The following is a 111,147-nucleotide window of genomic DNA, read 5'->3' on the forward strand; positions in this document are numbered from 1 at the left end:
CGCTCAAAGACACCATTTCGGCCCAGGTCAAGGACGCCATGCGCGCCAAGGACTCGGCCCGTCTCGCCACGCTGCGCTTCCTGCTCGCGGCGGTCAAGCAGAAGGAAGTCGACGAGCGGCGCGATCTCGGCGACGCCGAGGTCACCGCCATCATCGAGAAACAGGTGAAGCAGCGCCGTGAATCGATCGCCGCCTTCGAACAGGCCGGCCGCACGGAAACGGCGAACCAGGAAAAGGCCGAATTGGCCGTGCTGCAGGAATTCCTGCCCAAGGCCGCCTCGCAGGCCGAGATCGACGCCGCCGTCGAGGCCGCCGTCGCCGAAGTCGCCGCCAGCGGCGTGACCGGCGCCCCGGCCATGGGCAAGATCATGGCCATCCTGAAACCCGCGCTGGCGGGCAAGGCCGACCTGGCCGCCGTCTCGCAGCAGGTCAAGGCGAAGCTGGCCGGGTAAAGGTCACTGCGCGGGGTCACTGCGCGGGCCATTCCCCCGCCTGCGCGAACAAGTCCGCCTGGCGCGGGCCGGCCAGGGCCTCGTCGCCGGCCTCCGGGAAGTTGCTCATGCCCACGCCCACCAGCCGGTAACGCGTGCTGGCCGGCAACTCCACCCGCGCCCGCATCTGCCGCGCGATGTCCGCCAGCGCCTGCGCCGACGCGGGCAGCACCGGCGAAGTAATGCTGCGGGTCAACAGGCGGAAACGGTCCGTCTTCAGCTTCAGCGTCACCGTATACCCCCGCCCCCGCTTGCGCATCGCCTGCTCCCAGACGCGCAAGGCCAGTTTTTCGATGGTCTCGCCCAGGTCGGACAGCGGCCGGTCGTCCTCGAAGGTGGTCTCGGCCGACACCTGCTGGGCCAGTTGGTCGGGCTCCACCGGCCGCTCGTCGACGCCGCGGGCCAGCTCGTACAGGCGCCGCCCGTAGCGGCCGAAGCGCAGCTCCAGCTCGGCCAGGCTGCGGTTGGACAGGTCGCCCACCGTCAGGATGCCCATCTGCTCCAGCTTGCCCTGCATCACGGCGCCCACGCCCGGCACCTTGCGCACCGGCAGCGGCGTGAGAAAGTCCAGGACGTCGCGCGGCCGCAGCACGAACAGGCCGTCCGGCTTGTTCCAGTCCGAGGCGATCTTGGCCAGGAATTTGTTCGGCGCCACGCCCGCCGAGGCGGTCAGCCCGGTCTCGGCCCGGATCTGCGCCCGGATGGCGCGCGCCACCTCGGTGGCCGAGCCCAGCCCGCCCTTGTTCTCGGTGACGTCCAGATAGGCCTCGTCGAGCGACAGCGGCTCGATCAGGTCGGTATGGCGCGAGAAAATCTCCCGCACCTGGCGCGAAACGTCGCGATAGCGGGTGAAGGCCGGCGGAATATAGATCGCCTGCGGGCACAGCCGCAGCGCGCGCGCCACCGACATGGCCGAGTGCACGCCGTAGCGGCGCGCTTCGTAGGAAGCCGCGCACACCACCGAACGCGGTCCTTTCCAGGCCACCACCACCGGCTGGCCCTTCAGGGCCGGATTGTCGCGTTGTTCGACCGACGCATAGAAGGCGTCCATATCGACATGTACGATTTTGCGCATCTCAACTGCTGGACGGTCCTGCCGTCCCCGTGGCCCACGCGGCGTAAAAACGCCTATTATGGCGCCTCATTTTCATCGACCAAGAGCATCATGGAAACCAAGCGAGACCCGGCCCCCCAGTTTTCCGTCGATTATTTCGGCGCCCAGATCCCCCTCATGGAATACCTCGGCCTGGTCCCCGAACATATCGAAGCCAACCTGGCGCGCACCCGCCTGCCCTGGCGCGTCGAGCTGACCAACAGCCGCGGCGACGTCCACGGCGGCACCCTGATGAGCGTGCTGGACTTCACCCTCAGCGCCGCGGCGCGCGGTTCGCTGGAACGCGGCGTCAGCATGGCGACCATCGACATGACCACCAGCTTCATGGCGCCGGCCACCGGCGACCTGGTGATCGAGGGCCGTTGCATCAAGCTGGGCAAGTCCATCGCCTTCTGCGAGGGCGACATCCACGACGCCGCGGGGCAGCGCGTCTGCAAGGCGTCGGCCACCTTCAAGGTGATCCGTCCCCGCCCCGACGGCAGCGGCAAGGTCGGCACCGACTGAGGCCCCGCGCCCGCCGGCGCGCCGCTGCCCGACTACGGCGCGCGCACCGGATTGTTGCTTTCGCTGGGCATGTAGGACACGCAGGCGGGCACCCGGAAGCGGATGGCGTCGCGCATCGCGACCACGGCATCCCCGTTCCAGATCGAACGGCCCCACATGGCGATGTGCACGTTGCTGTGGCCGGCGTCGATGCCGGCGATATCCACCCGGGCGACGTCGCTGTCCGAGAACGGCGCCGTCACCCGCAAGACGGCCTTGTGGCCGGCGTCGTCCACGTCGCCCCGCACCTGGTAGGCGTTGTTGCCGGTCAGGCATTGTTCAGCCTGCACCCGGGCCGCCTCATAGGCTTGCCGGTAGCCGACTTCGACTTTGTAGTCGCCGCTGGGCGACTGGCCGGGCGTAATGCCCGTGGAACATCCGGCCAAACCCGCGGCCAGCATCGTGGCGACCGCCATGATCCTCAACATAAGACCTCCGATAAACGGCGCAATTATGCGCTATCCGGCGCCGGCCTTCAGCCCCGCCCCCGGCACATGGGCGGATTCGACACTGCCGACGCCCCTATGGCATGATCGAAGGCCCGCCGCGGGCGCACCCGTTCGCCCGCATCACCGGAGAGTCTCTTGTTCAAATTCATGACCCGGTCCCTGTTGGCCGCCACACTCATCGGCGCCGCCACGGGCGCGGCCGCGCAACCGCCCCGGCAATATCCGCTGAAGGATTTCTTCCGCAACCCGGACCGCGGCTATTTCCGCCTGGCCGAGGACGGCAAGACCCTCGGCTTCATGCAGCCCGTCAGCGTCGACGGCCAGCCGGCCCGCATGAACATCTTCGTGCAGAAACTCGACGGCTCCACCCCGGTCGGCGAACCGCGCAAGCTCACCAACGAAAGCGCGCGCGACATCAGCAACTATTTCTGGAAGGGTTCGGACACCATCCTCTACGCCAAGGACTTCGGCGGCGACGAGAATTTCCACGTCCTCGCGGTCAACGTCGCCGACGGCAAGGTCACCGACCTGACGCCCTACGAACACGTGCGCGCCGGCATCGAGGACGACCTCGAGGACGATCCCGACCACATCCTGGTCAGCCACAACCAGCGCGACCCGCAGGTCTTCGACGTCTACCGCGTCAACGTGCGCACCGGCGCCTCCGAGCGCGTGGCGGAAAACCCCGGCAACGTCGTCGGCTGGCAGACCGACCATGCCGGCAAGGTGCGCGCCGCCGTCACCAGCGACGGACTGAACACCACGCTGCTGTACCGGGACAAGGAAAGCGATCCGTTCCGGCCGCTCGTCACCACCGACTACCGCACCAGCGTCAGTCCGGCGCTGTTCACCTTCGACGACAAGCGCCTGTACGCCCTGAGCAACCGCGGGCGCGACACGCTGGCGCTGGTCGAGATCGATCCCGCCCATCCCGACGCCGAGAAGCTGCTGTTCGATCCGAAGGACGCCGACCTGGGCGGCGTGGGCTATTCGCGCAAGCGCAAGGTGCTGACCGCCGCCGTCTACCAGACCGACAAGACGCACCGCAAGTACTTCGACGCCCAGACCGAGACGCTGTACGGCAAGCTGGCCGCGCGCCTGCCCGGCTACGAGTTCACCATCCAGGGCGAGACGCGCGACGAGGACAAGTTCATCGTCGCCGCCTACAACGACCGCACGCCGGGCTCGCGCTACCTGTACGACGTCAAGGCCGACACGCTGACCAAGCTGGGGGACATCAACCCCGCCCTGCCGGAAGCCGACATGGCGGAAATGCGGCCGATCTCCTTCCAGAGCCGCGACGGGCTGGCCATCCATGGCTACCTGACGGTGCCCAAGGGCCGTCCCGCCAAGAACCTGGCGTGCATCGTGAACCCGCATGGCGGCCCGTGGGCGCGCGACAGTTGGGGCTACAACCCCGAAGTCCAGTTCCTGGCCAACCGCGGCTTCTGCGTGCTGCAGATCAATTTCCGCGGTTCGACCGGCTACGGCCGCAAGTTCTGGGAAGCCGGCTTCGGCCAGTGGGGCCTGTCCATGCAGGACGACATCACCGACGGCGTGCAGTGGCTGATCAAGGAAGGCATCGCCGATCCCAAGCGCATCGGCATCTACGGCGGCAGCTATGGCGGCTACGCCACCCTGGCCGGCGTCACCTTCACGCCCGATCTCTACGCGGCCGCGGTGGACTACGTGGGGGTGTCCAACCTGTTCACCTTCATGAACACCATCCCGCCCTACTGGAAGCCGCTGCTGGCCAAGATGCACGACATGGTCGGCGATCCGGTGAAGGACAAGGAGCGCCTGGCCGCCACCTCGCCCGCGCTGCACGTCGACCGCATCAAGACGCCGCTGTTCATCGCCCAGGGCGCCAAGGACCCGCGCGTCAACAAGGCGGAAAGCGACCAGGTCGTCGAAGCCCTGCGCAAGCGGGGCGTCGAGGTCGAGTACATGGTGAAGGACAACGAAGGCCACGGCTTCCATAACGACGAGAACAAATTCGAGTTCTACGCCGCCATGGAAAAATTCTTCAACCAACACCTCAAGCCCTGATGCCGGCCGGGCAATAAAGACCCGCAAAAAAACCGACCGCCCCTTAGCCGGGCGGTCGGTTTTTTATTTGGGCTTCTTGCGGCCGGGCCGCCATCGGCGAACCCCTTCAACCCCTTCAGGCGGCGGCTTTCTTCCGCTTGCCCATGTCGGGCAGGAAGGCCGCCACCATCCCCAGCAAGGGCAGGAAGGAGCAGACCTTGTAGACGAAGCCGATGCTGGTCGCGTCGGCCAGGTTCCCCAGCACCGCCGCGCCCACGCCGCCCAGGCCGAACGACAGGCCGAAGAACAGCCCCGCGATGGTCCCCACCTTGCCCGGCACCAGTTCCTGCGCGAACACCACGATGGCGGAGAACGCCGAGGCCAGCACCAGCCCGATGATCGCCACCAGCACCGCCGTCCAGAACAGGTTGGCATAGGGCAGCGCCAGCGTGAACGGCGCCACGCCCAGGATGGACACCCAGATCACCGTCTTGCGCCCGATGCGGTCGCCCACCGGCCCGCCCACCACCGTGCCGATGGCCACGGCGGCCAGGAACACGAACAGGTAGAGCTGCGCCGAGCGCACCGGCAGATGGAACTTGTCCATCAGGTAGAACGTGAAATAGCTGTTCAGGCTGGACAGGTAGAAGTACTTGGAGAACACCAACAGGGCCAGCACGCCCAGCGCCATGCCCACCTGGCGCCGGTCCAGCAGCGGCCCGTCGGTCTCGCGGCGCTGCTTGGGCTTGAGCCGCCAGCGGTTCGCCGCATACCAGCGGCTGATGCCGATCAGCACCATGATGCCGAACAGCGCGGCCAGCGAAAACCACGCCACGCTGCCCTGCCCGTGCGGAATGATCAGCAGCGCCGCCAGCAGCGGCCCCAGCGACGAGCCCACGTTCCCGCCCACCTGGAACAGCGACTGCGCCAGGCCGTGCTGGCCGCCGGACGCCATGCGCGCCACGCGGGAGGACTCGGGATGGAAGATCGACGATCCCGTGCCCACCAGCACCGCCGCCACCAGCAGGAAGGGATAGGACGGCGCCACCGACAGCAGCAGCAGCCCCACCAGCGTGAACCCCATCCCGACCGGCAGCGAATACGGCAGCGGCCGCCTGTCGGTGTAGAACCCGATGCAAGGCTGGAGCAGCGACGCCGCGATCTGGTAGGTCAGCGTGATCAGGCCGATCTGGCTGAAGCTGAGCTGGAACGACGCCTTGAGCATGGGATAGATGGCCAACAGGATCGACTGGATCATGTCGTTCATCAGATGCGCCACGCTGATCGCGCCCAGCACCTTGAAAGCCGTGTTGTCCTTGGGCAGCGACACGGCGGGCGCCGCGGTCGCGACCGGCGGCGTGGCCGCCACGATGGGTGTCTCGATGGAAGTAGTCATTATGGGACGGGCAGTAGCCTGGAAAGGAGGGCCGCGCGCCACGGACCGGCGCGGGACCGGCCGGTCTGCCAGGCGCAGCACGGCCGTCACGACAGTGTAATCACGTCAACACGCGGCCGAGTGACAACTTTCGTCGAATAAGTGACACTGTGCACCATGCCAGCCCATCCCCCCGCCCATGCGCCCTGGCGCAGCATCGATGCCGAGGACTACCAGCGCGTGCCCCGCCCGGTCACCGCCATGGCCAAGGATTTCGACGCGCATTCCAATACCGGCCCGCACGCCCATGCGCGGGCGCAGTTGATCTACGCCGCCGAGGGCGTCATGCGGGTCACCACGGCGCAGGGGGTATGGACCCTGCCCGCGCTGCGCGCCCTCTGGGTGCCGCCGGGGGTGGAGCACGCGGTGGACATGATCAGCCCCGTCTCCATGCGCACCCTGTACCTGGACGGCACGGTCGCCGCCCGCCTGTGGCCCGAATGCTGCGTCATCGAGGTCTCCGGCCTGCTGCGCGAACTGGTCCTGGCCCTGGCGCGCGAGCCCATCGAATATCCCCTGGACGGCCGCTGCGGCCAGATCGCCGGCCTGATCCCCGCCGAGCTGGCCATCGCCAAGGTGCTGCCCATCCGCATCCCCTGGCCCGCCGACCGCCGCCTGCAGGCCGTCTGCCGCGCCATCCTGCAGAACCCGGGCAGCCCGCGCACCGTCCACGAATGGGGCGACGCGGTGGGCGCCAGCGGCCGGACCCTGATCCGCCTGTTCCAGGCCGAGCTGGGGCTGAACTACCGCCAGTGGGTGCAGCAGGTGCGCCTGGCCGAGGCCGTCGGCCGCCTGGCCCTGGGCCAGCCGGTGGCGCGCATCGCCGCCGACCTGGGCTACCGCAGCCCCAGCGCCTTCGCGGCGATGTTCCGGCGGGCGATGGGGAGCCCGCCGAACCTGTATTTGCTGGCGGGGCGTTCCGAGAGCGAATAGGGGCGCCCTCCGCGCGGCGCGGCGGCAACACTCCCCCGGGAACCGATCCCAACATTTGAATCAGGCTGTATCCAGCCCCGCGGGGCAGCCGCCGGCATTCCCCCCGGCGCCCCGCGCCGCGCCTTCATCCCCGCGCAAGCCTCACCTGCGATAATGCGCGTTTGGTTACCCGAAACCTAATTGCCCCTGGGCGGTCTATCGACAACTGCCCTAGAATCGCCTGCGATGAGCCAAGCCGCACCTCCCAATACCCCCCGCCCGGACGGCAATCCGGGGCGCCCCTCCTTCCTGCGCCGTTTCGTCGTCAAGGCCGCGGTCCTCGCCGTCGGCGCGGGCATATGCGGCGCGGTCGCCCTGGCCCTGGCCGTGGCCCTCGCGTGGCCCAGCCTGCCCGACCTGCACGCCATGACCGACTACCGGCCGCGCGTGCCGCTGCGCGTCTACACGGCCGACAAGGTGCTGATCGGCGAATTCGGCGAAGAACACCGCAACGTGCTGCGCTTCGACGAAATCCCCGAGGTCATGCGGCACGCCGTCCTGGCCGCCGAGGACGACCACTTCTACCAGCACGGCGGCGTGGACTGGAGCGGCGTGGTGCGCGCCATGCTGGCCAACGTCCTGCGCGGCGCCAAGAGCCAGGGCGCCAGCACCATCACCATGCAGGTGGCGCGCAACTTCTACCTGTCCTCGGAAAAGACCTATTCGCGCAAGTTCTACGAACTGCTGCTGACCTTCAAGATCGAGTCGACGCTCACCAAGGACCAGATCCTGGAGCTGTACATGAACCAGATCTACCTGGGTCACCGCGCCTACGGCTTCGCCGCCGCCGCGCGCACCTACCTGGGCAAGGAGCTGTCGCAGGTCACCCCGGCCGAGGCCGCGCTGCTGGCCGGCATCCCCAAGGCGCCGTCGCGCTACAACCCCATCACCAACCTGCCCCGCGCGCAGATCCGCCAGCACTACGTGCTGGGCCGCATGCGCGCGCTGGGCTGGCTGGACGAGGCCGGCTACCAGGCCGCCATGGCGCAGCCGCTGGCCGTGCGTTCCGGCCCGGAAAGCGGCGGCGGCAACGCCTTCCGCGTGCACGGCGAATACCCCGCCGAACTCGTGCGCCAGGCCATGTACAACATCTTCGGCGACCAGACCTACTCGCGCGGCATCAACGTCTACACCACCATCGATTCCAAGGACCAGGAAGCGGCCTACAAGTCGGTGCGCGCCGGCGTGCTGGACTACACCCGCCGCGCGGCCTATCCCGGCCCCGAGGACAACATCGACCTGCCCGACGACATCGAAAACGATCCGCAGGCGCTGGACGACCTGCTGGACGGCCTGCAGGAAAAATACCCCGACAGCGACGACCTCTACGCCGGCGTCGTGCTGCAAGCCAGCCCCACCGCCATCAAGGTGGCGCGCGGCGGCCACGACATCATCACCATCGACGACAAGAAAGCCCTGTCGGTGGTGGCGCGCGCGCTCGGCCCCAAGGCCAAGGACGACGTCCGCATCCAGCGCGGCTCGGTAGTCTACGTGCACAAGAACGGCGACGCCTGGGAAGTCATCAACATGCCGGCGCTGCAGGCCGCGCTGGTGTCCATGGTGCCGGAGGACGGCGCCATCCGCGCCATGATCGGCGGCTTCGATTTCAACCGCGGCAACTTCAACCGGGCCGTGCAGGCCTGGCGCCAGCCCGGCTCCAACATCAAGCCCTTCATCTATTCGGCGGCGCTGCAGCGCGGCCTCACGCCGGCCACGCAGATCTCCGACCTGCCCTTCGCGCTGACGGCCGAGCAGACCGGCTCCAAGGCCTGGAATCCCAAGAACGACGGCAATGCCTACGAGCCCATGCTGACCATGCGGCAGGCCCTGTACAAGTCCAAGAACATGGTCTCGATCCGCATCCTGCAGGCCATCACGCCGGCCTACGGACAGGACTTCCTGACCCGCTTCGGCTTCGACCGGGCGCGCTGGCCCGCGGTGCTGCCCATCGCCCTGGGCGCGGGGTCGGCCACGCCGCTGCAAGTGGTCAACGCCTATTCGGTGTGGGCCAACGGCGGCTATCGCGTCACGCCCTACCTGATCGACAAGGTCACCGACGGCGACGGCAAGGTGCTGATGCAGGCGCAACCGCAGAAGGCCGGCGGCGAAAGCCTGCGCGCCGTCGATCCGCGCGTGGCCTGGATCATGGACGACATGCTCAAGGGCGTGGCCACCTACGGCACCGCGGCGCGCGCCCACCAGGTCCTCAAGCGCAGCGACGTGGGCGGCAAGACCGGCACCACCAACGACTCGGTCGACGTCTGGTTCTCCGGCTACACGCCGGCCCTGGCAACCACCGTGTGGATGGGCTTCGACCAGCCGCGTTCGCTCGGCTCCAACGAATTCGGCGCCGGCCTGACGCTGTCGGCATGGCTGCAATACATGCAGACGGCGCTCAAGGGCGTGCCCGAGGCCAAGCCGCGCCCGCAGCCGCAAGGCCTGCTGGTCGACAACGGCGAATACTACCTGTCCGAGTTTCCGCCGGGCCAGGCGGTGGCGTCGCTGGACCTGCCCACCGAGGATCCGCTGGGCGACTTCCTGAATCGTGGCGGCACGGGCGGCATGCCCATGCTGAATCCGCCGCCCCCGCCGCCGCCCGCCTCGCAGCCGGGCGCGCCGTCCGGCGCCGTCCCGGCCCCGCCCTCGGGCGTCCAGAGCCTGCCCATTCCCGTGCCGCAGGCCGGCGACGCCATCCGCGAACGCCCCCTGGCCGTGCCCGCCGCGGCGCCGGCCGGCAATGCCCCGGCCGGCCAGCCGGCGGCGCAGCAACAGCAGCCCTTCTTCCCGCCGATTCCCGTCCCGCGCGTGGACGCCGGACCGGGCAGTTCGCCGGTGGCCATGGCGATACATTGAAGCCGTCGCCGGCCGGCCCGGAAACGCGGCAGGCCGGCGACAGGGTTCACCCCTTGGCTTCGTTCAGCCCTTGCCGGCTTCGTTCAGCCCTTGCTGGCTTCGTAGCGCGCCTTGGCCTCGTCGTTCGGCGGATACAGGCCCGGCAGCGCCGCGCCGTTGTCGACCTCCTGCATGATCCAGGCCTCCTGGCGCTCCTGCTCCACCGCGATCGGCACCACCTCATCGACCAACGCCGCCGGGATCACCACGGCGCCGTCGTCGTCGACCACGATCAGGTCGTCGGGGAACACCGCCACGCCGCCGCAGCCGATGGGCTCCTGCCAGTTCACGAAGGTCAGGCCGGCCACCGACGGCGGCGCCGCCACGCCCTGGCACCACACCGGCAGCCCGGTGCCCAGCACGCCCGCGCCGTCGCGCACCACGCCGTCGCTGACCAGCGCCGCGACGCCGCGCTTGCGCATGCGGGCGCAAAGGATGTCGCCGAAGATGCCGGCGTCCGTGACGCCCATGGCGTCGACCACCGCCACGCAACCCGCCGGCATGGCCTCGATGGCGGCGCGGGTGGAGGTCGGCGACGACCACGAGGCCGGCGTCGCCAGGTCCTCGCGGGCCGGCACGAAGCGCAGCGTGAAGGCGCGGCCCACCACGCGCGGCTGCCCCGCGCGCAGCGGACGGGTGCCGCGCATCCACACGTTGCGCAAGCCCTTCTTCAGCAACACGGTGGTCAAGGTGGCGGTGGACACACCGCTCAAGGCATCGATGATCTTCTGGTCTAGCGCCATGCCAACAAATCTCCTGAACTGCGAAGCGGCCTCAGGCGAGAGCCGCGGAAGGTGCGGGAAGCGCCGGAACGGCGCGTAACGTCGATAGGTCCAGCAACGTGAAGTAGCCGTCCGGCCGCCAGCCGCCGGTATCGATATGGTAGACGTTACCCAATACGGTCGGGCGCGTCACTGGGGTATGTCCCACCACCAGCGCGCGCAGACCCGCCACGCAGGTGGCGTCGTGCCGCTCCAGGCGCTGGCGCGACCACAGGCAGATGCCGCGCGCGCGCCGGGGCCGGGAGTACAGCAGCCCTTCCAGCTTGTCCCAGGCGCGCACGGGGCTGTCGGCGTGCAGCAGTCCCACCAGGCCGTCCCCGGTCTCCACGTCCAGGGCCAGCGGCAGCGTGGCCAGCGCCTCGGCATGGATGCGCTGGTCCTCGTCGGTCATCGCCAGGAACCAAGAGCCGCCGTTGGCCCGCCAGTTGTCCGTGTCCACCAGGCCGTGGCGCACGTGGCGCACGGCGTAGTCCTCGTGGTTGCCCTGCACCGCGTGGAACCAGGGCTGGCGCAGCCACTCCACCGCCGCGCGGCATTCGGGGCCGCGGTCGATCAGGTCTCCCACGGAAAACAGGCGGTCGCGCGCGAAATCGAAACCGGATCGCACCAGTTGCTCGTGCAGGCGCGAAAAATGGCCATGGATGTCCCCGACGGCCCAATCGCGTCCGGACGTGTTGCGGGCGAAATGCTGGATGACAGGCGGCATGGCGGTCTTCCCGGAAGCGCAAACAGGCGCCGCGGCCGGGCGCCGCGACGCGCAATGTTCATACGCTAACACGGCTCCCTGACGCTATTGCGACGGCCGCCGTCGGCCATATGGGCTACCGCGGGGTTATCGCGGGACTACCGCTGAGGGACTTCCGCGGCGGGACTACCGCGCGGGGCCTTCTGCGCCGGGGCGTGCTTCTTCAGCCACGCCTGGAGGAAGGCGATTTCCTTTTCCTGCGCGTCTATCACTTCCTGGGCCAGTTTGCGCATTTCCGGATCCCGTCCGTACTTGAGCTCGGTGCGCGCCATATCGATGGCGCCCTGGTGATGCGGGATCATGCCGCGCGCGAAATCGACGTCCGCGTTGCCGGAATAATCGATCGCCATGTCGCGGTGCATGCGCTGCATGCTTTCCTGGTAGGCCTGGGTGCTGGGCGAGCCGGCGGCCGGCGTCATCGACATATGCATGTCGCCGTGCCCGGTATCGGCCTGCGCCTGCGCGGCGCCCACGGCGCAACACATCGAGGACAGGGCCAGCATCGCGGCGGCGGAGAACTTTTTCATCGAAACCTTCCTTTCATGGCAGAGTGCGGCGCCGCAAACCGCGCCGCACGGCGAATACTCGCACAACCGGGGCGGCGCGTGTACATTGGCCGATGCCGGCCCCGATCCACACGGCCCGACGGCGGCGCCACGCGCCCTCGCCGGACCGATACGCGATACGCGATGCGGCTCCGCCCGGCGACGCCCCCCGCGCGGCCGGCCCGCGACGACCGGGGCCGCGCCGCATCGCGCTCGCAGGAGCACGCATATGAAGCCACGTGTCGCCATCGTCGCCCCGGGCGCCATGGGCAGCGCCATCGGCCGCCGCCTGGATGAACACGGCCTGCAGGTCCTGACGTCCCTGACCGGGCGCAGCGACGCGAGCGTCGAGCGCGCCCGCGCCGCGGGCATGCACCATCGCACCGACGCCGAACTCGCCCACGCCGATCTTTTCCTCTCCATCGTCCCGCCGGCCGAGGCGGAGCCGGTGGCCCGCCACTACGCGGCCCTGTTTCGCGACGCGGGACGCTCCCCGGTCTACGTCGATTGCAACGCCGTCAGTCCGCGCACCGTGGGCCGCATCGCCGCCATCGTCCACGGCAGCGGCGCCGCCTTCGTCGACGGCGGCATCATCGGCGGGCCGCCCAAGCCGGGCCAGCCCGGTCCCGTCCTGTACTGTTCCGGCCCGGCCGCCGGCGCGGTGGAAGCCCTGGGACGAGCCGGCCTGCGGGTGCGCGTGCTGCCGGCCGACGTCGGCGCCGCGTCGGCCCTGAAGATGTCCTATGCCGGCATCACCAAGGGCCTGACCGCGCTGGCCGCCACCATGCTGCTGGCGGCCACCCGCAACGGCGCCGCCGCCGCCCTGCACGCGGAACTGGCCGAGAGCCAGCCCCACCTGCTCACGCAATTCCGCCGCGCCGTGCCCGACATGTTCGGCAAGGCCTACCGCTGGGTCGCCGAGATGCACGAGATCGCCGATTTCCTGGAGCAGGACGGCGCCGGCAGCGACGTCTACCGCCGCTTCGGCGACGTCTACGAAACGCTGGCGGCGGCGCAGCGCGACCAGGGCGATTCCATCGCCCAGTTGCGCGCCTTCTTCGATCAGGAGCCGCCGAAGGCGTAAGGGTGCCCGGACGGACCGGGGGGAATCCGGCAAAACCGGGCGGAATGTGGCAGGACTCGATGGAACCAGAGTTAGTAAATCGCAACCTACCTGCCGAATTGTGCGATTGATGTCTACAGATTAACGATCTAACGATCGGTCGATCGGTCGCCCATTTCCTCGCCGCGTTTACAACGACGTTCCGGAGACAACATCTTGCGCCCCATCCTTTCCGTCATCTCCCGCCTTCCCTGCCGTCCCGCGACGGTCGACCTGCACTGACCGCCCACCGGAGACCCGTGCCATGCATATCCCCAGCCCGACCATCGACATGTCCAATACCCTCCTCCAGCATCCCGACGCCAACCCGGCTCCCGATACCGCCAACCGCCAGCGCAGGACCTCGCTGCCGTTCAGCGCGGACGTCGGCGCGAAAAGCCGGTCCCATACGGCCCCCGTGGCCATCAGGCAGGAAACGCCGAAGATCACGCTCACCGAGGAAGGCACGGCGCGCGCCACCCTGGCGGCGCAGGACGCTGCCGCCCCCATCGCCGTGGGCGAGACCACCCTGCCGGATACCGGGCCGGACACCGTCCCCCAAGCCAAGGGCGATGCCCTCCCCGGCAGCACCGGCAAATTCGATCGTCCCCGCACGCTGTCCTTCTCCAGGACGCCGCCCTTCGTCCGCTTGAACTCCGCCGTGGAAACCAGGCCAAACGCCGCCAAAAGCGGCGACGTCCCGGCAGGCGCCAAACCGCCGGCCACGGGAACGCTGTCAGCCATCGCCGAAGACGCGTCGACGCAGGAAGAGGCCTGGACGACGGTGTCCTTGAAAGGCGAAGCATCGAGCGACGCCGCCGCCAAGGCAAGCGCCACGGAGATCCCGCCCGATCACGCGTCGGACGCCACGCTCGGCGGGCATGAAGAAGCGGAGCCGGCCGTCGCCGGCGAGCCGTCCGCGGACGAGAACGGCAAGCGGAAGAAAAGCAAGACGGGCTGCTTCCGCGCCTGCATCAAGCCCCGCACCGACGACTGATCCGTGCGCATAGGGGTGACCGTCCAGGCTCCGCGGCCAAAGCCAGTCACCCCCACGCTGAAGACCTGGGGGCCGATGAGACAACGCTGCCCCGCCCAATACGGGCTTTCGAAGACCGGCAACGCGGCGCGTCATCCCCCTGGATGAACGCGCCGCGGTTCAACCCAGGTCCGCCACCGTATCGACGTCGCGCAGGACGCCCGCGTCCTGGCAAGACAGCTCATGCACCCCATGGCGTTGCAACAGCGCGCGCGCGCCCGTGTCGCCGTCGAGCGCCGCCACTTCCGGCAGCAGGTCCCACGCGAAGGCCACGGGATGACCGCGCCGGCCCTCGCAGGCGGGCGCCACGATGGGATGCCGGAGCCCCGCCTCGCACACCGCCCGCAAGGTCTCCGGCGCGATCCAGGGCATATCGCCCAGCGCCACCAGCACGCCGTGCGGAACAGCCTCTCCACCCTGGTCATACCGCGCCTGGTCGTACCGCGCCAGCAAATGGCGGGCGCCGGCGGCCAGGCTCGCGCCCATGCCACGCTCGGCCTCCATGGTTTCGATCAATTCGCAGCCCTGCGCCCGGGCCAGCGCGTCGCGCAAGGCAGGACGCCCGGGTCGCAGCACGACAACCACCGCCGCCGCGACCGCGCGCAACGCCTCGGCGGCCGCCAGAACGACCGGCCGGCCATCCGGCAAGGGCGCCAGTAATTTGTCGGCGCCCTCGTCCCCGGCCGATGCACGAAAACGCCTGCCCTCGCCGGCCGCCAGCAAAATGCCGGCATAGGGGGGAACAGGGCCTCGCCCCGCGGAAATAGGCAAGTCCATGGTCATCGCGCCAGTGTACGCGGAGCAGGACTGCATGGAGAGGGGCCAGCCCGCGTGGGCGCACCGCGTCCGGCGAGGGCGTGCAGCCCTGCGCCGCACCGGACTTCGCCCGCCGGCATGGCCTTCGCGCGGGAGGCTATGCCAGCTAACCGTGGTCGGGACTACAGGCCGCCGGGCGCGCATCCACGCGCGACGCGTGCCTGCACCGTCGCCTATTCAGGCATGGGATCCGGCACGCCTTCGTCATCGACGGTCTTGACGGCGGCCAGCGCGTTACGGGCCGCCGACATGGCCTCGATGCCGTTGCGAAAGCGGCGCGTCTTGAAGATGCGGAACGTCAGCGGCTCGTCTTCGCTGCCGGCTTTCCGGCTCTCCATATAGGCACAGGCCGGTCCGTCTTCGTTGGGCGGCGTCGAATAGGCATAGACCGTGTAGCCATTTATCAGCCTGGGAGTCGTCATCAGGGATTTCCTGTCCTGGAAACCTCGAGCGCGCATGGCGCGCCCAAGGCCGCGCCTGCCATGAAGCCGCATTCCGAGGCGCGCCGGCTCGCGGCGCGGCGCCCGTAAAACGGTCGGCAGGTCCTGTGCGGCTCAGGATCGCAGAAAATCAAATGTTTCGCAAGAATTACGAACAAAGTGAAATATAGGCGCCCTGAAAGCCCGCCTGAGAGCCTCCCTGAGTTGCCCTGGATCGCCCTGAGCGTCAACCCTGAATCGCCCGGAGCGTCAACCCTGAATCACCCTGGGTCGCCCTGCCCCTGCATCACCCTGCCTGCCTTCGAAAACCCTCTACATCTCCGGCCGCCAGACACGCCCTCAGCCAGCCACGCCCCCCCTACCGGCAGCAAGGTCATGCCGCCGGCAAGGCGGCATAGCAAGTCGCCAGATGGTAAGGCGTGGTGGACGGCATATCGGCGCGCGCCACCCGGCCGTCGGCATGCAGGCATTCGTACCACCCGCGCGGCTGCAGGAAGCGCTCGCGCAAGCGCTGCAATTGCCCCTTGAGCAGCGCCGTGACCGCGGGATCGCCATGCACCGCCAGCGCGCGCGCATATTCGGTCTGCGCCCAGATCCGCTGGGTGGCGTCGACGATCCCGCCTTCCAGGTCCAGCGCCGCGCAGACCCCGTTGGTGGCCATGTCCACCCCCTGGGCCTGCGCGAAGACGAAGGCATGCTCCAGCGCATTGCCCAGCACGGTGCCGCCGAACACGTCCGGCGCGCTGCGCGCCAGCGCCAGCCATTCGAATTGATGGCCGGGCTCGATGCGGTTGTCAGCCGCGCCGAGACGCAGTTCCGTAACGCACTGCGTGGGCGCATGCAGGAAGGCGCCCGCCATGCCGGCGACGATTTTCCGCAAGGCCGTGGTGAAACCCGCTTCGCCGGTCGCGTCGCGCGCCGCCAGGTAGGCCTCGGTCAAGTGCATGACGGGATTCTGCTGCACGTCCTGCAAGGGCGCGGACAGGTCCGGCTTGAGCTGCGCCCAGTAAAGCCCCGCCGGCGCGGCGAAGCGCGACTCCACCTGGCCCGCGGTGGCGCCCAGCAGGTCCAGCGCGCGCCGGTCGCGCGTCACGCCGTAGTGCGCCGCGCAGGCGAAGATCACGAAGGCATACGTATAGAGATCGTGCGTGGCGTCCAGCGGCGCGCCCTGCGCGTCGATGCTATAGACCCAGCCGCCCTCCGGGTGGACGAAGCGCTGGCGCAATGCGTCGAACAAGCGCGCGGCATGCGCCGTCGCGCCCGCGGTCGTGTGCACGTAGAGCTGGCGCGCGCACGCCATCGCGCGATAGCGCGTCACCGGCAGCACCTGCAGGCGCGTGCCGTCCACGGCTTCGTAGGGGAGTTCGAGATCCGGGTTGTAGCCCGTCGTGCGCCACAGCGGCAGCACGATGTCGCGATAGTGCTGGCGCAGGTCGGCGACCAGGGCCAGGACGGACGAGTCGACGGGATCGGGAGAAGATGCGGGCATGAAAACGCGCGGGCGGCGGCGAAAAAAACCACAGCCCGCACGATACCCGATGCGCGCGGCGCGGACCAGCGGGAAGCGGCCGCGCCGGCTGGACGATCAGTGGCCCAGCACCACCTGCAACACGACGCCGGTGCCGATGGCGGTCAGGACGAAGTCCGGGCCGATGCCCATCCACTGATAGCCGCGCGGCGGCGGCGCCAGGTTATAGCCGCGCCAGTTGTCGATCACGTACTGGCGGTTGCGGTATTCCGGCGGCAGGCGATCGCCCTTGGACCAGCGCGGGCCGCCCGGACCGTGGGCGTTCGGACCGTAGCCGTGCTGCGCATGGCCGTTGTTCCGGCTGGGCGCCGAATGCCCCGGACCGCCCTGGGGACCGCCGGAATGGCCGGGCCCTTGCGCGCCGGGACCGCCATGGCTCGGACCGCGGTCGCCGCCCGGGCCGCCCGAACGATCCTGGCCGCCGGGGCCGCCGGGCCCGCGATCCTGCTGGGCCAGCGGACCGATGGGTCCATGACCATGATCCCGGTCATCGGCATGCGCCGGCGCGCTGATCGCCAACGATGCCGCGGCCAGCATGCCCGCCATCAGGGCGCCGGTCGCGCGCAGCGCGCGGTGGCGGGCGGGAGAGGCGTTATACAACGGTGTCTTGTTCATGATCGTTTCCTTCCCCATGCGCGGCACGCAGCCAATCGCGTAATCCCCTCACGCACGGATGACTGTAGGGTACAGAAATCGGGGCCGGGACACGGGGCCCGCCAGGCCAAAATTACGGAAAATTCGGCACGACGTGCGACTGAATGTAACAGACGAACCGGCCCCGCCCGCGATGATGCCTCCGGCACGGGGAAGGATGCCCCTACTTCCGGCATCGTGGGGAGGGCCCGGCGACGCGCCACGAGCCGCCTCGCTTAAACCTGCCCCGAACGCTCCATGTGCAGCGCCAGCCGCCCCTTCTCCGTCACCGCCAGCACGCCGGCGTCGGTGCGCTCCACGCAACGCAGGGTCGTCAGCGCATCCACGAATTCCGGCGGAATGGGCACGTAGTCCTTTTGACCTTCGAAATTGTCTGCCACGACTTGCAACCAATGACCCAGTTCGCCCTTCTTGAAATTGTGCAGCGGCATCGATGACCTCCCAAATGCTGGCCGGCGCGTCCCGGAAACGTTCACGCGCTTGCGGGACCCGCGCCACGAAATATGGCAAATATGTGCATTATCGGCCATGGCGGCGCCTTGCCGGCGGCCCGGCGCGCGCGCCGTTTCCGGAATCCGGCGCCTGTCCTGCATAATGTGCGCCAAATTGCCTGGAGTCCCCATGTCATTCCGTTTCGCCCTCTTCGCCGTCGCGCTGGCCGCCCTGGCCGGATGCACGACCACCATGAGCCCCGTCATGGAAACCGGAGAGCCGGACCAATACACCATCACCAACCGCAGCACGGTCCAGAGCACGTCCTGGGTCGACCTCAAGAGCGCGGCCCTGCTGCGCGCCAGCGACTACTGCCAATCGGTGGGCCGCAAGATGACCAAGCCCGTCATCACGTCCAACCATGCCACCGGCCTGGGCCCGCGCGAAGCCTACGTGACCTTCAATTGCACGCCCTTCCCGCAGCCCAGCGATAAAGACGCCGACAACCAGGGCAAGTAGCTTCCCCCCGCCGTTCGCCATCTTCCCCCGCCGCGCACGCGGGGGATGCACCTCATTGCCGCTCCGATATAAATGGTATACCGTAGGATACAACTATAAAAACCGGCCTGGGCTGTACACCGGTCATCCCCCAAAGGAACTCGGAGACGCTTCATGGATATGTCCCGCCGCATGGCTTTGTCCGCCCTCGTCGCCTTCGCTCCCATCTGTAGGACTTATGCCCGGCAGGCGCCGGCGGACACCTATCCGAACCGGCCGATACGCCTGATATCCCCTTACGAACCCGGGGGCGGCGTCGACATCATGGCCAGGCTGGTGGCGCGCAACCTGGGCAGCGAGCTGGGCGTCGCGGTGGTCGTGGAGAACCGGCCCGGCGCCGGCGGCGTGGTCGGCACGCAAGCCCTGACGGCGGCCGCGCCGGACGGCTACACGCTCATCCTCGACTCTCCTTCCCCCCTGGTGGTCGCGCCCTACCTGATGAAGAAATTGAACTACGACCCGCACAAGGACCTGGAGCCCATCAGCCTGATCGCCGACGTCCCCGCCGTGCTCCTGGTCAAGAACGACTCTCCCATCCACACGGTCGCCGACCTGCTGGCGATGGCCCGCAAGGCGCCGGGCAAGCTGACGTTCTCGTCTTCCGGCCTGGGCGGCACCGCCCACCTCTCGGCCCAGTTGCTCAAGGTGCTGGCCGACGTCGACATGCTGCACGTGCCCTACAAAGGCACCGCCCCCGCCATCCAGGCCGTCATCACCGGCGAGGTGACGATGACTTTCGCCGACATGACCGCCGGCCTGCCCTTCGCCAGGAACCATCAACTGCGCGCCGTGGCCGTGACCACGCCCAAGCGCACGCCCGCGCTGCCCGACGTGCCGACGGTGGCCGAAACCGTGCCCCATTACGCGGCCAGCGTCTGGTATGGCGTGCTGGCGCCCAAGGGCACGCCGCGTCCGATCATCGACAAGCTCAATCTCGCCCTGGTGAAGTTCGTGCACACGCCCGAGGTGAACAAGATGCTGGTCGACGAAGGCGCCGAGCCCGCCGGTTCCTCGCCCGAGCAGTTCCGCGCCTTCCTGCGCCGCGAAAGCGAACGCTGGGGCGACGTCATCCGCAAATCCGGCTTGCAGCCGCAATAAGCCGCGCCGCCGGTCTCCAGGAGTAAGCATGCTGTTGATCAACAATGAAGTCGTCGAGAAGGTGCTGACGATGCGCGAGTGCATCGACGCGCAGGAACAGGCCTTCGCCGGCCTGCTGACCGGCGCGGCCATCGGCCGTCCGCGGCTGGACATGTACGTCCCCTGCGACCGCGACGACGGTTACTACCGCTGGGGCTCGGTCGAGGGCAGCAGCGGCGGCATCCTGGCGGTGCGGCTGAAATCCGACATCCTGGTATGGCCGCGCGACAAAGGCGCGGGCGGCAGCGAGCAGAAATACTGCATCGAGCCCGGCACGTATTGCGGCCTGGTCTTTCTATTCAGCACCGGCAATGGCGAGCCGCTGGCGCTGCTGAACGACGGCCATTTGCAGCATATGCGCGTGGGCGGCGCGGCCGGCATCGGCACGCGCCTGCTGGCGCGCGAGGATGCGCGCGAACTGGGCATCATCGGCTCCGGCGGCATGGCCCGGACCTTCCTGGAAGCCATCCTGGCGGTGCGCGACATCCGCCGCGTGCGCGTCCACAGCCGCAATGCCGAGAATCGCGAACGCTTCGCGAGGGAAAGCGCGCAACGCCACGGCATCGAGGTCGTCGCGGTGGACGACCCGCGCGACGCCGTGCGCGGCGCCGACATCGTCGCCACCTGCACCGACAGCATGACGCCGGTGCTTCAGCCCGACTGGCTGGAGCCGGGCATGCACGTGGTGGTGCTCACGCCGCGCGAAATCGATCCGGCCATCGTGCGACGCTTCGACGTCGCCGTGCAGCAGGGCCGCGAGGAAATGCCCATGGCCGAGACGGAGCGGTTTCGCAAAGGAATCTCTGGAAGCCCGCAAGCCTATGTCGCGGGCAGCGCCGAGGAGCAGTCGCGCCTGCCCCGGCCCAAGCCGGCGCGCCTGCCCACGCAGGACTGGCCGGTCTATACCGACGTCATCTCCGGCAAGGCGCCGGGCCGCACGCGCGAGGACCAGATCACCTTCTACTACACGGTGGGCAATTGGGGCGTGCAATTCTCGTCGGTGGGCGGACTGGTCTATCGCAAAGCCAAGGCCCAGGGCCTGGGCCATGCCTTGCCGCTGGAATGGTTCATCCAGGACATCCGCAATTAGGACGACGGCGAAGCGCGCGGCGGGCGCCGCCGTCCCGCATCCTGTCATGCCAGTGTCGCGTCCCCGTTCCGGGATGCGACGCTAGGCTGAAAAATTCTCGTCTATCCAGGTGCGCGCCCACTGCTCCGCGCCCTGGCGCGCCATGCCTGGCGTGCCGATGCGCACGCCGGGAAAAGGCGGAAACTCGAAGCCGTTGACCGGCGCCCCACCTTCCAGCAGCGAAATGAAGATGCGGGCTTGGTATTGGCCGCTATGCGCCGGCACGGCCTCGACCGCGCATTCGATGATGAAATCCTTGTACTGGATCATGGGACCGCTCCGGTGGTGACGGTTTTTCCGCGAGCTTGGCCGCGCCCGCCGTGCCTCACCACTATCGCACTGCAAAAGCCTTACGCCTAGGCGTGGAGGCATTGCAATTGCAAGGACAATTGTCGCGCCGCGTCATGGTCGGAAAAGGGCCTGGAAGAGCACGTTTTGCCGATGGATGGTATCCATCTACGTAGAAATGTCGGAGAACGTCTCCCTCTTTGTCCGGTATATAAGCCATTGGTATTAATCCCGCCACCACTGGCGTTATCGGACTTACGCCCTACCGGTCTTCATACCGTCGCCGCACTACTCATGCACAAGCATGAGGAACGGCGCGGGGGCGCCGGCGGACTGTCCTACAGCACATTCCCGATGGCGCGCGCCGTGCGATGAATGCTGGTCCCCGCCGGCGCAGCGCCGTCAATCCTTGCCGATCTCGTGGCCGATCACCCCGCCGACCACCGCGCCGCCGACCGTCCCTGCCGTGCTGCCGTGCGTGGCTTCGTGGCCGATGACGCCGCCGGCCGCCGCGCCGCCCAGCGTGCAGCCCGTCATGAAAGGCATGCCCAGGGCAAGCGCCGCCACCGCGAGGTATTTGATGATGTGCCGCATTTTTTGTCTCCCTTGGGAATTGGGTACGGAAGACTTAGCAAGGGGTGTACCCGCCCCGGCCGCCGCTCACGCTCAAGCCGTGCGCCGCACGGTCCGCGCAAGCGCCTCGAAGGCCTGTTCCAGATCGGCGATAAGATCCTCCGGATGCTCCAGGCCGATGTGCAGGCGCACGACGGGGCCGCGGCCGTCCCAATAGCTGTGCTCCGACAGCCGTTCCGGCGCGGCTTCGAGCGCCAGGCTTTCATAGCCGCCCCAGGACGCGCCGATGGCGAAATGGCGCAGGCCGTCGATGAAATCGGCGGCGTTGCGCGCCGCGCCGTCGCGGAACGCAAAGGACACCAATCCGCTGGCGCCGCTGAAGTCGCGCCGCCACAAGGCATGGCCCGGGTCCTCGGGCAAGGCGGGGTAATAGACGCGCGCCACCTCCGCATGCCGCGCAAGATAGCGCGCCACCTCGGTCGCGTTGCGCTGGTGCCGCGCCAGGCGCACGTCCAGCGTGCGCAGGCCACGCAGCACCAGATACGCCTCGTCCGCGCTCACGGACAATCCCAGCGCGTCGTGGATGGCGCCGACGCGCCGCGCCAGCTCGGGACTGTCCACCGTCACCACGCCCAGCATCGCGTCCGAATGGCCGCCCAGGTACTTGGTCGCGGCCTGCACCGAGATATTGGCGCCCAGCGCCAGGGGCTGGTAGTACAGCCCGCCGCTCCAGGTATTGTCGACCGCCACCACCACGCCATGGCGCCGCGCGATGGCCGCCAGCGCCGGCAGGTCGAGCACTTCGTACAGCAGCGAACTGGGCGATTCCAGGTACAGCAGCCGCGTGTTCGGGCGTATGCGGGCTTCGAGATCGTCGCGCGCGGGCGAGAAATATTCGACGTCGACGCCATAGCGCTGCAAGAGCGTGCGGTCGACCTTGCGCAGCGGCGCATACACGCTGTCGGACACCAGCGCATGGTCGCCGGCCGCCAGCGTCGCCAGCAGCACCAGGGTGATGGCGGACAGCCCCGAGGGCGCCAGCAAGGCGCGATGCCCGCCTTCCAGGGTCGCCACCGCCGCCTCCAGCGCGCGGTGCGTGTCCATGCCATGCCGGCCATAGGTCGCCACCGGGACGCCGGCGGCGCGGCTGGCGCCCAGGGCGGCCTGCGTCGCGGTATTCGGGAAGCGGACCGTGCTGGTCCGGACCACGGGCACGTTGACGGGCCCGGCGCGTCCGTCGACCGGCGCGGGCGCGCCGGCATGCAGCAGCCGGGTTTCGATATGAAGGCCGTCGGCCCGCGTCGGACGGCCTTCCTGCACGGGTTCGTTGCTCATGCCCGCACCGCCTGGCTGTCGCGCAGGTGGTTCTTGTTGTAGTTGATGATCTCGCCCGTCTCCAGGTTCACGCCGATGCGGTCGGAGAGCGTTTCCAACGGCCGGCCGTACAGATGGAAATGCAAGGTGGGCTCCTGGCCGGTGACGTGGATGCTGTGGATGTCGTCCGGCAGGAAGGCGATCGACTGGCCGGGGCGCACCACGACCTCGCGCGCCTGCTCCAGGCTGGCGCGCGCCGGATCGGAGCCGTCGTCGGTGCGGCGATAGACGCGGTTCAGCTCGTCGCCCGCGACCGCGACGATGACCGCCCAGGTGGTGTGGTTGTGCGGCACGGTGGTCTTGCCGGGGTTGATGGAATTCAGGTACAGCGCCACGTCGTCGTCGCTGTCTTCCGGATTCAACCGATAGCGGGTGGACGCCCCCGCCTCGCCGCCGCTCGCCGGCGGCGGGAAGTCCGCGCGGGTGAACAGATGGGCGGCGGCCGCCAATTGCTCCAGGCGGTGGGTCACCCGGTCCAGGACCTCGCGGTCGGGCGCGCCGCCCGCCAGCAGCGCGCGCACGTCGGCCAGCGCGGCCTTGACCTGTTGTTGCCGCTCGGCGGCGATCGAAGAAGCTTGGGTCATGCGTATCTCCAGGAAAAAATGACGGGAACGGCGTCGTTCAGTACGCCAGCGCGTCAAGCGGCAGCGCGGAAAAAAGCGGGCGCGGCGCGGGCGCGCGATCGTCGCGCCCCGCATGCGACGCCCGTTGCAGGAAGGCGCGCGTGCGCGGGTTGGCGGGCGCGCCGAACAGGCGCGCCGGCGGTCCGGCCTCGACGATGCGGCCGGCCTCGGTGAAGTACACCGTGTCGCTCACCTCTTCCGCGAACCGCATTTCATGGGTCACGAGCAGGCAGGTCAGCCCGTCCTGCACCAGGTCGCGGATGACGGTGAGCACCTCGCCGACCATTTCCGGGTCCAGGGCCGAGGTCACTTCGTCGAAGAGGATGAGCTTGGGACGCATCGCCAGGGCCCGCGCGATCGCCACCCGCTGCTGCTGGCCGCCGGACAGCTCGCCCGGATAGGCGTTCTCCTTGTGCTCCATGCGCACCTTGGCCAGCAGTTCCCGCGCATGGGCGATGGCCTGGGCGCGCGGCAGGCCGCCCACGCGCACCGGCGCGATGACCAGGTTCTCCAGCACGCTGAGGTGGGGGAACAGGTTGTACTGCTGGAAGACGAAGCCCACCTGCTTGCGCAGCGCGATGAACTGCGCCTCCGCGTTCAGCGCGTGGACCGCCACGCCGTCCACGTCGATGGCCCCTTGCTGCGGACGCAGGAGGCCCGTGATGCAGCGCAGGATGGTGGACTTGCCGGAACCCGACGGGCCGATGATGGACACCGCCTGCCCCTGGCCGACCTCGACGTCTATGCCCTTGAGCACCTCGGTCGCGCCGAAGGCGAGATGCACGCCGCGCAGGCTGACCAGCGGCCGCGACGGCGAGGACGACGGCGCGGGACGGATATCAATGACGGACATGGCGAGCCTCCAGCCGGCGCGTCCAGCGCGAAATGGGATAGCAGTATGCGAAGAACAAGGCGAGCATCGTGAAGTAGACGCAGATGGTGAAGTCGGTGCGGGCCACGGTATTGCTGGCGACGGTGGCGGTGTCGACCAGGTCGTGCACGCCCACCAGCGACGCCAGCGCGGTGCTCATGGTGATGCTGGCGTAGAGATTCATCCACGGCGGCAGCATGCGGCGCACGCACTGCGGCAGCACGATCATGCGGAAGATCTGCCAGCGCCGGAACGCGAGCGACTGCGCGGCCTCCCACTGCGCGGCGGGAATGGACTGGACCGCGCCGCGAAAGATCTCCGCCACGTTGGCGCTGGCCGGCAAGGCCAGGCCGACCACCACCTTGATCCAGTCCGGGAATTCCACCGACCATGAGAACAGCCGCAACTCGAAGGGAAAGACGTAGGTGGTGAAGTAGATCAGCACCAGGATGGGCGCGTTGCGGAACACCTGGACGTAGCCCCGCGCCAGCGCGCGCACCGCGCGCAGCGGCGACAGCGACAGGGCCCCGACGAACAGCCCCAGGACGGTACCCAGGGCCATGGCCAGGGCGCTGAGTCCGATGTTCACGCCCAGGCCCAGCAGCAGCGCCGGCGACCAGCGCCAGAGATAGCGCAGCACGTCGGGCAGCGCGCCGGCCGCGTCCAGCGCCGCGCCGGCGCCGGCCAGCAGCGCCAGCACGCACAAGGGCAGCAGCGACCCGCGCAACACGCGCCGCGCGAGGCCGGCGCCGCCGGGCCCCTGCCCCGCTCGCGCGGAATCGCCGGAGAAGGTCAGGTCATTGGCCATAACCGGGCATCCTCAAACGCTGCTCCAGGAAACGGCCCAGCACGCTGACCAGCCAGGTCAACAGGCCGAAATACGCCAGGATGAGCAACAGCAGCTCCAGCACGTTGTCCCGATGCGACCAGATCATGATCGACTCGTACGTCACGTCGCCCACCGCGATCGCCGAGGCGATCGCGGTCATCTTCACCAGGTCGACCAGGTTGTTCACCAGCGCCGGCAGCGCGAAGCGCAGGGCCAGCGGCAATTGCACGCGCACCAGCGTCTGACCGCGCGTGAACGCCAGCGAACGCGCGGACTCCAGCATGACGGGCGGCACGGCCTCGATGCCGGCGCGCAAGGCTTCGGCATGGAAAACGGCCTTGTGCAGGCCGATCACCAGCACCACCCACATGAAGGGCGTGATGGGGTTGGCCTCGCCCAGGCGCTGCGTGATCAGCATGTTCAACACCAGGAAGGCGCAGTAAAGCTGCACCAGCGTCGGCGTATTGCGCGTCAGCTCGACGAAGCCGCGCAAGGGGCGGCGCAGCCACGCCGGCCCGTTCGACAGGCCGGCGGCGATGAGCACGCCGAACAGCAGGCTGACCGGCATGGTCCAGGCGCACAGCTCCAGCGTCACCCAAAGCCCGTGCAGGAAGGAGGCCCGCTCGGCGCCGTCCAGCACGAAGCCGTAGTTCAGGCCCAGGGGCTTGAAGAAGCCGACCCAGGCCTGCAATGCCGTATCGATCATGCCGCGGCCTCCACGGCCGGCGTCGTCGCCAAGGTGTCGACCGCGCGGCCGATGCGGACGATGGCCTCTTCGATATGCGCGTCCGAGGCGGCGAACGACAGGCGGAAATACGGCGACAGCCCATAGGCGGCCCCGCGCACCACGGCGACGCCCTCGGCTTCCAGCAGCCAGTCGACGACGTCGCCGTCGGTCTGGAGGGGACGGCCGTCGGGGCGCACCCGGCCCAGCAGGCCGGCCACGCCCACCCAGGCGAAGAAGGAACCGCGCGGCTCCGTCACGGCCAGCCCCGGCACCCCTCCCAATCCCTCAACCACCTTGCGGGCGCGGCGGGCATAGGCGCCGCGCGCATGCTGCACGAAGCCCTCGGACTGTCCTTGCAGCCCGGCCAGGGCGGCCGCCTGCCCGACCGAGCTCGGCCCGGAGGACACCTGCGACTGCACCGCTTCGAAGGCATGGATCAGCGGCGCGGGACCGATGCCCCAGCCGATGCGCCAACCCGTCATGGCGAAGGTCTTGGAGACGCCGCCGACGATCAGGGTGCGGTCGCGCAGGTCCGGCGCCACCTTCAGCAAATGCGCCGGCGGCTCGGCGCCGAACCAGATCTGCTCGTACAACTCGTCCCACAGCACCAGCACGTGCGGCGCCGCGCGCAGCACCTCGGCCAGCGCCGCCAGTTCGCCGGCGTCGTAGACCGCGCCGGTGGGATTGCCCGGCGAATTCAGGACCAGCCACTTGGTGCGCGGCGTAATGGCGCGGCGCAAGGCCTCCGCGGTCAGCTTGAAGCCGTCGGCCGCCCGGGTCTCGACCACCACCGGCACGCCGCCGTTGACCCGCACGCTGTCGGGAAAGGTCGGCCAGTAAGGCGCCGGCACGATGACCTCGTCGCCGTCGTCCAGCACGGCGGCGAAGGCCAGGTAGATCACCTGCTTGCCGCCATTGGACACGATGACGTTGGCCGATTCGTAGTCCAGGCCGTGGCGGTTTGCGTAATCCTCGGCCACCGCGCGGCGCAGGGCCGCGGTGCCGGCGGTGGGCGTGTACTTGGTCTGGCCCGCCGCCAGCGCGGCGAACGCCGCGTCCTTGATCGCCTGCGGCGTGTCGAAGTCCGGCTCGCCCGAGGTCAGGGCGATGATGGAACGGCCCTCGGCCGCCAGCCGCGCGGCCCGCTGGCCGGCCGCGGCGATGGGGGAAAGCGCCACGCCGAGCGAACGGCGCGACAGCACTTCGGGGAACAACAACGTGCTCATGTTCAATTCTCCTGTATTTCCGGGGGCGCCTTGTCGAAGCTACCCTGCCGCGCCTTGTCCGTGGCCTTGCGGATATAGTCGTCCGGCACGCCGAACTTCCCGGCCTGGGCCAGCAGATAGCCGCTCTTGAGCCAGTCATGGATGACGCCGTCGACGAAGGCGCGCGTATCGGCTTCGTTGCGCCGCGTCCAGATCACCGTGGGCGAGGGAATCAGCAGGTCGGACGTGGCCAGCGTGTACCCTTCCCACTCCTTGGCGTGCGGCCCATGCAGCAGCTCGTACAGGGCCGGCTGGACGTGTACCGACGCCGCGCAGGTGCCGCCCTTGAGGGCCAGCAGCGATTCGGGAATGCCGCGCAGCCCCTTCACCACCGCGCCGTAGGTCTTGTCCAGGGGCTCGGCGTAATTGCTGCCTTGGGAGACGCAGGCGACCTTGCCCTTCAGGTCTTCCCAGCGCGTGATGCCGCTCTGCCGCGAAACCAGCGCCGCGCCGCCGACCTCGTTATAGGGCGTGGGCGCGTAGCTGAGGCTGGCGCTACGCTCGCGCGTCCACTGGATGTTGGCCACCAGCAGGTCCACTTTGCCCGACTGCAGGAATTGCACGCGCGTGGACGCCGTGACGCTCACGGTCTCCAGCTTGACGCCGAGACGGCGCGCGATGTCCTCGCCCAGCTCGGCCTGGAAGCCCCCCACCTTGCCGGTGGCGGGGTCCATGATGCCGAAGGGCGGGCTGACGCCGTCGATGCCGACCACCAGCTTGCCGCGCTGCTTGATCCTGTCCAGCGTGGCGTCGGCGCGGGCTTGCGGCGCGAACGCCAGGGACGCGATGGCCGCGGCGATCGCGAGGGACACGGCGACGCCGGCGCGCCGATGCGGCGCGGCGGGGATGCGAGGTTTCATGTTGCGCGCTCCCTCGCTCATTTGCCGGCCGCCGGTTTAGCCGATTCTGCTTGTGTTGCCGCCTGCGCGACCACGGGCGGCCAGCCCTCCTGCTCCGCCCGCCGGTGCAGGTCTTGCAACAGGGGCAGCGCGGGTTCGATGCCCAGGCGCTTCTCGGTGTCGATCAGCCAACCGCTGCGGTGCCAGCCGCGCACGATCCTGTCGACGGCCGCGATGGTGTCCGTCTCGCCCTTGCGCGTCCAGACCACCGAGTCGGCCGGCAGTATGGTGCCGGCAATGGGCGCCTCGTAGCCGCTCCATTCCGGGTTGGACTTCAACAAGGGATAGATCAGCGTGGAGTCGTGGACCGCCGCCACGCACTGGCCGCCGCGCAGCGCCAGCAGCGAATCGGAAGAACTCTTGTAGCCCTTGACCTGCGCGCCGTACTGCCTGGACAAGGGGTCGGCGAAGCTGCTGCCTTGCGACACGCACACCGGCTTGCCGCGCAGGTCCTCCCACTCATGGATGCCGCTGCCCTTGCGTATGGCGGCCGCGCCGCCCACGCGATAGAAAGGCGTGGGCGCATATCCCAGTATCTGGGCGCGCTCCGGATTCAACTCCATGGACGCCACCAGCAGGTCGACCTTGCCGGAGATCAGGAACTGCACGCGGGTCGCCGTCTGCACCGGCACCAGGTCCACCTGCGCGCCCAGGCCCTGGGCCAGCGCGCGCGCCAGTTCGGGATTCCAGCCCACCAGTTGCTGCGTGGCGGGATCGATGGAGCCGAAGACGCCGCCGTTGACCAGCACGCCGACGGCCACCTTGCCGCGCTCGTGGATCCTGTCCAGCGTGGCGTCGGCATGGGCGGCGCCGGCCGCCGCGAGCATCGCCCATGCCGCGGTCATATTGAAAATCTTGCGCAATGCCATGTGCTTTGAGACCTTGTCGAAATAACAAGGCCACATGCTGCAGGCGCGCCGCGCGCATGGCAAAGAATGCTTTCAGATATTCATATGACCGGCCGCGCAAGCACTCGCGCGCCAGAGGGAGCGCCCCGCTTTCCGGTTCTATCGTTATGCGTGTTTCACCGCGTCGCGGCCGCCACGGCGCTGGCGTATGCCGCGATCCACGGGGGCGATCTGCTCCAGCAATTGCGTGAAGGCCAGCGCCATCGGGCTGAGCGCCGCCCGTTTTCGGAACAGCACGCCTATCGTGCGCCGGCACGCGCGGCCGGGCAGCGCTTCGGCGCGCAGGTCGGCCATGTTCACGCCCTTCAAACCGCTGCTGGGCAGGATGGTGACGCCCAGGCCGTTGCGCACCATGCTCACCGCCGTTCCCATGTAGGCGACCTCCAGGGCGGGCACCAGGCTGGGGCGATTCTGGCGCAAGGCCCTGTCGGACGATCCTTGCGCCAGGGTGATCAGCGGATGCGACTCCAGCTTCTGCCAGCTCACCGGGCCATCGAACACCGGATGTCCGATGGGCGCGACGGCCACCAACTGGTCGCGGAACAGCGGCTTGAACTCGACTTCCGGATCGCCGCTCAACTCCGAGCCGACGCCGAGTTCGACGTCCCCGCGCTTGACGGCCTCGATGACGGCGACGTTCAACTCCTCCCGCAGCAGCACGCGCACGCCCGGATAACGGGAACGGAATTGCCCCAGCACTTCCGTCAGGAGCCCGAAGGCCAGCGACGGCAGGGCCGACAACTGAAGCTGGCCGGCGACGCCGGCGCCCACGTCGGTGATCCGCGCATAGACGTCGCGCAGCGATTTCAGGATAGGCGCGACCTCGCGATAGAAGCTCTGGCCCGCCGCGGTCAGGCGGCAGGTTCGGGTGGTGCGCTCGAACAGGTGGATGCCGATATCGTCTTCCAGTTGGCGTATCTGCACCGAGAACGAGGGTTGCGTCACGCACAGCTCCGCCGCCGCCTTGGCGAACGACCCCGAACGCGCCGCCAGGACAAAGGCCTGCAACTGCCGATATTTGATGTTCATGCACTCCGCCTTGCGCGTATGTACGCCCCGCGTGCGCTCCGCCTTGAATAATTAGTTTTTTACTAATAATGCTTGCATATTATCGAATAGCGGTTCGTCCCACAATCAGCGCAAACTACAGTTCCTTTCACATCGCGTGGGAAGAACCGATGATGACGTCCCAGAATGCGGATACGCCGTTGTCCCCGCTTTTCTCGCTGTTGGCCGAAGATGCGGGACTGCATGAGATCGCCGCCCGGTACCGGCAGGATCTCTACTTCGCCGTCCAGTCCGCCATGCAGTTGCGCAATGCCCTGCTCGCGCTGGACGACGTCGCCGCCGAACCCTGGCCGCCCATGCGGACCAGGAGCGCCGCATGAACGACACCCACGTGAACGACACCCACATGAACGACATCCATTGGATGAGCGCGGCCGACCTGGGCCGCGCCTACCGGGCGGGCACGCTGACGCCCGAGGTGGTGGTCGACAGGCTGCTCGAACGCATCGCGCGATTCGACGGCGCCATCAACGCCTTCGTTTCCGTGGACGCGGAGCAAGCCCGCGCCCAGGCCCGCGCCGCCACCCGCGACATGGCGATGGGCATCTGGCGGTCGCCCCTGCATGGCGTGCCGGTGGGCATCAAGGACCTCATCGATATCGCGGGCCAGGTGACGAGCTGTCATTCGCGCCTGATGCTGGACCGCGTGGCCACGCGCGACGCGACGGTGGTGACGCGCCTGCGCGACGCCGGCGCCATCCTCCTGGGCAAGCTGGCGCTGCATGAATTCGCCATCGGCGGCCCCAGCGACGACGCCGCCTACCCGCCCGCGCGCAACCCCTGGGATACGCGGCACCAGACGGGCGGCTCGTCCTCCGGTTCCGGCGCGGCCGTGGCGGCCGGGTTCGTGCCGCTCGCGCTGGGGACGGATACGGGCGGATCGATACGCAACCCCGCGGGGCATTGCGGCGTCGCGGGCCTGAAGCCCACCTACGGCGCGGTCTCCCGCCATGGGGTTTTCCCGCTGTGTTTCACGCTGGACCACGTCGGCCCGATGGCGCGCTGCGTCGAGGACCTGGCATTGGCGATGAACGTGCTGGCGGCCCACGATCCGGCCGACCCCGGCAGCGCGCCGGACCCCGCCCGCGATCACCTCTCGGAGATGGACGCCGGGCTGGCGGGACTGCGCTTCGGCATCGTCCGCCATTTCCACGAGCACGACGCGCGCGCCAGCGACGAGGTGATAAACGCCATAGACCGTTGCGGCGAGACGCTGGCCCGGGCCGGCGCGCGGGTCACGGACGTGCGCCTGCCGCCATTGGGCCACTTCACCATGGCGCAGCGCGTCATCTTCCATTCCGAATCCTGGGCGGTGCATGCGCAGTGGCTGCGCACGCGGCCGGCGGACTATTCGTACATCGCACGCCGGAAACTGATGGTGGGCGCCTTCCTGGGCGCCGGCGACTATGTCCAGGCGGAACGCTGGCGCAAGCAGTTGATCGAGGCCACGGACCAGGCCTTGCAGGACGTCGACGTCCTGGTGGTGGCGAATTCCTTCGAGTCCGCCTCGGCGCTGGGCAACGAGGCGGAATTCACGCGCACCTACAGCCGGCACGCCCGCTCCCCCTTCAACCTGACCGGACACCCGGCCCTGGCGCTGATGTGCGGACTTTCCGCCAACGGCCTGCCCCTGTCCGTGCAGTTCGTCGGCCGCAGCGGCGCCGACCCTGTCCTGCTGCGCGCCGGCGCCGGCTTCGAGCGCCACTCCGACTGGTCCCGCAGCCACCCGCCCATGCCGTTTCCGCAAGCCGCCTGATCCGATTCCGGAGCGCACCCGACACCACGACAAGCTGCACCACCGATAACCATACAGTTCAAGGGAAAATCATGCTCAAAAGCATCAAGACACTGTTGTTCGCGGCCGCCATGCTCGTTGTTTCCGCCAGCCATGCGCAGGAGGAACTGAAGATCGGCGCCATCGGCCCGCTGTCCGGCGGCGGCACGGCCTGGGGCCTGGCCCTGCAGCGCGGCATCCAGATGGCGTTCGACGAAGTCAAGGCGCAGGGCGGGATCAAGATCGGCGACAAGGTCTACATGCCCAAGCTGATCATGTACGACGACAAGTACACCGCGGCCGGCGGCCGTTCCGCCGCCGACCGCCTCATCAACGCCGACAACGTGAAGTTCATCATCGGCCCGATCGGCTCGCCCTCGGTGCTCGCCACCGTCGCCGTGACCACGCCGGCCAAGGTGGTCCTGCTGTCGGACGGCTTCGCGCCGGGCATCTTGAAGAACGACGCCAAGTCGCCCTACAACTTCCGCGCCATGAACAGCACCGTGGAATTCGGTCCGCCCATGGTCAAGTGGTTCCACGACAACTTCCCCAACGTCAAGAAGGTGGCCCTGATCGCGCCGAACGACGCCGTGGGCCAGGCGGTGGTCCCGCAACTGGAGGCCTACTACAAGGCCAACGGCATGGCGGTGTGGACCGAGCTGTACGACCGCGGCACCAAGGAATTCACGCCGCTGATGGCGCGCATGATGGCGCAGAACGTCGACGCGCTGGATCTCAACAGCAACGCGCCGGGCGAAGGCGCCCTGCTGCTGAAGCAGGCGCGCCAGAGCGGCTTCAAGAAACCGATATGGCAGATCGGCGGCCCGGCCGTGGATGAAATGATGGAGATCGCCGGACCGATGGCCGACGGCTTCATCTCCCTGAACGTCTTCAACTTCGACACGCCGGACGCCGGGAAATTCATCGAGACCTACCGCAAGGACTACGGCGACGGCGTGATCAACGCGCAGGCGCCGGGCTGGTACAACGCCGCCAAGATCATGCTGGAAGCCATCCGCCGCGCCGGCACCACGACGGACACTACGGCCGTGCGCGACGCGCTGGAGAAGCTCGAAGGCTATGAAACCAACCTCTACGGCCCGGTGCGCTGGGGCGGCATGAGCGACTACGGCGTGAACCACCAGTTGCTGATGAAGTTCTGGATGGTCAAGGTGGAAGGCGGAAAGATAAAGGTCATCGAGGCGCTGGACCCGGAAAAACGCTAGGCGGCGCCGCCCGCCGGAAGTCCGGCCGGCCCGCCCTCGCGGGGCCGACCGGCATCCCGTCCGTGCCTATCCGGAGCGAAGTCGATGTTCACCCTACCGATCCTGAGCCAGGTTTTCGTCAACGGGCTCAGCCTGAGCTCGATCTACATCCTGGTTGCCCTGGGCTTCACGCTGCTTTTCGGCATCATGCGCGTCGTCAACTTCGCCCATGGCGCTTTCGCGATGCTGGGCGGCTATGCGCTGTTCTATCTCTACGGCGTCTACAAACTGCCTTATCCCATCGCCATCCTGGGCGGTTCGGCCATCGTCGCCGGACTGTCGCTGGTGCTCGAACGCCTGGTGTTCCGCTGGTTCTACCACAAGATGTTCCAGAGCATGATCGCGCTGCTGGGACTGAACCTGGCGCTGGTCTATGCCGCCGTGCTGGTGTGGGACGTCAATGAACGATCCCTGCCCTCGGTGTCCGACAGCATGGTGGAGGTCGCCGGCATGCAGGTGCCCGCGGACCGGCTGGTCATCATCGCCATGGCCGCCGTGGTGCTGGCGCTGTTCTGGCTGTTCGTGACCCGCACCCGCCAGGGACTGGCGATGCGCGCCGCGGCGCTGGACCCGGAGATCGCGGCGACGCAGGGCATCGACACCCGCCGCATCTACATGCTGGCCTTCGTCATCGCGATATTCATGACGGCCCTGGCCGGCGGCCTCTATGCCCAGACCTATGCCCTGTCCCCCTTCATGGGCGAGCGCCCGCTGATGGTCGCCTTCATCGTGGTCATCCTCGGCGGCATGGGCAGCGTGCCCGGCGCCGCCCTGGGCGGCCTGCTGCTCGGCTTCACCGAGAGCTTTCTTTCCACGTTCTACGGCTCGTCGATCTCCTCGTTCGTCTCGTTCGGCGTGGTCATCGCCCTGCTCGTATTGCGGCCTTGGGGGCTGCTGGGGAAACCGGAATGACGCAGTCGCAAGCAGGCCTCGCCCCTACCCTCCGCACGGAGTCCCATATGTCCACCGTTGCCCGCCGCCCGCGCGCGATACGCGCCTGGGCCGTGGCGGCGGCGCTGCTGCTGGCCATCGCCTGGCCGCTGGCGAGCCCGAACGCCTTCTACGTCAACATCGGCATCCTGGTGGTCCTGGGGGCCATCGGCGCGGTGACGCTGAACCTGATCATCCGCACCGGGCACGTGTCGCTGGCCCATGGCGCGTTCATGGGCGTGGCGGCCTACACCTGCGTCTTGCTGCAAACCCGCGCCGGCGTTCCCTTCCTGGCGGCCATGGCGATCGGATGCCTGGCGTCCGGCGCCCTGGCGCTGGTCATCGGCCCCATCATCCTGCGGCTCACGGGCAAGTATTTCGTGCTCGTCACCTTCCTGCTCGGCGAAATCGTGCGCCTGGTGTTCCTGGAATGGCAGTCCGTGACCGGCGGCGCCAACGGCATCGACCAGATACCGGCGGGGCTGGACCTGTTCAAGTCGCCCGTCGGCTTCTACTACTTCTGCCTCGCCGTCTCCGTGCTCTGCATCGGCATCGTCTGGCGCATCCTCTGCTCCGACCTGGGCCGCGCCATCGACGCCATCCGCGAGGCCGACCGCGTCGCCGAAAGCTCGGGCGTTCCCGTCATCCGCATCAAGGTCATGGTGTTCGTCATCGCCTGCATGCTGGTGGGGCTGCAAGGCGCCCTCCAGGCCCAGATGGTCCACGCCATCGAGCCGGCATCGTTCAACATGGACGTGTCGCTGGGCATGGTGGTGATGAACGTGCTGGGCGGCATGTACTACCTGGCCGGCCCGCTCCTGGGCGCGGTGTTCATGGTGGCGCTGCCGGAATTGCTGCGCGGCTACGTCGAGCTGCAACAGATCATCTTCGGCATCATCCTCATCGTCGTCATGGCGGCGCTGCCCGGCGGCATGATAGGCGCATGGAAGCTGGCGCGCGGCGCGCTCGCCCGCGTCATCCGCAGGGACCGCCCCGGGCCCGGAGCCCCGGGCGGCGACGGGAGGGCGCGCCGATGAACGCGCTGCTCGAAGTCTCCCATCTTTCCCGGCGCTTCGGCGGACTGGTGGCCGTCAACGACCTGAGCTTCCAGGTGGGCGAAGGCGAGATCGTCGGCCTCATCGGTCCCAACGGCGCCGGCAAGACGACCGTCGTCAACCTGGTCAGCGGCATGATCGGGGCCTCGGCGGGCCGCGTCGAGTTCGCGGGCCAGGACATCACCGCGCTGCCGGCGCATTCGCGGGCGCGCCTCGGGCTGGTGCGCACCTTCCAGTCGACGGCGGTCTATCGCGACTGCAGCGTGCGCGAGAATGCGGAAAGAGGCACCTACCTGCAATGCTTTCCCAGCCCGCTGGCCGCCTTCCTCGGCACGCCGCGCGCCCGGGCCATGCACCGGGCCGGCCGCGAACAGGCGGCCGAGCTGCTGGCATGGCTGGGCCTGGAGCACCTGGCCGACCTGCGCGCCGACACCCTGCCCTACGGGCACCAGAAGACGCTGGGCATCGTCATCGCGCTGGCCGCGCGGCCGCGCCTGATCCTGCTGGACGAGCCCGTGGCCGGCCTCAGCGCGGAGGAAACCGACCACGTGCGCGACACCATCCGGCGCGTGCGCGAACGCGGCATTTCGGTGATGGTGATCGATCACAACATGCGCTTCATCTCGGGACTGTGCGACCGGCTGTACATCTGCGCGCAAGGCGCCAGGATCGCCGACGGCAAGCCGGCCGAGGTCCTGGCGGACCCGAACGTCGTCGAAGCCTACCTGGGGAAGGCCTATGCCGCTGCTGACCATCGATAACCTCCAAGTGGGCTATGGCCACATCCAGGGCACGCGCGACGTCTCGCTGGACATCGAGGCCGGCGAGACCGTGGCCTTGATCGGCGCCAACGGCGCCGGCAAGAGCAGCACGCTGAAGGCCGTCCTGGGCCTGGTGCGCTGGCGCGCGGGCGACATCCATTGGGAAGGCCGCAGCCTGAAAGGCCGGGCGCCGCACGACATACTGAAGGCCGGCATCGGCTTTTCGCCCGAGGGCCGGCGCGTCTTCGCGCAGCTCAGCGTGCAGGAGAACCTGCGCGTGGGCGGCTATACCCGGCCGCCGGACCAGGTGCGCGCGCGCATGGAGCAGATCTACGGCTACTTCCCGCGCCTGAAGGAGCGCCACCGGCAGGACGCGGGCAGCCTGAGCGGCGGCGAGCAGCAGATGCTGGCGATCGGCCGCGCCCTGATGTCCTATCCGCGGCTGTTCCTGCTGGACGAGCCCTCGCTGGGCCTGGCGCCCATCATCGTCGAGCGCATCGGCGACATCCTGCGCGAAATACAGCAGGCCGAGAACCTGGCCATCATGCTGGCGGAGCAGAACGCCACCTGGGCCCTGAGCATCGCGCATCGCGGCGTCATCCTGGAGATGGGCCGCGACGTCGATACGGGGAGTTCGCAAAGCCTGCGCGAGAGCCCGAAAATCCGTAGCGCCTACCTGGGACTGTAGACATGATCGAACAGAAATTGCGCGGCAAGGTCGCCGTCGTCACGGGCGCGGCCTCCGGCATCGGCGCCGCCACGGCGCGGCTGTTTGCCCGGCACGGCGCGCGGGTCGCGCTGGTGGATATCGACGAAGCCGGGCTGGCGCGGGTCGCGGACGAAATCGCCGCCGACGGCGGCGCGTGCAGCGCCGACGTGTGCGACGTCACGAGCAGCGCGCAGGTGAACGAGCGGGCCCGGCGCATCATCGGGCAATGGGGCGGCGTCGACGTGATCATGCCGTGCTCCGGCGTCTCCGTCGGCGGCACGGTGGTGACGATAGACGAGGCCTTGTGGGACCGCGTCTTCGACATCAACGTCAAGGGCAGCTATCTCTGGCTGCACGCGGTGTTGCCGTAGATGATCGAGCGCGGCGGCGGCTCGGTCATCCTGCTGGGATCGCAACTGGTGGCCTCCAGCGGCGGCAACAACGCGGCCTACATCGCCTCGAAGGGCGCGATCGCCACGCTGGCCAGGACCATGGCGGTGGACCACGCCGCCCAGGGCATACGCGTCAACGCCCTGATGCCGGGCGTGACGGACACCGCGATGGTGCGCAAATCGCTGCAACGCTATCCGGATCCCGAACAGACACGGCGGCAATGGATGGCGCGCCATGCGATGGGCCGCCTGGGACACCCCGACGAGGTCGCGCGCGCGGCGCTGTTCCTGGCCAGCGACGATTCGTCCTTCACGACCGGCAGCCACCTCTACGTCGACGGCGGCTGGGCGGCCAAATGAGCGCGCCCCGGCACGGGCATGCATCGATCCTTCCGTCCGCTTGCGCGGGCTTCGGGCATCCCATGGCGGCCGCCGCTTTCATCTTCATCATCCTCGGAGAATCCACATGGGCAAGAAGCTTACGCAGGACATGATCGAACAGTACCGGGAGAAGGGCTACGTCTCGCCCGTCGATGTCTTCAGCAGGGAACAGGCGGCCGCCTATCTCGGCAAGCTGGAATCCTTCGAGGCCTCGCAGGGCCGGCAGCTCACCAAGGGCTTCAACTTCAAGCCCCACCTGCTGTTTCCCTGGGTCGCCGAAATCGCGCGCCACCCGGCCGTGCTGGATGCCGTCGAAGACCTGATCGGCCCCGACATCCTGCTTTTCCACCTGTCGGTGTGGCCCAAGAACCCGCACGACTCGGCCTTCATCAACTGGCACCAGGACGCCACCTACTTCGGCCTGGATCCCTCGACGCAGGTCACCGCCTGGGTCGCCCTCTCCGACGCCTCCATCGAGGCGGGCTGCATGGAAGTGGTGCCCGGGTCGCAAAAGCTGGGACAACTGCACCACGGGCAGAACCACAAGGACAACATCCTGCTGTCCAAGGGCCAGACCGTGGACGTTCCCTTCGACCGCTCCCACACGGAATTCATGCCCGTGTCGGCGGGCCAGATGTCCCTGCACGACACCTTCCTGGTCCACGCGTCCGGCCCCAACAATACCGACCGCCGCCGCGTCGGCCTCGGATTCAGCTACATCCCCGCCAGTTCGCGCTGTGTCAGCAAGACGCGGTTGACGGCGTCGCTGGTGCGCGGCCGGGACTATGGCCACTTCGACCTCGAACCGGCGCCGGCGGTGGACAACGGCGAGGCCGAGCGCGCCATCCACGAGGACGCGGTGCGGCGCTTCCGTACCGCCAACGACGAACTGGCCGCCACCTACTGATACGCACAGGGAGAAAGACATCATGCTGGAACTGCCCCACCACGGACGCTACCCCTATTCCGCCATCACGCGCCGGCCCGACTATAGCTGGCCGGAGGGCAAGCGCCTCGCCGTGTACCTGGCCCTGAACATCGAACACTTCGCCTACGGCGAAGGGCTGGGCCACGCGATGACCAATACCCTGCCCGGGCCGGATCCTCGCACCTTCGCATGGCGGGACTACGGCAACCGGGTCGGCGTCTGGCGGCTGTACGAACTGCTGGACGAGCTGCGGGCGCCGGCCTGCCATCTGGTCAACACCGCCGTCATGGACTACTGCCCGGAAGTGATAGAGCCCATCGTGGCGCGCGGCGACGAGATCATCGGGCACGGCCGGACCAACGCAGAACGGCAGGGCCAGTGGTGGGAGGCGGACGAGAAGCGCGTCATCGAGGAAGTCCGCGACACCATCGCCCGCCATGCCGGGCGCGCGCCGCGCGGCTGGATGGGTCCGTGGATGTCGCAAAGCCGGGTGACACCGGACCTGCTGCAGGAAGCCGGCTTCGCCTTCGAAATGGATTGGCCCGGCGACGACCAGCCGGTCTGGATGCGCACGCGCAACGGGCGTCTCATGTCCATGCCCTATTCCCTGGAGATCAACGACTCGCCGCAGATCCTGGTGCGCCACCATACCGGCGAGGAATTCGCGACGATGATCGTCCACCAGTTCGAGGAAATGCTGCGCCAGTCCGAACGCCAGCCGCTCGTCCTGGGCATCGCGCTGCACACCATGATCGTCGGCCAGCCCTATCGGCTGTACGCGCTGCGCAAGGCGCTGCAACATATCGTGAATCACCCGCGCGCCGACAAGGTCTGGCTTACCCGGCCCGGCGAGATCTACGATCATCTGCTGTCGCTGCCCGAAGGCACGGTGGTGTGACAGATCTGTTCCCGCTTTCTCGATGAAAGGACCCGTATCTTGCAAATCGATATCCAGACCCTGGCGCCGGCGGACCAATACCGCCTGATTTCATCGACGGTGGTGCCCCGGCCCATCGCGCTGGTCACCAGCTATTCGGAACGGACCGGCCACAACGCCGCGCCCTTCAGTTTCTTCAACGTGATGGGGGAAGCGCCGCCGGTGCTGGCGATCGGCCTGGAAGACAAGCGGGACAGCGGCGAGCTGAAGGACACGACCGTCAACATCAAGGAAACGGGGGAGTTCGTGGTGCACATGGTGGACGAGGCGATGGCCGCCGCCATGAACGTCTGCGCCATTGTCTTCCCCCCGGACGTGAGCGAAATCGAACAGGCCGGCCTGACCCTGACGCCCAGCGCCAAGGTGCGCCCGCAACGCATCGCCCAGGCCCCGGTCGCCTTCGAATGCCGCAAGATCGCCATGCTGGAAATCAACCCGCACCGCCACATCACGCTGGGCGAAGTCGTCTGCATGCACGTGCGGGACGGCCTGTTCGACGCCGACATGCGCTACATCGACCCCGACAAATACCACCCCATCGGACGCATGTTCGGACGGCTCTACACGCAGACGCGCCAGCACTTCGAAATGGAAGTCCCCACCTACGAAGCCTGGCTGTCCGGCGCCGGACGATAAGCCCCCGCCGCCCGCGCTACCTGACGGCGGGGTCCCGGCGGCGGGTTCCTACTTTCAGGCCGCGTCCACCGCGGCCCGGGACAGGACCTGGCGCGCGCGGGCCAGGACGGGGGCGTCGACCATTTTGCCCTCGAAACGGAAGGCGCCGGCGCCGTTTTCCCGGGCGGCGGCCAGGACGCGCTGGGCCCAGTCGATGTCGGCCTGCGCCGGCCGCAGCGCGGCGTGCACGGTTTCCACCTGCGAAGGATGGATGCACAGCATGCCGGAGAAACCCATCTCGCCGGCGCGCGCGGCCATGGCGCGCAGGCCGTCGGCGTCGCCGATGTCCGGGTGGACGCCGTCCAGCGGCGCGGGCAGGCCGGCCGCCCGGCTGTGCAGCAGCACCTGGCCGCGCGCCTGGTCCAGCAGCACGGCCGCGGCCTCGGAGCCGGGCGTCAGTCCCAGGTCCACGCCATAGTCCAGGCTGCCGTAGGCCAGCAAGGCGACGCCGGGCGCGGCCGCGACCTCGGCCAGGTTGACCATGCCGCGCGCGGTTTCGACGATGGGCACCACCGGGACGCCCTGCCCCGCGTGCTCGACCTGCGCGGCGGACTCGGCCTTGGGCAGCATGATGGCCGCCACGCCGGGCTTGCCGCGCAGCGCGGCCAGGTCGTCCTCGTGCCAGGCGGTCGTGGCGTCGTTGACGCGGACCCAGACGCGCGCCTCGGGATGCGCGTCCAGGAATTCCACCAGCGCCTGGCGCGCCGCCGGCTTGGCCGCCGGTTCGACGGCATCCTCCAGATCGACGATGACGGCATCCGCGCCGCTGGCGAGCGCCTTGGGAATGCGGTCCGAACGCGAACCGGGAACGAAGAGTGCGGAACGGACTGCCATCACACGGCTCCCACTGCGTGCAGCTTGCTGACCTCGGCCGCGCCGTAGCCCAGCGAGGCCAGCACCGCGTCGGTGTGCTGCCCGACGTCCGGCACCGCGTCCATGCGCGGCTCGAAGGCATTGTTAGAACCCGGCGGCAGCAGCGCGGGCAGGCTGCCCTTGGGGCTGCCCACTTCGCGCCAGCGGTCGCGCGCGCGCAGTTGCGGATGCGCCCACACGCCCGCCATGTCGTTGACGCTGGCGTTGGCGATGCCGGCGGTCTCCAGCTTCTCGGCGACTTCGCCCAGCGTCATTTTCGCGAAGGCGTCGACGATGTAGGCGCGCAGGGCTTCGCGATTGGCGTTGCGCAGGGAATTGGAGGAGAACCGTTCGTCGCCGGCCAGCGCCGCCTGGCCCAGGACCTGGGCGCAGAACACCTGCCACTCGCGCTCGTTCTGCAATCCCAGCATGATGGTGCCGCCGTCGCCCACCGGGAACGGCCCGTAGGGATAGATCGTGGCGTGCGCCGCGCCGGCCCGCGCCGGCGGCGGCGCGCCGTCGAAGGCGTAGTACATCGGGTAGCCCATCCACTCCACCGTGCTTTCCAGCATGGAGACGTCGACGCGGCTGCCCTTGCCCGTCTTCTGGCGCAACAGCAGCGCGTTCAGGATGCCCGAATAGGCGTACATGCCGGCGGCGATGTCCGAGATCGAGCAGCCCGCCTTGGCCGGCGCGTCGGGCGAACCCGTGACCGACACGAAGCCGCTCTCGCTCTGGATCAACAGGTCGTAGGCCTTCTTGTTCTGGTACGGGCCGCCTTCGCCGTAGCCGGAGATGTCGCAGACGATCAAGGACGGATGATCGGCGTGCAGCGCGTCGAAGGACAGGCCCTGGCGCGCCGCCGCGCCCGGCGCCAGGTTCTGCACCAGCACGTCGGCCTGCGCCAGCAGGCGCTCGAGCACGTCGCGCGCGGCGGGATGCTTCAGGTCCAGCGTGAGGCTTTCCTTGGAGCGGTTGGTCCAGACGAAGTGCGAGGCCAGGCCGTGCACGCGCTCGTCGTAGTTGCGGGCGAAGTCGCCGACGCCGGGACGCTCGATCTTGATGACGCGCGCGCCCATGTCCGCCAGTTGGCGGGTGCAGAAAGGCGCGGCGATGGCGTGTTCGAAACTGACGACGGTGATGCCGTCCAGGGGACGCGGCGAAGTAGCGGCGGTCATGCGGAGAACCTCAGTTGCGCTTGGTGGGCCAGGGTGCCGTTCTGCTCGGCCCACAGGTCGGCCGTGCCGGGCGCCGCGATGCGGCCGGCGACGTCGAAGGGCGTGGGCGCGATCAGCGGACGCAGGCCGCGGTAGGACAGGTGTTCGAGCTGCTTGCCCGGGTTGGCGCGGCGGAAGGCCGCCACCATCAGCGTGGCGATCATCGGGCCGTGCACGACCAGGCCGGGATAGCCTTCCGTGCCCGTCACGTAGGGATGATCGTAGTGGATGCGATGGCCGTTGAAGGTCACCGCCGAATAGCGGAACAGCAGCACCGGCGTGGGATCGATCTTCTCCCGCCAGGCCGAGGACGGCGCCGGCTCCGTGCCCTCGAGCTTGGGCGGCGACGGCTGGCGGTAGACGATGTCCTGTTCCTCGGCGATGGCGATGGCGCCCTCCTGCCAGTATTCGTGGCGCACCGTCACGAACAGCAGGGAGCCCGTGCGGCCGGTCTTTTCCTTGACGTCGGCGATGGTGGAACGGCGCTCGGCGGGCACGCCCACCTTCAGCGGCGCGCGGAAATCCACGCGGCCACCCGCCCACATGCGGTTGCGGTCGGCCGCGGGCGGCAGGAAGCCGCCGCGCGCCGGATGGCCGTCCTCGCCCAGGCCGTCCATGGGCGCGGTCTGGATGAAGAAGGCCCATTGCCACAGCGGCGGCAACGGATCGCCGACGCCCGGCGCGGGTTCGCCCAGGGTGGCGGCCACGCGGCCGGCCAGCGTCGGATCCAGGCCGTCGGCCACCGTTTCGCCACGGCCGATCCAGGCTGTCGGATCGGGATTGTTCATTGTTGGTCTCCCTTCATGATCGTGTCGTAGTGCGCTTCTTGTAACATGGCCGGCCCCCGGCGCGGAATCCGTGCGGGGGGCCGGCCATGCCGCGCGGCTCAGCGTCCGGTGAACCGCGGCGGCCGCTTTTCGGCGAAGGCCTTCATGCCTTCGAGGTAGTCCTCGGTATAACCCATGTCGCGCTGCAGATCGGCCTCCAGGTCGAACTGCTGCATCAGGGTATTGTCCGCCGAGACGCGCAGTTCCTGCTTGGCGGCGGCCAGCGCCCGGGTCGGCGCCTGCGCCAGCGTGCTCGCCACCTCGTCCAGCGTCTTCGCCAGATCCGCGTCGGGCACGCAGCGCCAGATCAGGCCCCAGTCGGCGGCCTGGCGCGCCGTCAGCGTTTCGCCGAACAGCGCGATGCCCATGGCGCGGCTCTGGCCCACCAGGCGCGGCAGGACCCAGCTACCGCCCATGTCCGGCACCAGGCCGATCTTGTTGAAGGCGGGCACGAACTTGGCGGACTCCACCGCGAACACCACGTCGCACGCCAGCGCGAAACTCATGCCCGCGCCGGCCGCGACGCCGTTGACCACGGCCACCACCGGCACCGTCATGGCGTGCAGGCGCTCCATGAGCGGCCGGTAGCTGACGCGCAGGCCTTCGGACAGGTCGCGCCGCTGCCCTTCCGGCAGCGGCTGGCGATCGGCCAGGTCCTGCCCGGCGCAGAAGCCGCGCCCCGCGCCCGTGATCACCACGCCGCGCAGGCCCTCGCTGGCGTTCGCCTCGTCCAGCGCGCGCGAGATTTCGGCGCGCATGACGTCGGTGAAGCTGTTGAGCCGGTCGGGCCGGTTCAGGGTGATGCGCGCCACGCCGTCGGCGAGCGAAAAAGCGATTTGCTCGTAAGCCGCGCTCACTGAACTACCCTCCTGTCGCTTCGCGACCGCCTCCCCGAGGGAGGATTCGCGCTTGGGGCGGCCCGGCGCGCTCATGCCGTCTCCTCCATGATGGCCAGTTGCTCGGCGGTGTCGCCGAACAGCAGCTCGATGACGGTCAGGCGCTTGAAGAAGTCGCCGACCTCCAGTTCGTCGGTCATGCCCATGCCGCCGTGCAATTGCACCGCCTTCTGGCTGACGAAGCGGCCGGCCTGGGCCACCTCGATCTTGGCCGCGGCGATCATGCGGCGCCGCGCGCGGGCGTCCGGTTCGGCCAGGGCGGCCGCGGCCACGTAGGCCATGGACAGGGCCATCTCCCTGGCCACCACCATTTCCGCCATGGCGTGCTGCAAGGCCTGGAAGGCGGCCAGGGGCTGGCCGAACTGCTTGCGCGTCTTCAGGTAGTCGACCGTGATGTCCAGCAGCCGGGCGATCGCGCCCGCCGCGTGGGCGCACAGGGCCGTCGTGCCCCACGCCAGCGCCAGGTCCAGGGCGGCGCGGGCGGCGTCGCCGCGCGCCAGCACGTGCTCCGGCGCGAGCTTCACCTTGTCGAAATCGATGCGCGCGCAGCGCGACCGGTCCAGGGTGTCGGTTTCAGCGACCGAGACGCCCTGCGTGCCGGCCGGCACCAGCAGCAGCACCGGTTCGCCGGCGGCCTCGTCGCGCGCCGACACGATCCAGGCGTGCGCGGCCGCGCCATGCCACACCAGGTGCTTGCTGCCTTCGAGCACCATGCCGGACAGGCGGCAGGTTTCCGGCGCCACGGCATAGCGCCGGCCCGGCTCCTGGTAGGCTATCGTCACGATGGCCTCGCCGGACGCGATGGCCGGCAGCCAGCGTTGCGCCGCCTCGGCGTTGCCGCTGGCGCCGATGGCCGTCGCGCTCATCACGCCGCTGGCGATGACCGGTTCGTCGACCAGACCGCGGCCCAGCTCCAGGTGCACGGGCAGCAGGCTGGCCGGCGCTTCCCCGAAACCGCCGTGGTCGGCGTCTATCGTCAATCCCAGCACGCCCAGTTCGGCGAGGGAATTCCAGGCCGCCGGGTCGAGCGCGCCCTGCCGGGCGCGGCGCCGCGCCATGGTCCAATTGTCCGCCACCAGGCGCGCCAGGCTGTCGGCCAGCATGCGCTGTTCTGTACTGTATTCGAAGTCCATGATCTATTCCGTGGATGGGCGAACGTCTCAAACGCCGAGAATCATGCGGGCGATGATGCCCTTCTGCACTTCCGTCGTGCCGCCGTAGATGGAGGTCTTGCGCATGTCGGCGTAGCCCGCGCCCGCGGCCGCCGTCATGTCGCCGCCCGGTCCGTGGTAAGCCGCGTCGGCTTCCATCCACGCCGGATCGTAGGGCCAGGCGTCGGGACCGGCGATCTCCATCTGCAGCATCGCCAGGTCCTGCTGGATCTCGGAGCCGCGGATCTTGAGCACGGAGGCCTCGGGCCCCGGCGGCGCGTCGCCGCGGGCGGCGGCGACGCGGTACAGCAGCATCTCCAGGGCCATGATGGCGGCCTCGATGCGCGAAATGCGGTCGCGCATGCGGCTGTCCTCCAGTATCGGCCGACCCGACGACGCGCGGGTGCGCGCGGCCAGGTCCTTGAGGATGCGCAGCTCCCGGTGGCAATGCCCCAGGCCGGCGATGCCCGTGCGCTCGTGGCCCAGCAGGTACTTGGCGTAGGTCCAGCCCTTGCCTTCCTCGCCCACGATGTCCTCGACCGGCACCTTCACGTTGTCCAGCCAGACTTCGTTGACGTCGTGGCCGCCGTCCAGCGTCTTGATCGGCCGCACCGTCACGCCCGGCTGGCGCATGTCGATGAGCAGCATGGAGATGCCCGCCTGCGGCTTGACGTCCGGATCGGTGCGCGCCAGGCAGAACATGTGGTCGGCGTATTGCGCCAGCGTGGTCCAGGTCTTCTGCCCGTTGACCAGGTAATAGTCGCCGGCCGGGTCGCTGACCCGCTCGGCGCGGGTCTTCAGCGAGGCCAGGTCCGAGCCCGATCCCGGTTCGGAATAGCCCTGGCACCACCAGTCGTCGACCCGCACCATGCGCGGCAGCAGCTCCTGCTGCTGTTTCTTCGAGCCGTACTTCATGATGACCGGCCCGATCATGGACAGGCCGAAGGGCAGCAGGCGTGGCGCGCCGCCCGCGAAGCATTCGATCTCGAACAGCAGCCGCTGGATGGGATTCCAGCCGGTGCCGCCGAATTCCTTGGGCCAGGTGGGCGCGCCCCAGCCGTGCGCGTCGAGCGCGCGGTGCCAGCGGACATAGTCGTCGCGGTGCAGGCGCTGGTGGCGCATCACCTTATCGCGGATGTCGGCGGGAAGGTTCGCGGTCACGAAGGCGCGAACCTCCTCCCGGAAGCGGCGCTCTTCGGGTGTCCACGTCAATTGCATGGTTTGTCTACTCCGTGGTTGGTCTTTTTCCGCGGCTAGAGTACCCACCCCCCACCCAACGGACAATCTTCCTCTGCGAAAGCCCCGCTTTCGCTCAAGCGAAGCGGGCCGCTTGCGCTGAACCGAAGCCCTGCTTCAGCAATGAAAAATGGTCAAGCCCACGGCGCCCGTACACACTGCGGCAAGGCTGCCCGCAACGGCGCAGCGCATGACGAAACCTGGTGGAGACCATGACCCAGCCCAGCCCCGGCCAGCAGACCGGCGCCGACCTGCATTACCAGCAGGCGCTCGCCCAAGGCCAATTCCTCATCCAGCGCTGCGAGGCCTGCTCGCGCGCGGTGTTCTACCCCCGCATGATCTGTCCGCACTGCGGCAGCGACAAACTGGCCTGGCAGGCGCCCAGCGGCCGCGGCACCGTGTACTCGACCACTGTCGTGCGCCGCAAGCCCGAGGCCGGCGGCGACTACAACGTCGCCCTTGTCGACCTGGAGGAAGGCGTGCGCCTGATGAGCCGCGTCGAGGACGCCGCCCCCGGCGACGTGCATATCGGCATGCCGGTGCAGGCCAAGGTGCTGGTCCGCGACAGCGGCGGGCTGCTGGTGTTCGTGGCGCGCAAGGAGCAAGCATGAATCTGAAGGATCTGCGCGGCTCGGCCGCCATCGTGGGCGTGGGCCACGCCGGGCTCGGCCAGGCCAACGGCTATACCGAAATGGAAATCCTGGTGCAGGCGGCGCATCGCGCCGTCGCCGACGCCGGTCTCACCATGCAGGACATCGACGGCATCTGCACGGCCAGCGTCGCCGCCACCATGTGGGCCATGCCGGTCATCGAGCACCTGGGCATCCGTCCCAGCTTCATCGATTCCACCATGCTGGGCGGCTCCAGCTTCGTCGCCCACCTGCTGCCGGCCATCCACGCCCTGTCGACGGGACAGTGCAATGCCGTGCTGGTCTGCTACGGCAGCACGCAGCGCACCTCCACCCTGTCGCGCGCCGAGATCGGCCGGGTGCGCAAGAACTTCGACCCGCAGCCCTACGAGACGCCCTACGATCCGCTGAGCCCACTGAGTTCCTACGCCCTGGCCGCCGCGCGCCACATGCACCAATACGGCACCACGCGCGAACAACTGGCCGAAGTGGCGCTGGCCGCCAGCAAATGGGCCCAGCTCAACCCCGAAGCGCAGCGCCGCAAGCCCATCACCCTGGAAGAAATCCTGGCCGCGCCCATGGTGTCGGACCCGCTCACCGTGCGCGACTGCTGCCTGGTGACCGACGGCGCCGGCGCCTACGTCCTGGTGCGCGCCGACCGCGCCAGGAACCTGCGCCAGAAGCCGGTCTACGTGCTGGGCAACGCCACCGCCGTGTGGAACCGGCAGATCTCGTCCATGCACGACGTCACCGTCACCGCCGCCCAGGAATCCGGCCGCCGCGCCTTCGAGATGGCCGGCGTGAAGCCGTCGGACATCGACGTGCTCGAACTCTACGACGCCTTCACCATCAACCCGATCCTCTTCCTGGAAGACCTGGGATTCTGCGCGAAGGGCGAAGGCGGCGCCTTCGTGTCGGGCGGGCGCATCGCCCCGGGCGGCGAACTGCCGATGAACACCAACGGCGGCGGCCTGTGCTGCGTGCACCCCGGCATGTACGGCATCTTCATCACCATCGAAGCCGTGCGCCAACTGCGCGGCGACACCGGCGAGCGCCAGGTGCAAGGGGCCCAGTTGGCCCTGGTGCACGGCAACGGGGGCACGCTGTCGAGCCAGTCGACGGCCATCCTGGGCACGGCCGACACGCTGTAAAGACGATGCGGCGGGGGCAGGCGCCCCCGCCCTCCCCCAAGCAGTACCGACCCACAAACCCATAAATAGAACCGGAGACAAGAAGTCCATGAAACTGAAGACACTGTTCGCGGCCGCCTGCGCCGTCCTCGCCTGGACCCAGACGGCGGCGCCCGCCCAGGCCGCCTACCCCGACCGTCCGATCCGCCTGCTGATCGGCTACGCGCCCGGCGGCCCGGTCGACACCAGCGCGCGCATCTTCGCCAAGTACCTGTCCGACAAGCTCGGCCAGTCCGTGGTGGTGGAGAACCGCTCGGGCGCCAGCGGCATGATCGCCCTGGACGCCACCGCCAAGGCGGCCCCCGACGGCTACATCCTCGGCTTCGTGGCCAGCCCGCCGCTGACCATGTCACCCCACGTGCAGCACAGCAACCTGTTCGACCCGCGCAAGGACTTCACGCCCATCGGGCTCATCGCCGACTACACCAACGTATTGCTGGTGGGACCGCAGGCGCCGGTCAAGAGCGTCGGCGAGCTGATCAGCTACGCCAAGGAACATCCCACCGCCGTCACTTTCGGCTCGGCGGGCAACGGCGCCTCCAACCACCTGTCGGCGGAACTGCTCAAGCAGCAGTCCGGCGCGCCCATGATGCACATCCCCTACCGCGGCAACGCGCCCGCCATGGTGGACGTGATCAGCGGCAAGATCACCTTCATGTTCGACATCACCAGCACCGCCATCCCCTTCGTCAAGAGCGGCAAGGCGCGGGCGCTGGCCGTCACCTCGAAGACGCGCAATCCCGAGCTGCCGGACGTGCCCACCATGATCGAATCCGGCCTGAAGGACTATGAAGTCGTGGGCTGGTACTCGCTGATGGGCCCGCCCAAATTGCCGGCCGACGTCAACGCGCGGCTGGTCAAGGCGCTCAACGACGTCGAGGCCGATCCGGCCTTCCGCAAGGCCATGGTCGACGGCGGCTACACGCTGAACAACGGCGACGCCAAGACACTGCAGCAACGCATCGACCGCGAGTACGAGCTGTGGGGCGAAGTCGTCAAGAAGGCCAACATCACGGTCAACTGAATCGGAGCCGCAATCCGCCATGAACGCCTTGCAACGCCTGCGCGAGCAGACCCGCCTGCCGGTGATCGCCGCACCCATGTTTCTCGTTTCCGGCCCGGACCTGGTCATCGCGCAGTGCGCCGCGGGCGTGATCGGCACCTTCCCGACGCTGAACGCGCGGCCGCAGGAACAACTGCCCGAATGGCTGGCGCGCATCGAGCGCGGCCTGGCCGAGGCGCGGCGGGCGCAGCCCGGCCGTCCCGTCGCGCCGTACGGCGTGAACCTCATCGTGCACGACTCCAACCCGCGCTGGCGCGGCGACCTCGAGATCTGCGTCGCGCACCGCGTGCCGCTGGTCATCACCTCGCTGCACGCGCCCGACGAGGTGGTGCCGGCGGTGCATGCCTATGGCGGCCTGGTGCTGCACGACGTCACCACCGTGCGCCATGCGCGCAGGGCGCTGGAAGCGGGCGTGGACGGGCTGATCCTGGTGGCCGCGGGCGCCGGCGGCCACGCCGGGCGCCTGAACCCGATCGCGCTGGTCAACGAGATCCGCGCCTTCTACGACGGTCCCCTGGTTCTTTCCGGCTGCATCAGCCACGGCAAGGACATCCTCGCGGCCCGGGTCCTGGGCTGCGATTTCGCCTACGTCGGCACGCAGTTCATCGCCACCGGCGAGTCGCTGGCGTCCGAGCGCTATCGCAACATGGTGATCGAGGCCACGGTGGACGACGTGGTCTACACCCCGTATTTCTCGGGCGTGCCGGCCAACTACCTGGCGCCCAGCATCCGCGCCGCCGGCCTGGACCCGTCCGCCCTGGACGCCCAGCCCGCCAACGCCGTCAACATGGACAAGAGCACCCGGCCCAAGGCCTGGAAGGACGTCTGGAGCGCCGGCCAGGGGGTGGGCGCCGTCCAGGAAGTGCTGCCCACTGCGGTGCTGGTGGAACAGCTCATCGGCGAGTACGAAGCGGCTCGCCGGGCCCTGGCCTAGTTCTTCATGGATCCCGGCCCAGGTCTTGGCCCGGGCCCGGGTCCGGATTTCGGCGCGGACCCCGGGCCAGGCCGGGGACCGCACCGGCGGCCCCCTCCCCATACACCCGCGATCAACTTCCCTCTTCGACCACGATGTGCGCCTTGGTGATGACCTGGTGCCATTTGGCGAGCTCGGAAGCCAGGAAGGCGCCGAACTGTTCCGGCGTGCCCGGCATGGGCTCGGCGCCGGCGGCCAGCATGCTCTTGGCCGTGTCGGCATCGGTGAGCACCTTCACCAGGTCGGCATTGACCCGCTTGATCACCTCCGGCGGCGTGCCGTGCGGCGCCAGCAGGCCGCTCCACGAATAGGCCTCGTACCCCGCCACGCCCGACTCCGCGATGGTGGGCACCTCGGGGAACATCGCCGACCGCTTCAGGTTGCCGACGCCCAGCGCGCGCACGGCGCCGCTCTTCATGTGCGGCACCGCCGAGGGGCCGTCGGCGAACATGACCTGCACCTGTCCGGCCAGCACGTCCTGCATGGCGGGCGCGCTGCCGCGGTAGGGGATGTGCTTCATGGTGGTGCCCGTCATGCTGTTGAACAGCTCGCCGGCCAGGTGCGTGCCGCCGCCGGTGCCCGAGGAAGCGAAGGACAGCTCGCCCGGATGCGCCTTGTCGTAGGCGATCAGGTCGGCCACCGTCTTCACCGGCAGCTTGGGATTGACCACCAGCACGATGGGGAACACCGCCGCCATGCCGACCGGGTCGAAATCCTTCTGGATGTCGTAGCGCAGGCTGGAGCGCAGGCTCGGCAGCACCGAGTGGTGGATCGACGCGAAGAAGAAGTGATAGCCGTCCGGATCCTGCTTGGCGGCGGTCTGCGCGCCCACGATGCCGCCCGCGCCCGCGCGGTTGTCGACGATGGTGGGCTGGGACCATAGCTGGCCCAGCGGCCGGGTGACGAAGCGCGCCGTCGTGTCGACGGGGCCGCCCGGGGGGAAAGGCACGATGAAGTTCACGGCGCGGCTGGGCCACGCGGCGGCGTGGGACAGGGAAGGCAGCCAGGGCGCCGCCAGGGATGCGCCCAGGCCGGCGAGGATGCGGCGGCGTTGCGGGTTCTGCATGATTTCGTCTCCGGATAGTTTTTTGTCGCCGGGCCGCGAGGGGAGGCCCACCCCCTACCCGCTTCGCGGGCCGCGGCGCAGCCGGCATTATTGGCCCGACGGCCGCCGTTGCCGCTTCATTTTTTCCTAACCCGGGGTTCAGCGGGGCCGTGCCGATGCTGGCTCGGCGCCGCGTCGGCGCATCAGCTCTCGCGGGCGGCGCGCAAGAGGTGCTCGATGAATTGTTCGGCGAAGCGCGGCAGGTCGCGCCCGCGCTGGCGGCACAGCAGCCGCTCGCGCTGGGCCCAGGGATCTTCCAGCTTGAGGATGTGCAGGGCGCTCGGCTGGTTGTGGTGGCGCATGCAGCCGCGCGGCACCACCGCCACGCCCACGCCGGCCGCCACCATGCGGCAGACGGCCTCGAAACTGTTCACGTGCACGCGCTGTATGATGCTCTTGCCCAGGCCGGAGGCGATATCCTCCAGGAAGATCTGGATGGCGCTGTCGGGGTGGATGCCGACGAAAGGATAGGTGTCGAGCAGGTCGATGAAGCGCACGGAGGTCTGCTCGACCAGGGGATTCTTGACCGAGACCACCACCACCAGCTCGTCGCGGAACAGGGGCATGACGTCCAGCCCCTCGACGTCCACGTTGCCGGCCACCAGGCCCAGGTCGCCCGCCCCGCCGCGGATGGCCATGGCGATGTCGCCCGAGATCTTCTCCTGCAACTCGATGTCGACCTCGGGATACTCGGCCAGGAAGCTGGACAGGGCGTCGGCCAGGAAGGAGTTGGTCGAGGTGGTGTTGGCCAGGAGCCGCAGCCGCCCCTTGATGCCGTGCGAATAAGGCTGCAGGTCGGCGTTCAGGCATTCGAGCTGTCCCAGCACCAGCCGGGCGTGCTTGAGCAGCACCTCGCCGGCGGAGGTCAGCGAGACGCCCGTGGCCTGGCGCACCAGCAGGCGCGTCTTGAAGGCTTCCTCCATATGCTTGATGCGGGCGCTCGCCGCCGGCAGGGAAAGAAAAGTCCGCTCAGCCGCGCGGGTCAGGCTGAAGGTGTCGCCCACGTTCACGAACAATCGCAGGTCTGTAAGGTCATGTCTCATTGCTGGAACCGTTCCGCCACGCAAAAGGGGGGTGTCTTGAATATTGAATTCTGTTGCCGTCGCCGGGAATCTACCATGCGAAGACCGTCCGGATCAGGAAGGCCCGGCCATGCACGGCGCGGCGCCCGATGAGAAGGCCCCCAGGGAAAACCCTAAGGTAAATAGTGGAGAGACACATGAGTGGAATGGTTTCCGGCAAAGTCGTCGTGGTGACCGGCGCCGGCGGCGGCGTGGGCCGTGGTATCGCCCTGGCCATGGCCAAGGCAGGCGCCAAGGTCGTGGTCAACGACCTCGATCTGAAGAAAGACGGCTCGGGCGGCCCCGCGGCGGCGGTGGTCAAGGAAATCCTCGACGCCGGCGGCCAGGCCGTGGCCTGCACCGAAAGCGTCAGCACCTACGAGGGCGCCACCAGCAACATCAAGACCGCCGTCGACGTCTTCGGCCGCATCGACGCCGTGGTCAACAACGCCGGCAACCTGCGCGACCGCGTCTTCCACAAGATGAACGAGGAAGAATGGCGCCAGGTGCAGGACGTACACCTGAACGGCTCCTTCTTCATGAGCCGCGCCGCCGCCCCCTACTTCCGCGAACAGGAATCGGGCGCCTTCGTGCACATGACGTCCACCTCGGGCCTGATCGGCAACTTCGGCCAGGCCAACTATTCGGCCGCCAAGATGGGCATCGTCGGCCTGTCCAAGTCCATCGCCCTGGACATGTCGCGCTACAACGTGCGCTCCAACTGCATCGCGCCCTTCGCCTGGACCGCCATGACCAGCTCCATCCCGGCCGATACGCCCGAGGAAAAGGCGCGCGTCGAAAAGCTGAAGAAAATGGAAGCGGGCAAGATCGCCCCCCTGGCCATCTACCTCGTCAGCGACGCCGCCGCGCAGGCCGGCATCACCGCGCAGATCTTCTCGGTGCGCGCCAATGAAATCATGCTGTTCTCCCAGCCGCGCCCGCTGCGCACGGTGCACTACTCCGAAGGCTGGACGCCCGAACTGATCGGCGAGATCGCCATCCCCGCCATGCGCAAGCACTTCTACGCCCTGGAGCGCTCGCCCGACGTCATCGACTGGGATCCGATCTGAGGCCGCCGACATGCCCTTGAACTACGACACCATCAAGAACTGGCATTTCGACGAGATCCGGCATACCTACACCGAGAAGGACACCATGCTGTACGCCCTGGGCATCGGCCTGGGCGAGGATCCCGTCGACGCCAGCCAGTTGCGCTACGTGTACGAGCGGGACCTGCAGGCCTTCCCCACCATGAGCGTGGTGCTGGGGTATCCGGGCTTCTGGATGCGCGACCCGCGCGCCGGCATCGACTGGGTGCGCCTGGTGCACGGCGAGCAGCGCCTGACCCTGCACGGCACGCTGCCGGCCCAGGGCACGGTGATCGCCCGGAGCCGCATCACCCACGTCATCGACAAGGGCGCCGACAAGGGCGCGCTGGTGGTCACCGAGCGCACGCTGCACGGCCTGGACGGCCAGCACCTGGCCACCCTGGCGCAGACCTCGTTCTGCCGCGGGGACGGCGGCTTCGGCCAGGGCGACGCGCCGCCCGCCGCGCTGCCCGCCCCGCCCGAGCGCGCGCCGGACCGCCAGGTGACGCTGCGGGTGTCGCCGCGCGCGGCGCTGATCTACCGCCTGAGCGCGGACATGAATCCCCTGCATGCCGACCCCGAGGTGGCCCGCAAGGCCGGCTTCGAGCGCCCCATCCTGCACGGCCTGTGCACGTATGGCATGGCCGCCCGCGCCGTCGTCCAGGCCTGGGCCGAGGGCGACGCCAGCCGCCTCGCGCAACTGGACGTGCGTTTCTCCTCGCCGGTGATCCCGGGCGAGACCCTGGCCTTCGACATGTGGCGCGAAGGCGATGAAATCCGCTACACGGCGCGCAGCGTCGAACGCAACGTACTGACGCTGAATTGCGGCGTCGCCAAGGTGAAATAAGTCTATGAGCAGCAATCGTCCCCCGCCCCTCGACGGCATCCGCGTGCTGGATCTCAGCCGCATCCTGGCCGGCCCCTGGTGCACCCAGAACCTGGCCGACCTCGGCGCGGACGTCATCAAGGTCGAGCGCCCCGGCGCCGGCGATGACACGCGCGGCTGGGGCCCGCCGTACATGAAGGGCCCCGACGGCAAGGACACCTCCGAGGCCGCCTACTATCTTTCGTGCAACCGCAACAAGCGCTCCATCACCGTCGACTACGCCACGCCCGAGGGCGCCGAGCTGATCCGCGAACTGGCCGCCAAGAGCGACATCCTGGTGGAGAACTTCAAGGTGGGCGGCCTGAAGAAATACGGGCTGGACTACGAAAGCCTGCGCGCCGTCAACCCGCGGCTCATCTACTGCTCGGTCACCGGCTTCGGCCAGACCGGTCCCTTCGCCGAACGCCCCGGCTACGACTTCATGATCCAGGGCATGGGCGGGCTGATGAGCATCACCGGCGAACGCGACGACCTGCCCGGCGGCGGCCCGCAGAAGGCCGGCGTGGCGGTGACCGACATCATCACGGGCATGTACGCCACCGTCGCCGTGCTGGCCGCCTTGCAGGAACGCCATCGCAGCGGCCTGGGCCAGCAACTGGACATCGCGCTGTTCGACTGCCACGTCGCGATGCTGGCCAACCAGAACTCGAACTTCTTCACCTCCGGCAAGGCGCCCCGGCGCGCGGGCAACGCGCACCAGAACGTGGTGCCCTACCAGGTGTTCGCCACCAGCGACGGCCACATGATCGTGGCCACCGGCAACGACTCGCAGTACCGCGCCTATTGCAAGGCGATCGGCGCCCCGGAACTGGCCGAGGATCCGCGCTTTCTCACCAACAGCGGCCGCGTGACCCATCGCGACGCGCTCATCCCCCAACTGGCGGAGATCATGAAGACCGGCCGCCGCGACGACTGGATCGCCAAACTGGAAGCCGTGGGCGTGCCTTGCGGTCCGATCAACGACATCTCCCAGGCCTTCGGCCATCCGCAGGCGCAGGCGCGCGAACTGCGGCGCGAGATCCCGCACCCGCTGGGCGGCACCGCGCCGGTCACGGCCAGCCCGCTGCGCTTTTCCGGCTCGCCGGTGCAGTACCGCTACGCGCCGCCCATGCTGGGCCAGCACACCGAAGAAGTGCTGCGCGACGTGCTGGGCAGAAGCTAGATATTCCGGGGCGCGGCTTTGCGGCCGCGCGGTATCCGTGTAAAAGAAACCCGTCATCCACCTTCATTCATTCCATGTCCGACGCCTCCAACGATTTCCAAGACATCCGCGAAGCGGTGCGCGACCTTTGCGCCCAATTCCCGGCCGAGTATTTCCGCAAGATCGACGCGGCCCAGGGCTATCCCGAGGAATTCGTCGACGCGCTCACCAAGGCCGGCTGGCTGGCCGCGCTGATCCCGCAGGAATACGGCGGCTCCGGCCTGGGCCTGACCGAAGCCTCCGTGATCATGGAGGAGATCAACCGCGCCGGCGGCAACTCGGGCGCCTGCCACGGCCAGATGTACAACATGGGCACCCTGTTGCGCCACGGTTCGGCCGAGCAGAAGCAGCGCTACCTGCCGCGCATCGCCAGCGGCGAACTGCGCCTGCAGTCCATGGGCGTGACCGAACCCACCACGGGCACCGACACCACCAAGCTCAAGACCACCGCCGTCAAGAAGGGCGACCGCTACGTGGTCAACGGCCAGAAGGTGTGGATCTCGCGCGTGCAGCACTCCGACCTGATGATCCTGCTGGCGCGCACCACGCCCATCGACCAGGTCAAGCGCAAGTCCGAGGGCATGTCCATCTTCCTCGTCGACCTGCACCAGGCCATCGGCCACGGCATGGAAGTGCGCCCCATCCCCAACATGGTCAACCACGAGACCAACGAGCTCTTCTTCGACAACCTGGAAATTCCGGCCGAGAACCTCATCGGCGAGGAAGGCAAGGGCTTCAAGTACATCCTGGACGGCCTGAACGCCGAACGCACCCTGATCGCCGCCGAGTGCATCGGCGACGGCTACTGGTTCGTCGACAAGGTCTCCGCCTACGTGAAGGAGCGCGTGGTGTTCGGCCGCCCCATCGGCCAGAACCAGGGCGTGCAGTTCCCCATCGCCCGCTCCTTCGTCAACGTGGAGGCGGCCAGCCTGATGCGCTACGAAGCCGCCCGCCGCTTCGACGCCGGCCTGCCCTGCGGCACCCAGGCCAACATGGCCAAGCTGCTGGCCGCCGACGCCTCGTGGGAAGCCGCCAACGCCTGCCTGCAGTTCCACGGCGGCTTCGGCTTCGCGCACGAATACGACGTCGAACGCAAGTTCCGCGAGACGCGCCTCTACCAGGTCGCGCCTATTTCGACCAACCTGATCCTGTCCTACGTGGCCGAACACGTGCTGGGTCTTCCCAGGTCCTTCTGATCATGACGACGACATCCCATCCCAGCGCCGAGCTCGCCGCTTTCGCCAGCTCCCTGCGCTACGAAGACATCCCCGCGCCCGTGCTGCGCCGCTGCGAAGACCTGCTGCTGGACACGCTGGGCTCGATCCTGGCCGGCGCGCGCTCGCGGCCGGTGCTGTCCATCGACAAGTTCGCCCGCGCCATGGGCCCGGCCGACGGCCCCGCCGAAGTACTGGTCTCGCGCCGCCGCACCACGCCGCTGTTCGCGGCCATGGTCAACGCCGCCGCCGCCCACATGGTGGAACAGGACGACGTGCATAACGGCTCGGTATTCCACCCCGCCGCCGTCATCTTCCCGCCCGTGCTGGCCGTGGGACAGGCGATCGGCGCCTCGGGCCGCGAACTGCTCGCCGCCGCCGTGGCCGGCTACGAAGTGGGCATCCGCATCGGCGAATTCCTGGGCCGCTCGCACTACAAGATTTTCCACACCACCGGCACGGCCGGCACGGTGGCCGCCGCGGCCGCGGTGGGCCGCCTGCTCAAGCTCGATGCCGGGCAGATGCTCAACGCCTTCGGCTCGGCGGGCACGCAGGCCGCCGGCCTGTGGGAGTTCCTGCGCGACGCCGCCGATTCCAAGCAGTTGCACACGGCCAAGGCCGCGGCCGACGGCATCACGGCGGCCTACCTGGCGCAGGACGGCTTCACCGGCGCCAGGCATATCCTGGAAGGCCCGCAGGGTATGGCCGCGGGCATGTCCACGGACGCCGACCCGGCCAAGCTCACCGACCGCCTGGGCACGCGCTGGGCGCTGGCCGAAACCTCCTTCAAGTACCACGCTTCCTGCCGCCACACCCATCCCGCGGCCGACGCGCTGCTACAGGTGGTGCGCGAGCACAAGCTGGAAGCGGCCGACATCGACCGCGTGGTCACCCACGTCCACCAGGGCGCCATCGACGTGCTCGGCCCCGTGGTCGATCCCCGCACCGTGCACCAGTCGAAATTCTCCATGGGCTCGGTGCTGGCCCTGATCGCGCTGCGCGGCTACGCCGGCCTGACCGAATTCGACATGGGCCTGGCGGACAAGGACGTCGCGGCCTTCCGCGACAAGGTGAGCATGCAGCTCGACCGGGAAGTCGACGAGGCCTATCCTGCCCGCTGGATCGGCAAGGTCACCGTCTACACCCGCGACGGACGCGAACTACAGGGACGCGTGGACGAACCCAAGGGCGATCCGGGCAACACCCTCTCGCGTCCCGAAATCGAGGACAAGGCGGTGCGCCTGGGCACCTATGCCGGCGCGGCGACCGAGGCCGAAGTCCGCTCGCTGATCGGCTGGGCCTGGAAGCTGGCCGACCTGGAGCGCGTGGGCGCGCTGCTGCCGGCCTGAGGCGCCGCTCAACCGTCGAAAGACGGGGCCGGCGGCGCGGCCTGGCCGATGACGGCGAACACGCCGTTGGCCTTGAGCACCAGCCGGCCCGCCACCTCCAGCAGGCAGGCGGCGTGGATCAGCCGCTTGCCCGGCTTGTCGATCTGCACGCGCGCCTCCAGCCAATCCCCTTCCCTGACCGCGTTGAGATATTCGACGCTCAGTTGCACCGTGACGACCGCGAGGCCGCTGCGGCGCACGATCACGTGTCCCAGCACGCAGTCCGCGATGGTGGCCAGGAAGCCCCCGTGCGCGATGCCCACATTGTTGCCATGGTCCTGCGTCACGCGCACGCCGAACGTGTCGTCCGACTCGCGCCGGTAGATGGTGCCCAGCCGGTTGAGGTTGGTCATGTAAGGGCTGGCGGGCTGCCACGGCGTGTAGCCGTCGGGAATAAGGTCGCTGCTCATCGTCGCTCGGTCTTGGAAAATCTTGTGTCGTCTTGGATCGTTTCTCGGGGGATGCCCGCGCGCCTGACGGCGCGCGTCGGGCTTATCTTAGCGCCACTGTCCGGCCCTCGCCTTCTCGCCCACCGAAGCCCGCGTTCCGCAATCACGAATAGACGCTGGCGCCGGGCGCCTCGGATACTCATGCCACATTGAAAAATCAAGGCCGGCGCAAGGCCCGGCACAAGGAGACAATCATGGCATCGACCCGCGGACGCTGGCTCGCAGGCGCCGTACTGCTGGGCGCGGCGCACCTGGCGCAGGCCGCCTGGCCCAACGACCACCCCATCACGATCATCGTCCCGGCCGCGCCCGGCGGCACCACCGACATCGCCGCGCGCCTGCTGGCCGAGAAAATGACCGCCGCGCTGGGGCAATCGATCATCGTCGAGAACCGCGCCGGCGCCGCTGGCATCATCGGCACGCAGACCGCGGCGCGCGCCGCGCCCGACGGCTACACGCTGATCATGGGCAACATCGGTCCCAACGCCATCAACTACAGCTTGTACAAGACGCTGCCCTACAAGGCGAGCGATTTCGCGCCCGTCACGCTGGTGATCTCGGTGCCCAACGTGCTGGAGGTCAACGCCGCCCAGCCCGTGAAGACCGCCGCCGAACTGGTGACGCTGCTCAAGCAGGATCCGTCCAAGCGCTCGTTCGGCTCCTCGGGCACGGGCCAGTCGCCGCACATGTCGGGCGAACTCTTCAAGCAGCGCACCGGCGTGGAGGCCACCCACGTGCCCTACAAGGGCGCGGGCCCGGCCGTCGCGGCGCTGCTGGCCAACCAGTTCACCTTCATGATCGACAACCTGCCCAGCTCCATGCCTTCCATCAAGGCGGGCAAGCTGCGCGCGCTGGCCGTCACGGGCGAGAAGCGTTCGCCCGAACTACCCGACGTTCCCACCATGAAGGAAGCCGGCATCGACAACATGGTGGTCACGGCGTGGTTCGGCCTGCTGGCGCCCGCCGGCACGCCCGCGCCGGTGATCGACAAGCTCTACCAGGCCGCGCGGCAGGGACTGAGCTCGCCCGACATCGTCAAGAAATTCCACGAGCTGGGCGGCGAGCCCGGCGGCAATACGCCCGCTGAGTTCGGCGCCTTCATCGACCAGCAGCGCACGCTGTGGGAACAGACCGTCAAAGCCGCCGGCATGTACAAGGAGCAGTAAGCGTGATTGACAAGATCCAGCCTTCGATCGTGGAGGCGTTGCAGGTCATCCCCGACGGGGCATCCATCCTGGTGGGAGGTTTCGGCGAGGCCGGCGTGCCCTTCGAGTTGCTGCACGCCCTGCGCGACCTGGGACGGCGCGACCTCACCGTCATCAGCAACAACGCGGGCACCCACGAGGCCGGCATCGCGGCGCTGATCGTGGCCAAGCTGGTGCGCAAGGTCATCTGCTCGCATCCGCGTCCGCCCCATTCCGAGACCTTCGCCGCCGCCTACCGCGCCGGCCAGGTCGAGCTGGAAGTGGTGCCGCAGGGCACGCTGGCCGAGCGCCTGCGCGCCGCCGGCGCCGGCCTGGGCGCTTTCTTCACGCCCACGGGATATGGCACGCGCCTGGCCGAAGGCAAGGAAACACGCGTGGTCGACGGCGTGGGCTACGTGCTGGAACAGCCGCTGTTCGCCGATTTCGCCCTGGTCAAGGCCGACCGCGGCGACCGCTGGGGCAACCTCACCTATCGCTGGGCGGCGCGCAACTTCAATCCCGTGATGTGCATGGCGGCCCGCCACGCCATTGCCCAGGTCAACCAGGTGGTGGCGCTGGGCGAACTGCCGCCCGAGCACATCATGACCCCCGGCGTTTTCGTCAAGGCCGTGGTTCCGGTTCACGCCAATGACGCGGCCACGGAGGCACAAGCATGAGCACGACTATGCACGCAGAAACCCGTCCCCGCCTGACGCGCCAGCAGATCGCCCAACTGGTCGCGAACGACATCCCCGACGGATCGATCGCCAACCTGGGCATAGGCATCCCCACGCTGGTGTCCGACTACCTGTCCGGCGACCGCGAAATCATCATGCACAGCGAGAACGGCATCCTGGGCATGGGCGGCCTGGCCGCCGAGGGACAGGGCGACCCGGACCTCATCAACGCCAGCCGGCAGCTCATCACCCTGCTGCCCGGCGCCTCGATTTCCGAGCACACGGTGTCCTTCGCCATGATGCGCGGCGGCCACCTGGACTACACGGTGCTGGGCGGCTTCCAGGTCGCGGAGAACGGCGACCTGGCGAACTGGATCACCAACGCCGAGGACACCATTCCCGCCGTGGGCGGCGCCATGGATCTGGCCGTGGGCGCGCGCAAGGTCTACGTCACCATGGAGCACGTGGCGCGCGACGGTTCGCCCAAGCTGCTGCACCGCTGCACCTATCCCCTGACGGCGGCCGGCGCGGTCGACCGCGTCTATACCGACCTGGCCGTGCTGGACGTCGGCCCGCAAGGGTTCGAGGTGTACGCGATGATCGAGGGAATGCGGCTGGATGCATTGCAGGCCTTGAGCGAAGCGCGGCTGCATACGCCGCGCGCGCCGCTGGTGATCCGCGTCGGCGAAACGGGCCGCGCCCAGTACTTCGAAAAGTGAAGTGAAGCGATGCGGCCGCTCCCTTTCGGGGCGGCCGTCCGTTCAGGTAAGCAGGTAATCCACACACAACGATAAGCCGACAGGAGACAACCCCATGCGTCCTTTTCTGCGTAGCGCCGCGCTCGCCCTGTGCCTTGCCGCGACGGCAACGGCCCTTCCCGCGAGCGCCGGCAGCGCCTATCCCGACAAGCCGGTCACGCTGCTGATCCCCTACCCGCCCGGCGGCAGCGCCGACATGCTGGCGCGGCCGCTGTCGGCCCTGTTGCAGAAACGCTGGGGCCAGCCGCTCGTGCTCGAATACAAGGCCGGCGCCGGCGGCACCATCGCCACCTCGCAACTGGCGCGCTCCAAGCCCGACGGCTACACGCTGATCATGGTGCTGGCGGCGCATGCCATCAACCCGTCCCTGTACGCCAAGCTGCCCTACGACACGCGCAAGGACTTCGCGCCGGTCTCGCTGACGGCCACCTTGCCCATGCTGGTGTCGGCGCCCTTGTCCACGCCCGCCAACAATATGCCGGAGCTGGTCGCCTACGCCAAGAAGCATCCCGGCGAGCTGACCTTCGCCTCGGCCGGCCCGGGCAACACCAGCCACCTGGCCGGCGAGATGTTCAAGGCGGCCACGGGCATCAATATGCTGCACGTGCCCTACAAGGGCAGCGGCCCGGCCGTCGTGGCCTTGCTGGGCGGCGAAGTCTCGCTGATGTTCGACAGCTTCTCCACCTCGTATCCGCAAGTGCAATCGGGCAAGCTGAAGGCGCTGGCCGTCACGGGCGCGAAGCGCTCGCCGCTGCTGCCCAACGTTCCCACCGTGGCGGAATCCGGCGTGCCCGGCTTCGTCGTCAACGGCTGGTACGGCATCCTGGCCCCGGCCGGCACGCCGTCGGACGTCGTCAACAAGATCAGCCGCGACGTCGCCGAGGCGCTGAAGGACCCGACCCTGAGCAAGCAGCTCGCGTCCTATGGCTACGAGCCGGTCGGCTCCACGCCCGAGGAATTCGGCAAGTACATCGACGAGGAAATCGACCGCTGGGGCGCCGCCGTCAAGGCCGCCGGCGTGAAGCTCAACGAATAGCCGGGAATCGCGGGGGCTGCCCCGGCGGCCTCGTGCAGGCCATCGACGTTCCGCGTGACCAGCGGGGTGTAGCGTCCTTGCCGAGGTCCGGGCCGCAAGGCCGATCGAAACGCATTGCTGCTAAGATCAAGGCCATCGGAAACGGGAGACCATCCATGGCCTTGCTCGAACGCCGGCCGGGCATCCTCCGCCAATCGGCCGCGCTCGTGTTGGCGCTGACGGCAATGTCCGCGGCCGCCCAGCCTACGCCGGCGTCCACGGCGATGGACGAGACTCGGACCTGGCACCTCACCGGCGCCGAACTCGCCGAGGCCCTGCAGGGCAAGGGCAAGCTGCCGAACCCGCCTCAGGACGAATCGCAGAAACGCCTGTTTTCCAGCGCCTATGGGCAAGCCTATATCGCTGGCATCGCGGACCAGTCGCAGGGCAAGATCTGGTGCACGCGGACCGGCGTCCTGCCGCACGAACTGAGCGATCGCGTATACACGTATCTGTCGAGCCTGCCCGCAACCCGGTTGCGCGGAAATGCAGGACCCTTGGTCGGCGAAGCGCTCGCCCGCTCGTTCCCGTGCAAGAGAAGACGCTAGTGTTGCCAGCGCACTTGCATGGGGTGCAAGGGGTCGCAAGATCGGTTATTTGGTGCGCTCTAATAAGCTTCACTCACGTCCGGGCGATGTCGAGGAAGCGGCGGGCGGCTTCGCTCAGGCCTTCCGGGCGGTATGCGGCGCATAGCCGCACTTCCAGCAGGCGCGGGTCGGCCAGGATGGGGCGGCAGATGACGCCGGCCGGGATCAGGGTGGCGACGGCGCCGGGCAGCAGGGAGATGCCGACGCCGCCGGCCACCAGGCCCATCACCGTCGAGATCTGCACCGCCTCCTGCGCGATGCGCGGTTCGAATCCGGCCTGGCGGCAGAGCGCCGCGATGCGCGATGACAGCGTCGGCACGCCCTGCGCCGAGAACATGACGAAGGGTTCGCCCGCCAGCGCCTCCAGGCGCACCGCCGCCTGGCTGCCCAGCCTGTGTCCGGCCGGCAAGACCACGGTCAACACGTCCGTCACCAAGGTATCGACGGCGATGCCGTCGTCGAGCTCCGCCGGCGGAACCAGGAAACCGACGTCGACGGTGCCGCCGAGCAGCATGGCCGTCACCTGCATCGAACTGCCCTCGTGCAGCGTCAGCTCCACCTCCGGAAACTGCTCGCGAAACGTCCGGATGACCTTGGGCAGCAGCGCGAACATGGCCGGCCCGATGAAACCGACGTGCACGCTGCCCAGTTCGCCGCGGGCGGCGCGCCGGGTCCTCTCCATGGCGCGCTCCGCCTGGCTCAACAGCCGGCGCGCCTCGTCCCGGAAAACCTCGCCGGCGGGCGTCAGGCGCACCCCGCGCGCGGACCGCTCGAACAGGCGCGCCTCCAGCAAGCCCTCCAGGCGCTTGATCGCCTGGCTCAAGGGAGGCTGGGCCATGTGCATCTGCTCGGCCGCCTTGCGGAAGCTGAGCGTATTCGCCACGGTGAGGAATTGCTGGACCATGCGCAGGTCCAGGCTGGAGGCACGCGTCGTCATGAAATCCCGGCAGTGATATCCGGCGACGACATGCCGGCGGTGAAACCGGCAACGTATCGCCCAGGACGATTTTGGTATTAGACCATCCGGGCCGATCTGCCTACCATCCTCCCGAAACCATCGAAACGGACGCGCGGCTCCGGTCCCGCGACGCCCGCAAGGAGACAACACCATGCGCCGCCTGCTCATCGCCCTCGCCTGTCTTTCCGCGCTGCCCGCGGCCGCCCTGGCGGCCGGGCCCGCCTACCCCGATCACGCAATCACCCTCGTCGTCTCGTCGCCCGCGGGATCGACGCCGGACACCGGCGCCCGGGCCATCGCGCAGTCCATGGCGCACACCCTGGGCCAGCCGGTGGTCGTGGAAAACCGTCCCGGCGCGAACGGGCAGATCGCCGCGCAGGAGGTGCTGAAGAATCCCGCCGACGGCTACACCATCCTGGTCGCCGCCGGCAGCACCATGGCCATCAATCCGCACATCTATCCGAACCAGGCCGTCAACGTCCTCAAGGACCTGACGGCGGTCGGAAAAATCTATTCGACGGACTTCTTCCTGATTGTGCGCAGCAACAGTGGCATCGACTCCATGGCGGCGCTCGTCGCCAAGGCGAAGCAGAAGCCGGGCGCGCTGGTCGCCGCCAACAGCGGCCCCGGCAGCGCCGCGCAACTGGCCACCGAAGTCCTGAAGGAGAAAACCGGCACGGACATCTACCAGGTGCCGTTCAACGGCAGCCCCGCCGCGGCGCTGGGCGTGGCGGCGGGCAATGCCGACATGCTGATAGAAACCCAGGCGGTGACCGAGCCCTTCGTCGCCTCGGGCAAGGTGCGCCGCCTGGCCACCACCGGCCGCGAGCGCAATCCCGCCTATCCGGACATCCCCACCATGGCGCAGGCCGGCATCCCCGGCATGGAAATCTCGTCCTGGGGCGGCGTCTTCGCCCGGGCCCAGGTGCCGAAGGACCGTATCGACCGCCTGAACGCGGCCATGAACCAGGCGCTGGCCGAACCGGACGTGCGCAAGATCCTGCAAGGGGCGGGCCTGGCGCCCGGCGGCGGATCGAGCGCGGATTTCCAGGAGGAATGGCAGGCGCAGTCCCGCCTGTGGGCCGAAGTCGTGGCGCGCTCGCCCGGCCTGACCAATCATTGAGCGACCGATCGCCCCGCATACGCTACACACCGCATCATGACCGCTTCCCACATCGCCCGTATCGACGCCTACGTCCTGCAAGACGACAACCCCGCCGCCGTGCGCGCCTCCTTCGGCACCTTCACACAACGGACCACCCTCCTGCTGAAAGTCCAGGACCAGTTCGGCCACCATGGCTGGGGAGAGATATGGAGCGGCTATCCGGCCTTCGGCGCCTACCACCGCGCCGCCATGGTCGAACAACTGGTCGGCCCGATGGCCCTGGGCCGCGCGCTGGACGACATTCCCGCGCTGCAGGACGAATGGGAGACCGCCCTGCTGCCCATGTTGCGGCTCGCCGGCGAGCCCGGCCCCATCGCGCAGGTGCTGGCGGGCCTGGATTGCGCGCTCTGGGACCTCGCGGCCCGCGCACAGGGAGTGCCGCTGTATCAGATGCTGGGCGGCACGGCGCGGCCGCTGCGTGCCTATGCCAGCGGCGTCTCGCCCAGCCTCTCGCCGGCGCAGCTCGACGGCCTGCGCGCCCTGGGCTTCCGCGCCTTCAAGTTCAAGGCGGGTTTCCAGGAAGACAGCGCGCTGGACGACCTGGAACGCACCGTCTCCATGCTGGCCGGCGATGAAATCGCCATGATCGACGCCAACTGCGGATGGGATCCGGCCGCGGCGCATCGCGCCCTCGCCCGCATCCGCTCCCTGCCGCTGCAATGGACGGAAGAACCCATCGGCTGCGAACGCGCGCCGGAAGAATGGCGCGCCCTGCGCGCCGCCTCGGCCCATCCTTTCGCGGGCGGCGAAAACCTGCTCGGCCTCGACGCCTTCCGCGCCGCCTTCGACTGGCTGGACGTCATCCAGCCCGACCTCGGCAAATGGGGCGGCGTCAGCCGGGTGCTGCCCTTGGCCAGGGAGGTGCTGGAGCGCGGCCTGCGCTACTGCCCGCACGCCTTCGGCTCCAACGTCGGGCTGGCGCTGGCCGCGCACGTCCTGTGCGCCGCGGGCGGCGACGGGCTGCTCGAAATGGACGCCAACCCCAATCCGCTGCGCACCCTCAGCGGCGCCTTCGCCCTGCCGGAGGATGGCTATCTCACCCCGTCCGGCAAGCCCGGCATAGGCGTGGATCCGGACGAACAGGCCATGGGAAGCTACCTGCGCCGCCATGCCGTCGTGGCCCTCGGGGCTTGATGCGGCGCAGCGCCCCACGGCCAGGCTGGCCCATGCGCCGCCATCCACGGACACGGCGCCGGCGCGGCCCGGTCTCCTAGGCCACGGCCGCGGACCACACGGTCTGCCGCGCCAAGGCCGCCGCATCCGGCGCGTAGCCCAGCCCCGGCGCATCGGACAGCGTCATCGCGCCGCTGCGTGAATCGAAGGCGGGGTTCACCTCCGGCGCCTCCAGGGCGATGTAGGGCGTTTCCAGCAGCATCGGCCGCGCATCGGCGGCGATCAGATGCGCCGTCGCCAGATACCCCGGTCCCCAGAAATAACAGTGCGGGGCCACGCGCACGCCGTAGCTTTCGGCCAGCGCGTAGACCTTGCGCATGGCGGTGATGCCGCCGGCCTTGACCACGCTGGGTTGCACCACGTCGACCGCGCGCGATTCGAACAACCGCTTGAAATCGTGCAGCGTGGTGACGTTTTCGCCGGCCGCGACCGGCACGCCTTCCTGCCGCACGCGCGCCATGCCGTCGTAGTCCTCGGGCGGCCAGACGGGCTCCTCCAGCCACTCGAAATCCTCGGGCGCGATCCGGCGCGCCATCGCGCGCGCCTCCTCTATCGTCCACGGGCAATTCACGTCCAGCGCCACCCTGGCCCGCTCGCCGGCCGCCGCGCGCGCGGCCAGGAAGGCCGGCAAGGTGGCTTCGTGCAGCTTGACCATGGCGAAGCCCGCCTCCACCGCCGCCGCCGTGTTGGCGGCGACGACCTCCGGATCGCCGCCATAGCGCGCGAAGCTGGCGTAGCGCCGGATGCCGGGCCGGTTGCCGCCCAGCAGGCGGTACAGGGGCAGCCCGGCGCGCTGCCCGGCGATGTCCCACAAGGCAATGTCGATGGCCGACAAGGCATAGCGCACCGGCCCGTTGCGGCCGAAACCATAGAACGCGCGCTCCGCCTGCTCCATCGAGGCGCCGATCGCGCTGGCGTCCTTGCCGATGAACCAGGGCGCGACCAGGGTTTCGAGGATGGCGGCGGTGCCGGCATTGGCGAAGTGGCCGAAGGCCTCGCCCCAGCCGCTGGCGCCGTCGCGGCAATGGACGCGGACGATCAGCGATTCCATCCGCGTCCACGGCGCCAGGCCGGGCCTGAGCCCGTTGCGCGGACCGTTGATTTCGAACGGAACCGAAACGCGGGCAAGCTCGATGCGTTCGATGGCGTGTGACATGGCGGCGGCTTTCCGAATGAGCGTTGAGACAGGCGATGACGGGTTTACTGAAGATGGATGCCGGCGTCGTGGATCACCTTGCGCCACTTCGCGTTTTCGCTACGGATCATCTCGGCGAAATGGGCGCGCGACATGCCGTCCGGGATGAACGCCATGGCCTTGAGCTGGGCGCTGACCTCCGGATCCTCCAGGGCGGCGCGCACTTTTTCATTGAGGTAGTCGAGCACCGGCGCCGGCGTGCCGGCCGGCGCGGCCAACCCCATCCAGCCCACGGCGTCGAAACCGGGCAGGCCGGACTCGGCCACGGTCGGCACCTCCGGCAGGAAGGGCGAGCGTTGCGCGGACGAAATCGCCAGCGCGGTGTACTTGCCGGACTTGACGTTGGCCAGCACGGCCGGGATCGCGTCGAACATCACGGTGACGGTGCCGGCGAGCAAGGCCGAGGCCGACTCGGCGCCCCCTTTGTAGGGAATGTGCACGAGATCGATGCCGGCGCGCGATTTGAACAATTCCATCGTGATGTGCTGGTTCGAGCCGGCGCCGGCCGAGGCGAAGTTGATGGTGCCGGGCGCCGCCTTGGCCTTGGCGATCAGGTCCTGCATGGAACGGTAGCCGGCCGCGGGGTTGGCGACCAGCACGGTCGGCGTCAGCGCAAGATCGGTGATCGGCGCCAGATCCTTGACCGGCGAATAGCCGAGATTCGGATACAGGTAAGGCGCCTGCGACAAGGGGCCGATGGTCGCCACCACCAGCGTATAGCCGTCGGGCGGCGCCTTGGCCGCCATGGCCACGCCCAGCGTCCCGCCGGCGCCGGGCCGGTTCTCGACCACGAAGTTGCCGCCGGTCGCCTTGTTCAACTTCTCCGCGAGCACCCGCGCGACCAGGTCCGAGGCCTGCCCCGGCGCGAACGGCACGATCACGCGGACCGGCTTGCTGGGATATCCGGCGGCGCGCGCCGGCACGCAAAGCAGCGCCAACGCCGCCAATCCCGACAGGGCCGCGACGGCGGCAAGTTTCCGCAGGCGGATGAACATGGAGCCTCCTCGATATCGTGGACCGCCGGTTCTCGACTGACCGGCTGCCTGCACTGTAGCGGCGGCGGACGGGCGCCGTATATCGAATTGTCGGGCGCGGAGTTGAGCAAATGCTCAACCCTGGCCGGGCGACGCGCGGTGGCGGCGCACCAGCTCGGCGAGCAGGGCCTGGGTATCGTCACGGGCCGCCTCGGCGCGCCGGATCAAGCCGATCGGCGCTTCCAGCATGGCGGTATCCAAAGGCAGGATATGCAAGGGGCCGACCAGTTCGCGCGCCAGCAGGAAGCTGCGCGACGCGATCCACACGGCCTTGTGGCGCAGCGTGAACGCGCTGGCGAAGTTGAGGTCCAGGATCTCGATGACGCGCGGCGGCTCGCCGATGCCCTTGGCCAGGAACAACCGCCGCACCTCGTCCCAGACCACGGTCTGCCTGGGCGGGGTGACCAGCGTATAGGCCATCAAGTCCTGCATGGACAAGCGCTTGCGCCGGGCCAGCGGATGGTTCCTGGCGACGGCGAACACGTACTGGTCCAGCATGATCTGTTCGAACGACAGGCCGGCCATGTCCTCGAACGGCGGCAGGCGGCCGATGATGACGTCGACCTTGCCCTGGCGCAGGTCATCGAGCAGCGCATCCTTGGGGCCGACGGCGACCTCGACCAGGCAACGGGGAAAGCGCTCGACGAAATCCTGCAGCACGGGCGGCAGATAGATCGCCGAAGCGATGGGCATGGCGCCCATCCTCAGGGTGGCCGGACGCCGGCTGCCGCCGTTGGCGGCCTGGTCGGCGGCGGACTGCAGCCGCTGCAGGATTTCACGGGCCTGCTGTCCGAACCCGGCGCCGATAGCGGTCGGACGCATGCCCTTGCGCAGGCGTTCGAACAGTTGCGCGCCGAGGATGTCCTCCAGTTCGCCGATGGTCTTGGAGACCGCGGATTCGGTGACGTGCAGCCGGGCCGCCGCCGCCCCCAGGCTGCCGCCTTCGGCGACTTCGAGGAAACATGACAGATGGCGCAACTTCAAGCGGGCGGTCAGCGTGGGCGACAACAGCGGGCGGCCGGCGCCGTGGGAGTCGCCGCGGACGGGAGGACGAGTGGGCATGGCCTTGCTATCCATCGGAAACGTGGTCACACCGGCAAGTGTGACGCATTGCCCGGCGATTCGCCCGACATTCCGCGCGGCGCGGGTGAAGACACCGCCGCGCCGCGCGCGACGCATTGCCATCCACGGCCATGGCGGCGGCGCCGCCGGCGGCAGTCAGCTTGACGACAGCCAGGCTCGCGGTCGCGGCATGGGCTTGACGTAAACTCCAGCCGGTGCGCGGGCCGCCGCGCCTTGGCCAAGGATTCCGCCGAACATGGATTTGCATTTTCTACAGATATTGATCCTGGCCATCGTCCAGGGCGCCGCCGAGCTGCTGCCGGTTTCCAGTTCGGCCCACGTGATCCTGGCCGAAAAACTGATGGGGCTGGACCCCACCACGCCGGAGATGACCATGCTGCTGGTCATGCTGCACACCGGCACCATGTTCGCGGCCATCGTCTACTTCTGGAAGGCCTGGATCGCCACCTACTTTTCTTCCTTTTCGGCCTTCCGCACCAACGCGCTGCGCATCGTGGCCGCCACCGCCGCCACCGGCGTGATCGGCCTGGCGCTGCTGTTCATCATCAAGCGCCTGGTCTTCGGACACGCGTCCAGCTTCGAGATCGAACACCTGTTCGGCAATGCCGTCCTGATGGCCGTGGCGCTGGCCGCGGCGGGCGTGCTCATCATTCTGAGCGCGCGCATCCCCGAACGCGACGGCGACCTCACGCTGGGCCGCAGCGTCGTGATCGGCGCCGTACAGGGGCTGTGCCTGCCCTTCCGCGGATTCTCGCGCTCGGGGGCGACGATCTCCACCGGCCTGGCCCTGGGCGTCTCGCGCCGCCGCGCCGAGGAATTCAGCTTCGCCCTGGCCGTCGTGCTCACGCCGCCGGTCATCGCCAAGGAAGCCTGGCGCCTGTACCAGGCCGCGCACGCCAATGCGGCGGCCGGCGGCCAGGCCGTGAGCTATATGCACCTGCTGGGCCCCAGCCTGCTGGGCATGGTGTTCAGCTTCCTGGCCGGACTGCTGGCGCTGCGCTGGCTGTCGAAATGGCTGGAACAGGGCCGCTGGCACTTCTTCGGCATCTACTGCCTGGCGGCGGCCTGCGTGGTGCTGGCGGTGGGATAGGCCTCGGGCCACTGTTCCTCCGGCGCCCGCATGCGCTGCGTCAGGTAGTCCAGGAAAGCGCGCACCCGCGGCGCCAGGTGCTTGCGGTGAGGATAGACGGCATGCAGGGGCGCCGCCGGCACCGGATGATCGGCCAGCAGGCGCACCAGCCGTCCCGACGCCAGGTCGGCCGCCACGTCCATATACGATTTCATCGCGATGCCGTGGCCGTCCAGCGCCCACTGATGCACGACGTCGCCGTCATTGGACACCAGCCGCGCCGCGATCTTCACCGTCAACGGCGGCGTGCCCTCGAACCGCCATTCCACCATGGCCTGCTGGCCGATCTGGATGCAGCGATGCGCCGGCAGTTCGGACGGGTGACGGGGCATGCCGTAGCGAGAGACGTAGGCGGGCGAGGCGCACAGCACGCGGTAGTTTTGCGCGATGGGCTTGGAAACATAGGACGAGTCGTGCACACGGCCGAAGCGGATGGCGAGGTCCATGCCGGCCTCCACCAGATCCAGCACGGCGTCCGTCAGGTACAGTTGCACCGTCAGGTCCGGGTGTTCCCTGTGGAAGTCCGCCAGCAGGGGCGCGATGCGGCGCCTGCCCACCGCTACCGGCGCGGTCACGCGGATATGGCCGGAGACCGCGCGCCGCTGCGGCGTCATCCGTTCCTGGATCTCGCCCATCTGCGCGAGGATCTGCACGGCGTGCCGATAGAGGAACTCGCCTTCCGGCGTCATCGCCAGCCGCCGGGTCGTGCGCTGCAGCAGGCGCGCGCCCAGCGTGTTCTCCAGGCGCTGCAAACGGCGGCTGGCCAGGGACAAGGTGATGCCCAGCTCCTGCGCGGCCGCCGACAGGCTGCCGCTGTCGACGATGCGCACGTAGAGATGCAGTAAAGCGAGATCCAGGGCTTGCATGGGATTCTTGTGCAAAGCGGAAACAGTATATTGATCTTAGCGCCAATTATTGCTTCCCTTGCAAGGAATAGACTGGGCGCCATGAATCCCGCTTCCGACCGCCGCAATCTGACGGCCCTGCTGGTCGCCGCCGTGTTCTTCATGGAGAACCTGGACGCCACCGTCATCTCCACCTCGATGCCCGCCATGGCGCGCGACTTCGGCGTCGCGCCGGAACATCTGTCGGTAGGCGTCTCCGCCTATCTCGTGGCGCTCACCGTCTTCATTCCCATCAGCGGATGGGCCGCGGACCGGTGCGGGGCGCGCCGCATCTTCGCGGCGGCGATCGGCGTGTTCACCATCGCCTCCCTGCTTTGCGCGCTGAGCCAGGGCTTGTGGTCCTTCACGGCGGCGCGGACGCTGCAAGGCATAGGCGGCGCGATGATGGTGCCGGTGGGACGCCTGGTGGTCCTGCGCGACACGCCCAAGAGCGACATGGTGCGGGTGATCGCCATCCTCACCTGGCCCGCCCTGGTCGCGCCGGTGCTGGGGCCGCCGGTGGGCGGATGGATAAGCACCGCCTGGAGCTGGCACTGGATCTTCCTGCTCAACCTGCCCCTGGGCCTGCTGGCCCTGGCCGCCTGCCTGCTGCTGGTCCGCAACGGCGGCCATGCCGCCGGCCGTTTCGACATGCGCGGCTTCATCCTCAGCGGGCTGGGCTTCGCCCTGTTCATGACCGGCCTGGAACTGGCCAGCCGCGCAGACCTGCCGGGCTGGTGGTGGGTCTGCGCCCTGCTGCTGGGCGTGGCGCTGCTGCTGGCCGCCGCGCGCCACCTGCTGCGCACGCCGAATCCCTTGCTGGGCCTGGCGCCGCTGCGCGTGGCCACCTTCCGCGTCTGCGCGGTCGGAGGATCCCTGTTTCGCTGCGCCATCGGCAGCGCTCCCTTCCTGGTGCCGCTGATGTTCCAGGTCGGCTTCGGCTGGGACGCCGTGCAGGCCGGCACGCTGCTGCTGTGGCTGTTCGCCGGCAACCTGCTGATGAAGCCGACGACGAGCTGGATCATGAACCGCTACGGTTTTCGCCGCACCTTGACGGTGAACGGACTGCTGGTGGCGGCGGGCTTCGCGCTCTGCGCCCTGCTCCAGGAGAGCACGCCCCTGCCCCTCATCGCCCTGCTGCTCTTCTTCACCGGCATGACGCGTTCATTGCAGTTCACCGCCTACAACACCATCGGTTTCGCCGACGTGCCGCAGGACCACATGCGCGACGCGACCACGCTGTTCTCCGTGCTGCAACAGATGAACGCCGGCATGGGCATCGCGCTGGGCGCGCTGGCGCTGAGCCTGGCCCGCCTGCTGCACGGCAGCGAGGCCGGCCAGGCCGGCGCCGGCGACTTCCGCCTCGCCTTCTGGCTCATCGCCGCGCTGGCGCTGGCGGGCACGGTGGATAGCTGGCGCTTGCCCAAGGACGCCGGCCAGCGCGTGCTGAAACGCAAGGCGGCGTAGGCGCGGGCCAGGACCTCGCGCCGCGCCGTTCGCCGCGTCAGAAGCGCCAGCGCACGTTCACCGCCCCGCTGTTCTGGCGGTTGCCGCCGCCGAACTGGCCGCTGTAGGCCAGGCCGATGGTGGTGGCGCGGGTGATGGACAGGTCCGCGCCCAGGGACAGCACGGCCGCATCGCGGGCGATGGGAGCGCCGGCCACGGTGAAGGACTGGCTGCCGTCGAAGGCCATCGTGGTGGTCGGATCCAGGTCGCCATAGGAATGGCGCCAGCCGGCCGTCGCGAACAGGCGGCCCTGCGAGCTGCCGCTCTCGAACGTGGTCTGTACGCGCAAGCCCAGGGTGTTGCTGCCGACCCGGTTATGGCTGCTCTTGCCCGTCAGCGCGGCGTCGCCGCCGGACTCGCCGAAGCCGCGCGTGCGCTGGTCGCTGTAGTCGGCGCCGACGAAGGGTTCCAGCGTGATGCGTTCGGTCATCGGCAGCGCGTAGCCCAGTTCGGTGAAGACCTGCGTGGTATTGACGCTGTAGGAAGCCTTCAGTTGCTGGCCCACGCCGGCCGCGTCGACGTCGCGCTTGGTGTCGATGTCGTGCCAGGTATAGCTGGCGCCCAGGGTCAGGTTGAGCTTGCCGGGACCGGCTTCGAAAGCCTTGCCGCCATAGATCACGCCGCTATAGCTGTCGATGTCTGCGCGCGAGGACTGGCCCTTGATGCTGCTGTGGCTGCCGGTGTAGCCCAGCGCGCCGCCGGCGCGCCAGCCGCCGCCCACGGCCTGGTCGCCGCCGACGAACAGGCCGCCGTCGGATTGGCGAACCTCGGCGGCATCGTCGCGGCTGCCCAAGGTGCGCCAATTGCCGAAGACCTGGGCCCACACGGGCTGGGCCGCGGACTGGGGCAGCGCGGAGGCGTCGCCGCGTCCGAGTTGCGCGGTGGGACGGCCGGGGGTCATGCCGGCGGCCAGGTTGGCGCGCAGGTAGGTCATGGGCAGGCTCACGACGTTGGAGGCCACGCCGTTGAGCATATTGCTGGCGGAGGCGTGGGCCTCCCCGCTGAGGCTTTGGAAGACGGCCGCCGGCGTGCCGTTGGGCAGGTTCAGGACGCGGGAATACAGGGCGCTGCTGGCCGGCAGCGATTGCAGGGCATTGGCGACCGAGCGCTGGTTGCGGTTGTCGGCGAGGTCGGCGAAGCGGATGGGACGCGTCGCGCCGCCGCCGGTGTTGCCGCTACCGCTGCCGCCGCCGGTGTTGCCGGTATTGCCGCCGGTGTCGCCGCCCGAGCCGCCCTGGCCAGGATCCACCGGCACGCTCTTGCGCTGCACGGTCAGGTCGACCGCGTTCGCCTCATAAGCCAGCGACGGCTCCAGGAAGGCCAGGTCGGACGCCACGGTCGTGAACTTGCCGCTTACGCCGCCGGTGGCTTCCAGCACCCTGTAGGTGGTCGACTCGGCATACAGGCCGTTGCCGAGCCCCGCCATCTGGAACCGGGCGCCGTCGAGTACCGTCGCCGCGCCGTTGACCGCGACCTTGCTGGCGGTGCCATCGGGCAGCGCGGCGATGCGCAGCGTGGCGCCGGAAGCGAATTGCAGCATGTTGTTCACGGTCAGCGTGCCGGTGGGCTGCGCCCTGCTGCCGGGCGACAGAATGCCGTCGCGGCTGATCTGCGCGATGCCGATCTCGCCCGTGCCGGACAGCGTGCCGCCCAGCAGCGTGCCGACGAAACCGCCCAGCTTGCCGTTCACCTCCAGCGTGCCCTGCTGGACCACGGTGCCGCCGAGGAAGCCGCTGCTATCGCCGGTGAGCGACAGCGTGCCGGCGCCGGCCTGGACGATCAGGTTGGTATTGCCGCCGCTGATCTTGCCGGCGTAGGTCGCGTCATCGGAGCGGAAAAAGCCGAGGGTGCCGCCCTGCATCGTTATGTCGCCGGCGATGCTGCCCGTCGTGCCGCCGTTGCCGATGACGAGCGTGCCCTGGGTTTGCACGGTCGTGCCGCCGGTGTGCGTGGCGTTGCCGGTCAGCGTGATGCCGGCGCCGTTCTGCACGACGAGTTGGCCGCTGCCGGAAATATTGCCGCCATAGGTGTAGGGCGAGTCGCTCGATTGCTTGCGGTCGATGGCCAGCGTCGCGCTTTCGCCCAGCTTCACGTCGCCGACGATGGCGCCGGTGGTGCCGCCGTTGCCGATCTGCAGCGTGCCGGCGGCGACTTTCGTCAGGCCGGTGTAGGTGTTTTCTCCGGTCAGGGTGAGCTTGTTGTTGCCCTCTTTGGTAAAGCCGCCCGCGCCGCTGATGACGCCGCCGAAGGCTTGGTCGTCGCTGCGGTTGAAAGCCAGGACGCCGCTGCTGGCGACGTCCACGTCGCCCACGATGGAGCCGGCGGTGTGGCCGTCGCCCACGATCAGCGTGCCCTGCGACACGCGCGTGCCTCCGGTGTAGGTATTGGCGCCGGTCAGCGTCAGCTTGCCCATGCCGCGTTTGTCGAGCGTGCCGCCGCCGTCGATGGCGTCGCTGTAGACGACGGCGTCGGCGCGATTGAAGGCCAGGGTGGCGCCGGCGGACGTCGTCACCTTGCCGACGATGCTGCCCGTGGTGCCGCCATCGCCGATCTGCAGCGTGCCGGCCAGCACCTTGGTGCCGCCGGTATAGGTGTTCTCGCCGATGAAGGTCAGCGTGCCGGCGCCGCGCTGCTCCACGGAACCGATAGCCGAGGGGGCGCCGCCGTAGTTGGGATCGTCCGAGATGACGCCGGCGTAGGTAACGTCGTCGGATCGGTTGAAGGCCAGCGAACCGCCCATCGTCTGGACATTGGAAGCGATGCTGCCCGCGGTGCTGCCATTGCCGACCTGCACCGTGCCGGAAGCGATCTTCAGGTCGCCGGTATGGGTGCTTGCGCCGGTCAGGGTCAGCGTGCCGTCGCCGCTCATGAGGATCTGGCCCGTGCCGGACATGACGCCGCCGTAGGTGTAGTCGCCGAGGCGGGCGAACTCCGCTCCCGCGTAGGCATCCACGTCCAGGCCGCCGGCGAGGTTGCCGGTGTTGCTGGTATTGTGGGGATCGCCGATCCGCACCGTGCCTTCCACGACATGCGTGGTGCCGGTATAGGTGTTGTCCGCGTCGAGGACGAGGACCCCATAACCGGTCTTGGTCAGGCCGCCGGGGCCGGTGACGACGCCGGCAATGTGCACCGTCTTGCCGGTCCTGGTTTCAAGGGTGCCGCCATTCGCGCCCAGCGTGACGGCGCGCGCGGCGTCGATCGTCATGTCGGAGGCAACGAACAGCCCGCCGCCGTTCAAGGTAAGCCCCCCGCTGGTCGCGCCGAGGTTGCCGTCGTTGTCGATCGAGAGCGAGCCTCCCGTGACGGTCCAGGGCGTGACCGCGGCGGTCGTGCCGGAGAGGGCCAGGGTGCCATCGCCCGATTTCACATAGTTGGAGAAGCCGCTGATCTTCGCCTGGAGGGTGGATGTATCGAACAACGTCGGCTCGACCGTCACGATGTTCGAGACCGTCAAGCTGTTGGAGCCGTTGTATTCCAGCGTGTTGTTGGCGCCGCGAGCGACGACATTGCCCCAAAAAGTTCCATTCTCCTGCTGCACCAGCCGGCTGTTGTCTCCATTGATTTCCACGGCGTTGCCGCGCATGGGGTCGTTGTAAAGCGTGCCCCCGACGAAGCTCTGGCCGCCGCTGATGAGACCGTTGTTGTAGATGGTGGTGTTGCTGCCGGCGAGCACGCCGACGCCGCCAGGCAGGTTGCCCGCGATGTTGTTGAATCCCGGCGAACCGGAGTCGCCGCCATGGATCTCCCCTACCGCTCCGCTATCGAAGTCTTGCTGGTTGACGAGGGTCGCGCCGTTGCCCAGGCTGACGCCGGCGCCGCCGTAGCCGCTCCGGCCGCCGGCGAAGCCGTAGCCATCGCCGCCATCGCCACCATTGCCGCCTTGGATGTAGCCGGCATTGGTCAAGATGCCGTTACTGTCAAACTGCACGCCATTGCCGCCGTCGCCGCCATTGGCCCCACCGGAAACTTGGCCCATGCCGCCGGCGCCCCCTCCTCCGCCGCTGATATGGGCATCCTGGCCTATCGTCACGCTGCCGCCGGTTGCATGCACGCCGTAGCCCCCGGCGCCACCGCCGCCGGAAGCGCTGCCGAAACTAAAGCCGCTGGCTCCGCCCTGCCCCCCTTTACCGCCGGCATAGGAGTCCGTCAAAGTCACATCGGTGGATGAGTCCAGGGCGCTTCCTCCGCCTCCGCCGCCTCCTGCGCCATTAGGAGATGGATCGATGTTGTCTCCGCCTGGCTGGCCGGCGCCACCGGTAAGAATGCCGCCTATCAACGTAACGCCGACGCCCGCACTGCCGCCAGCGTTCTGGGGAAAGGAAGAACCCGCGTTAACGCCGCCGGCGCCGCCATCGGCGCCGGAGCCTCCTCCGCCGCCCCCGCCCGTCGCTGGACCACCGAGGCCCTCGCCCCCCATCTGACCTGGCTGCCCACCAGCGCCTCCGAACCCTGTAAAGCCGCCCCCCGTTCCGCCGACACTGCCGGCGAGGGTGAAAGTGCTGGCGCTTTGCGCATGACTGCCGGCCGGCACGCCAGCCAGGGCAGCCATGACGAGCGCGCCGGTAACGGACAGGGCAAGGCGCCTGGACCCCGAGCGATGCGCGGAGGCATTTTCGGAGGCCACTTGGTAAACGCCCAGGGCACGATTGAAGACGATGCGATAGATGTGATTCATACCGGGTTCGACGAGAGTCGCTGTGTGCGCTGGTAATGGGTGTTGAAACGTCGCGCCAGCAGCCGTGACCGCGCCGAACCCTTGTTCATGTCGGATAAATATTTGACATTTGAAACAAGGAGTTTCTATGCAATCGGCAAGTATGTCTTCGGAGAATAAGCGGCCTAATTTGCCGTTATTCAAAACTTTGAATAGCGATAAAAGTTAAATTAAGCAGAAATTAACAATACATTGACAATTGATGAGCAATTGAATGCCCACTATTGTTTGTTTATGAAATGCACCTGGGCAGCCTTGGAGAAAATGCTCATCCATGTCTCCACTAAAAATAACAAACGATTCTAATTGTTTCTTTAAAGGTGGCGGTTTATAGACATGAAGGGCAACGCGGGCAATCGCCGGCGGAAAGGAGCGACAGATCGCCCCCGGCGCCACGACGTGGCCTCCGGAATCCGGCAACTGCTTTACCATCCGACTTTCATAGTCGTGCCGGCCACGCCGCCAGGAAAATCAGGAAGCCGCCCTTCATGAATCACGTCGCAATCAAGCCGGCAAGGAAACCAGCCTCCCCAACGTTCATTGCATGCCTGCTGGTGATGACCCTGTTCGCCTTCGCGGCGGCCGTCAGCGCGTTCAATCCGAACGTTGGTAGCTACCTGCAAACCACGCACTGGACGATCGGTCACCTTGCGCTTTTTCTGGGCACGCTTGCGCTGGCGAGCGGCATTGCGGGAATAACGGCACGGTTTCTGGCGCGCGGCGCGTGGGCCTGGCTGCTGGCCTGCGTGGCGTGGCTGCTGGTGGTCGCGGTCATGCTGCTGTTCGTGTTCCGCTATCCGGCCGAGTTTTACGTGAGATACAGTAAAAACGTCGTCGAAGATCATGTTCCCGACGTCCTCGAACAACAGGCCCTGTCATTCGACAATTCTGCTCGCCGAAATCTCTGGGGAACCAGCACGACCTATCGCTTGACGTGGGTGGGACCGATCACTAGCTGCATTACGCCAGGCACGGCCGCGCCCGGCCAATGCAAATTGATGGAATGCGTGAGGGCCAGATCCTCGTGGCTGGCCGGCGGCGACTTTCAGCATTTCTGGGGCATAGAGCCCTACACCGAATCGGCCGATGGGCTTCGCAACGCGCAATGCCATGAAGTCGACCCAAGCGCCATCAAGGCGGCGGACTATGACGAACAAGGGCAGCGTATCGTGCAGTGACCTGCCCTAAGGACTTTCATCGATCGAACCAGGCCGGCGCGGTGCGCCACCCGCGGCTTCGATGATGGACGACGGATACGCCATCCGCTTGCCGAGCATGGAAGCGGCCTGCGTCTCCCCATCGGCGACCGGCGGACCGTTTTCTTCCATATAGCGTCGGATATGCTCCCAAAGCATCCATAGCGGCTCGTCGTTCAGAACATGATCGTGGCCTATGGCCACGGTGCACGACACGAGGCGTGGATCGTTGCCTTCGCCGCCCCAAAGAAGCATCAGCCTGCAATATCGTCCGGACGTCCGCCAATCGACGATCTCTTCGAATCTATAGCTGCGCACCCGCGCCCGATCCCAGTCGGCAGCACGATATTGCGGATCGGCGCGCCCAAACAAAGATTTCCAACGAGGAGAACAGCTCGCCGATGGATAGCTGACCGTCCGGTCTTTCCGATTGAAGATCACGGGCCAGTCAGACGGGGCGCATAACCAGTTCTTCCAGGAGCGGATCTGCATGATCAGGAGCCATGCAGCGAGCAGCAGGAAAACCCAGGTAATGGGATAGAAGTTTCCATGCAGAAGCAAACCCACGCCGAACGATGCAAGCATGACCGTGACCGGCGTCATCAGCATGGCCCACCGCAACTCGGTCCGTTGTGCCCTGCCGGTGGGAGAAGCGATCGCTATCGCATCGGGAAATACGTCGACCAGCGATCGCCCGGCGCCGGCCAGCACATGCACCGCTCGCGTCTTGTCTTCCGGAGCAACACGCCAAGGCCGCACAAGAAATCCGCCAGCATTTTGCGAATCGGGAAACCGGAAATAAGGCTCGTCCTTATTCCAGACGCCAATCAGCACATCGTATTGACTCGGCATCAGGATCGCGGACTTGGGCGGCATGAGTTTGGATGGATACCTAGCGAATCGCCTCGGTAATCTTGCGCCTTAGCGCCGATTCTTCCTGTAGCGAAGGAATTTGATCGTTTGCCACGGTGGTCAACCGGGCCAGATCCTGCTTCGGAATCGTCGTCATATCGGAATAGACGATCAAACTGCGAAAGTCGAAGTCATGCTGGATCAAATACTGGATGACGATCGTCGCCAATCGTGCGCGCCCACTGCTCGGAACGCCGAATATCAAGAGAGGCCGGCCGCTCTCTCCTCGTATCGCGAAGTCCGAACGATAACGGTCCGCGTCAGGCACATCCGGCGCCGCATAGTCGGTCATCAACGCATCGGGGCCGACGATGCGTTCCAGTTCTTCCGCCAGGTCATCGAAAAACGTGCTCTCGACCTGGATTCGATTCAAGAACCGAATGTCATGGATGCGCGTCAACGCTTGCCCGAAGCGGAAAACCCCTTCGCCAAGCCTGGTTGACGGGGCCTCGAGAAAGAGATCGCCGTTATCGTCCTCTATGCCCATTTCGGCGACGATTTGTTCGAACACCCGCGCCCGCGTGCCGTCTCTCAGCTTTTCGATGTCTTGCTCATAGCTAAGCCGCATCAAGGTATTGCCCATGTCGCTGAGCCGCCAACCTCCCGTTGCGGTACGCCTGAGATAGATCGTGTACCCATCGCCGTCGGGAAACGTGAAGGGGGTCGAAACGACGATGTATCCCTCTTTCGTCTCACGCAGAGACACCTCCGCGCACATCGAGCGGCACAACTGATCTTGCAGGTCTCTAAGCGAATCCATGATGGGTATTTATTGCTTATATCAAGCCTAGCTGTTCGGAATCCCTGCTCGTGGACAGCCCGGTTATGGCCCAGTCCGTCAGCAGGCAATGCAAGGCCCCTTCCATGTCGGAGTAACGGTCGGTCGGCGCCGCATAGTGCTCCGCCTTCCTGCTCGCAGCAATATAGCGTTCGCTCGCCAGGTGAATGTGACACTGCGATTCAAACGCATCGCCTTCCAAGGGATTTCTGTGCGAATGGTCGGACCCGTTATAACGAGTCAGCACGACGGGAGCATCGCTTGGGGGCAACCACAGAAGGCCACAACTGAAGCTTTCTGAAATCAGGGTACTCTGGCGCGTAATCAGACGAAAGCGATGTTCGCGATCGGCCGAGACGACATCGTAGTTTTTCTCCAGATGCCTGGCCTTGGGCATCTCCCGCGCACGAGGATTCTCGACAATTTTGGACATCCTTCGCAAGTGGAAAATGAAGGCATCAGACAGCGAAGCACTGATCGACATAGGGCATGATTCCGCAAGGTTGCTATTCCTCGCTGCCCCTCACTCCCTGCAAATTGTGAAGTCCCAGCTCGGAAAACTACGCTTTCTGCGGAGATACACGGCAATGCCAACTTGCTGATACGACATCGGCCCACGGTACATATCAACGCGAGCAGGCCAAAGCGGGCTCACTCATCGGGCTTGCTGAAATACTACCTCCGCCGGCCTTAGTTGCGAAGCCACAAAAAGAGTTCTCTCTCCGTGCGATTCAAGGCTGGCGCAAAACCGCGGCGCACCGTCACGCCCTATGGCGGCAGAAAGACTGCTGCTGACTTTTCAGCGGGTCACCCAAAATGAAAAAGGCCGTCAGTGTTTCCACTGACGGCCTTTTGAACTGCTGGTCGGGACGGCGGGATTCGAACTCGCGACCCCTTGCACCCCATGCAAGTGCGCTACCAGGCTGCGCTACGCCCCGAAAGAACGAAAGTATATCAGAGTTAAAACAGGAATGCTGACGGGCAGCGAAGAAAACTCAAATTATTTTTATCGACGACGCGATGATAGCGCTGACGGCCTTCCTTCCCTGCGCGGTCGATCACGGCAACGACGGGGACCGAGCGTTGAACTTCACGGCCGTGCACCGCCAAGCCCCGACACGTCATTGCGTATCGGTCTTCACACCATCCGATGCCGCGTCGCCGTCCTCGTCGTCATGCATGTCCACGTCGTCATCGTCCGTCACGCCTGCATCCGCATCCACATCCACATCGTCCCCGCCCTTCACGCCAGCATCGCCCGCGCGAACCGGCGCGGCAACCGCCGGCGTCTCCCCACGCGAGCCCCCCGCCGGCACGTGGCTCAAGGCCTCCGCCAACATCGCGGACACGCCGCCCAGTTCCGAGCGCAGGGACTGCATCTCCGCGCCGCTCAGGCGCACGGCGGCGTCCTGGTCCAGCGGCGGCACGTCGCGCGTATCGCCCAGGCGGTTGCGCGCGCCGCTGATGGTGAAGCCCTGCTCGTACAGCAAGGAACGGATGCGGCGGATCAGCAGCACTTCATGATGCTGGTAGTAGCGGCGATTGCCGCGCCGCTTGACGGGCTTGAGTTGCGTGAACTCCTGCTCCCAATAGCGCAGGACGTGCGGCTTGACCCCGCATAGATCGCTTACCTCACCGATGGTGAAGTAGCGCTTGGCGGGAATGGGAGGCAAGGCGACAGCGGGTTCAGGTCGAGTCATGGTTGGAACGTGATTCGGCATGGCCTCGCGGCCGTGGACACATCAACCCCGGAACAGGCCGGGAAAACTACTCAACGGAACCGGCGGGCGTCGTCGACGGCGGTGCGTTCTCGACGATGCTCTTCAACTTCTGGCTGGCATGGAACGTGACCACCCGCCGCGCCGCGATGGGAATGGTCTCGCCGGTCTTGGGATTGCGGCCGGGGCGCGGCGGTTTGTCGCGCACCTGGAAATTGCCGAAGCCGGACAGCTTGACCGACGGCGGCGTATCGGGATCGCCCTTGGCCAAGGCATCGCGGATCTCTTCGAAGAAGGTGTCGACGAAGTCCTTGGCCTCACGCTTGTTGAGCCCCACCCGTTCGAAAAGCAGCTCGGCCAGTTCGGCCTTGGTCAACGTACGAGGTTCGGTAAGCATGGTCATTTTCCCCTGTTGTTTTCTTACGCGCGCTGTCGTGCCCCGTGCGCCTGGATGAGCGCATCGCGGATGATGCCCAGGCACTCGGCGACCCGCGCCTCGTCCAGCGTGGACTCAGTGTCCTGTAGCCAGAAGCGGAAAGCAAGGCTTTTTTCCTTAACGGAATCAGCAACTTGGCCCGAATCCTGGTTTTTCTCGCGCCACACGTCGAAGAGCCGCGACTGCTGGACAATAGCCAGGCGCGCGTCGGCGGCGACCGTGGCCGCGATGGTGTCCTGCATGGATTGGGCGGTCACGCCCTCGTCCACCCACAGCGCCAGGTCGCGCACCACCACCGGCTGGCGGGACAGCTCGCGCACCTGCGGCAGCAGGCCTTGCTCCAGGACGTCGACGTCGACCTCGAACAACACCGGCGCATGCGCCAGTTCGGCCTTCTGCGCCCAGCGCGGATGCAGTTCGCCGATCCAGCCAACCGCCTTGCCGTCCAGTTCGATGCGCGCGCTGCGGCCCGGATGCAGGGCCGGATGCTGCGCCGCGACGAAACGCAGGTCGGCGCCGCGCTTGCCGAACAGCACGCTGACGTCCATCTTGACGTCGTAGAAATCCACCGGGCGCGTCGGCGCGCCCCACTGCTCTTCCACGCTGGGGCCCCACGCCGCGGCCGCCAGTTTCAGCGGCTGGCTGACGGCGGCGACCGTCAGCGGCCCATCGGCCACCGAGCCGTCGCGCCGGAACACGCGGCCCAGCTCGAACACGCGAACCCGCGACTGCTTGCGGTTGGCGTTGTGCACGATGTTGGCGACCAGGCCGCCCAGCAGGCTGGAACGCATCACCGCCAGTTGGCTGGCGATGGGATTGAGCAGGCGAATCGGATCCGCATTGCCGGCATAGTCGCGTTCCCAGTCGGCTTCGACGAAGCTGAAGTTCACGACTTCCTGGTAGTCCTGCCCGGCCAGCACCTGGCGCAGCGCGTGCGGGCCGCGCAGCGTCTCGGGCGCCATGCGCATCTTGGCGCGCGCCACGGGCGGCACGTCGGGAATGCGCTCGAAGCCATAGACCCGCGCCACTTCCTCGATGAGATCTTCCTCGATGCTCAGGTCGAAGCGATAGGACGGCGGCTGCACCACGAAGGTGTCGCCGTCCAGCTCGAAGGGCAAGCCCAGGCGCGTGAAGATCTGTTCGACTTCCGCGCGTTCCACCGGCACGCCCAGCACGCGATGGCAGCGCGCCAGGCGCATGCGCACCGGCGGACGTTGCGGCAGGTTGACGATCTGGTCGTCCACGGGACCGCACTGGCCGCCGCAGATAGCCACGATGAGGCTGGTGATGAATTCCAAGTGCTCGGGAATGTTGGCGTAATCGACGCCGCGCTCGAAGCGATGGCTGGCTTCGGTGCTGAACTTGTAGCGGCGCGCGCGGCCGGCGATGGCGTCGGCCCACCAGAAGGCGGCCTCGACATAGATATTCTGCGTATCCAGCGTCACCGCGGTGGCGTCGCCGCCCATGATGCCGGCCATGCTTTCCACCGTATCGCCGGCGACGATCACGCCGACGTCCGGCGCCAGCTTCAGGGTCTGGCCATTGAGCAGCGTCACCGGCTCGTCGGCATGGGCCCAGCGCACCACCAGGTCGCCCTTGATCTTGTCCAGGTCGAAAACGTGGGTGGGACGGCCCAGCTCCAGCAGCACGTAGTTGGAGATGTCCACCAGCGCCGAGACCGAACGCTGGCCCGCGCGTTCCAGGCGCGTCTTCATCCATTCCGGCGTGGCCGCGCGCGCATTGACGCCGCGGATCACGCGGCCGGCGAAACGGCCGCACAGGTCGGGCGCCTCGACGCGCACCGGCACGCGATCCTGCAGCGTCACCGCCACCGGTTCGGCCGAGGGCACGCGCAACGGCGCGCCGGTCAGGGCGGCGACTTCGCGCGCCACGCCCAGGATGGACAGGCAATCGGCGCGGTTGGGCGTCAGCTTCAGGGTGAACAGCGTGTCGTCCAGGTCCAGCGCCTCGCGCAGCGAAACGCCCACGGCCATGTCCGCGGGGAGTTCGAGCAGGCCGCCGTGGTCCTGCGACAGGCCCAGCTCACGCGCCGAGCACAGCATGCCGGCGGACTGCACGCCGCGCATCTTGGCCACGCCGATCTTCATGCCGCCGGGCAATTCCGCGCCCACGCGGGCCAGCGGCACCTTCAGGCCGGCGGCCGCGTTGGGCGCGCCGCAGACGATCTGCAACAGTTGGCCGGAGCCGTCGTCGACCTGGCAGACGCGCAGCTTGTCGGCATCGGGATGCGGCGCGATCTCGACGATATGCGCCACCACCACGCCGCTGAACGGCGGCGCGGCGGTTTGGGTTTCTTCGACTTCCAGACCGGCCATCGTCAACCGGTGCGCCAGCGCCTCGGTATCGATGGCCGGATCGACCAGGGCGCGCAGCCAGGATTCGGGGAATTGCATGATGGGCCCTGTTTATTCGTTGAACTGGCGCAGGAAGCGCAGGTCGCCTTCGTAGAACTGGCGCAAGTCGTTGACGCCGTAGCGCAGCATCGTCAGGCGCTCCAGGCCGGAGCCGAACGCGAAGCCGATATAGCGCTCGGGGTCGAGACCGAAATTGCGCACCACTTCCGGATGCACCTGGCCGGAACCGGAGATCTCCAGCCAGCGGCCGCGATTCGGCCCGCTGGTGAACATCATGTCGATTTCGGCGGAGGGTTCCGTGAAGGGGAAGAACGAAGGACGGAAACGCACCACCAGGTCGTCGCTTTCGAAGAAGCAACGCAGGAAATCGGTGTACACGCCCTTCAGGTCGGCGAAGGAAATATCCTCGGCGATCCACAGCCCCTCGACCTGATGGAACATCGGCGAGTGGGTCGCGTCGCTATCGACGCGATAGGTGCGGCCGGGCGCGATGACCTTGATGGGCGGCTTGTTCATGCGCGCGTAGCGCACCTGCATCGGGCTGGTGTGCGTGCGCAGCAGCAGGGGCAGGCCCTTGTCGTCGTTCATGTCGACGTAGAAGGTGTCCTGCATGGAACGCGCCGGATGGTTCTCCGGATTGTTCAGCGCGGTGAAGTTGGTCCAGTCGTTTTCGATTTCCGGGCCGTCGGCCACGTCGAAGCCGATGGAGCGGAAGATGGCCTCGACGCGCTGCCAGGTGCGTATCACCGGATGGATGCCGCCCACGGCGCGGCCGCGGCCGGGCAAGGTGACGTCGATGGTTTCGGAAGCCAGGCGCGCGTCCAGCTCGGCCTGCGCCAGTTCGGCGCGGCGCTGGTTCAGCAGCGCTTCGATCTGCTGCTTGGCCTGATTGATGCGGGCGCCCGCTTCGCGCTTCTGCTCGGGGCTCAGCGCGGCCATGCCCTTGAGCAACACGGTAAGGGCGCCTTCCTTGCCCAGAAAACGCGCCTTGGCGTTTTCCAGCGCGGCGGCGTCGGGGGCCGCGGCGAATCGTTCTTGCGCCTGAGCGATCAGGTCATCGACCAAAAGAGTCATGGGTTCAGCGATCCCGAAATACTGACCAGGGGCCGCGCGTGGCGCGGCTTGGAACAGGCGCGGGGCGAAACCCGGCCGCCTGTCCCCACAAACGCAAACAGGGCCATGACAGCCCTGTTTGCACGTTACTACTCGGTACTACCTAACAGCGATCAGGCAGCCAGGGCAGCCTTGGCCTGTTGCACCACGGCGGCGAAGCCGGCGGCGTCGTGAACAGCCAGATCGGCCAGCACCTTGCGGTCCAGATCGATCGACGCCTTCTTCAGGCCGGCGATGAACACGCTGTAGCTGACGCCCAGCTCACGGCAGGCGGCGTTGATACGCGTGATCCACAGGGCGCGGAAGGTGCGCTTCTTGTTGCGGCGGTCGCGATAGGCGTACTGGCCGGCACGCATGACCGCCTGCTTGGCGATGCGGAATACATTACCGCGGCGGCCACGATAGCCCTTGGCGGCGTTGATGACTTTCTTGTGACGAGCGCGGGCGGTTACACCACGTTTGACGCGAGGCATGTTGGATCTCCGTTATATCAAGCGAAAGGCATCATCGCCTTGACGGAGGCGACGTTGGTCTCATGGACGGCCTTGGAGCCGCGCAGTTGACGCTTGTTCTTCGTGGTCTTCTTGGTCAGGATGTGGCGCTTGTAGGCCTGACCCCGCTTGATCGATCCGCTGCCGCGAACCTGAAAGCGCTTGGCGGCGCTTTTCTTGGTCTTCATCTTGGGCATGATAAGTCCGTTCTTAAGACATCGTTAACGTTATGGCCACACGGGTGCTTGCGCCCGCTTGCCGCCGCGCATCGCGCGACCTGGACGGGAGGAAGACTTGGTCTACCCGGGGACACTTGTGGATTTCCCAGTGAAAGCCGCAAGGGCTTTTGGCCTCGCCCGACCCGCCGCCGGCGCCGTAAAAAGACGACACGCTGGGGAAATCGGACCAAGGAAGCCCGGCTAACGCTGGAAAGCCTTTGATTATATGGTGGTTTTTCAGCGTTTGTCCAGCCAACCGCCATCCGGGGCGTCGGGACCGCGTGAAAACGTCCGATCTGCCCAAATAGCGATGTCTATGTGTAACACACTGAGGGGACGGGCGAGGCCGCGGCGCCTCAAGCCCATCCATCCTTACGCGAACGATGGCCGCGCTATGGCGAACCGAATTTCCGTCATAGCCGATCCGGCAGCGTGGTGACATTGGTCAGCTTCGGCTCGTCCAATAGCCGGGCCTTGTAGCCCATCAGTTCGTCCTCGGGCACGTCGAAGCGCTGGAGCCACTGCTCCGCGCCGCAGCCGATGATGCGTGGTTCGCCGTCCTTTGAACCGTGGTGCAGCCATCCAATCTCAGGGGTACGCACCGGCTTGAGCAGCATGTTGGGGAGCACCAGCCGGGCGGGCTTGGGCTGATCGGTCGGCGCGGCCTCCGGCTTCGGGCCGGCCTGGATCACCAGGCCCGCGCCGTAGTCGTACAGCGCGAACCAGTCCATCGGCAGTTCGGAGCGGATTGCCGACAGTCCGCCGATCTTCTCGACCATCTCATAGTTCACCGCCGTCAGCCAAGAGACGGTCTTGATGCCTTCGTGGGCATGGGAGGCGCTACCGATCAGATCGCCAGCGTCAAACCCACTGAACTTGTCGGCCAAGTACGCTTCGAACGGTTGGTTATCGATCGCGCGGACTGCCGAGAGCACCAAACCATGACCGCCATGGCCATGGATCGCCTTCAGGCGCTTTGCAAAGTTCACGAACACGGCCTGGAAGGTGGTCGGATTCTCTTCGACATACAGCAGCGACATGGTGAAACGCAGCGCACACAAGCCCCAATTGCCCATTTTCGCCTTCCACCCTCGCAGGCCATAGACCTGGAACTCCCAGTCGCCGGCATCGTGCGGTTGCTCGCCGCTGATATAGATGAAACTCACCAGATCGTTTTCCTTCACGCGCTTCATCATGTCGCGCATGGGCTTGGCTTTAGGATAGGCGATCTTGTCCGGTCCTTCTGGCGGTTCTGCGCGCCAAAGCCAAGTCAGATGTTCCTTGGCAACGGCCTCGTACTCGTCGAAACAGGCGCAGACGGCTTCGCGCACTTCGGGCAGATGGGCATCCTTGAAGAACAGCGTGCCGGTGATGGCCGGGACGCTGCCCACATAGTCCTGCGGGCCTCGCTTGGCCAGCAGGCCGCCGGGCACGCGCATCTTCTCGGGATGCTCACGCATCAACTGAATCGGGTCGAAGGGAAGATCGATCATGGCGAGTCCTCAACAAACTCGACGATTGCCTCGGCAACGTGACTATCGATTTCCCGGAGGCCAGAGGCGAAAAACAGCCGGGGAAGACGGGCATTATTCCACGCCGCCCGGGCGCCTCCCCACGATCGCGGTCACGCCAGCCGATACTGGACCGCCTCGGCCACGTGCCGGGCCTCGATGACGTCCTCCCCTTCCAGATCCGCCGCCGTGCGGGCCACGCGCAAGGCGCGCTGCGCCGCCCGCGCCGAGCCGTGACGGCGGCTCATGGCGTCACGCAGCAGGGTCCGCGCCTCGTCCGACAGCGGGCAATGCCGCTCCAGTTGGCTGCCGTCCAGGGCGGCATTCGCGCCGCCCTGCCGGGCCTGCTGGCGCGCCCGGCAGGCGACCACCCGGCCGCGCACCGGGGCGGACGGTTCGCCGGCGGGCAAGGACATCCAATCCGCCTGGGCCGGCGGCAAGGTCACGTGCAGATCGATGCGGTCCAGCAGCGGGCCCGACACCTTGGCCCGATAGCGGGCCGCCTGCTCCGCGGAGCAACGGCAGGCATGGCGGGGATGGCCGCGCCAGCCGCAAGGACAGGGATTCATCGCCGCCACGAACTGGAACCGCGCCGGATAATGCACCGTCTGCATGGCCCGGGAAATGGAGACGCGTCCGGTCTCCAGCGGCTCGCGCAGGGCCTCCAGCGCACGCCTGCCGAACTCCGGCAACTCGTCCAGGAACAGCACCCCATGATGGGCCCGGCTGATCTCCCCCGGCCGGGGCCGCGCGCCGCCGCCGACCAGGGCCGACGCCGAGGCGGTGTGATGAGGCGCCCGGAAAGGCGGCTGCCCGCCCACGCAGCCCGGCTCGCCTATCAGGCTGGCGATGGCGGCCGCCTCCAGCGCCTGTTCCGGCGCCAACGGCGGCAGAATGCCCGGCAGCCGCTGGGCCAGCATGCTCTTGCCCGCGCCCGGCGGCCCGACCATCAACAGGCTGTGGCCGCCCGCGGCCGCCAGCTCCAGCGCCCGCCGCGCGCCGCCCTGCCCGCGCACGTCCGTCAGGCAAGGCTGCGGCGGCGGCTCCGGCCACGGCGCGGGACGGGCCTGGGCCAGCGACGCCGCCCCCGTCAGGTGCGACACCACCTCGGTCAGAGTCCGCGCCGCCCACACCCGCAACCCGGACACATGCGCCGCCTGCGCCGCGCTGACCGCCGGCAGGATCAGTTCGGCATCGGGATGATCGCGCGCGGTCCCCAAGGCGATAGCCAAGGGCGCCGCGACCGGCACCAGCGCGCCGGTCAGCGACAACTCGCCCGCCATCACCAGCCGGGCCAACGGATCCCCGCCATCGGTCCCGCGCGACGCCGGCATGGTCACCTGCCCCGACGCCAGCAGCACGCCCAAGGCCATGGGCAGATCGAAACGCCCCGACTCCTTGCGCAAGTCCGCCGGCGACAGGTTCACCGTGATCCGTCCCGCCGGAAACTCATACCCGCTATTGAGAATCGCCGCCCGCACGCGCTCCCGGCTTTCGCGCACCTCGACGTCGGCAAGGCCGACCACGGTGAAGGCCGGCAAGCCCGTGGCCAGATGCGTCTCCACGCGCACGGCGGGCGCGTCCATGCCCGCCAACGCGCGACTGGTCAGAACGGCTAAGGTCATGCGGCCTTCCTGGTGTGAACGGTCAAGGCCGCAGTATGCGCCGCGGGAGTCTTGCCTGAAGGCAAGGGGGACGTTTTCGGCACCGGGCTTCCCGCCACCGTATTTTTCCCGATTGCCGCCACGCCCCGGCGCCACCACACTGTCAAAAATGAATATCCGACAACTGGTTTCGTTTTGCCGCGTCGCCGAGGTCGGCAGTTTCGCCGCGGCCGCCAAGGCCTTGCATGCGACCCAATCCACGATATCGACGCGCATACGCGAACTGGAAACGACGTGGGGCGTCGAACTCTTCGACCGCACGCATCATGGCCTGCAATTGACGGCCAAGGGCCAGGAAATCCTTCCCTGGGCCAGGCAGATCGTCAGCCTGTCCGAGCGCATCGGCTTTCATCTCGGCGAACCCGACGCGCTCACGGGCCTGCTGCGCATCGGCGTGGCGGGACGCATTGCCCATACCTGGCTGCCGCGCCTCATTTCCACCATCCGCGCGCGCTATTCGCAAGTGCGCTTCGACATCACGCTTGGACTGACCGCTCCCTTGCTGCACATGGTCAAGTCGGGCGAACTGGATATCGCCTTCGCCGGCGCCCCCGTCATCGATCCCGCATTGAATGCCGTGTCGCTCGGCTACGACGAATTCGTATGGATGGCATCCCCCGAACTGGGCTTGCCGACAGGGCGGACGCTGACGCCCGCCGATCTCGTCAAATGGCCTATCGTCGGCCTGTCCCAGGCTTCGCCCCATCACCCGGCGATCGCGCAATGGTTCGGCGCCGCGAATGTCGAATACGCGCCCCATATCTCCTGCAACGACATGGGCATGGCCGCCAAGCTGATCGCGGCGGGCCTGGGCATCGGCCTGCTGCATCGGACATCGCACCGGAATGAGGTGCTGGCCGGGCTGTTGACGGTGCTCGACACCGCTCCGACATTTCCGAGACTGGAATTCGTCGCGGTTCACCAGCGCAGCAATACCGGCGCGCTCGTCGCCGCCGTCGCCCTGCTGGCCGCGGAAATCAGCGAATTCCCGCGACCGGCGCCCTGAGCGCGGCGCGGCAAGCCCGGCCGCCGGGCGCCGTCAGCGCGCCGCCGTCTTGATGCCCGCCTTGTTTATGACCTGAGCCCACTTCGCGCGTTCGCCATCGATGAATGCGCCGAATTCAGCGGGCGTCATGCTTTGCGGCTCGGTGCCGATGCCGATGAGCTTCTTGCGTATATCGTCACGCGCAAGAATCGCGGCGGTTTCCTTGCCGAGCGTGTCGACGATGGCCTGCGGGGTGCCCGCCGGCGCCATCAAGCCATACCACACGGTCACGTCATACCCCGGCAGGCCCTGCGAGGCCACCGTCGGAATATCGGGCACCATGGGAGAGGCGTGCGATCCCGTCACCGCCAAGCCCCGCAACTGTCCGGACTTCACCATCGTGGCCGCGGTCGGCATGTTGTCGAAGACCAGGTCGACCCGGCCCGCCACCACTTCGCTCAGCGCCTGCGGGCCGCCCTTGAACGGAACATGCGTCATTTCGATGCCCGCCAGCGCCTCGAAAAGCTCGGCCGACATGTGGGGCGAGGACCCTGTTCCCGCGCTGGCGAAAAAGAGCTTATGCGTCTTGCCGTAGGCGATCAGCTCCTGCACGTTCCTCACCGGCAGCGAGGGATTGACCAGCAGGATGTTCTGGATTCCCGCCACCAGCGAGATAGGTACGAAGCTGCGCGCGGCATCGTATGGAAGATCGTCGACCAGGGCCGGATTGACCGCCAGCGCGGAGTTGGAGCCCATCAACAGCGTGTAGCCGTCCGGCGCGCTGCGCGCGGCCACGCCGGTCCCCAGGGCGCTGCCGGCGCCGGGACGGTTTTCCACGATGACGGGCTGGCCGAGATCCAGGGCCATCTGTTCGGCGACCGTCCGGGCCAGCACGTCGGACGTGCCGCCCGGCGTGAATGGCACGATGATCTTGATCGGATGCTCGGGATAATTGCCGGCGCATGCCGGCGCGAGCCATCCCAAAGGGACGGCGAACGACAGGACGGCCAACAGCCGTGACCCGATGACGCGGATAGCGGAGGAAAAGTCCATGGAAAGCCCCTTGTATCTTTATCTGGAAAAGTGGTGTCCATGTCTCCCCCGCTCCCACGCTTCGAACCGCGCGAACAGCCTTTTATGATTTCCCGTCCAGGGACGATCAACCGTGGTACGAGCGGCGCCCGGTATCGCGCAGCCACAAGCGCAACAGATGCCGTTTGCGCTCCGGCTCCGGGTAATCCACGAAACCCGTGCGCCGATGACCGCAACGCCGATTGTCCACGATCTGGATCTGGCCCCGCTCGAAGAAAAACTCCCGGTTCCAACGCGCTTCCGCCATGATGGACTCCAGGGCATCCAGCGCTTCCAGCCCCAGGGGGTCGAGCGCCTGGCCCGCCAGGTGATAGCCGCTGAGCGTCTGATGGCGCGACAGTTTGCAGTCCAGGCGATCGCCGTCGTAGGTAAAGAGAGGACGATTCAGCACCATCGGGTCGCCGGGATAATGCTCGCGCTGTCGGTTCGCCAGGAAGGGCCTGTACAGGCGTTCGACCAACTCGATGGGATGGCGCCTGAGCATTTCGTTGTAGACGGCATAGAAGCTGACGATGCTGTTGATGCCGCCGGTCATGGCGGGATGCAGGCAAAACAACGCCACATAATGCGGCGGGCACAGGTTGTAGTTGTTGTCGGTATGGAAATTCTGGTCTTTCCGCGTGGTGTCTCCACGAACGGAAGTGCTGTATGCGCGGCCCTGGTCCTTGACGTCGTAGATCATTTTTCCGTCGAAGCTTTGCGCGACCGGACGCGCCACCATCTGCCCCAGCATCCAGTAGATCGCCCGGCACTCCTCCTGCGAATACTGCTGGACCGGAATCCTGTCCAGGATGACGAAGCCCACGCCGTCGCGCAGAATGTCGCGCGCCCGCGCCATCAACGCCCGGCAGCGAGGCATGTCGTGGTCGCCGGGCGTCAGCAACAGCGTCGGCAGCGGATTGCGGCGCAGCGCCTCCACGAAGGCGTCGATCTCGCCGAGGCAATCGTCGTCCAGATGAAGCTGGCCGTCATCGGGCGCCAGCGTCTCGCGGTCCCAGACGATCGCGCCCGTCAGCGGCGTGTCGCGGATCAACGGGCAGCCCGGCCTGGACGTATCCAGTATGCTCACCACCTCGCCTTCCGCAAGGTCCCGCGAACGTTCTACTTGTGCTTCCATGAATGCGAACTCCCCTTGAATGCGGCGGATCTCCCTTGCCGCGAGGGCGCCGGGCGATCTGCCATTAGCTGTAATTCGAGGGGAAGTATAGGAAGCCGGCGGTGCGGCAAAAAGCGAACAATTCCGTCGCCGCGGCGACGGAAAATCCGATATCCGGGATTACCCGCCTCCGGCCGATCGATGCCCGGTCACGCCGACAACCGCTTGCGCGTCAGCGCGGCGACGTCCTTGAGCCATGGCTGCGCCTGCCAATGGCGCGCGGCGAAACGCCGCACCTCGTCCTGGTAGGTCAGGGACAGGCCGATGTTGTCCAGGCCCTCCAGGAACATGCGGCGATGGCGCGGGACCATGTCGAAGTTCGCCTGCACGCTGCGGCTGCGCAGCGTCTGCGCGTGCACGTCTATCGTTACCGCGTTCCCGGCGGGGTCGCCGGCGTCGGCCATCAGCTTCGCGATCTCCGCCGCGGGCAGCGTCACCAGCAAGAGCCGGTTGTTCATCGCATTGGAGAAGAAAATCTCGGCGAAGCTAGGCGCCACGACCGCCCGGAACCCGTACTGCAACAGGCCCCAGACGGCATGCTCGCGGCTGGAGCCACAGCCGAAATTGGAACCGCCCACCAGCACCGAGGCACCATCGTAAGCCGCCTGGTTCAGCACGAAATCCGGGTTCGGCCTTCCCGCGGTGTCGAACCGCAGGTCGTAAAGCAGGCCCTCGGTCAGCCCCGACTTGTCGATGCCGCGCAGGAACTGCTTGGGCATGATCTGGTCGGTGTCCAGGTTCTCGATCGGCAAAGGCGCGGCGCGCCCTTCTATCTTCGCGGTGTCAGCCATGATTCTTCTCCAGCCGGCGCACGTCCGTGATGCGCCCCGTCGTTGCCGCCGCGGCGGCCATTGCCGGGCTCATGAGGTGGGTGATGGCGCCCCTGCCCTGCCGGCCCTCGAAGTTGCGGTTGGTCGTGGACGCGCAGCGCACGCCGTCGGCCAGCACGTCGTCGTTCATGGCCAGGCACATCGAACAGCCCGCATTGCGCCACTCGAACCCGGCTTCGATGAAGACCTTGTCCAGCCCTTCCGCTTCCGCCGCGGCCTTGACCATCCCCGAGCCCGGCACGACCATGGCCCGCACGCCCTCGGCGACGCGGCGGCCGCAAATGACGGCCGCCGCCGCGCGCAGGTCTTCGATCCGGCCGTTGGTGCAGGAGCCGATGAAGACGTGCTGGATCGGCGTGCCTTCGATCGCATCGCCTTCCCGCAACTTCGTGTACGCCATCGCGCGCGCGCCGCTGGCGCGCGCCGCCCCCTCGGCGAGATCGCGCAGGCGCGGCACCTGTCCGTCGATGGCGACGACCTGGTCCGGGCTCGTCCCCCAGGTGACTTGCGGCGCGATGTCGCGCGCGTCGAACGCGTGGAACGCATCGTAGGCGGCGCCGTCGTCGGTGCGCAGGTCGCGCCACGCCGCCAGCGCGGCCTGGCGATGCTCACCCGCGAGGTCGGGAGCGCGCGCCATCACGTAGTCGATCGCCCTCTGGTCGGGCGCGATCAGCGCGCCGCGGGCGCCCGCCTCGACGATCATATTGCACAGCGTGAACCGGGCCTCGATGGACAGCGCCTCGATGGCGCTGCCGCTGTACTCGATGACGTAGCCCAGCGCCCCGCGCGCGCCGATGCGGCCGATGATGGCCAGCACCAGGTCCTTCGCCGTCACGCCCGCGGCCAGTTGGCCGTCGACGCGGATGTGCATGGTCCGGGCGACCCGGTAGACCAGCGTCTGCGTGGCCAGGACGTGCTCGACCTCGGTGGTGCCGATGCCGAAGCCGAGCGCGCCCAACGCGCCATACGTGGTCGTATGGCTATCGCCGCAGATCACCACCATGCCGGGCCGGATCATCCCGTGCTCGGGGGCGACGACGTGCTCGATGCCTTGCAGGGCATCGTTCGTGTCGAACAGCGGGATGTCGAAGGTGTCGCAGTTCTTCTTCAGATAACTCGCCTGCAAGGCCGAGGGCGGGTCGGCGATGACGCGTATCCGGCCCGGATGGGTGGGGATGATGTGGCTGACCACGGCCACGTTCTGGCCGGGCATCGGCACGCCCCGGCCTTCTTCGTACAGGCCGGCGAAGGCCTGCGGGCTGGTGTACTCGTTCATCAGGTGCAGGTCGCAGAAAAGCAGGATGTTCTGCTCATCGAGCCTTGCCACCGTATGCGAGTCTATGAGCTTCTGGTAGAGCGTTCGTGGAGACATTTGGCGTCCGGGAATATCTGGAAAGCGTCTGGATAGCGAGGTCGGCCGGGCTCACTGGATGGTGATGCCGCGGTCCTTGACCAGCTTGTCCCATTTGGGGATTTCGGTTTCGAGGCGGGCCCGGGCCTGCGCGGGCGTGGACGGCGTCGCCTCGAAACCTTCACGGTTCATGCGGTCCGACATCGCCTTGGAAGCGAGCACCTTGTCGAGGGTTTCGTTCAGCTTGTCGATGACGGGCTGGGGCGTGCGCGCCGGCGCGAAGACGATGAACCACGTATCGAAGGAATAACCCGGCAGGCCGGCTTCGGCGATGGTCGGAACGTCGGGCATCAGCGGCGAGCGCTTGGCGCCCGTCACGCCCAGCGCGCGTATCTTGCCGCTCTGGATCTGGCCTTGCGCGGCCGCCAGGACGGGGAAGCACAACTGCACCTGCCCGCTCATCACGTCGATCAGGGCGGGACCGCCACCGCGATAAGGGATGTGCACCATGTCCACCCCCGCCACCGCCTTGAACAACTCGGCCGCCATATGGAAGGTGCTGCCGGGCCCGGCCGAGGCATAGGTCAGCTTGCCCGGCTCCTTCTTGGCCAGTTCGATCAGCTCCTTGACGCTCTTGACCGGGACCTCGTTGTTGACGACCAGCACGTGCTGCGAGGACGCCACCATGCCGATGGGCGCCAGGTCCTTCAAGGTGTCGTACGGCATGTGGGGGAACAGGGCCGGATTGATGGCCAGCGACACGGTCTGCAGGCCGATGGTGTAACCGTCGGGCGCCGACTTCGCGACGGCGTCCACGCCCACGTTTCCGCCGGCACCGCCCCGGTTTTCAATGACGATGGCGCGGCCCAGGGCCTTGGCCCATTCGTCGCCGACCATGCGGGCGACGATATCCGCGCTGCCGCCGGGCGCATAGGGAACGATGAGCTTGATGGGCCGCTCGGGATAGTCGGCCGAGGCGCTGGTACAGAACGCGAAAGTGGCGAGGATGGCGAGAAGCCCGCGACGCAGCATAAGTGTCTCCATTTAATGATGATTGTGTGGTCGAATCTTAATAGTGAATTGATCCGCGATAATGTCGTTCCAAATTAGTTATTTATTTCCTTTGAGTTCATAATGAGCCCCCTCTCCGACCTGGAGTTCTTTGCCGTCCTCGCGAAACACGCCAGCCTGCGCGAGGCGGCGCAGCAACTGGGCATCACGCCTCCCGCGGTCAGCAAGCGCCTGCACGCCGTCGAACGGCGTCTGGGGGTGCGGCTCCTGAACCGGACGACGCGGCGGGCCAGCCTGACGCCGGAGGGAGAAACCTACCTGCTCGAAGGCGCGCGCGTGCTGGAAGAACTGGAAGCGTTGGAGCGCAAGGTCGCCGGCGCGCGGGCCATCCCCCGGGGCATCCTGCGCGTGGTGGCGACGCTGGGATTCGGCCGCCGTTTCATCTCGCCGGCGCTGTCCGAATTCGCCCGGCGCTTTCCCGACGTCGAGGTCCAGCTCACGCTCACGGACCGTCCCGTCAACCTCATCGAGCAGGGGTTCGACCTGCAGATCCGGATAGGGGAACTGCCCGACTCGACGCTGACGGCGCGGCTGCTGGCCCACAACCGCCGCGTGCTGGGCGCCTCCAAGGCTTACCTGTCCACGCACGGCCACCCGGCGACGCCGCGCGAACTGGCCCGGCACGCCTGCCTCTTCATCCAGGAAAACGACGAGACCTTCGGCACCTGGCACCTGCAGTCCGGCGGCGCGTCGGAAACCGTCAAGGTCCGCGGCCCGCTCGCCTCCAACGACGGGGAATGCGTCGTGAACTGGGCGCTGGACGGCCATGGCATCCTGATGCGGTCTTTGTGGGAGATAAAGCCCCTGCTCCAGAGCGGACGCCTGGAGCGCGTGCTGCCGAAATGGGACCTGCCCCCCGCGGACATCTATGCGGTATTTCCCACCAGGAACTATCTCTCGGCGAAGACGCGCGCGCTGGTGGACTTTCTTTTGGACACCTTCGCGCCGCAGCGGCGCGACAGGGACGGCCAGTGGTAGCGTGCCGCCATGCCTGGACCGATAATCAGGCAAGCGCACCGGGGCGCGGCGGCGGAGAGCCATCCGCACGCGGGAATCCCGCAATACGGCATCGAGGGAGACATCGATGAAGCTTCTTTCAAAATTGGCGCGCCGATGGTTTTCCGCGGGCGCGCTGACGGCCGGGCTGCTCGGCGCCCCCTTCGCATCATCGGCGGCCGATGCCTATCCCAGCCAGCCCATCCGGCTGATCGTCCCGTTCTCACCCGGCGGCGCCGTGGACGTCTACGCCCGCATCGTCGCCCCCGCGCTGGGCAAGGAACTCGGGCAAAGCGTGGTGGTGGACAACCGTCCCGGCGCGAGCGGCATCATCGGCACGGAAACCGTGGCGCGATCCGCGCCCGACGGCTATACGCTGGTGCTGGGGAACATCGCCACCCTGGGCATCAACCCGGTCATCTACAAGAACAATCCCTTCGATCCGCTCAAGCAGTTGACCCCCATCACCAAGACCGTCGCGGTCAATTACGTGCTGGTGGTGAACCCCGGCAAGGTGCCGGTGCACAGCGTGGCCGAACTGGTGGCCTATGCCAAGGCGCATCCGGGCACCCTTACCTACGGGTCGTCGGGGACCGGCAGCATGCAGCAGATGGCCGCCGCGCTTTTCGAATCGAAGACGGGAATCAAGCTCCTGCACGTCCCGTACAAAGGCACCGGCGCGCTGCTCGGCGACCTGGTCGCCGGGCATATCGACATGATATTCGCCGACCAGGGCACGATGATGCAGCAGGTGAAAGCCGGCAAGCTCGTCGCGCTGGCCGTCGGCGGATCGCGCCGCGTTGCCGAGTACCCGGACATTCCCACCATCGCCGAGGCCGCCCAGTTGCCGGGCTTCGAGGTGGTCGCGTGGCAGGGATTGGCCGGGCCGCCCGGGCTGGCGCCGGACGTCGTCGAGAAGCTGAACCATGCCATCGCCAAGCTGCAGTCCGACCCCGGCATCCGCGACAAGCTGCTGGAAGCCGGCCTGGTTCCCGATGCCGGCTCGCCGGCGGCCTTCCGCGACTACATAGGCGCGGAACTGCAAAAATGGGGCAAGGTCGCCGCCGACCTGGGCATCAAGGCGGATTGAGGCAGCGCGCCCGCGGCTATCGATCGCATCGATAGCCGCCCTGCTATCGCTATCGAGCCGCCGCGCCGGCGGGAAAGCCGGCGCCCCGGCCGATCAACGATTGCGTTCCTTGCGCCACGCCGCGAAATCGATCGGCGTCTGCGGATCGGTCGCGGGATACAGGCCCAGGATGGAACGGCCGTTGGCCACCTGCTCGGCCACGAAGTCCTCGAACACCGTCATCTCCGCGGCCTCGGCGGCGATTTCATCGGCCATGTGCGCGGGAATCACCAGCACGCCCTCGTCGTCGCCGACGATGACGTCGCCGGGAAACACCGGCGCGTCGCCGCAGCCGATGGGCACGTTGATGTCGATGGCCTGGTGCAGCGTCAGATTGGTCGGCGCCGACGGGCGCTGGTGATAGGCGCGGATCTTCATCTTGCCGATCTCGGGCGCGTCGCGGAAACCGCCGTCGGTCACCACGCCCTCCACGCCGCGCGCCTGCAAGCGGCCGACGAGTATCCCGCCGGCCGAGGCCGCGCGCGCGTCCTTGCGGCTATCGATCACCAGCACCGCCCCGGGCGGGCAATCCTCGACGGCCTTGCGCTGCGGATGCGCGCGGTCGCGGAAGACTTCGATGCCGTTGAGGTCTTCGCGCGCCGGCATGTAGCGCAGGGTGAAGGCCTCGCCCACCATGGACGGACCGCCGCGCACGCCGCCCACGGGCAAGGCGCCCTGGATCATCTGCGTGCGCAGGCCGCGCTTGAACAGGCAGGTGCACAAGGTGGCGGTGCTCACGCCGCGCAGCAATTCACGGGTCTCGGGTTTCAGCATGGGTGTCTCTATCCGTATGTCTGTATGGGTTGCGGAACGAAAAAGGAACGGCCGGCGCATCGGCAAGCCGCGATCAGAAGATGTCCGGCTCGCGCACCGGCGCGCCGAAGTCGGTGCGCAGGAAATCGAAATCGCAGCCCTGGTCGGCCTGCTCGATGTGCTTGGAGAACATCCAGCCATAGCCGCGCTCGTAGCGGCGCTCGGGCTGGCGCCATTCGGCGCGGCGGCGCTGCAGCTCGGCATCGTCCACGTCCAGGCTGATGGTGCGCGCATCGACGTCCAGCGTGATGATGTCGCCGTTGCGCACCAGGCTCAGCGGACCGCCGACGTACGACTCCGGCGACACGTGCAGGATGCAGGCGCCATAGCTGGTGCCGCTCATGCGCGCGTCGGACAGGCGCACCATGTCGCGCACGCCCTGCTTCACGAGTTTCTTGGGGATGGGCAGCATGCCCCATTCGGGCATGCCCGGGCCGCCCTGCGGACCGGCGTTGCGCAGGATCAGCACGTGATCCGCCGTGACGTCCAGGTTTTCGTCGTCGATGGCCGCCTTCATCGAGGGATAGTCGTCGAACACCAGGGCCGGGCCGGAGTGCTTGAGGAAGCGCGGATCCGCGGCGCCCGGCTTCATCACGCAGCCGTCCGGGGCCAGGTTGCCGCGCAGCACGGCCAGCGAACCCTCGGCATAGACCGGGTTCTCCACGGTGCGGATGACGTCGTCGTTGTACACCGCCGCGCCCTCGATGTTCTGTCCCAGCGTGCGGCCGGTGACGGTCATCTCGTCCAGGTGCAGATGCTCGCGGATGCGCGTCATCATGGCCGGCAGGCCGCCCGCGTAGAAGAAGTCCTCCATCAGGTACTTGTCGCCGCTGGGGCGCACGTTGGCGATCACCGGCACCTTGCGGCTGGCCTTCTCGAAATCGTCCAGGCTGATGTCGTGGCCCGCGCGGCGCCCCTGGGCGATCACGTGGATGATGGCGTTGGTGGAACAGCCCATGGCCATGGCCACGGTGATGGCGTTCTCGAAGGCCTTGCGGGTCTGGATGCGAGCCGGCGTCAAGTCCTCCCACACCATTTCCACGATGCGCCGGCCCGACTCCGAACTCATCCGGACGTGGTTGGCGTCCGGCGCCGGAATCGACGAGGCGCCCGGCAAGGTCATTCCCAGGGCTTCGGCGATGGCCGTCATCGTGCTGGCCGTGCCCATGGTCATGCAGGTGCCGTGGCTGCGCGCGATGCCGCCCTGGATGCCGATCCACTGCTGTTCGGTGATGACGCCGGCGCGGCGGTCGTCCCAGAACTTCCACGCGTCGGAGCCCGAGCCCAGCGTGTGGCCTTGCCAGTTGCCGCGCAGCATGGGGCCGGCCGGCACGTAGATGGCCGGCAGGCCGGCGCTGGTGGCACCCATCAGCAACGCGGGCGTGGTCTTGTCGCAACCGCCCATCAGCACCACGCCGTCGACGGGATGGCAGCGCAAGAGCTCCTCCGCGTCCATCGCCAGCATGTTCCGGTACAGCATCGTGGTCGGCTTGACGTATTGTTCCGCCAGCGACAGGGCCGGCAGTTCGATGGGAAAGCCGCCGGCCTGCAAGACGCCCCGCTTCACGTCCTCGACGCGTTGCTTGAAATGGGTATGACAGGGGTTGATGTCCGACCACGTATTGACGATGCCGATCACGGGACGCCCGGCCCATTCCTCCGGCGAATAGCCCATCTGCATGGCGCGCGAACGATGGCCGAAACCGCGCAGGTCGTCGGGGGCGAACCAGCGCGCGCTGCGCAGGGTCTGGGGAGTCTTCTTGTGAGTAGTCATCGTATTTGCTCGGAAAGCGCCTCGGCGGCGTCGACGGAAAAATGGGATGTACTGTGCGGAAGCCGCGCGGGCGCGCGCCGCCCTCGCCCGCCAGCAGATGGCAAGCGCGGCGTGGCGCGGTCAGGCGTGATGGAACGCCCGTGCATGTCTCCTCCGCCATGGCGGGAAATCCGGGCGGGTTTGGCTGCGATGTCGCGATGGATTTCGCGGCCAAACTTGCCCGGCATCCCGCCGACAGTTGTTCATTCTCGATTTAAAATATACTAATACATTAGTACATCATGAACAAGCCCATGCCCCGCTCCGCGTTCCCGCGCCTACCCCTTACTCATCGCCGCTCGCCATGAACGAATCCGTCAGGCTGGACCGCTACCGGCAGGCCGCCCCGCAGCTCTATGAATTGCTGCGCGAGGCCATCGTTTCCCTGGCCTTGCCGCCGGGCACCGCCTTGGTGCGTCCGGAACTGGCCGCGCAGTACGGGGTCAGCCAGACGCCCGTGCGCGACGCGCTCATGCGCCTGGAGGAAGAAGGCCTGGTGGACGTGATTCCCCAGGCCGGCACGCGGGTCAGCAAGATCGATCTCGACCGCGCCGGGCAGGCGCACTTCCTGCGCCGCGCCATCGAGCAGGAACTGGTGCGCGAATTGGCCAGCGCCGGCAACGACGCGCTGGTCAAGCGCCTGCGCGGGTTACTGGACGTGCAGCAGGCCCAGGTGCGGGCGGCGGACTTCGAGGCTTTCGCCGCCGCCGACCAGGAGTTTCACCGGGAGCTGTATGCGGCCGCCCATATGCAGGACTTGTGGCAACTGGTGTACAGCCGCAGCGGCCATATCGACCGCCTGCGGCGGCTGCACCTGCCCGCGCTGGGCAAGGCGCAGCGCATCCTGAACGATCACACGCTGATCGTCGACGCCATCGCCGCGGCCGATCCGGCGCTGGCGGAAGAACGCCTGCGCGAACACCTGTCGCACACGCTGCGGCAGGTGGAGGAAATACGCGCGCGCCACCCCGAGTATTTCAACACCTGACGCGCGCCGGCTCGGTGCACGACTCGGTGCGCGGCTCGGTGCTCTCAGGCGGGGGCTCAGGCTTTGGGTCTCAGGCTTGAGGCGCGCTACCCTCCGCGCCGCCTTCCAGCTTGGACACCCGCGCCTCCAGCGCCGCCAACTGGTTGGTCAGTTGATCCACGCGCGCGAGCGTGCGGGCGAGCAGATCGGCCTGGACGTCGAACTCCTCCCGCGTCACCAGATCGAGCTTGGCGAAGCCTTGCGTCATCATCGCGCGCACGTTGCGCTCGACATCCGCCGCGGGGCTGCGCGCGATCAGGTCCGAAATGTTCTTCTGGATGTCTTCCATCCATTGCATGGGATTGGTGGTGTTCATGTCTGCATCCTGTTCCGCGAAGATTGAAAGTCGCGTATTGCCAGTGTAAATCGCTTCGCCCGCGAAAATCCGGCCACGCGCCGCCCGCGCCGTGACCGGCCAGGGAACAATAGGCAGACTTTGGCGCGGCCAAGATAAAAAAGCCCCCACGCCGCGCGGCTACGCCGCTTGCTGCCCCCCGAGGGGGCTTTTTTGCCTTGGGAGCGGCCCGGCGGCAAAAAAGTTCCTGCGTCAAGCCTCTTGGGAGAATCACTAAGGGCCAAAAATCTTATACAGGACTTTGGCTTAGCTGTACTTCGAGGCACTTTACCGGGCTACCGCTTTGTGGGTTAGGAGCCACATAAGAGCGTTGCGGTGGAAAGCGGGAGCGTACTGCATCGGGGGCGATTGTCAGCAAAGAGCGGGCTTGTTCAGCCAGCATAGCGCAATCGGTTTCAGCGCTCCGAACGAAGAACTCGCCTCGATCCGCCTTGGAATGACCGATTTCCCCTCTGCTTACGGCACCATCCCATCGGCTCAAGGGTCGAGACATAGCCGACCGTCTGCGTGGATCTGTTGAAGACCTGTGCTGATGAGCAACTCAACCTCTCTCGTTCTGCCAAATGGCTGGATATCGATCAGACGACATTTCAAGGCGGAGTCTGGTTGGTAACCGCACGAATCGACGCTAGCGCGTCGGCAAGCAGCTCCCGCAGCCGTCGTTGCTCGCCTGGCTGCACCCAGCGCTGCTCAGCCATCTGTTTGATGAGCACGCCTACACGCGCGGTAAGAAGTGCCGCATCAGAATCCAGGCCGCGTTTCTGGAGGGTGCGGGCGATGACTGAGGTGAGAGAAGACAGCTTGCTCTCCTCGCGCTCCTGCAATTCCGGTGTGGTAGCGATGATTTGCCGCCGGCGGGTCGCCGGGCCGCGTAGTTCCTCGAGGACCTCGTCGGCGGTCGCCTGTAGGCCATGCACGACCGCGTCGAGAGCGGCGACATCGGCAGCGGATGCCGCGATCTCCCTAGCCACGATCTGTTCCTGAAGTTCGGAAGGCTTGCCGAACAGCACGTCCCGCTTGTTGGCGAAATGATTGAAGAAGGTGCGCTCGGTCAGTCCGGCGCGCTCGGCGATCTCGGCCACGGTCGTGTTGTCGAAGCCTTGCTCGACGAACAACGCGATGGCTGCGTCATGTAGCCGGCCGGCGGCATTGGGTTTCCATCTAGGCATAGTTCAGATATTGATTGCAGTCTATGAAATAACAATGTAGGCTGAGCATATCAGCAGTCATCAAGTCAGCCTTGCGCTGGGCAAGGCCGAAGGAGTTCCAGCCATGCGTATCTTCATCACCGGTGCGTCCGGACATATCGCGTCCGCCGTCATTCCAGAGCTCATTTCAGCGGGCCATACGGTGGTCGGCCTGGCTCGCTCGGATCGCGCCACGGCGGCCATTCAGGCCTTGGGCGCTGACGTCCATCGCGGCGACCTGGCCGACGTGGCCGTCCTGGCCGCGGCCGCCCGCGAAGCCGACGGCGTCATCCACTTGGCATTCGACCACGAGCAACAAGGCAGGGGAAACCTGCAGGCTGCCGTCGCCGCAGATCTGGAAGCGATTCATGCCATCGGCCAAGCCCTGGCAGGCTCGGGCAAGCCGTTTGTAGGCACCTGCGCCACCGGTGGCATCGCCATCGCCGGCTTCTCCGGCCTGCTGACCGAAACCGTCACCTTGCCCGGCGGCCCACGCATCGAAGCGGAAAACACTGTCATCGCTCTGGCCCAGCAAGAAGTGCGATCTTCCGTGGTAAGACTGCCGCCTGCGGTGCACCACGACGGTCGCTATGGGTTCGTCTCAGGCTTGATTGATATCGCCCGCGCCACCGGCAAGGCAGGCTACCTGGGCGATGGCAGCAACCGATGGCCATCCACGGACACTCGCGATGTCGCTATCGCCTATCGCCTGGCGCTGGAATCGGCTGGCGCCGGAACTCGCGTCCACGCCGTTGCCGAAGAAGGCATTCCCATGCGGCAGATTGCCGAGGCCATTGGTCGCCGCCTTGGCGTGCCGACTGCTCCGGTGGCGCCCGAAGATGCCCCGCGACAGTTCGGCTTCCTGAGCGCCTTCGTCGGCCTTGACAATCCCACTTCGAGTCGGATCACCCGCGCGACACTCGGCTGGAAACCAACTCGCCCTGGGCTGATCTCTGCTATCGAAGCGGACGTTGCGCTGACTCCGGATGCCAACTGAGATCCGACCCGCCACTGCGGTCTATTGACCCCGAAGGCGCCGGCGACAGACTGAGAAAGATGGAAAGATCTTCCGTCGGCTCATACCCCCCGGCGATTGCAACAAAAGAGGCATGATGTCCACTTTCCTGAACATCGGTGCCGAACCGGCATCGCAATCTGGCCGCCCGCCCGCGCGCTCGCCCACGTTGGACATTCCGTCTACACCAGCATGCGTCACGGCAATACCGAGCCCGCCGAAGCGATACCTCGAATGGCCATCGCCGAGGACTTCTCTCTGCGCGGACCATCGTTCTAGGCGTCCAGTCCAAGCAATCCGGCGCGCGATGCCGTCGCGGCCATCCTGGCGCAGGCTGGGTTGTTGGATGTCGTCGTTCACAACGCCGGACACCTGGTCATCGGCTATGTCGAAGCCTTCACCGCGGCTGACATCGCACACCTGTTCGACGTCAACGTGCTCGGTGCCCAGCGAGTCAATCGCGCGGTCCCATCTCACGTGCGCGCGCGCCGCCACGGCACCCTGCTGTATGTGGGCAGGAGATCGAATCGAGCTCACCGAGCGCCACATCCACCAGGCCATGACCCACATGCCCTTCGACCAACTCCTGATCATCAACAAGGCTGAATGATCCCCATGAAAATCTCTGACAACACTATCTTCATCCCGGGGGCAACGAGCGGGATTGGCCTGGCCTTGGCCCTGCGTCTGAAAGCGCACGGCAATACCGTCATCGTCGGCGGACGTCGCGCCGATGTCCTCGAACGCCTGGGAACCGAGCACCACCTTGACACCGTGCAGATCGACGTGACCGATCCGCGGAGCATTCAGAGCGCCACCGCACAGGTAATCGCAGACCATCCCAAGCTCAACGTCTTGCTGGCCATGGCCGGCATCATGGTCCCGGAGGACTGGCACACGGCCGAAGGCTTCCTGCAGGTCGCCGAAGACACCGTGCAGACCAACCTGCTAGGGCCGATCCGATTGATCGCGGCCTGCATGAAACAGCTGCAGAGCCAGCCTGACGCGGCGGTCATCACTGTCTCCTCTGGCCTGGCCTCAGTGCCACTGGCAGCCACCCCGACCTATTGCGCCACCAAGGCGGCAATCCACATGCTCTCTGAAGCGGTTCGCGTGCAACTGGCCGATACCTCGGTCCAAGTAATCGAACTGGTTCCGCCGGCCGTGCGCACGTCGCTGATGAACAACGACAAGAATCCGCGCGCGATGCCGCTAGACGAGTTCGCCGATGCGACGATCGCTCTGCTGGAGAGTCAGCCCGATGCGTGCGAAATCCTTGTGGAGAACGTAAAGTTCCAGCGTTTTGCCGAACGGCGGGGTGAATACGACCAAGTCCTTAAGGTGATCAATGGCAAGTGCTGACCCTACCTCGGCCTGGTCACCAACTGGCACCGGGGCGGAGTTGTAAATCCGCCAGCGTAGGGCAATTATCAGACCTGATGGCGTCGAGTCACGTCAGCACCGGGCGGAACACCATATTTCTGCTTATATTCACGGCTGAATTGAGACTGGTTGCTGTAACCGACCTCCAACGCCGCCACACCGGCGGGCATCCCTTCCGTCAACATCGCGCGCCGAGCCTCTTGCAATCGAATTTCTTTCCGATATTGGATGGGGGTCATGAAAGCCACGGCCTTAAAATGCCTATGAAAGGACGTCGCGCTCATTCCAGCTATATCGGCAAGGTCATTCACCTTCAGAGGCTCCTGATAATGCTTCTTGATCCAAGATATCGCTTTATTGATTTGCGACAGGTGCGACTCGCTCGCAACATATTGCATCAACGCCTGACCCAGGCCGCTTAGAGTCAAGTGATAATAGAACTCCTGTAAGATTAATGGCCGCAAGAATTCGATCCCCGGCGGATCGTCAAGGAGTTGCAGCAGCCTTTCCATCGTTGCCAGAAGCGGCGGCCTCATGCTCGTAGCCATAACGGCAGCCGGGATCAAGGATGGGCCCGTATTGAATGAGAGCCGTTGCAGCACATGATCGGCCAACACACGGTCCAGATCCAGGATCAGGCCAATATGCGTCTTACCGTCAGGCGCGGCGTGAACCCTCGAAGACACCGGAACATCCATGGTCACGAACAAGAACTTGGTGGCGTCCACATCGAAATTGACCTGAGCAAGGCCAACGGTTTTGGCGCCACGCAAGACAATGCAGATTCGTGGCTTGTAGACGATATGGGCTGGATGAACACTGGTCGTCATGCGGAAGAGCGTCAATCCCTCGACCTCGGTCTCCAGACGCTCACCGACACAGTGGCGTTCGACAACCTCGCACATCCGACAGAGTTGGTCGTTCATCGCAAAAAACTATATCAAGTCCTTGAGCACTTGCTCCAAGTGATTATCACACATTTGGCATGGCAGGATCATGCAAATCCTTGGCAGCATCGTTATAGCAATCATTGTTCTGCTCAAAGACAATAACCCCTGGCTTCAGGTTTGAGCCGCTGCGACATATCCAACACTGTTATTGAATGGGAGAAAACATGACAAGCAAAACCTGGCTAATCACGGGGTGTTCTACAGGTTTTGGCCGGGAGTTGGCAGTTCAAGCTCTAAATCGTGGAGAGCGTGTCGTCATGACTGCGCGCAATGTTGCCAAACTCGAAGAGCTTGCCAGAGAACATGCATCCCATGCGTTATTGGTTCCCCTTGATGTTACCGACGGCGCTTCGATGGATAGCGCGCTGATGGCTGCGAATCATCGATTCGGTGACGTCGATGTCCTTGTGAACAACGCCGGCTACGGCTACTTCGCTGCGATCGAAGAAGGCGAAGAAGATGAAATCCGGCGGCAATTCGAAACCAACCTCTTTGGACTGATTTCCCTGACAAAACGCGTCCTGCCGTCTATGCGTGCACGGAGGACTGGACATATCGTCAACTTCTCGTCGATCGGCGGATTGATGGTCTTTCCCGGAGTAGGCTATTACAACGCTACCAAGTTTGCCGTCGAGGCCTTCTCCGAATCGCTGGCATTGGAGCTGGCACCCTTCGGCGTCAAAGTCACTATCGTCGAGCCCGGACGTTTCCGCACCGACTGGGCCGGGCGATCGATGGTAATGTCCGCAAATACTATTGCTGACTATTCAACGACGATCGGCGTGCGCAGGAAATCGCTTGCCGAGTCGTCCGGCAAACAGCCAGGAGATCCCGCTCGTGGTGCAGCGGCCATCATCAAGGCTGTCGACGCTCCGGAACCTCCCTTGCGCCTTTTGTTGGGCACCGACGCTTACGACCTTGCCGTTGAGCGGCTCGCCTTCTTGCGAAAGGGATTCGATGCCTGGAAAACCGTCACGACCAGTACCGACTTCACCGACTGATGTCATCTTGGCCGGGAGGGTGCTCCCGTTTTGCGTCGATGGTTTGGCCCAACCGCGGTGCGATGGAGGATTGCCGCCTATCCCGCAAGGAGACATGACAGAAGACGCACAATCAGCCACAGCAAGCGGTGGGTACGGATGGCTCCACGAGCCCCCGTCCGATGTGCGGGATTCGGTCAACCCGCGCTAATACGCGGCGCCACCTCGATGCGCCGGGATGATAGTGCAAGTGCCAAGCTCAGTTCGGCACTGTCCAAGATCGTGAGGTTGGCACCTTCGCCCGAGAACGCCGACATTAGGTAATCGCATCACCCGCGAGCATGACGACTGGAATGCGCCCCCACCGACGGCGATCGGCAATGCATGGAAAAGCCGCACATTAGGCAGGATATCGTCATACGCCTTTGACAAATTTTCCAATCACAAATCAATTTGATATTTTTACATTAGTCGCGGTCTAAGTACGACAACGATAGTTAGCCAAACGCTCTCCCCTTTTACGTAGCAGCGCGGGAAGATGGTCGGTGGTCTTCTCCCATGCCCCGCCTGAACCCCCGATCCCCCGCCATGAACGCCTCCAGCATATGAGGGATCAGTACCGTGGCATCGACCGCTTCGCCGTAGGTCTGCGCGTGCAGCGTCGCGTAGCGGTCGAGGTCGGCCTTCAGGCCAGCCGGGCATGCGAACGTCAGTTTGATGCTCTCGGTCTTGGGTAGCGGCCCCAGCCGCAGCTTGCGCGTCGTGCTCATGGCGAAGTCCCCCGATTGAAGAACAGCGGTTGGTACGGCCGCAGTACCAGATCGCGGTTGACGATGATGCTGACTGGTAGGCCGGGCCGCTCGGTCAACGTCGGCTGGATATTGAGATTACGGCGCGTAAATTCCTGGCCGACCTGATTGGCCGTGTCCTGCGCGCTATCCCGCAACGCGATAACCGTATTGCCATTGGCGTTTCCCTGATTCGAGACGGCCAGCTCGGAACCAACGCCCAGCACGGTGGACAGTGCCGCACCTGCCAGGATGCGTCCCCAGTGCCAATCGACGCTATCCTCCAGGCCGGCATAGCCAGCGGGATCAGCACCGGCCAGATTGTCCAGCGTGAGCGAAGACGTGTCCGGCAGGATGATGCGGTTCCACACGATCTGCACGCGGCTCTGCCCGTAGGCGACCTGGCTGTTGTATTTGCCAAGGATGCGCGAACCTTGCGGGATCAGCAGGTAGCGGCCCGTCGCCGTGTCGTACACCGACGCCGTCACGGTGCCGATCACGTCGCCCGGCAAATCGGACTTGATGCCCGTCACTAACGCCGCCGAAATCACGGTGCCCGCCATCACCTGATACGGCGAGGCCGGCATTTGCAGATTGCCGGAATTACGGGTTTCCGTGGTTCCGGCTTTCTGGAACGCCTCTTTCTGGTCTTGCCGGTTCTGCACGGCGGTCGGATCGGCCGGCTGCGCAGCCGTCGAAGCCGGGCCGGCGGCCTGTGGGTCGAAACCGGCCAGGCCCGATGCCGGCACGGAGGACGCGGCCTGCGCGGGCGCCGCTGCGGCGTGCTGAGTGCTTGAACGGAAGAACACCGACGATCCCGCAGCGTCTTCGGCCTCCTTGCGCATCGCATCACGCGCGGCCGCCGCCGGATCGTTACCCGGCGGTATGTTGGGAGGCAACGGTGGCTGCGCGTTCACGATGGCCGGGCCGAGGTCGCCCGGCAGCGGCGGCCCAAGTGGCGGCACGTTGGCCGCGGGCTTCGGCGGCAGCTTCGAGTAGTCGGCCGGTAGCTGATCGAGTTCTTCCGACTTCGATACGCGATCCACGTTGTAAAGCTCAGTCGCATCGTTACTGCCGCGCGGATGCTTCGGCTGCAACGACCACATCGTTGCGCCCAGCACGGCGACGCCGAGTCCACCGGCCAGCATCGCCAGCGTGCGTCGGTTGAGGCGCGTCACCGGGCGAGGTTGCGCCCGCAGCGCCACGTTCTCCGGCGCGACTTTCGGGGCGGCGCCGGCTACGTCTGGGGTTTCGTCCTGGCTCATGGTCAGTTCCCCCGCGTGATGTCCGTGCGTTCGATCCGCACCACGTCGCCCTTGTCACCGCCCAGCCGCAGTTCGGCCGCGCCGAACAGCCGATCGACGATGTAGTACGGCGCACGGAAACGGTAGTTCACAAGTTGCCCGTCGCCCTGTGCGCCGATCACGAACAGCGGCGGCAGGTCGCCCTGGGCGATGCCGGGCGGGAACTGGATATAGACCTTCTCGCCATCGTCGAAGGCGCGCAGCGGCTTCCACGGCGGATTGCTGCCGCTGATCGCGTAACGGAAGCGGATCTTCTCCAGCGACAGGCCGGTATCGACGGGGGCTGCCGCCTGTGCGGCCTGATCCTGCCGCTGCAAGGCCAGTATCTGGTCCTTCGGGTACTCCCAGGACACGGACGCCATCCATGCCTTCTCCGTCGAGGTCAGCTCGATCAGGTAGGTGCGCCGGCTCGTCGTAATGACCAGATTAGTCTTGAGGCCGGAACGGATCGGCTTGACCAGCACGTTGACGCGCAGATCGTTGCCGGCACCGCTGGACGTGTCGCCGACGATCCAGCGCACGGTGTCGCCCGCCGCGACCGTCACCAGTTCCTCGCCGGGCTGGAGCGAAACCACGGTGACGCGCCCCGGCGCGGTATAGACCTGATACAGCGCGCCGTCCGTGAAGGGCCATACCTGGATTGCGTTGATGTAGCCCTCGCGCGTGGGCGCCATGCGCGCTTCGGCATTGGCGCGCGACACGCGCGCGGTTTCGTCCGCTGGCTCCGGAGCCAGCTTCGCGTCGCTCGTATCGGTCAGCGGTTTCATCTGCGCCGGCATCGGCAGCACCTTCGGCACTTCTACCACTTCGACGGGCTTGGGCGGCTCGGGTTGCGGTTGCGCCTGCACCGGTTCGTCGAGCGAGATATGCGGTGGCGGCTTGCCCGGCGAGGCGCAGCCTGC

General features: G+C 67.2%; 108 protein-coding genes, 1 tRNA gene and 3 pseudogenes (2 of these 112 cut by a window edge). 49 read left to right on the forward strand and 63 right to left on the reverse strand.

All coding sequences use genetic code 11. The features are described from left to right. Positions 1-452, forward strand: the 3' portion of a protein-coding gene (locus CAL29_RS17490; protein WP_094854356.1) for a GatB/YqeY domain-containing protein. Its footprint begins 13 nt before the window's first position; 452 of the gene's 465 nt are visible here — the last part of the coding sequence; its start codon lies off the left edge, out of view; its stop codon occupies positions 450-452. A 16-nt stretch (positions 453-468) separates the two neighbouring features. Here CAL29_RS17490 and dinB read toward each other — a convergent pair whose 3' ends face one another. Continuing rightward, positions 469-1,566 (reverse strand): DNA polymerase IV, encoded by a 1,098-nt coding sequence (gene dinB / locus CAL29_RS17495; RefSeq protein ID WP_094854357.1) that lies wholly within the window; start codon positions 1,564-1,566, stop codon positions 469-471. A 90-nt stretch (positions 1,567-1,656) separates the two neighbouring features. Here dinB and CAL29_RS17500 point away from each other — a divergent pair, with 90 nt between their 5' ends. Then, entirely contained in the window at positions 1,657-2,109 is a 453-nt protein-coding gene (locus CAL29_RS17500) for a PaaI family thioesterase (protein WP_094856718.1), read from the forward strand. Between the two features lie 32 nt (positions 2,110-2,141). Here CAL29_RS17500 and CAL29_RS17505 read toward each other — a convergent pair whose 3' ends face one another. Continuing rightward, positions 2,142-2,576: a BPTD_2524 family lipoprotein gene (locus CAL29_RS17505; protein WP_094854358.1), complete on the reverse strand. Its 435-nt coding sequence runs from the start codon at positions 2,574-2,576 to the stop codon at positions 2,142-2,144. 168 nt (positions 2,577-2,744) lie between these two features. On the opposite strand from CAL29_RS17505, the gene CAL29_RS17510 reads away from it, so the two are divergent. After that, positions 2,745-4,646, forward strand: a complete 1,902-nt coding sequence (locus tag CAL29_RS17510) for a S9 family peptidase (protein ID WP_094856719.1) — start codon at positions 2,745-2,747, stop codon at positions 4,644-4,646. 115 nt (positions 4,647-4,761) lie between these two features. On the opposite strand, the gene CAL29_RS17515 is transcribed toward CAL29_RS17510, so the two are convergent. After that, positions 4,762-6,021 carry an MFS transporter gene (locus CAL29_RS17515; RefSeq protein WP_094854359.1) on the reverse strand — a complete coding sequence of 420 codons (1,260 nt, stop codon included), beginning with the start codon at positions 6,019-6,021 and terminating at the stop codon, positions 4,762-4,764. 156 nt (positions 6,022-6,177) lie between these two features. Between CAL29_RS17515 and CAL29_RS17520 the strand changes: the two genes are divergently transcribed. Continuing rightward, entirely contained in the window at positions 6,178-6,993 is an 816-nt protein-coding gene (locus CAL29_RS17520) for an AraC family transcriptional regulator (RefSeq protein WP_094854360.1), read from the forward strand. Positions 6,994-7,218: 225 nt separating this feature from the next. Continuing rightward, positions 7,219-9,885, forward strand: coding sequence for a penicillin-binding protein 1A (locus tag CAL29_RS17525; protein ID WP_094854361.1), 2,667 nt, complete (start codon positions 7,219-7,221; stop codon positions 9,883-9,885). Positions 9,886-9,968: 83 nt separating this feature from the next. On the opposite strand, the gene CAL29_RS17530 is transcribed toward CAL29_RS17525, so the two are convergent. The 3 genes from CAL29_RS17530 to copM all read right to left on the reverse strand — a co-directional run bounded on the left by CAL29_RS17530 (position 9,969) and on the right by copM (position 11,978). Further along, positions 9,969-10,667, reverse strand: a complete 699-nt coding sequence (locus CAL29_RS17530) for a ribonuclease activity regulator RraA (protein ID WP_094854362.1) — start codon at positions 10,665-10,667, stop codon at positions 9,969-9,971. Positions 10,668-10,698: 31 nt separating this feature from the next. After that, on the reverse strand, positions 10,699-11,412 hold the full coding sequence (locus CAL29_RS17535) for a metallophosphoesterase (protein WP_094854363.1): 714 nt from the start codon (positions 11,410-11,412) through the stop codon (positions 10,699-10,701). 137 nt (positions 11,413-11,549) lie between these two features. Further along, positions 11,550-11,978, reverse strand: coding sequence for a CopM family metallochaperone (gene copM, locus CAL29_RS32040; RefSeq protein WP_094854364.1), 429 nt, complete (start codon positions 11,976-11,978; stop codon positions 11,550-11,552). Between the two features lie 247 nt (positions 11,979-12,225). Between copM and CAL29_RS17545 the strand changes: the two genes are divergently transcribed. Both CAL29_RS17545 and CAL29_RS17550 read left to right on the forward strand, forming a co-directional pair. After that, complete coding sequence (locus CAL29_RS17545; RefSeq protein WP_094854365.1) at positions 12,226-13,080, forward strand: NAD(P)-dependent oxidoreductase; 855 nt, start codon at positions 12,226-12,228, stop codon at positions 13,078-13,080. Between the two features lie 283 nt (positions 13,081-13,363). Beyond that, positions 13,364-14,095: a hypothetical protein gene (locus CAL29_RS17550; RefSeq protein ID WP_094854366.1), complete on the forward strand. Its 732-nt coding sequence runs from the start codon at positions 13,364-13,366 to the stop codon at positions 14,093-14,095. A 159-nt stretch (positions 14,096-14,254) separates the two neighbouring features. Here CAL29_RS17550 and CAL29_RS17555 read toward each other — a convergent pair whose 3' ends face one another. From CAL29_RS17555 to CAL29_RS17575, 5 genes are all read right to left on the reverse strand, one after another. After that, a complete protein-coding gene (locus CAL29_RS17555) occupies positions 14,255-14,911 on the reverse strand; it encodes a nucleotidyltransferase family protein (RefSeq protein WP_094856720.1) in 657 nt (218 codons plus the stop codon). A 212-nt stretch (positions 14,912-15,123) separates the two neighbouring features. Beyond that, positions 15,124-15,372 (reverse strand): hypothetical protein, encoded by a 249-nt coding sequence (locus CAL29_RS17560; RefSeq protein ID WP_094854367.1) that lies wholly within the window; start codon positions 15,370-15,372, stop codon positions 15,124-15,126. Positions 15,373-15,763: 391 nt separating this feature from the next. After that, a complete protein-coding gene (locus tag CAL29_RS17565) occupies positions 15,764-16,879 on the reverse strand; it encodes an AGE family epimerase/isomerase (RefSeq protein WP_094854368.1) in 1,116 nt (371 codons plus the stop codon). Positions 16,880-16,975: 96 nt separating this feature from the next. After that, a complete protein-coding gene (locus CAL29_RS17570) occupies positions 16,976-17,485 on the reverse strand; it encodes an RcnB family protein (protein WP_373559825.1) in 510 nt (169 codons plus the stop codon). Positions 17,486-17,787: 302 nt separating this feature from the next. Then, positions 17,788-18,003 (reverse strand): hypothetical protein, encoded by a 216-nt coding sequence (locus CAL29_RS17575; RefSeq protein ID WP_094854369.1) that lies wholly within the window; start codon positions 18,001-18,003, stop codon positions 17,788-17,790. Between the two features lie 190 nt (positions 18,004-18,193). Here CAL29_RS17575 and CAL29_RS17580 point away from each other — a divergent pair, with 190 nt between their 5' ends. The 3 genes from CAL29_RS17580 to CAL29_RS17590 all read left to right on the forward strand — a co-directional run bounded on the left by CAL29_RS17580 (position 18,194) and on the right by CAL29_RS17590 (position 20,789). Then, positions 18,194-18,523, forward strand: coding sequence for a hypothetical protein (locus CAL29_RS17580; protein WP_094854370.1), 330 nt, complete (start codon positions 18,194-18,196; stop codon positions 18,521-18,523). 153 nt (positions 18,524-18,676) lie between these two features. Then, positions 18,677-19,660 (forward strand): Bug family tripartite tricarboxylate transporter substrate binding protein, encoded by a 984-nt coding sequence (locus CAL29_RS17585; RefSeq protein WP_094854371.1) that lies wholly within the window; start codon positions 18,677-18,679, stop codon positions 19,658-19,660. A 28-nt stretch (positions 19,661-19,688) separates the two neighbouring features. Beyond that, positions 19,689-20,789, forward strand: coding sequence for an ornithine cyclodeaminase family protein (locus CAL29_RS17590; protein ID WP_094854372.1), 1,101 nt, complete (start codon positions 19,689-19,691; stop codon positions 20,787-20,789). An 81-nt stretch (positions 20,790-20,870) separates the two neighbouring features. Here CAL29_RS17590 and CAL29_RS17595 read toward each other — a convergent pair whose 3' ends face one another. From CAL29_RS17595 to CAL29_RS17645, 11 genes are all read right to left on the reverse strand, one after another. Next, on the reverse strand, positions 20,871-21,098 hold the full coding sequence (locus CAL29_RS17595; protein WP_094854373.1) for a hypothetical protein: 228 nt from the start codon (positions 21,096-21,098) through the stop codon (positions 20,871-20,873). A gap of 420 nt (positions 21,099-21,518) precedes the next feature. Further along, positions 21,519-21,710: a glycine zipper 2TM domain-containing protein gene (locus tag CAL29_RS17600; RefSeq protein WP_094854374.1), complete on the reverse strand. Its 192-nt coding sequence runs from the start codon at positions 21,708-21,710 to the stop codon at positions 21,519-21,521. A gap of 72 nt (positions 21,711-21,782) precedes the next feature. After that, positions 21,783-23,024, reverse strand: coding sequence for a cystathionine beta-lyase (gene metC / locus CAL29_RS17605; RefSeq protein ID WP_094854375.1), 1,242 nt, complete (start codon positions 23,022-23,024; stop codon positions 21,783-21,785). Continuing rightward, positions 23,021-23,647: a cysteine dioxygenase family protein gene (locus CAL29_RS17610; protein WP_094854376.1), complete on the reverse strand. Its 627-nt coding sequence runs from the start codon at positions 23,645-23,647 to the stop codon at positions 23,021-23,023. Before CAL29_RS17610 ends, metC begins: the two co-directional genes overlap by 4 nt. A gap of 37 nt (positions 23,648-23,684) precedes the next feature. Then, the gene (locus tag CAL29_RS17615) at positions 23,685-24,539 is read right to left on the reverse strand and encodes an amino acid ABC transporter ATP-binding protein (RefSeq protein WP_094854377.1); all 855 of its coding nucleotides are present in this window, start codon (positions 24,537-24,539) and stop codon (positions 23,685-23,687) included. Continuing rightward, the gene (locus tag CAL29_RS17620; protein WP_094854378.1) at positions 24,526-25,365 is read right to left on the reverse strand and encodes an amino acid ABC transporter permease; all 840 of its coding nucleotides are present in this window, start codon (positions 25,363-25,365) and stop codon (positions 24,526-24,528) included. The genes CAL29_RS17615 and CAL29_RS17620 overlap by 14 nt, the downstream gene beginning before the upstream one ends. After that, positions 25,355-26,092: an amino acid ABC transporter permease gene (locus CAL29_RS17625; RefSeq protein WP_094854379.1), complete on the reverse strand. Its 738-nt coding sequence runs from the start codon at positions 26,090-26,092 to the stop codon at positions 25,355-25,357. The genes CAL29_RS17620 and CAL29_RS17625 overlap by 11 nt, the downstream gene beginning before the upstream one ends. Then, positions 26,089-27,339 (reverse strand): aminotransferase class I/II-fold pyridoxal phosphate-dependent enzyme, encoded by a 1,251-nt coding sequence (locus tag CAL29_RS17630; protein WP_094854380.1) that lies wholly within the window; start codon positions 27,337-27,339, stop codon positions 26,089-26,091. Before CAL29_RS17630 ends, CAL29_RS17625 begins: the two co-directional genes overlap by 4 nt. 2 nt (positions 27,340-27,341) lie before the next feature. Further along, positions 27,342-28,238 (reverse strand): transporter substrate-binding domain-containing protein, encoded by an 897-nt coding sequence (locus CAL29_RS17635; protein ID WP_094856722.1) that lies wholly within the window; start codon positions 28,236-28,238, stop codon positions 27,342-27,344. Between the two features lie 17 nt (positions 28,239-28,255). Then, positions 28,256-29,146 (reverse strand): transporter substrate-binding domain-containing protein, encoded by an 891-nt coding sequence (locus CAL29_RS17640; RefSeq protein WP_094856723.1) that lies wholly within the window; start codon positions 29,144-29,146, stop codon positions 28,256-28,258. 144 nt (positions 29,147-29,290) lie between these two features. Further along, entirely contained in the window at positions 29,291-30,214 is a 924-nt protein-coding gene (locus tag CAL29_RS17645) for a LysR family transcriptional regulator (RefSeq protein ID WP_094854381.1), read from the reverse strand. Between the two features lie 149 nt (positions 30,215-30,363). Here CAL29_RS17645 and CAL29_RS17650 point away from each other — a divergent pair, with 149 nt between their 5' ends. From CAL29_RS17650 to CAL29_RS17700, 11 genes and pseudogenes are all read left to right on the forward strand, one after another. Further along, entirely contained in the window at positions 30,364-30,573 is a 210-nt protein-coding gene (locus CAL29_RS17650) for a hypothetical protein (RefSeq protein ID WP_094854382.1), read from the forward strand. Continuing rightward, positions 30,570-32,009, forward strand: coding sequence for an amidase (locus tag CAL29_RS17655; protein WP_094854383.1), 1,440 nt, complete (start codon positions 30,570-30,572; stop codon positions 32,007-32,009). Before CAL29_RS17650 ends, CAL29_RS17655 begins: the two co-directional genes overlap by 4 nt. A 71-nt stretch (positions 32,010-32,080) precedes the next feature. After that, a complete protein-coding gene (locus CAL29_RS17660) occupies positions 32,081-33,253 on the forward strand; it encodes an ABC transporter substrate-binding protein (protein WP_094854384.1) in 1,173 nt (390 codons plus the stop codon). Positions 33,254-33,337: 84 nt separating this feature from the next. Next, complete coding sequence (locus CAL29_RS17665; protein WP_094854385.1) at positions 33,338-34,204, forward strand: branched-chain amino acid ABC transporter permease; 867 nt, start codon at positions 33,338-33,340, stop codon at positions 34,202-34,204. Between the two features lie 47 nt (positions 34,205-34,251). Then, on the forward strand, positions 34,252-35,259 hold the full coding sequence (locus CAL29_RS17670) for a branched-chain amino acid ABC transporter permease (RefSeq protein WP_179284091.1): 1,008 nt from the start codon (positions 34,252-34,254) through the stop codon (positions 35,257-35,259). After that, on the forward strand, positions 35,256-36,038 hold the full coding sequence (locus CAL29_RS17675; protein WP_179284092.1) for an ABC transporter ATP-binding protein: 783 nt from the start codon (positions 35,256-35,258) through the stop codon (positions 36,036-36,038). The genes CAL29_RS17670 and CAL29_RS17675 overlap by 4 nt, the downstream gene beginning before the upstream one ends. After that, a complete protein-coding gene (locus CAL29_RS17680; RefSeq protein ID WP_094856725.1) occupies positions 36,022-36,726 on the forward strand; it encodes an ABC transporter ATP-binding protein in 705 nt (234 codons plus the stop codon). Before CAL29_RS17675 ends, CAL29_RS17680 begins: the two co-directional genes overlap by 17 nt. 2 nt (positions 36,727-36,728) lie before the next feature. Then, positions 36,729-37,499, forward strand: a pseudogene (locus tag CAL29_RS32045) (glucose 1-dehydrogenase). A 106-nt stretch (positions 37,500-37,605) separates the two neighbouring features. Then, entirely contained in the window at positions 37,606-38,427 is an 822-nt protein-coding gene (locus CAL29_RS17690; protein ID WP_094854387.1) for a phytanoyl-CoA dioxygenase family protein, read from the forward strand. Positions 38,428-38,449: 22 nt separating this feature from the next. Further along, the gene (locus tag CAL29_RS17695; RefSeq protein WP_094854388.1) at positions 38,450-39,346 is read left to right on the forward strand and encodes a polysaccharide deacetylase family protein; all 897 of its coding nucleotides are present in this window, start codon (positions 38,450-38,452) and stop codon (positions 39,344-39,346) included. 39 nt (positions 39,347-39,385) lie between these two features. Next, positions 39,386-40,021: a flavin reductase family protein gene (locus CAL29_RS17700; protein WP_218831871.1), complete on the forward strand. Its 636-nt coding sequence runs from the start codon at positions 39,386-39,388 to the stop codon at positions 40,019-40,021. Positions 40,022-40,075: 54 nt separating this feature from the next. Here the strand turns inward: CAL29_RS17700 and CAL29_RS17705 are convergent, their stop codons facing one another. The 6 genes from CAL29_RS17705 to CAL29_RS17730 form a co-directional block, all read right to left on the reverse strand. Then, positions 40,076-40,894 carry an HpcH/HpaI aldolase/citrate lyase family protein gene (locus CAL29_RS17705; RefSeq protein WP_094854390.1) on the reverse strand — a complete coding sequence of 273 codons (819 nt, stop codon included), beginning with the start codon at positions 40,892-40,894 and terminating at the stop codon, positions 40,076-40,078. Beyond that, positions 40,894-42,090 carry a CaiB/BaiF CoA transferase family protein gene (locus tag CAL29_RS17710; RefSeq protein WP_094854391.1) on the reverse strand — a complete coding sequence of 399 codons (1,197 nt, stop codon included), beginning with the start codon at positions 42,088-42,090 and terminating at the stop codon, positions 40,894-40,896. Before CAL29_RS17710 ends, CAL29_RS17705 begins: the two co-directional genes overlap by 1 nt. After that, positions 42,087-42,917 (reverse strand): FAS1-like dehydratase domain-containing protein, encoded by an 831-nt coding sequence (locus CAL29_RS17715; protein WP_094854392.1) that lies wholly within the window; start codon positions 42,915-42,917, stop codon positions 42,087-42,089. The genes CAL29_RS17710 and CAL29_RS17715 overlap by 4 nt, the downstream gene beginning before the upstream one ends. 98 nt (positions 42,918-43,015) lie before the next feature. After that, the gene (locus CAL29_RS17720) at positions 43,016-43,813 is read right to left on the reverse strand and encodes an enoyl-CoA hydratase-related protein (protein WP_256977548.1); all 798 of its coding nucleotides are present in this window, start codon (positions 43,811-43,813) and stop codon (positions 43,016-43,018) included. A 71-nt stretch (positions 43,814-43,884) separates the two neighbouring features. Continuing rightward, positions 43,885-44,985: an acyl-CoA dehydrogenase family protein gene (locus CAL29_RS17725; RefSeq protein ID WP_094854394.1), complete on the reverse strand. Its 1,101-nt coding sequence runs from the start codon at positions 44,983-44,985 to the stop codon at positions 43,885-43,887. Between the two features lie 27 nt (positions 44,986-45,012). Continuing rightward, entirely contained in the window at positions 45,013-46,221 is a 1,209-nt protein-coding gene (locus CAL29_RS17730; RefSeq protein WP_094854395.1) for an acyl-CoA dehydrogenase family protein, read from the reverse strand. Positions 46,222-46,451: 230 nt separating this feature from the next. Between CAL29_RS17730 and CAL29_RS17735 the strand changes: the two genes are divergently transcribed. From CAL29_RS17735 to CAL29_RS17750, 4 genes are all read left to right on the forward strand, one after another. After that, a complete protein-coding gene (locus CAL29_RS17735; protein ID WP_094856726.1) occupies positions 46,452-46,850 on the forward strand; it encodes a Zn-ribbon domain-containing OB-fold protein in 399 nt (132 codons plus the stop codon). Beyond that, positions 46,847-48,019, forward strand: coding sequence for a thiolase (locus tag CAL29_RS17740; RefSeq protein ID WP_094854396.1), 1,173 nt, complete (start codon positions 46,847-46,849; stop codon positions 48,017-48,019). Before CAL29_RS17735 ends, CAL29_RS17740 begins: the two co-directional genes overlap by 4 nt. Positions 48,020-48,107: 88 nt before the next feature. Next, positions 48,108-49,082 carry a Bug family tripartite tricarboxylate transporter substrate binding protein gene (locus CAL29_RS17745; protein ID WP_094854397.1) on the forward strand — a complete coding sequence of 325 codons (975 nt, stop codon included), beginning with the start codon at positions 48,108-48,110 and terminating at the stop codon, positions 49,080-49,082. 19 nt (positions 49,083-49,101) lie between these two features. Then, positions 49,102-50,055 carry an NAD(P)H-dependent flavin oxidoreductase gene (locus tag CAL29_RS17750; RefSeq protein WP_094854398.1) on the forward strand — a complete coding sequence of 318 codons (954 nt, stop codon included), beginning with the start codon at positions 49,102-49,104 and terminating at the stop codon, positions 50,053-50,055. A gap of 112 nt (positions 50,056-50,167) precedes the next feature. Here the strand turns inward: CAL29_RS17750 and CAL29_RS17755 are convergent, their stop codons facing one another. After that, positions 50,168-51,160: a Bug family tripartite tricarboxylate transporter substrate binding protein gene (locus CAL29_RS17755; RefSeq protein WP_094854399.1), complete on the reverse strand. Its 993-nt coding sequence runs from the start codon at positions 51,158-51,160 to the stop codon at positions 50,168-50,170. 182 nt (positions 51,161-51,342) lie between these two features. After that, positions 51,343-52,242 (reverse strand): LysR substrate-binding domain-containing protein, encoded by a 900-nt coding sequence (locus CAL29_RS17760; protein ID WP_094854400.1) that lies wholly within the window; start codon positions 52,240-52,242, stop codon positions 51,343-51,345. Between the two features lie 176 nt (positions 52,243-52,418). On the opposite strand from CAL29_RS17760, the gene CAL29_RS17765 reads away from it, so the two are divergent. The 5 genes from CAL29_RS17765 (at position 52,419) to CAL29_RS17785 (ending at position 57,998) form a co-directional block, all read left to right on the forward strand. Next, entirely contained in the window at positions 52,419-53,330 is a 912-nt protein-coding gene (locus CAL29_RS17765) for an SDR family NAD(P)-dependent oxidoreductase (RefSeq protein WP_094854401.1), read from the forward strand. Positions 53,331-53,340: 10 nt separating this feature from the next. Continuing rightward, the gene (locus CAL29_RS17770; RefSeq protein ID WP_094854402.1) at positions 53,341-54,195 is read left to right on the forward strand and encodes a MaoC/PaaZ C-terminal domain-containing protein; all 855 of its coding nucleotides are present in this window, start codon (positions 53,341-53,343) and stop codon (positions 54,193-54,195) included. A 4-nt stretch (positions 54,196-54,199) separates the two neighbouring features. Then, complete coding sequence (locus CAL29_RS17775) at positions 54,200-55,396, forward strand: CaiB/BaiF CoA transferase family protein (RefSeq protein WP_094854403.1); 1,197 nt, start codon at positions 54,200-54,202, stop codon at positions 55,394-55,396. A gap of 74 nt (positions 55,397-55,470) precedes the next feature. Beyond that, positions 55,471-56,631 (forward strand): acyl-CoA dehydrogenase family protein, encoded by a 1,161-nt coding sequence (locus CAL29_RS17780; RefSeq protein ID WP_094854404.1) that lies wholly within the window; start codon positions 55,471-55,473, stop codon positions 56,629-56,631. A 2-nt stretch (positions 56,632-56,633) separates the two neighbouring features. Beyond that, positions 56,634-57,998, forward strand: a complete 1,365-nt coding sequence (locus CAL29_RS17785; RefSeq protein ID WP_094854405.1) for an MmgE/PrpD family protein — start codon at positions 56,634-56,636, stop codon at positions 57,996-57,998. A gap of 8 nt (positions 57,999-58,006) precedes the next feature. Here the strand turns inward: CAL29_RS17785 and CAL29_RS17790 are convergent, their stop codons facing one another. Then, complete coding sequence (locus CAL29_RS17790) at positions 58,007-58,447, reverse strand: PaaI family thioesterase (protein WP_256977549.1); 441 nt, start codon at positions 58,445-58,447, stop codon at positions 58,007-58,009. 233 nt (positions 58,448-58,680) lie between these two features. Here CAL29_RS17790 and CAL29_RS17795 point away from each other — a divergent pair, with 233 nt between their 5' ends. From CAL29_RS17795 to CAL29_RS17815, 5 genes are all read left to right on the forward strand, one after another. Next, positions 58,681-59,652 carry a Bug family tripartite tricarboxylate transporter substrate binding protein gene (locus CAL29_RS17795; protein ID WP_094854406.1) on the forward strand — a complete coding sequence of 324 codons (972 nt, stop codon included), beginning with the start codon at positions 58,681-58,683 and terminating at the stop codon, positions 59,650-59,652. 2 nt (positions 59,653-59,654) lie between these two features. Beyond that, complete coding sequence (locus CAL29_RS17800) at positions 59,655-60,347, forward strand: 3-oxoacid CoA-transferase subunit A (protein WP_094854407.1); 693 nt, start codon at positions 59,655-59,657, stop codon at positions 60,345-60,347. Further along, positions 60,344-61,066, forward strand: coding sequence for a 3-oxoacid CoA-transferase subunit B (locus tag CAL29_RS17805; protein WP_256977550.1), 723 nt, complete (start codon positions 60,344-60,346; stop codon positions 61,064-61,066). The genes CAL29_RS17800 and CAL29_RS17805 overlap by 4 nt, the downstream gene beginning before the upstream one ends. 94 nt (positions 61,067-61,160) lie before the next feature. After that, on the forward strand, positions 61,161-62,141 hold the full coding sequence (locus CAL29_RS17810) for a tripartite tricarboxylate transporter substrate binding protein (RefSeq protein ID WP_094854409.1): 981 nt from the start codon (positions 61,161-61,163) through the stop codon (positions 62,139-62,141). A 155-nt stretch (positions 62,142-62,296) separates the two neighbouring features. Then, positions 62,297-62,728, forward strand: a complete 432-nt coding sequence (locus tag CAL29_RS17815) for a Rap1a/Tai family immunity protein (RefSeq protein ID WP_256977551.1) — start codon at positions 62,297-62,299, stop codon at positions 62,726-62,728. Positions 62,729-62,801: 73 nt separating this feature from the next. Here CAL29_RS17815 and CAL29_RS17820 read toward each other — a convergent pair whose 3' ends face one another. After that, positions 62,802-63,704 carry a LysR family transcriptional regulator gene (locus tag CAL29_RS17820; RefSeq protein WP_179284093.1) on the reverse strand — a complete coding sequence of 301 codons (903 nt, stop codon included), beginning with the start codon at positions 63,702-63,704 and terminating at the stop codon, positions 62,802-62,804. 172 nt (positions 63,705-63,876) lie between these two features. Between CAL29_RS17820 and CAL29_RS17825 the strand changes: the two genes are divergently transcribed. Then, positions 63,877-64,848: a Bug family tripartite tricarboxylate transporter substrate binding protein gene (locus tag CAL29_RS17825; protein ID WP_094854410.1), complete on the forward strand. Its 972-nt coding sequence runs from the start codon at positions 63,877-63,879 to the stop codon at positions 64,846-64,848. A gap of 36 nt (positions 64,849-64,884) precedes the next feature. Beyond that, positions 64,885-66,024: a mandelate racemase/muconate lactonizing enzyme family protein gene (locus CAL29_RS17830; protein WP_094854411.1), complete on the forward strand. Its 1,140-nt coding sequence runs from the start codon at positions 64,885-64,887 to the stop codon at positions 66,022-66,024. 76 nt (positions 66,025-66,100) lie between these two features. Here CAL29_RS17830 and CAL29_RS17835 read toward each other — a convergent pair whose 3' ends face one another. The 3 genes from CAL29_RS17835 to CAL29_RS17845 form a co-directional block, all read right to left on the reverse strand. Continuing rightward, a complete protein-coding gene (locus CAL29_RS17835; RefSeq protein ID WP_094854412.1) occupies positions 66,101-67,219 on the reverse strand; it encodes a mandelate racemase/muconate lactonizing enzyme family protein in 1,119 nt (372 codons plus the stop codon). A gap of 44 nt (positions 67,220-67,263) precedes the next feature. Further along, entirely contained in the window at positions 67,264-68,253 is a 990-nt protein-coding gene (locus CAL29_RS17840; RefSeq protein ID WP_094854413.1) for a Bug family tripartite tricarboxylate transporter substrate binding protein, read from the reverse strand. Between the two features lie 114 nt (positions 68,254-68,367). Beyond that, positions 68,368-69,354, reverse strand: coding sequence for a LysR substrate-binding domain-containing protein (locus CAL29_RS17845; protein WP_179284094.1), 987 nt, complete (start codon positions 69,352-69,354; stop codon positions 68,368-68,370). Here CAL29_RS17845 and CAL29_RS31635 point away from each other — a divergent pair. Both CAL29_RS31635 and CAL29_RS17850 read left to right on the forward strand, forming a co-directional pair. Beyond that, positions 69,353-69,559: a hypothetical protein gene (locus tag CAL29_RS31635; RefSeq protein WP_179284095.1), complete on the forward strand. Its 207-nt coding sequence runs from the start codon at positions 69,353-69,355 to the stop codon at positions 69,557-69,559. The two genes, CAL29_RS17845 and CAL29_RS31635, sit on opposite strands and share 2 nt — an antisense overlap. 57 nt (positions 69,560-69,616) lie before the next feature. After that, the gene (locus tag CAL29_RS17850; RefSeq protein WP_218831922.1) at positions 69,617-70,465 is read left to right on the forward strand and encodes an undecaprenyl-diphosphate phosphatase; all 849 of its coding nucleotides are present in this window, start codon (positions 69,617-69,619) and stop codon (positions 70,463-70,465) included. Here CAL29_RS17850 and CAL29_RS17855 read toward each other — a convergent pair. Continuing rightward, positions 70,423-71,370: a LysR family transcriptional regulator gene (locus tag CAL29_RS17855; RefSeq protein WP_094854416.1), complete on the reverse strand. Its 948-nt coding sequence runs from the start codon at positions 71,368-71,370 to the stop codon at positions 70,423-70,425. The two genes, CAL29_RS17850 and CAL29_RS17855, sit on opposite strands and share 43 nt — an antisense overlap. A gap of 81 nt (positions 71,371-71,451) precedes the next feature. Here CAL29_RS17855 and CAL29_RS17860 point away from each other — a divergent pair, with 81 nt between their 5' ends. Then, a complete protein-coding gene (locus CAL29_RS17860; RefSeq protein ID WP_218831872.1) occupies positions 71,452-72,855 on the forward strand; it encodes an MFS transporter in 1,404 nt (467 codons plus the stop codon). A gap of 37 nt (positions 72,856-72,892) precedes the next feature. On the opposite strand, the gene CAL29_RS17865 is transcribed toward CAL29_RS17860, so the two are convergent. After that, positions 72,893-76,870 carry an autotransporter family protein gene (locus CAL29_RS17865; RefSeq protein WP_256977552.1) on the reverse strand — a complete coding sequence of 1,326 codons (3,978 nt, stop codon included), beginning with the start codon at positions 76,868-76,870 and terminating at the stop codon, positions 72,893-72,895. A gap of 576 nt (positions 76,871-77,446) precedes the next feature. Continuing rightward, positions 77,447-77,569 (reverse strand): annotated as a pseudogene (locus CAL29_RS32290) (ESPR domain-containing protein); the annotation flags it as partial. A 527-nt stretch (positions 77,570-78,096) separates the two neighbouring features. Between CAL29_RS32290 and CAL29_RS17870 the strand changes: the two are divergent. Then, entirely contained in the window at positions 78,097-78,786 is a 690-nt protein-coding gene (locus CAL29_RS17870; RefSeq protein WP_143277695.1) for a hypothetical protein, read from the forward strand. Between the two features lie 6 nt (positions 78,787-78,792). Here CAL29_RS17870 and CAL29_RS17875 read toward each other — a convergent pair whose 3' ends face one another. The 12 genes and pseudogenes from CAL29_RS17875 to CAL29_RS17930 form a co-directional block, all read right to left on the reverse strand. Then, entirely contained in the window at positions 78,793-79,680 is an 888-nt protein-coding gene (locus tag CAL29_RS17875) for a hypothetical protein (protein WP_094854419.1), read from the reverse strand. Between the two features lie 16 nt (positions 79,681-79,696). Beyond that, a complete protein-coding gene (locus CAL29_RS17880; protein ID WP_094854420.1) occupies positions 79,697-80,476 on the reverse strand; it encodes a DUF1828 domain-containing protein in 780 nt (259 codons plus the stop codon). Between the two features lie 16 nt (positions 80,477-80,492). After that, the gene (locus CAL29_RS17885; RefSeq protein WP_094854421.1) at positions 80,493-80,978 is read right to left on the reverse strand and encodes a hypothetical protein; all 486 of its coding nucleotides are present in this window, start codon (positions 80,976-80,978) and stop codon (positions 80,493-80,495) included. A gap of 377 nt (positions 80,979-81,355) precedes the next feature. Beyond that, positions 81,356-81,432 (reverse strand) — tRNA-Pro (locus CAL29_RS17890). A gap of 384 nt (positions 81,433-81,816) precedes the next feature. After that, positions 81,817-82,194, reverse strand: a pseudogene (locus CAL29_RS17895) (MerR family transcriptional regulator); the annotation flags it as partial. Positions 82,195-82,261: 67 nt separating this feature from the next. Then, positions 82,262-82,609, reverse strand: a complete 348-nt coding sequence (locus CAL29_RS17900; RefSeq protein ID WP_179284096.1) for an integration host factor subunit alpha — start codon at positions 82,607-82,609, stop codon at positions 82,262-82,264. 23 nt (positions 82,610-82,632) lie between these two features. Then, positions 82,633-85,062, reverse strand: a complete 2,430-nt coding sequence (gene pheT / locus CAL29_RS17905; RefSeq protein ID WP_094854423.1) for a phenylalanine--tRNA ligase subunit beta — start codon at positions 85,060-85,062, stop codon at positions 82,633-82,635. Between the two features lie 12 nt (positions 85,063-85,074). After that, the gene (pheS, locus tag CAL29_RS17910) at positions 85,075-86,097 is read right to left on the reverse strand and encodes a phenylalanine--tRNA ligase subunit alpha (protein WP_094854424.1); all 1,023 of its coding nucleotides are present in this window, start codon (positions 86,095-86,097) and stop codon (positions 85,075-85,077) included. Positions 86,098-86,249: 152 nt separating this feature from the next. Next, positions 86,250-86,609, reverse strand: coding sequence for a 50S ribosomal protein L20 (gene rplT, locus CAL29_RS17915; RefSeq protein WP_094854425.1), 360 nt, complete (start codon positions 86,607-86,609; stop codon positions 86,250-86,252). A 17-nt stretch (positions 86,610-86,626) separates the two neighbouring features. Then, positions 86,627-86,824: a 50S ribosomal protein L35 gene (gene rpmI / locus CAL29_RS17920; RefSeq protein ID WP_094854426.1), complete on the reverse strand. Its 198-nt coding sequence runs from the start codon at positions 86,822-86,824 to the stop codon at positions 86,627-86,629. Positions 86,825-87,258: 434 nt separating this feature from the next. Further along, positions 87,259-88,338: a type VI immunity family protein gene (locus CAL29_RS17925; RefSeq protein WP_094854427.1), complete on the reverse strand. Its 1,080-nt coding sequence runs from the start codon at positions 88,336-88,338 to the stop codon at positions 87,259-87,261. A gap of 131 nt (positions 88,339-88,469) precedes the next feature. Next, positions 88,470-89,981 (reverse strand): YifB family Mg chelatase-like AAA ATPase, encoded by a 1,512-nt coding sequence (locus CAL29_RS17930; protein WP_094854428.1) that lies wholly within the window; start codon positions 89,979-89,981, stop codon positions 88,470-88,472. Between the two features lie 148 nt (positions 89,982-90,129). Between CAL29_RS17930 and CAL29_RS17935 the strand changes: the two genes are divergently transcribed. Continuing rightward, positions 90,130-91,026, forward strand: coding sequence for a LysR family transcriptional regulator (locus CAL29_RS17935; protein WP_179284097.1), 897 nt, complete (start codon positions 90,130-90,132; stop codon positions 91,024-91,026). A gap of 33 nt (positions 91,027-91,059) precedes the next feature. Here the strand turns inward: CAL29_RS17935 and CAL29_RS17940 are convergent, their stop codons facing one another. The 5 genes from CAL29_RS17940 to CAL29_RS17960 form a co-directional block, all read right to left on the reverse strand. Then, complete coding sequence (locus CAL29_RS17940; protein WP_094854429.1) at positions 91,060-92,058, reverse strand: Bug family tripartite tricarboxylate transporter substrate binding protein; 999 nt, start codon at positions 92,056-92,058, stop codon at positions 91,060-91,062. A gap of 106 nt (positions 92,059-92,164) precedes the next feature. Then, positions 92,165-93,214, reverse strand: coding sequence for a TauD/TfdA family dioxygenase (locus CAL29_RS17945; protein WP_094854430.1), 1,050 nt, complete (start codon positions 93,212-93,214; stop codon positions 92,165-92,167). Between the two features lie 188 nt (positions 93,215-93,402). Further along, positions 93,403-94,044, reverse strand: coding sequence for a 3-isopropylmalate dehydratase small subunit (leuD, locus tag CAL29_RS17950; protein WP_094854431.1), 642 nt, complete (start codon positions 94,042-94,044; stop codon positions 93,403-93,405). Then, entirely contained in the window at positions 94,037-95,455 is a 1,419-nt protein-coding gene (leuC, locus tag CAL29_RS17955) for a 3-isopropylmalate dehydratase large subunit (RefSeq protein ID WP_094854432.1), read from the reverse strand. Before leuC ends, leuD begins: the two co-directional genes overlap by 8 nt. 51 nt (positions 95,456-95,506) lie before the next feature. Next, positions 95,507-96,466 (reverse strand): tripartite tricarboxylate transporter substrate binding protein, encoded by a 960-nt coding sequence (locus tag CAL29_RS17960; protein ID WP_256977553.1) that lies wholly within the window; start codon positions 96,464-96,466, stop codon positions 95,507-95,509. A 102-nt stretch (positions 96,467-96,568) separates the two neighbouring features. On the opposite strand from CAL29_RS17960, the gene CAL29_RS17965 reads away from it, so the two are divergent. Together CAL29_RS17965 and CAL29_RS17970 are read left to right on the forward strand one after the other, a co-directional pair. Then, the gene (locus CAL29_RS17965) at positions 96,569-97,483 is read left to right on the forward strand and encodes a LysR family transcriptional regulator (RefSeq protein ID WP_094854434.1); all 915 of its coding nucleotides are present in this window, start codon (positions 96,569-96,571) and stop codon (positions 97,481-97,483) included. A gap of 106 nt (positions 97,484-97,589) precedes the next feature. Continuing rightward, positions 97,590-98,591, forward strand: a complete 1,002-nt coding sequence (locus tag CAL29_RS17970; RefSeq protein WP_094854435.1) for a Bug family tripartite tricarboxylate transporter substrate binding protein — start codon at positions 97,590-97,592, stop codon at positions 98,589-98,591. A 93-nt stretch (positions 98,592-98,684) separates the two neighbouring features. Here CAL29_RS17970 and CAL29_RS17975 read toward each other — a convergent pair whose 3' ends face one another. Together CAL29_RS17975 and araD are read right to left on the reverse strand one after the other, a co-directional pair. Next, complete coding sequence (locus CAL29_RS17975; protein WP_204524296.1) at positions 98,685-99,401, reverse strand: ribonuclease activity regulator RraA; 717 nt, start codon at positions 99,399-99,401, stop codon at positions 98,685-98,687. 76 nt (positions 99,402-99,477) lie between these two features. Then, positions 99,478-101,217 (reverse strand): L-arabinonate dehydratase, encoded by a 1,740-nt coding sequence (gene araD, locus CAL29_RS17980; protein WP_094854437.1) that lies wholly within the window; start codon positions 101,215-101,217, stop codon positions 99,478-99,480. A 343-nt stretch (positions 101,218-101,560) separates the two neighbouring features. Here araD and CAL29_RS17985 point away from each other — a divergent pair, with 343 nt between their 5' ends. After that, positions 101,561-102,244: a GntR family transcriptional regulator gene (locus tag CAL29_RS17985; RefSeq protein WP_094854438.1), complete on the forward strand. Its 684-nt coding sequence runs from the start codon at positions 101,561-101,563 to the stop codon at positions 102,242-102,244. A 70-nt stretch (positions 102,245-102,314) separates the two neighbouring features. Here CAL29_RS17985 and CAL29_RS17990 read toward each other — a convergent pair whose 3' ends face one another. Next, the gene (locus CAL29_RS17990; protein ID WP_094854439.1) at positions 102,315-102,599 is read right to left on the reverse strand and encodes an accessory factor UbiK family protein; all 285 of its coding nucleotides are present in this window, start codon (positions 102,597-102,599) and stop codon (positions 102,315-102,317) included. 629 nt (positions 102,600-103,228) lie between these two features. Beyond that, positions 103,229-103,807, reverse strand: a complete 579-nt coding sequence (locus CAL29_RS17995) for a TetR/AcrR family transcriptional regulator (RefSeq protein WP_094854440.1) — start codon at positions 103,805-103,807, stop codon at positions 103,229-103,231. 103 nt (positions 103,808-103,910) lie between these two features. Here CAL29_RS17995 and CAL29_RS18000 point away from each other — a divergent pair, with 103 nt between their 5' ends. From CAL29_RS18000 to CAL29_RS18010, 3 genes are all read left to right on the forward strand, one after another. After that, positions 103,911-104,822, forward strand: coding sequence for an SDR family oxidoreductase (locus tag CAL29_RS18000; RefSeq protein WP_094854441.1), 912 nt, complete (start codon positions 103,911-103,913; stop codon positions 104,820-104,822). Positions 104,823-105,182: 360 nt separating this feature from the next. Then, complete coding sequence (locus CAL29_RS32295) at positions 105,183-105,446, forward strand: hypothetical protein (RefSeq protein WP_373559792.1); 264 nt, start codon at positions 105,183-105,185, stop codon at positions 105,444-105,446. A gap of 9 nt (positions 105,447-105,455) precedes the next feature. Continuing rightward, positions 105,456-106,202 carry an SDR family oxidoreductase gene (locus CAL29_RS18010; protein ID WP_094856732.1) on the forward strand — a complete coding sequence of 249 codons (747 nt, stop codon included), beginning with the start codon at positions 105,456-105,458 and terminating at the stop codon, positions 106,200-106,202. Between the two features lie 68 nt (positions 106,203-106,270). Here CAL29_RS18010 and CAL29_RS18015 read toward each other — a convergent pair whose 3' ends face one another. Further along, positions 106,271-107,149 carry an AraC family transcriptional regulator gene (locus tag CAL29_RS18015; protein ID WP_094854443.1) on the reverse strand — a complete coding sequence of 293 codons (879 nt, stop codon included), beginning with the start codon at positions 107,147-107,149 and terminating at the stop codon, positions 106,271-106,273. 188 nt (positions 107,150-107,337) lie between these two features. Here CAL29_RS18015 and CAL29_RS18020 point away from each other — a divergent pair, with 188 nt between their 5' ends. Further along, entirely contained in the window at positions 107,338-108,174 is an 837-nt protein-coding gene (locus CAL29_RS18020; protein ID WP_218831874.1) for an oxidoreductase, read from the forward strand. A gap of 497 nt (positions 108,175-108,671) precedes the next feature. Here CAL29_RS18020 and CAL29_RS18025 read toward each other — a convergent pair whose 3' ends face one another. The 3 genes in view from CAL29_RS18025 to trbG are tightly spaced (at most 2 nt apart) and all read right to left on the reverse strand, a layout consistent with a single transcriptional unit that may run on beyond the window. Then, on the reverse strand, positions 108,672-108,923 hold the full coding sequence (locus CAL29_RS18025; RefSeq protein WP_094854445.1) for a DUF2274 domain-containing protein: 252 nt from the start codon (positions 108,921-108,923) through the stop codon (positions 108,672-108,674). Next, on the reverse strand, positions 108,920-110,206 hold the full coding sequence (locus CAL29_RS18030) for a TrbI/VirB10 family protein (RefSeq protein WP_094854446.1): 1,287 nt from the start codon (positions 110,204-110,206) through the stop codon (positions 108,920-108,922). The genes CAL29_RS18025 and CAL29_RS18030 overlap by 4 nt, the downstream gene beginning before the upstream one ends. A 2-nt stretch (positions 110,207-110,208) precedes the next feature. Next, positions 110,209-111,147, reverse strand: partial view of a P-type conjugative transfer protein TrbG gene (trbG, locus tag CAL29_RS18035; protein WP_094854447.1) — the 3' portion only. Its footprint extends 51 nt past the window's final position; only the last 939 of its 990 coding nucleotides appear in the window; the start codon falls outside the window, past its right edge; its stop codon occupies positions 110,209-110,211.

It is taken from the genome of Bordetella genomosp. 10, from assembly GCF_002261225.1.
Lineage (GTDB): Bacteria > Pseudomonadota > Gammaproteobacteria > Burkholderiales > Burkholderiaceae_B > Bordetella_C.

Bases quoted from the DNA above. Each gene is read 5' to 3' on its own strand.
- dinB (WP_094854357.1), bottom strand. From the start codon at position 1,566: ATGCGCAAAATCGTACATGTCGATATGGACGCCTTCTATGCGTCGGTC.
- CAL29_RS17500 (WP_094856718.1), top strand. From the start codon at position 1,657: ATGGAAACCAAGCGAGACCCGGCCCCCCAGTTTTCCGTCGATTATTTC.
- CAL29_RS17505 (WP_094854358.1), bottom strand. From the start codon at position 2,576: ATGTTGAGGATCATGGCGGTCGCCACGATGCTGGCCGCGGGTTTGGCC.
- CAL29_RS17510 (WP_094856719.1), top strand. From the start codon at position 2,745: ATGACCCGGTCCCTGTTGGCCGCCACACTCATCGGCGCCGCCACGGGC.
- CAL29_RS17515 (WP_094854359.1), bottom strand. From the start codon at position 6,021: ATGACTACTTCCATCGAGACACCCATCGTGGCGGCCACGCCGCCGGTC.
- CAL29_RS17520 (WP_094854360.1), top strand. From the start codon at position 6,178: ATGCCAGCCCATCCCCCCGCCCATGCGCCCTGGCGCAGCATCGATGCC.
- CAL29_RS17525 (WP_094854361.1), top strand. From the start codon at position 7,219: ATGAGCCAAGCCGCACCTCCCAATACCCCCCGCCCGGACGGCAATCCG.
- CAL29_RS17530 (WP_094854362.1), bottom strand. From the start codon at position 10,667: ATGGCGCTAGACCAGAAGATCATCGATGCCTTGAGCGGTGTGTCCACC.
- CAL29_RS17535 (WP_094854363.1), bottom strand. From the start codon at position 11,412: ATGCCGCCTGTCATCCAGCATTTCGCCCGCAACACGTCCGGACGCGAT.
- copM (WP_094854364.1), bottom strand. From the start codon at position 11,978: ATGAAAAAGTTCTCCGCCGCCGCGATGCTGGCCCTGTCCTCGATGTGT.
- CAL29_RS17545 (WP_094854365.1), top strand. From the start codon at position 12,226: ATGAAGCCACGTGTCGCCATCGTCGCCCCGGGCGCCATGGGCAGCGCC.
- CAL29_RS17550 (WP_094854366.1), top strand. From the start codon at position 13,364: ATGCATATCCCCAGCCCGACCATCGACATGTCCAATACCCTCCTCCAG.
- CAL29_RS17555 (WP_094856720.1), bottom strand. From the start codon at position 14,911: ATGGACTTGCCTATTTCCGCGGGGCGAGGCCCTGTTCCCCCCTATGCC.
- CAL29_RS17560 (WP_094854367.1), bottom strand. From the start codon at position 15,372: ATGACGACTCCCAGGCTGATAAATGGCTACACGGTCTATGCCTATTCG.
- CAL29_RS17565 (WP_094854368.1), bottom strand. From the start codon at position 16,879: ATGCCCGCATCTTCTCCCGATCCCGTCGACTCGTCCGTCCTGGCCCTG.
- CAL29_RS17575 (WP_094854369.1), bottom strand. From the start codon at position 18,003: ATGCCGCTGCACAATTTCAAGAAGGGCGAACTGGGTCATTGGTTGCAA.
- CAL29_RS17580 (WP_094854370.1), top strand. From the start codon at position 18,194: ATGTCATTCCGTTTCGCCCTCTTCGCCGTCGCGCTGGCCGCCCTGGCC.
- CAL29_RS17585 (WP_094854371.1), top strand. From the start codon at position 18,677: ATGGATATGTCCCGCCGCATGGCTTTGTCCGCCCTCGTCGCCTTCGCT.
- CAL29_RS17590 (WP_094854372.1), top strand. From the start codon at position 19,689: ATGCTGTTGATCAACAATGAAGTCGTCGAGAAGGTGCTGACGATGCGC.
- CAL29_RS17595 (WP_094854373.1), bottom strand. From the start codon at position 21,098: ATGATCCAGTACAAGGATTTCATCATCGAATGCGCGGTCGAGGCCGTG.
- CAL29_RS17600 (WP_094854374.1), bottom strand. From the start codon at position 21,710: ATGCGGCACATCATCAAATACCTCGCGGTGGCGGCGCTTGCCCTGGGC.
- metC (WP_094854375.1), bottom strand. From the start codon at position 23,024: ATGAGCAACGAACCCGTGCAGGAAGGCCGTCCGACGCGGGCCGACGGC.
- CAL29_RS17610 (WP_094854376.1), bottom strand. From the start codon at position 23,647: ATGACCCAAGCTTCTTCGATCGCCGCCGAGCGGCAACAACAGGTCAAG.
- CAL29_RS17615 (WP_094854377.1), bottom strand. From the start codon at position 24,539: ATGTCCGTCATTGATATCCGTCCCGCGCCGTCGTCCTCGCCGTCGCGG.
- CAL29_RS17620 (WP_094854378.1), bottom strand. From the start codon at position 25,365: ATGGCCAATGACCTGACCTTCTCCGGCGATTCCGCGCGAGCGGGGCAG.
- CAL29_RS17625 (WP_094854379.1), bottom strand. From the start codon at position 26,092: ATGATCGATACGGCATTGCAGGCCTGGGTCGGCTTCTTCAAGCCCCTG.
- CAL29_RS17630 (WP_094854380.1), bottom strand. From the start codon at position 27,339: ATGAGCACGTTGTTGTTCCCCGAAGTGCTGTCGCGCCGTTCGCTCGGC.
- CAL29_RS17635 (WP_094856722.1), bottom strand. From the start codon at position 28,238: ATGAAACCTCGCATCCCCGCCGCGCCGCATCGGCGCGCCGGCGTCGCC.
- CAL29_RS17640 (WP_094856723.1), bottom strand. From the start codon at position 29,146: ATGGCATTGCGCAAGATTTTCAATATGACCGCGGCATGGGCGATGCTC.
- CAL29_RS17645 (WP_094854381.1), bottom strand. From the start codon at position 30,214: ATGAACATCAAATATCGGCAGTTGCAGGCCTTTGTCCTGGCGGCGCGT.
- CAL29_RS17650 (WP_094854382.1), top strand. From the start codon at position 30,364: ATGATGACGTCCCAGAATGCGGATACGCCGTTGTCCCCGCTTTTCTCG.
- CAL29_RS17655 (WP_094854383.1), top strand. From the start codon at position 30,570: ATGAACGACACCCACGTGAACGACACCCACATGAACGACATCCATTGG.
- CAL29_RS17660 (WP_094854384.1), top strand. From the start codon at position 32,081: ATGCTCAAAAGCATCAAGACACTGTTGTTCGCGGCCGCCATGCTCGTT.
- CAL29_RS17665 (WP_094854385.1), top strand. From the start codon at position 33,338: ATGTTCACCCTACCGATCCTGAGCCAGGTTTTCGTCAACGGGCTCAGC.
- CAL29_RS17670 (WP_179284091.1), top strand. From the start codon at position 34,252: ATGTCCACCGTTGCCCGCCGCCCGCGCGCGATACGCGCCTGGGCCGTG.
- CAL29_RS17675 (WP_179284092.1), top strand. From the start codon at position 35,256: ATGAACGCGCTGCTCGAAGTCTCCCATCTTTCCCGGCGCTTCGGCGGA.
- CAL29_RS17690 (WP_094854387.1), top strand. From the start codon at position 37,606: ATGGGCAAGAAGCTTACGCAGGACATGATCGAACAGTACCGGGAGAAG.
- CAL29_RS17695 (WP_094854388.1), top strand. From the start codon at position 38,450: ATGCTGGAACTGCCCCACCACGGACGCTACCCCTATTCCGCCATCACG.
- CAL29_RS17705 (WP_094854390.1), bottom strand. From the start codon at position 40,894: ATGGCAGTCCGTTCCGCACTCTTCGTTCCCGGTTCGCGTTCGGACCGC.
- CAL29_RS17710 (WP_094854391.1), bottom strand. From the start codon at position 42,090: ATGACCGCCGCTACTTCGCCGCGTCCCCTGGACGGCATCACCGTCGTC.
- CAL29_RS17715 (WP_094854392.1), bottom strand. From the start codon at position 42,917: ATGAACAATCCCGATCCGACAGCCTGGATCGGCCGTGGCGAAACGGTG.
- CAL29_RS17725 (WP_094854394.1), bottom strand. From the start codon at position 44,985: ATGGACTTCGAATACAGTACAGAACAGCGCATGCTGGCCGACAGCCTG.
- CAL29_RS17730 (WP_094854395.1), bottom strand. From the start codon at position 46,221: ATGCAATTGACGTGGACACCCGAAGAGCGCCGCTTCCGGGAGGAGGTT.
- CAL29_RS17735 (WP_094856726.1), top strand. From the start codon at position 46,452: ATGACCCAGCCCAGCCCCGGCCAGCAGACCGGCGCCGACCTGCATTAC.
- CAL29_RS17740 (WP_094854396.1), top strand. From the start codon at position 46,847: ATGAATCTGAAGGATCTGCGCGGCTCGGCCGCCATCGTGGGCGTGGGC.
- CAL29_RS17745 (WP_094854397.1), top strand. From the start codon at position 48,108: ATGAAACTGAAGACACTGTTCGCGGCCGCCTGCGCCGTCCTCGCCTGG.
- CAL29_RS17750 (WP_094854398.1), top strand. From the start codon at position 49,102: ATGAACGCCTTGCAACGCCTGCGCGAGCAGACCCGCCTGCCGGTGATC.
- CAL29_RS17755 (WP_094854399.1), bottom strand. From the start codon at position 51,160: ATGCAGAACCCGCAACGCCGCCGCATCCTCGCCGGCCTGGGCGCATCC.
- CAL29_RS17760 (WP_094854400.1), bottom strand. From the start codon at position 52,242: ATGAGACATGACCTTACAGACCTGCGATTGTTCGTGAACGTGGGCGAC.
- CAL29_RS17765 (WP_094854401.1), top strand. From the start codon at position 52,419: ATGAGTGGAATGGTTTCCGGCAAAGTCGTCGTGGTGACCGGCGCCGGC.
- CAL29_RS17770 (WP_094854402.1), top strand. From the start codon at position 53,341: ATGCCCTTGAACTACGACACCATCAAGAACTGGCATTTCGACGAGATC.
- CAL29_RS17775 (WP_094854403.1), top strand. From the start codon at position 54,200: ATGAGCAGCAATCGTCCCCCGCCCCTCGACGGCATCCGCGTGCTGGAT.
- CAL29_RS17780 (WP_094854404.1), top strand. From the start codon at position 55,471: ATGTCCGACGCCTCCAACGATTTCCAAGACATCCGCGAAGCGGTGCGC.
- CAL29_RS17785 (WP_094854405.1), top strand. From the start codon at position 56,634: ATGACGACGACATCCCATCCCAGCGCCGAGCTCGCCGCTTTCGCCAGC.
- CAL29_RS17790 (WP_256977549.1), bottom strand. From the start codon at position 58,447: ATGAGCAGCGACCTTATTCCCGACGGCTACACGCCGTGGCAGCCCGCC.
- CAL29_RS17795 (WP_094854406.1), top strand. From the start codon at position 58,681: ATGGCATCGACCCGCGGACGCTGGCTCGCAGGCGCCGTACTGCTGGGC.
- CAL29_RS17805 (WP_256977550.1), top strand. From the start codon at position 60,344: ATGAGCACGACTATGCACGCAGAAACCCGTCCCCGCCTGACGCGCCAG.
- CAL29_RS17810 (WP_094854409.1), top strand. From the start codon at position 61,161: ATGCGTCCTTTTCTGCGTAGCGCCGCGCTCGCCCTGTGCCTTGCCGCG.
- CAL29_RS17815 (WP_256977551.1), top strand. From the start codon at position 62,297: ATGGCCTTGCTCGAACGCCGGCCGGGCATCCTCCGCCAATCGGCCGCG.
- CAL29_RS17820 (WP_179284093.1), bottom strand. From the start codon at position 63,704: ATGACGACGCGTGCCTCCAGCCTGGACCTGCGCATGGTCCAGCAATTC.
- CAL29_RS17825 (WP_094854410.1), top strand. From the start codon at position 63,877: ATGCGCCGCCTGCTCATCGCCCTCGCCTGTCTTTCCGCGCTGCCCGCG.
- CAL29_RS17830 (WP_094854411.1), top strand. From the start codon at position 64,885: ATGACCGCTTCCCACATCGCCCGTATCGACGCCTACGTCCTGCAAGAC.
- CAL29_RS17835 (WP_094854412.1), bottom strand. From the start codon at position 67,219: ATGTCACACGCCATCGAACGCATCGAGCTTGCCCGCGTTTCGGTTCCG.
- CAL29_RS17840 (WP_094854413.1), bottom strand. From the start codon at position 68,253: ATGTTCATCCGCCTGCGGAAACTTGCCGCCGTCGCGGCCCTGTCGGGA.
- CAL29_RS31635 (WP_179284095.1), top strand. From the start codon at position 69,353: ATGGCCTTGCTATCCATCGGAAACGTGGTCACACCGGCAAGTGTGACG.
- CAL29_RS17845 (WP_179284094.1), bottom strand. From the start codon at position 69,354: ATGCCCACTCGTCCTCCCGTCCGCGGCGACTCCCACGGCGCCGGCCGC.
- CAL29_RS17855 (WP_094854416.1), bottom strand. From the start codon at position 71,370: ATGCAAGCCCTGGATCTCGCTTTACTGCATCTCTACGTGCGCATCGTC.
- CAL29_RS17860 (WP_218831872.1), top strand. From the start codon at position 71,452: ATGAATCCCGCTTCCGACCGCCGCAATCTGACGGCCCTGCTGGTCGCC.
- CAL29_RS17865 (WP_256977552.1), bottom strand. From the start codon at position 76,870: ATGGGCCAAGTTTCCGGTGGGGCCAATGGCGGCGACGGCGGCAATGGC.
- CAL29_RS17870 (WP_143277695.1), top strand. From the start codon at position 78,097: ATGAATCACGTCGCAATCAAGCCGGCAAGGAAACCAGCCTCCCCAACG.
- CAL29_RS17875 (WP_094854419.1), bottom strand. From the start codon at position 79,680: ATGCCGCCCAAGTCCGCGATCCTGATGCCGAGTCAATACGATGTGCTG.
- CAL29_RS17880 (WP_094854420.1), bottom strand. From the start codon at position 80,476: ATGGATTCGCTTAGAGACCTGCAAGATCAGTTGTGCCGCTCGATGTGC.
- CAL29_RS17885 (WP_094854421.1), bottom strand. From the start codon at position 80,978: ATGTCGATCAGTGCTTCGCTGTCTGATGCCTTCATTTTCCACTTGCGA.
- CAL29_RS17900 (WP_179284096.1), bottom strand. From the start codon at position 82,609: ATGCTTACCGAACCTCGTACGTTGACCAAGGCCGAACTGGCCGAGCTG.
- pheT (WP_094854423.1), bottom strand. From the start codon at position 85,062: ATGCAATTCCCCGAATCCTGGCTGCGCGCCCTGGTCGATCCGGCCATC.
- pheS (WP_094854424.1), bottom strand. From the start codon at position 86,097: ATGACTCTTTTGGTCGATGACCTGATCGCTCAGGCGCAAGAACGATTC.
- rplT (WP_094854425.1), bottom strand. From the start codon at position 86,609: ATGCCTCGCGTCAAACGTGGTGTAACCGCCCGCGCTCGTCACAAGAAA.
- rpmI (WP_094854426.1), bottom strand. From the start codon at position 86,824: ATGCCCAAGATGAAGACCAAGAAAAGCGCCGCCAAGCGCTTTCAGGTT.
- CAL29_RS17925 (WP_094854427.1), bottom strand. From the start codon at position 88,338: ATGATCGATCTTCCCTTCGACCCGATTCAGTTGATGCGTGAGCATCCC.
- CAL29_RS17930 (WP_094854428.1), bottom strand. From the start codon at position 89,981: ATGACCTTAGCCGTTCTGACCAGTCGCGCGTTGGCGGGCATGGACGCG.
- CAL29_RS17935 (WP_179284097.1), top strand. From the start codon at position 90,130: ATGAATATCCGACAACTGGTTTCGTTTTGCCGCGTCGCCGAGGTCGGC.
- CAL29_RS17940 (WP_094854429.1), bottom strand. From the start codon at position 92,058: ATGGACTTTTCCTCCGCTATCCGCGTCATCGGGTCACGGCTGTTGGCC.
- CAL29_RS17945 (WP_094854430.1), bottom strand. From the start codon at position 93,214: ATGGAAGCACAAGTAGAACGTTCGCGGGACCTTGCGGAAGGCGAGGTG.
- leuD (WP_094854431.1), bottom strand. From the start codon at position 94,044: ATGGCTGACACCGCGAAGATAGAAGGGCGCGCCGCGCCTTTGCCGATC.
- leuC (WP_094854432.1), bottom strand. From the start codon at position 95,455: ATGTCTCCACGAACGCTCTACCAGAAGCTCATAGACTCGCATACGGTG.
- CAL29_RS17960 (WP_256977553.1), bottom strand. From the start codon at position 96,466: ATGCTGCGTCGCGGGCTTCTCGCCATCCTCGCCACTTTCGCGTTCTGT.
- CAL29_RS17965 (WP_094854434.1), top strand. From the start codon at position 96,569: ATGAGCCCCCTCTCCGACCTGGAGTTCTTTGCCGTCCTCGCGAAACAC.
- CAL29_RS17970 (WP_094854435.1), top strand. From the start codon at position 97,590: ATGAAGCTTCTTTCAAAATTGGCGCGCCGATGGTTTTCCGCGGGCGCG.
- araD (WP_094854437.1), bottom strand. From the start codon at position 101,217: ATGACTACTCACAAGAAGACTCCCCAGACCCTGCGCAGCGCGCGCTGG.
- CAL29_RS17985 (WP_094854438.1), top strand. From the start codon at position 101,561: ATGAACGAATCCGTCAGGCTGGACCGCTACCGGCAGGCCGCCCCGCAG.
- CAL29_RS17990 (WP_094854439.1), bottom strand. From the start codon at position 102,599: ATGAACACCACCAATCCCATGCAATGGATGGAAGACATCCAGAAGAAC.
- CAL29_RS17995 (WP_094854440.1), bottom strand. From the start codon at position 103,807: ATGCCTAGATGGAAACCCAATGCCGCCGGCCGGCTACATGACGCAGCC.
- CAL29_RS18000 (WP_094854441.1), top strand. From the start codon at position 103,911: ATGCGTATCTTCATCACCGGTGCGTCCGGACATATCGCGTCCGCCGTC.
- CAL29_RS18010 (WP_094856732.1), top strand. From the start codon at position 105,456: ATGAAAATCTCTGACAACACTATCTTCATCCCGGGGGCAACGAGCGGG.
- CAL29_RS18015 (WP_094854443.1), bottom strand. From the start codon at position 107,149: ATGAACGACCAACTCTGTCGGATGTGCGAGGTTGTCGAACGCCACTGT.
- CAL29_RS18020 (WP_218831874.1), top strand. From the start codon at position 107,338: ATGACAAGCAAAACCTGGCTAATCACGGGGTGTTCTACAGGTTTTGGC.
- CAL29_RS18025 (WP_094854445.1), bottom strand. From the start codon at position 108,923: ATGAGCACGACGCGCAAGCTGCGGCTGGGGCCGCTACCCAAGACCGAG.
- CAL29_RS18030 (WP_094854446.1), bottom strand. From the start codon at position 110,206: ATGAGCCAGGACGAAACCCCAGACGTAGCCGGCGCCGCCCCGAAAGTC.